This window comes from Spirosoma sp. SC4-14 (assembly GCF_037201965.1).
In the GTDB taxonomy this organism is placed as follows: domain Bacteria; phylum Bacteroidota; class Bacteroidia; order Cytophagales; family Spirosomataceae; genus Spirosoma.
Genome location: NZ_CP147518.1, coordinates 3,825,145 through 3,940,487, shown reverse-complemented (window position 1 = coordinate 3,940,487; position 115,343 = coordinate 3,825,145). Strand labels below are relative to the sequence as shown.

At 49.4% G+C, this 115,343-nt stretch carries 98 protein-coding genes and 1 tRNA gene (2 of these 99 only partly in view); 40 read left to right on the top strand and 59 right to left on the bottom strand.

What is annotated here, in order from left to right:
• From WBJ53_RS16145 to WBJ53_RS16085, 13 genes are all read right to left on the bottom strand, one after another.
• On the bottom strand, positions 1-458 hold the 5' portion of the coding sequence (locus WBJ53_RS16145) for an N-acetylneuraminate synthase family protein (RefSeq protein WP_338867923.1). It extends 448 nt beyond the left edge of the window; only the first 458 of its 906 coding nucleotides appear in the window; the start codon lies at positions 456-458; the stop codon falls past the left edge of the window.
• The gene (locus tag WBJ53_RS16140) at positions 439-990 is read right to left on the bottom strand and encodes an HAD family hydrolase (RefSeq protein WP_338867921.1); all 552 of its coding nucleotides are present in this window, start codon (positions 988-990) and stop codon (positions 439-441) included. The genes WBJ53_RS16145 and WBJ53_RS16140 overlap by 20 nt, the downstream gene beginning before the upstream one ends.
• Positions 991-1,125: 135 nt before the next feature.
• Positions 1,126-1,932, bottom strand: coding sequence for an SDR family oxidoreductase (locus WBJ53_RS16135; RefSeq protein WP_338867919.1), 807 nt, complete (start codon positions 1,930-1,932; stop codon positions 1,126-1,128).
• A gap of 137 nt (positions 1,933-2,069) precedes the next feature.
• Positions 2,070-3,407 (bottom strand): aminotransferase class III-fold pyridoxal phosphate-dependent enzyme, encoded by a 1,338-nt coding sequence (locus tag WBJ53_RS16130; RefSeq protein WP_338867917.1) that lies wholly within the window; start codon positions 3,405-3,407, stop codon positions 2,070-2,072.
• 103 nt (positions 3,408-3,510) lie between these two features.
• Positions 3,511-4,425 (bottom strand): transketolase C-terminal domain-containing protein, encoded by a 915-nt coding sequence (locus WBJ53_RS16125; protein WP_338867915.1) that lies wholly within the window; start codon positions 4,423-4,425, stop codon positions 3,511-3,513.
• A 73-nt stretch (positions 4,426-4,498) separates the two neighbouring features.
• On the bottom strand, positions 4,499-5,356 hold the full coding sequence (locus tag WBJ53_RS16120; RefSeq protein WP_338867913.1) for a 1-deoxy-D-xylulose-5-phosphate synthase N-terminal domain-containing protein: 858 nt from the start codon (positions 5,354-5,356) through the stop codon (positions 4,499-4,501).
• Positions 5,353-6,198: a glycosyltransferase family protein gene (locus tag WBJ53_RS16115; RefSeq protein WP_338867911.1), complete on the bottom strand. Its 846-nt coding sequence runs from the start codon at positions 6,196-6,198 to the stop codon at positions 5,353-5,355. Before WBJ53_RS16115 ends, WBJ53_RS16120 begins: the two co-directional genes overlap by 4 nt.
• Before the next feature lie 51 nt (positions 6,199-6,249).
• A complete protein-coding gene (locus WBJ53_RS16110) occupies positions 6,250-7,293 on the bottom strand; it encodes a hypothetical protein (RefSeq protein WP_338867909.1) in 1,044 nt (347 codons plus the stop codon).
• A gap of 12 nt (positions 7,294-7,305) precedes the next feature.
• Complete coding sequence (locus tag WBJ53_RS16105; protein WP_338867908.1) at positions 7,306-9,945, bottom strand: DUF5686 family protein; 2,640 nt, start codon at positions 9,943-9,945, stop codon at positions 7,306-7,308.
• Between the two features lie 228 nt (positions 9,946-10,173).
• Positions 10,174-11,220, bottom strand: a complete 1,047-nt coding sequence (gene porQ, locus WBJ53_RS16100; RefSeq protein WP_338867906.1) for a type IX secretion system protein PorQ — start codon at positions 11,218-11,220, stop codon at positions 10,174-10,176.
• 218 nt (positions 11,221-11,438) lie between these two features.
• Positions 11,439-12,155: a hypothetical protein gene (locus tag WBJ53_RS16095; RefSeq protein ID WP_338867904.1), complete on the bottom strand. Its 717-nt coding sequence runs from the start codon at positions 12,153-12,155 to the stop codon at positions 11,439-11,441.
• Positions 12,152-12,901, bottom strand: a complete 750-nt coding sequence (locus tag WBJ53_RS16090; protein WP_338867902.1) for a hypothetical protein — start codon at positions 12,899-12,901, stop codon at positions 12,152-12,154. The genes WBJ53_RS16095 and WBJ53_RS16090 overlap by 4 nt, the downstream gene beginning before the upstream one ends.
• A 29-nt stretch (positions 12,902-12,930) precedes the next feature.
• Positions 12,931-13,464 carry a hypothetical protein gene (locus WBJ53_RS16085; protein WP_338867900.1) on the bottom strand — a complete coding sequence of 178 codons (534 nt, stop codon included), beginning with the start codon at positions 13,462-13,464 and terminating at the stop codon, positions 12,931-12,933.
• 104 nt (positions 13,465-13,568) lie between these two features.
• Between WBJ53_RS16085 and WBJ53_RS16080 the strand changes: the two genes are divergently transcribed.
• Complete coding sequence (locus tag WBJ53_RS16080; protein ID WP_338867898.1) at positions 13,569-15,155, top strand: acyl-CoA carboxylase subunit beta; 1,587 nt, start codon at positions 13,569-13,571, stop codon at positions 15,153-15,155.
• A gap of 215 nt (positions 15,156-15,370) precedes the next feature.
• On the opposite strand, the gene WBJ53_RS16075 is transcribed toward WBJ53_RS16080, so the two are convergent.
• Positions 15,371-16,591, bottom strand: a complete 1,221-nt coding sequence (locus WBJ53_RS16075; RefSeq protein ID WP_338867896.1) for an aspartate aminotransferase family protein — start codon at positions 16,589-16,591, stop codon at positions 15,371-15,373.
• A 41-nt stretch (positions 16,592-16,632) separates the two neighbouring features.
• Between WBJ53_RS16075 and WBJ53_RS16070 the strand changes: the two genes are divergently transcribed.
• The 3 genes from WBJ53_RS16070 (at position 16,633) to WBJ53_RS16060 (ending at position 19,343) form a co-directional block, all read left to right on the top strand.
• Entirely contained in the window at positions 16,633-17,853 is a 1,221-nt protein-coding gene (locus WBJ53_RS16070) for a hypothetical protein (protein ID WP_338867894.1), read from the top strand.
• Positions 17,854-17,922: 69 nt separating this feature from the next.
• Positions 17,923-18,372 carry a hypothetical protein gene (locus tag WBJ53_RS16065; RefSeq protein WP_338867892.1) on the top strand — a complete coding sequence of 150 codons (450 nt, stop codon included), beginning with the start codon at positions 17,923-17,925 and terminating at the stop codon, positions 18,370-18,372.
• A gap of 80 nt (positions 18,373-18,452) precedes the next feature.
• Positions 18,453-19,343: a hypothetical protein gene (locus WBJ53_RS16060; protein ID WP_338867890.1), complete on the top strand. Its 891-nt coding sequence runs from the start codon at positions 18,453-18,455 to the stop codon at positions 19,341-19,343.
• Positions 19,344-19,375: 32 nt separating this feature from the next.
• Here the strand turns inward: WBJ53_RS16060 and WBJ53_RS16055 are convergent, their stop codons facing one another.
• The 3 genes from WBJ53_RS16055 to WBJ53_RS16045 all read right to left on the bottom strand — a co-directional run bounded on the left by WBJ53_RS16055 (position 19,376) and on the right by WBJ53_RS16045 (position 22,673).
• Positions 19,376-20,572, bottom strand: a complete 1,197-nt coding sequence (locus WBJ53_RS16055) for a hypothetical protein (protein ID WP_338867888.1) — start codon at positions 20,570-20,572, stop codon at positions 19,376-19,378.
• A gap of 79 nt (positions 20,573-20,651) precedes the next feature.
• Positions 20,652-21,503 (bottom strand): GMP synthase, encoded by an 852-nt coding sequence (locus tag WBJ53_RS16050; protein ID WP_338867886.1) that lies wholly within the window; start codon positions 21,501-21,503, stop codon positions 20,652-20,654.
• A 69-nt stretch (positions 21,504-21,572) separates the two neighbouring features.
• On the bottom strand, positions 21,573-22,673 hold the full coding sequence (locus WBJ53_RS16045; protein WP_338867883.1) for a carboxylate-amine ligase: 1,101 nt from the start codon (positions 22,671-22,673) through the stop codon (positions 21,573-21,575).
• Positions 22,674-22,834: 161 nt separating this feature from the next.
• Here WBJ53_RS16045 and WBJ53_RS16040 point away from each other — a divergent pair, with 161 nt between their 5' ends.
• Positions 22,835-23,050 (top strand): hypothetical protein, encoded by a 216-nt coding sequence (locus WBJ53_RS16040; protein WP_338867881.1) that lies wholly within the window; start codon positions 22,835-22,837, stop codon positions 23,048-23,050.
• 56 nt (positions 23,051-23,106) lie between these two features.
• Here WBJ53_RS16040 and WBJ53_RS16035 read toward each other — a convergent pair whose 3' ends face one another.
• Positions 23,107-24,288, bottom strand: a complete 1,182-nt coding sequence (locus WBJ53_RS16035; RefSeq protein ID WP_338867879.1) for a lipase family protein — start codon at positions 24,286-24,288, stop codon at positions 23,107-23,109.
• Positions 24,289-24,440: 152 nt separating this feature from the next.
• Positions 24,441-25,481 (bottom strand): hypothetical protein, encoded by a 1,041-nt coding sequence (locus WBJ53_RS16030; RefSeq protein WP_338867877.1) that lies wholly within the window; start codon positions 25,479-25,481, stop codon positions 24,441-24,443.
• Positions 25,482-25,853: 372 nt separating this feature from the next.
• Between WBJ53_RS16030 and WBJ53_RS16025 the strand changes: the two genes are divergently transcribed.
• On the top strand, positions 25,854-27,026 hold the full coding sequence (locus WBJ53_RS16025; RefSeq protein WP_338867875.1) for a DUF1343 domain-containing protein: 1,173 nt from the start codon (positions 25,854-25,856) through the stop codon (positions 27,024-27,026).
• Positions 27,027-27,038: 12 nt separating this feature from the next.
• Here the strand turns inward: WBJ53_RS16025 and WBJ53_RS16020 are convergent, their stop codons facing one another.
• Positions 27,039-27,479 (bottom strand): DinB family protein, encoded by a 441-nt coding sequence (locus WBJ53_RS16020; RefSeq protein ID WP_338867873.1) that lies wholly within the window; start codon positions 27,477-27,479, stop codon positions 27,039-27,041.
• Positions 27,480-27,527: 48 nt separating this feature from the next.
• Positions 27,528-28,232, bottom strand: coding sequence for an alpha/beta hydrolase-fold protein (locus tag WBJ53_RS16015; protein ID WP_338867871.1), 705 nt, complete (start codon positions 28,230-28,232; stop codon positions 27,528-27,530).
• Positions 28,233-28,376: 144 nt separating this feature from the next.
• On the opposite strand from WBJ53_RS16015, the gene WBJ53_RS16010 reads away from it, so the two are divergent.
• Positions 28,377-29,231, top strand: coding sequence for an alpha/beta hydrolase-fold protein (locus WBJ53_RS16010; RefSeq protein WP_338867869.1), 855 nt, complete (start codon positions 28,377-28,379; stop codon positions 29,229-29,231).
• A 74-nt stretch (positions 29,232-29,305) separates the two neighbouring features.
• Positions 29,306-30,130: a glycoside hydrolase family 16 protein gene (locus tag WBJ53_RS16005; RefSeq protein ID WP_338867867.1), complete on the top strand. Its 825-nt coding sequence runs from the start codon at positions 29,306-29,308 to the stop codon at positions 30,128-30,130.
• A 128-nt stretch (positions 30,131-30,258) separates the two neighbouring features.
• On the opposite strand, the gene WBJ53_RS16000 is transcribed toward WBJ53_RS16005, so the two are convergent.
• From WBJ53_RS16000 to WBJ53_RS15990, 3 genes are all read right to left on the bottom strand, one after another.
• Positions 30,259-30,594: a hypothetical protein gene (locus WBJ53_RS16000; protein WP_338867865.1), complete on the bottom strand. Its 336-nt coding sequence runs from the start codon at positions 30,592-30,594 to the stop codon at positions 30,259-30,261.
• Between the two features lie 551 nt (positions 30,595-31,145).
• Complete coding sequence (locus tag WBJ53_RS15995; protein WP_338867863.1) at positions 31,146-31,694, bottom strand: RNA polymerase sigma factor; 549 nt, start codon at positions 31,692-31,694, stop codon at positions 31,146-31,148.
• Between the two features lie 327 nt (positions 31,695-32,021).
• Positions 32,022-33,341 (bottom strand): capsule assembly Wzi family protein, encoded by a 1,320-nt coding sequence (locus WBJ53_RS15990; protein ID WP_338867861.1) that lies wholly within the window; start codon positions 33,339-33,341, stop codon positions 32,022-32,024.
• A 778-nt stretch (positions 33,342-34,119) separates the two neighbouring features.
• On the opposite strand from WBJ53_RS15990, the gene WBJ53_RS15985 reads away from it, so the two are divergent.
• From WBJ53_RS15985 to rplT, 8 genes are all read left to right on the top strand, one after another.
• Positions 34,120-34,695 (top strand): DinB family protein, encoded by a 576-nt coding sequence (locus WBJ53_RS15985; RefSeq protein ID WP_338867859.1) that lies wholly within the window; start codon positions 34,120-34,122, stop codon positions 34,693-34,695.
• A 115-nt stretch (positions 34,696-34,810) separates the two neighbouring features.
• The gene (locus WBJ53_RS15980; protein ID WP_338867857.1) at positions 34,811-35,236 is read left to right on the top strand and encodes an EVE domain-containing protein; all 426 of its coding nucleotides are present in this window, start codon (positions 34,811-34,813) and stop codon (positions 35,234-35,236) included.
• 82 nt (positions 35,237-35,318) lie between these two features.
• The gene (locus WBJ53_RS15975) at positions 35,319-36,215 is read left to right on the top strand and encodes a class I SAM-dependent methyltransferase (RefSeq protein ID WP_338867855.1); all 897 of its coding nucleotides are present in this window, start codon (positions 35,319-35,321) and stop codon (positions 36,213-36,215) included.
• Positions 36,216-36,300: 85 nt separating this feature from the next.
• Complete coding sequence (locus WBJ53_RS15970; RefSeq protein ID WP_338867854.1) at positions 36,301-37,512, top strand: tetratricopeptide repeat protein; 1,212 nt, start codon at positions 36,301-36,303, stop codon at positions 37,510-37,512.
• A 163-nt stretch (positions 37,513-37,675) separates the two neighbouring features.
• A complete protein-coding gene (gene thrS / locus WBJ53_RS15965; RefSeq protein WP_338867852.1) occupies positions 37,676-39,619 on the top strand; it encodes a threonine--tRNA ligase in 1,944 nt (647 codons plus the stop codon).
• A gap of 179 nt (positions 39,620-39,798) precedes the next feature.
• Positions 39,799-40,353 carry a translation initiation factor IF-3 gene (gene infC, locus WBJ53_RS15960; RefSeq protein WP_338867851.1) on the top strand — a complete coding sequence of 185 codons (555 nt, stop codon included), beginning with the start codon at positions 39,799-39,801 and terminating at the stop codon, positions 40,351-40,353.
• A gap of 199 nt (positions 40,354-40,552) precedes the next feature.
• Complete coding sequence (gene rpmI / locus WBJ53_RS15955) at positions 40,553-40,747, top strand: 50S ribosomal protein L35 (protein ID WP_162384346.1); 195 nt, start codon at positions 40,553-40,555, stop codon at positions 40,745-40,747.
• Between the two features lie 212 nt (positions 40,748-40,959).
• Complete coding sequence (gene rplT / locus WBJ53_RS15950) at positions 40,960-41,304, top strand: 50S ribosomal protein L20 (protein WP_176567490.1); 345 nt, start codon at positions 40,960-40,962, stop codon at positions 41,302-41,304.
• 99 nt (positions 41,305-41,403) lie between these two features.
• Here the strand turns inward: rplT and WBJ53_RS15945 are convergent, their stop codons facing one another.
• Positions 41,404-41,844 (bottom strand): nuclease A inhibitor family protein, encoded by a 441-nt coding sequence (locus tag WBJ53_RS15945; protein WP_338867847.1) that lies wholly within the window; start codon positions 41,842-41,844, stop codon positions 41,404-41,406.
• 119 nt (positions 41,845-41,963) lie between these two features.
• On the opposite strand from WBJ53_RS15945, the gene WBJ53_RS15940 reads away from it, so the two are divergent.
• From WBJ53_RS15940 to WBJ53_RS15930, 3 genes are all read left to right on the top strand, one after another.
• Entirely contained in the window at positions 41,964-42,404 is a 441-nt protein-coding gene (locus WBJ53_RS15940) for a hypothetical protein (protein WP_338867845.1), read from the top strand.
• A 324-nt stretch (positions 42,405-42,728) separates the two neighbouring features.
• Positions 42,729-44,651: a molecular chaperone DnaK gene (dnaK, locus tag WBJ53_RS15935; protein WP_338867842.1), complete on the top strand. Its 1,923-nt coding sequence runs from the start codon at positions 42,729-42,731 to the stop codon at positions 44,649-44,651.
• 195 nt (positions 44,652-44,846) lie between these two features.
• A complete protein-coding gene (locus WBJ53_RS15930) occupies positions 44,847-46,925 on the top strand; it encodes a glycoside hydrolase family 97 protein (RefSeq protein ID WP_338867840.1) in 2,079 nt (692 codons plus the stop codon).
• A 7-nt stretch (positions 46,926-46,932) separates the two neighbouring features.
• Here the strand turns inward: WBJ53_RS15930 and WBJ53_RS15925 are convergent, their stop codons facing one another.
• From WBJ53_RS15925 to WBJ53_RS15915, 3 genes are all read right to left on the bottom strand, one after another.
• Positions 46,933-47,436, bottom strand: coding sequence for a DinB family protein (locus WBJ53_RS15925; RefSeq protein ID WP_338867838.1), 504 nt, complete (start codon positions 47,434-47,436; stop codon positions 46,933-46,935).
• Positions 47,437-47,526: 90 nt separating this feature from the next.
• Complete coding sequence (locus WBJ53_RS15920; RefSeq protein WP_338867836.1) at positions 47,527-48,336, bottom strand: AraC family transcriptional regulator; 810 nt, start codon at positions 48,334-48,336, stop codon at positions 47,527-47,529.
• Between the two features lie 80 nt (positions 48,337-48,416).
• On the bottom strand, positions 48,417-49,457 hold the full coding sequence (locus WBJ53_RS15915) for an aldehyde reductase (RefSeq protein ID WP_338867834.1): 1,041 nt from the start codon (positions 49,455-49,457) through the stop codon (positions 48,417-48,419).
• A 257-nt stretch (positions 49,458-49,714) separates the two neighbouring features.
• Between WBJ53_RS15915 and WBJ53_RS15910 the strand changes: the two genes are divergently transcribed.
• From WBJ53_RS15910 to WBJ53_RS15900, 3 genes are all read left to right on the top strand, one after another.
• Entirely contained in the window at positions 49,715-50,575 is an 861-nt protein-coding gene (locus tag WBJ53_RS15910; RefSeq protein ID WP_338867832.1) for a TIM barrel protein, read from the top strand.
• A gap of 43 nt (positions 50,576-50,618) precedes the next feature.
• Positions 50,619-51,962: a Gfo/Idh/MocA family oxidoreductase gene (locus tag WBJ53_RS15905; protein WP_338867830.1), complete on the top strand. Its 1,344-nt coding sequence runs from the start codon at positions 50,619-50,621 to the stop codon at positions 51,960-51,962.
• 275 nt (positions 51,963-52,237) lie between these two features.
• Entirely contained in the window at positions 52,238-53,113 is an 876-nt protein-coding gene (locus tag WBJ53_RS15900) for an SDR family oxidoreductase (RefSeq protein WP_338867828.1), read from the top strand.
• A gap of 40 nt (positions 53,114-53,153) precedes the next feature.
• On the opposite strand, the gene WBJ53_RS15895 is transcribed toward WBJ53_RS15900, so the two are convergent.
• The 7 genes from WBJ53_RS15895 to WBJ53_RS15865 form a co-directional block, all read right to left on the bottom strand.
• The gene (locus WBJ53_RS15895) at positions 53,154-53,951 is read right to left on the bottom strand and encodes a hypothetical protein (RefSeq protein ID WP_338867826.1); all 798 of its coding nucleotides are present in this window, start codon (positions 53,949-53,951) and stop codon (positions 53,154-53,156) included.
• A gap of 5 nt (positions 53,952-53,956) precedes the next feature.
• Positions 53,957-54,988, bottom strand: coding sequence for a Rieske 2Fe-2S domain-containing protein (locus tag WBJ53_RS15890; RefSeq protein ID WP_338867824.1), 1,032 nt, complete (start codon positions 54,986-54,988; stop codon positions 53,957-53,959).
• Positions 54,989-55,411 carry a hypothetical protein gene (locus WBJ53_RS15885; RefSeq protein WP_338867822.1) on the bottom strand — a complete coding sequence of 141 codons (423 nt, stop codon included), beginning with the start codon at positions 55,409-55,411 and terminating at the stop codon, positions 54,989-54,991.
• A complete protein-coding gene (locus WBJ53_RS15880; RefSeq protein ID WP_338867821.1) occupies positions 55,408-55,614 on the bottom strand; it encodes a hypothetical protein in 207 nt (68 codons plus the stop codon). Before WBJ53_RS15880 ends, WBJ53_RS15885 begins: the two co-directional genes overlap by 4 nt.
• 141 nt (positions 55,615-55,755) lie before the next feature.
• Positions 55,756-57,393, bottom strand: a complete 1,638-nt coding sequence (locus WBJ53_RS15875) for a glutamate synthase-related protein (protein WP_338867819.1) — start codon at positions 57,391-57,393, stop codon at positions 55,756-55,758.
• Between the two features lie 37 nt (positions 57,394-57,430).
• Positions 57,431-59,383 (bottom strand): thiamine pyrophosphate-dependent enzyme, encoded by a 1,953-nt coding sequence (locus WBJ53_RS15870; RefSeq protein ID WP_338867817.1) that lies wholly within the window; start codon positions 59,381-59,383, stop codon positions 57,431-57,433.
• Positions 59,384-59,461: 78 nt separating this feature from the next.
• Positions 59,462-60,364: an alpha/beta hydrolase gene (locus tag WBJ53_RS15865; RefSeq protein ID WP_338867815.1), complete on the bottom strand. Its 903-nt coding sequence runs from the start codon at positions 60,362-60,364 to the stop codon at positions 59,462-59,464.
• 248 nt (positions 60,365-60,612) lie between these two features.
• Here WBJ53_RS15865 and WBJ53_RS15860 point away from each other — a divergent pair, with 248 nt between their 5' ends.
• The 3 genes from WBJ53_RS15860 to WBJ53_RS15850 all read left to right on the top strand — a co-directional run bounded on the left by WBJ53_RS15860 (position 60,613) and on the right by WBJ53_RS15850 (position 65,974).
• Positions 60,613-61,725, top strand: coding sequence for a hypothetical protein (locus tag WBJ53_RS15860; RefSeq protein WP_338867813.1), 1,113 nt, complete (start codon positions 60,613-60,615; stop codon positions 61,723-61,725).
• 143 nt (positions 61,726-61,868) lie between these two features.
• Positions 61,869-64,244 carry a DUF1549 domain-containing protein gene (locus WBJ53_RS15855; RefSeq protein WP_338877130.1) on the top strand — a complete coding sequence of 792 codons (2,376 nt, stop codon included), beginning with the start codon at positions 61,869-61,871 and terminating at the stop codon, positions 64,242-64,244.
• Positions 64,245-64,537: 293 nt separating this feature from the next.
• Positions 64,538-65,974 (top strand): DUF1501 domain-containing protein, encoded by a 1,437-nt coding sequence (locus WBJ53_RS15850; protein WP_338877129.1) that lies wholly within the window; start codon positions 64,538-64,540, stop codon positions 65,972-65,974.
• On the opposite strand, the gene WBJ53_RS15845 is transcribed toward WBJ53_RS15850, so the two are convergent.
• Entirely contained in the window at positions 65,971-66,318 is a 348-nt protein-coding gene (locus WBJ53_RS15845; protein ID WP_338877128.1) for a hypothetical protein, read from the bottom strand. The genes WBJ53_RS15850 and WBJ53_RS15845 overlap by 4 nt on opposite strands.
• Positions 66,319-66,484: 166 nt before the next feature.
• Here WBJ53_RS15845 and WBJ53_RS15840 point away from each other — a divergent pair, with 166 nt between their 5' ends.
• The 5 genes from WBJ53_RS15840 (at position 66,485) to WBJ53_RS15820 (ending at position 72,282) form a co-directional block, all read left to right on the top strand.
• Positions 66,485-66,868, top strand: a complete 384-nt coding sequence (locus WBJ53_RS15840) for an antitoxin Xre/MbcA/ParS toxin-binding domain-containing protein (protein WP_338877127.1) — start codon at positions 66,485-66,487, stop codon at positions 66,866-66,868.
• Positions 66,869-66,977: 109 nt separating this feature from the next.
• Complete coding sequence (locus WBJ53_RS15835) at positions 66,978-67,412, top strand: DUF6526 family protein (protein ID WP_338877125.1); 435 nt, start codon at positions 66,978-66,980, stop codon at positions 67,410-67,412.
• A gap of 33 nt (positions 67,413-67,445) precedes the next feature.
• Positions 67,446-67,895, top strand: coding sequence for an RES family NAD+ phosphorylase (locus WBJ53_RS15830; protein WP_338877123.1), 450 nt, complete (start codon positions 67,446-67,448; stop codon positions 67,893-67,895).
• A gap of 285 nt (positions 67,896-68,180) precedes the next feature.
• Positions 68,181-70,694 carry a DNA gyrase subunit A gene (gyrA, locus tag WBJ53_RS15825; RefSeq protein ID WP_338877121.1) on the top strand — a complete coding sequence of 838 codons (2,514 nt, stop codon included), beginning with the start codon at positions 68,181-68,183 and terminating at the stop codon, positions 70,692-70,694.
• A gap of 142 nt (positions 70,695-70,836) precedes the next feature.
• Positions 70,837-72,282: a tetratricopeptide repeat protein gene (locus WBJ53_RS15820; protein WP_338877120.1), complete on the top strand. Its 1,446-nt coding sequence runs from the start codon at positions 70,837-70,839 to the stop codon at positions 72,280-72,282.
• Between the two features lie 1,300 nt (positions 72,283-73,582).
• On the opposite strand, the gene WBJ53_RS15815 is transcribed toward WBJ53_RS15820, so the two are convergent.
• Both WBJ53_RS15815 and WBJ53_RS15810 read right to left on the bottom strand, forming a co-directional pair.
• Positions 73,583-74,080 carry a helix-turn-helix transcriptional regulator gene (locus WBJ53_RS15815; protein ID WP_338877119.1) on the bottom strand — a complete coding sequence of 166 codons (498 nt, stop codon included), beginning with the start codon at positions 74,078-74,080 and terminating at the stop codon, positions 73,583-73,585.
• A 157-nt stretch (positions 74,081-74,237) separates the two neighbouring features.
• On the bottom strand, positions 74,238-75,053 hold the full coding sequence (locus WBJ53_RS15810; protein ID WP_338877118.1) for a 2,3,4,5-tetrahydropyridine-2,6-dicarboxylate N-succinyltransferase: 816 nt from the start codon (positions 75,051-75,053) through the stop codon (positions 74,238-74,240).
• A gap of 948 nt (positions 75,054-76,001) precedes the next feature.
• On the opposite strand from WBJ53_RS15810, the gene gap reads away from it, so the two are divergent.
• Positions 76,002-76,994 (top strand): type I glyceraldehyde-3-phosphate dehydrogenase, encoded by a 993-nt coding sequence (gene gap, locus WBJ53_RS15805; protein ID WP_338877117.1) that lies wholly within the window; start codon positions 76,002-76,004, stop codon positions 76,992-76,994.
• Between the two features lie 87 nt (positions 76,995-77,081).
• Here the strand turns inward: gap and trmB are convergent, their stop codons facing one another.
• The 3 genes from trmB to WBJ53_RS15790 are packed head-to-tail and all read right to left on the bottom strand — an operon-like array spanning position 77,082 to position 80,015.
• Complete coding sequence (gene trmB, locus WBJ53_RS15800) at positions 77,082-77,747, bottom strand: tRNA (guanosine(46)-N7)-methyltransferase TrmB (RefSeq protein WP_338877116.1); 666 nt, start codon at positions 77,745-77,747, stop codon at positions 77,082-77,084.
• A 2-nt stretch (positions 77,748-77,749) separates the two neighbouring features.
• A complete protein-coding gene (locus WBJ53_RS15795) occupies positions 77,750-79,030 on the bottom strand; it encodes a folylpolyglutamate synthase/dihydrofolate synthase family protein (protein WP_338877115.1) in 1,281 nt (426 codons plus the stop codon).
• Positions 79,031-79,076: 46 nt separating this feature from the next.
• Positions 79,077-80,015, bottom strand: coding sequence for a hypothetical protein (locus tag WBJ53_RS15790; protein WP_338877114.1), 939 nt, complete (start codon positions 80,013-80,015; stop codon positions 79,077-79,079).
• Positions 80,016-80,233: 218 nt separating this feature from the next.
• Between WBJ53_RS15790 and menD the strand changes: the two genes are divergently transcribed.
• The 3 genes from menD to WBJ53_RS15775 all read left to right on the top strand — a co-directional run bounded on the left by menD (position 80,234) and on the right by WBJ53_RS15775 (position 83,855).
• The gene (gene menD, locus WBJ53_RS15785; protein WP_338877113.1) at positions 80,234-81,991 is read left to right on the top strand and encodes a 2-succinyl-5-enolpyruvyl-6-hydroxy-3-cyclohexene-1-carboxylic-acid synthase; all 1,758 of its coding nucleotides are present in this window, start codon (positions 80,234-80,236) and stop codon (positions 81,989-81,991) included.
• 35 nt (positions 81,992-82,026) lie between these two features.
• Entirely contained in the window at positions 82,027-82,320 is a 294-nt protein-coding gene (locus WBJ53_RS15780) for a GNAT family N-acetyltransferase (RefSeq protein WP_338877112.1), read from the top strand.
• Positions 82,321-82,454: 134 nt separating this feature from the next.
• Complete coding sequence (locus WBJ53_RS15775) at positions 82,455-83,855, top strand: Gfo/Idh/MocA family oxidoreductase (protein ID WP_338877111.1); 1,401 nt, start codon at positions 82,455-82,457, stop codon at positions 83,853-83,855.
• Between the two features lie 125 nt (positions 83,856-83,980).
• On the opposite strand, the gene WBJ53_RS15770 is transcribed toward WBJ53_RS15775, so the two are convergent.
• On the bottom strand, positions 83,981-85,063 hold the full coding sequence (locus WBJ53_RS15770; protein WP_338877110.1) for a tetratricopeptide repeat protein: 1,083 nt from the start codon (positions 85,061-85,063) through the stop codon (positions 83,981-83,983).
• Between the two features lie 24 nt (positions 85,064-85,087).
• Between WBJ53_RS15770 and WBJ53_RS15765 the strand changes: the two genes are divergently transcribed.
• Positions 85,088-85,336, top strand: a complete 249-nt coding sequence (locus WBJ53_RS15765) for a hypothetical protein (protein WP_338877109.1) — start codon at positions 85,088-85,090, stop codon at positions 85,334-85,336.
• A gap of 65 nt (positions 85,337-85,401) precedes the next feature.
• Here WBJ53_RS15765 and WBJ53_RS15760 read toward each other — a convergent pair whose 3' ends face one another.
• The 4 genes from WBJ53_RS15760 to WBJ53_RS15745 form a co-directional block, all read right to left on the bottom strand.
• A complete protein-coding gene (locus WBJ53_RS15760) occupies positions 85,402-86,613 on the bottom strand; it encodes an ATPase (protein WP_338877108.1) in 1,212 nt (403 codons plus the stop codon).
• 88 nt (positions 86,614-86,701) lie between these two features.
• On the bottom strand, positions 86,702-88,237 hold the full coding sequence (locus tag WBJ53_RS15755) for a leucyl aminopeptidase (RefSeq protein WP_338877107.1): 1,536 nt from the start codon (positions 88,235-88,237) through the stop codon (positions 86,702-86,704).
• 475 nt (positions 88,238-88,712) lie between these two features.
• Complete coding sequence (locus WBJ53_RS15750; protein WP_338877106.1) at positions 88,713-89,333, bottom strand: hypothetical protein; 621 nt, start codon at positions 89,331-89,333, stop codon at positions 88,713-88,715.
• Positions 89,334-89,541: 208 nt separating this feature from the next.
• Entirely contained in the window at positions 89,542-91,395 is a 1,854-nt protein-coding gene (locus WBJ53_RS15745) for a PDZ domain-containing protein (protein WP_338877105.1), read from the bottom strand.
• Between the two features lie 109 nt (positions 91,396-91,504).
• On the opposite strand from WBJ53_RS15745, the gene WBJ53_RS15740 reads away from it, so the two are divergent.
• The 3 genes from WBJ53_RS15740 to WBJ53_RS15730 all read left to right on the top strand — a co-directional run bounded on the left by WBJ53_RS15740 (position 91,505) and on the right by WBJ53_RS15730 (position 97,533).
• On the top strand, positions 91,505-94,576 hold the full coding sequence (locus tag WBJ53_RS15740) for a tetratricopeptide repeat protein (protein WP_338877104.1): 3,072 nt from the start codon (positions 91,505-91,507) through the stop codon (positions 94,574-94,576).
• 143 nt (positions 94,577-94,719) lie between these two features.
• Positions 94,720-96,393, top strand: coding sequence for a TonB-dependent receptor (locus tag WBJ53_RS15735; protein ID WP_338877103.1), 1,674 nt, complete (start codon positions 94,720-94,722; stop codon positions 96,391-96,393).
• 18 nt (positions 96,394-96,411) lie between these two features.
• A complete protein-coding gene (locus WBJ53_RS15730; RefSeq protein WP_338877102.1) occupies positions 96,412-97,533 on the top strand; it encodes an SPOR domain-containing protein in 1,122 nt (373 codons plus the stop codon).
• A gap of 67 nt (positions 97,534-97,600) precedes the next feature.
• Here WBJ53_RS15730 and WBJ53_RS15725 read toward each other — a convergent pair whose 3' ends face one another.
• From WBJ53_RS15725 to WBJ53_RS15685, 9 genes are all read right to left on the bottom strand, one after another.
• A complete protein-coding gene (locus WBJ53_RS15725) occupies positions 97,601-98,788 on the bottom strand; it encodes an endonuclease/exonuclease/phosphatase family protein (RefSeq protein WP_338877101.1) in 1,188 nt (395 codons plus the stop codon).
• A 46-nt stretch (positions 98,789-98,834) separates the two neighbouring features.
• Entirely contained in the window at positions 98,835-99,785 is a 951-nt protein-coding gene (locus tag WBJ53_RS15720) for a hypothetical protein (RefSeq protein WP_338877100.1), read from the bottom strand.
• A gap of 75 nt (positions 99,786-99,860) precedes the next feature.
• Positions 99,861-101,243, bottom strand: a complete 1,383-nt coding sequence (locus WBJ53_RS15715) for a HAMP domain-containing sensor histidine kinase (protein WP_338877099.1) — start codon at positions 101,241-101,243, stop codon at positions 99,861-99,863.
• Positions 101,243-101,929, bottom strand: a complete 687-nt coding sequence (locus WBJ53_RS15710) for a response regulator transcription factor (protein WP_338877098.1) — start codon at positions 101,927-101,929, stop codon at positions 101,243-101,245. The genes WBJ53_RS15715 and WBJ53_RS15710 overlap by 1 nt, the downstream gene beginning before the upstream one ends.
• 181 nt (positions 101,930-102,110) lie before the next feature.
• The gene (locus WBJ53_RS15705) at positions 102,111-102,974 is read right to left on the bottom strand and encodes a sigma-70 family RNA polymerase sigma factor (RefSeq protein ID WP_009282104.1); all 864 of its coding nucleotides are present in this window, start codon (positions 102,972-102,974) and stop codon (positions 102,111-102,113) included.
• Positions 102,975-103,049: 75 nt separating this feature from the next.
• Entirely contained in the window at positions 103,050-105,176 is a 2,127-nt protein-coding gene (pnp, locus tag WBJ53_RS15700) for a polyribonucleotide nucleotidyltransferase (RefSeq protein WP_338877097.1), read from the bottom strand.
• 203 nt (positions 105,177-105,379) lie between these two features.
• On the bottom strand, positions 105,380-105,655 hold the full coding sequence (gene rpsO, locus WBJ53_RS15695) for a 30S ribosomal protein S15 (protein WP_338877096.1): 276 nt from the start codon (positions 105,653-105,655) through the stop codon (positions 105,380-105,382).
• Between the two features lie 117 nt (positions 105,656-105,772).
• Positions 105,773-107,278 carry an LptF/LptG family permease gene (locus WBJ53_RS15690; RefSeq protein WP_338877095.1) on the bottom strand — a complete coding sequence of 502 codons (1,506 nt, stop codon included), beginning with the start codon at positions 107,276-107,278 and terminating at the stop codon, positions 105,773-105,775.
• A 118-nt stretch (positions 107,279-107,396) separates the two neighbouring features.
• Positions 107,397-107,789, bottom strand: coding sequence for an START-like domain-containing protein (locus tag WBJ53_RS15685; protein WP_338877094.1), 393 nt, complete (start codon positions 107,787-107,789; stop codon positions 107,397-107,399).
• Between the two features lie 174 nt (positions 107,790-107,963).
• On the opposite strand from WBJ53_RS15685, the gene WBJ53_RS15680 reads away from it, so the two are divergent.
• A tRNA-Met gene (locus WBJ53_RS15680) sits at positions 107,964-108,037 on the top strand.
• 163 nt (positions 108,038-108,200) lie between these two features.
• On the opposite strand, the gene WBJ53_RS15675 is transcribed toward WBJ53_RS15680, so the two are convergent.
• The 4 genes from WBJ53_RS15675 to WBJ53_RS15660 form a co-directional block, all read right to left on the bottom strand.
• The gene (locus WBJ53_RS15675; RefSeq protein WP_338877093.1) at positions 108,201-108,770 is read right to left on the bottom strand and encodes a hypothetical protein; all 570 of its coding nucleotides are present in this window, start codon (positions 108,768-108,770) and stop codon (positions 108,201-108,203) included.
• A gap of 48 nt (positions 108,771-108,818) precedes the next feature.
• Positions 108,819-111,215, bottom strand: coding sequence for a TonB-dependent receptor (locus WBJ53_RS15670; protein ID WP_338877092.1), 2,397 nt, complete (start codon positions 111,213-111,215; stop codon positions 108,819-108,821).
• A 238-nt stretch (positions 111,216-111,453) separates the two neighbouring features.
• On the bottom strand, positions 111,454-112,488 hold the full coding sequence (gene holA, locus WBJ53_RS15665) for a DNA polymerase III subunit delta (RefSeq protein ID WP_338877091.1): 1,035 nt from the start codon (positions 112,486-112,488) through the stop codon (positions 111,454-111,456).
• Positions 112,489-112,620: 132 nt separating this feature from the next.
• The gene (locus WBJ53_RS15660; protein ID WP_338877090.1) at positions 112,621-115,149 is read right to left on the bottom strand and encodes a serine hydrolase; all 2,529 of its coding nucleotides are present in this window, start codon (positions 115,147-115,149) and stop codon (positions 112,621-112,623) included.
• 96 nt (positions 115,150-115,245) lie between these two features.
• Here WBJ53_RS15660 and WBJ53_RS15655 point away from each other — a divergent pair, with 96 nt between their 5' ends.
• Positions 115,246-115,343 carry the 5' end (the start) of a DUF1611 domain-containing protein gene (locus WBJ53_RS15655; protein WP_338877089.1) on the top strand. Its footprint extends 970 nt past the window's final position, so the window shows 98 of its 1,068 coding nt (coding positions 1-98); it begins with the start codon at positions 115,246-115,248; the stop codon falls past the right edge of the window.

Genomic DNA, 115,343 nt, shown 5'->3' with positions numbered 1-115,343 from the left:
AGCATCAAGGGACGACCCGTGTGGAGGATTTTTTCGATCAGAGCCAAATCCGTTAAGGATGCCGACGCCAGTTTGTAGAGGCAAGGTTCGAAATCTTCCAGAAAATCGACGGATTCAACATCCCAGGCCGAAGCAAACCAGTCGATGCCACGTTCCCGGCAATATTGATCGATGGCTGTGTATTCAAGAACGCCAAATTCCGTTTTGCGTTTGTAGTCGATGTAGCTCATACGGCCCCAGGGCGTATCGCGCATGATGTTCCACTGATCGCGGGGAACGCAGATTTCGGGTGTCCGTTTCTGGAATTTAACGGCATCTGCCTTGGCAGCTACGGCCTCGTCGATGAGTTGTTTGGCCAGATCGAGCGAACCGTTGTGGTTGATGCCAATTTCGGCAATGATATAACTGGGTTGATCTGCCCCAATTGTCCGACCTGTGTTAAGCGTGATGGTTTTCATTGATTTGATTGGTTGAAGCAAGTTGAACGGAAACAATATGTTTTGAGTCGATAATAAATTCGGCTAGTTCGCGGAAGCATCCTTCGCCCCCTTTGGCATCGCAGCAGTAGTCGACAATGGCCTTATTCTGACGGGTAGCATCGGCAGGGCAGGCCGAAAAGCCAACAGCTTTCTGAATTTCCAGATCGTTCACATCGTCGCCAATAAAGGCTACTTCCGATGCGTCCAATTCTAAACGTTCCAGAATCTCGGCCAGCAACGCCAGTTTGTCTTTTATGCCGAGATGCAATTCTGTAATTTTTAGTTTGGCCGCACGAGCTACCACTGATGGGGATGTTTCGCCGGTAACGATACCTGTTTCGACACCCACCAGCTTGCGGAGCCGTTCGGCGCCCATGCCATCGCGGATGTTGAATTTTTTAAGTACCTCGCCGTTTTCGCCGTAATAAACTCCTGCATCGGTCAATACGCCATCGCAGTCGGTGAGCAACAGCTTAATACGCGCTGCTTTTTCAATAAGTTCTTGGTTCATTTTATCGTGTTTTAAAAGCCCCCTAACCCCCAAAGGGGGCAGCGCTGCCGCTCAGTTGCTGTCGCACCCAAATAAGCAGCTAAAAGCTGCAAAAAATGAAGCGGCAGCGCTGCCCCCTTTGGGGGTTAGGGGGCTTTACATCGCCGTCCAGCCGCCATCGACAACCAGGTTTGCTCCCGACATATAGGCAGAAGCATCGCTGGCCAGGAAAACAACAGCACCCTGGTAATCGTCGGGTTGGGCCATGCGTCCGAGTACGGTTTTGGCTGAATAATTTTTTATGAAAAACTCGTTCTGATTGTTTTCGACCCCACCGGGCGACAATGTGTTTACCCGAACGCCTTTGGTCCCCCAATACGCAGCCAGAAATCGGGTAAAGTTGACGACTGCACCTTTGGTGGCCGGGTAAGCAGCAGTTTTATAAAACGTTTGCTCACCCGCTTCGTTTCGGTATATGCTCTGATCGGGCCCAACCAGTCCGTAGGTGGAGGCTACATTGATTATGCTACCTTTACCTTGTTGAGCCATGACGGTACCAAACACCTGCGAGCAGAGAAATACACCGGTTACGTTCACCTCCAGCGAGGCCCGAAACTGAGCCACCGGAAAGTTTTCGAAAGCGGTCAGTTCCAGCGCCATGGCCGGGTTTTCGACCGCTTCGTTCAGGGCTGCATTATTTACCAGCACATCGATTCGGCCGTATTGATCAAGAATCAGATCACGAGCCTGTATAACGCTGGCTTCGCTGGTCACATCAAGACCAATACCCAGATGGTTGTCTCCAAGCTCAGCCGCAAACGTTTGAGCGGCCTCTTTAGCCAGATCGGCTACAACCACACTCGCACCAGCTTCCGCCAGCGCCAGACAGTGATTCCGTCCCAGCAACCCCAGCGCTCCCGTTACGATGGCAACCCGACCCGAAAGAGAAAATTTGTCAAGCATAGTTCTGTGGGAGTGTTTTATGGTTTACGGTCTATCGTTTACGCTTTTCGGTTGCGCTGCCTCAATGAGACGTATGCTAATTGGCGGAGAAACGATAAACGATAAATCGTAAACCATAAACCGAGTACCGAAAGAGTTTACACCGTCGCTTTAGGTTTGATGTTATAGTTGCTCGTTTTGCGGAAGACGGCTTCCAGCACGTCGCCGTGCAGATAGGATTTTACGTCTCCGCTCTCAATGGCTTCTTTGATGATAGGCAACACATCGCGGTAGGCCGAGAGCGCATACGCAATATCATCGTCGGAATGGCTGAAGCACATGTTATGAAAACCGGCCCACAGCACCCCACGCTTGATCATTTCCTGTTGCATGAGCGTTTTCAGTTCCAGCCCATTTCCGGCTTCGGGCGAGAAGGTGACCATCGAACGGCAGTTATAGCCAATGCATTTGGTCAGATGGGACATCCCCAGCTCGGTCGCTAACTGATTATAACCGTCTTTTAGTAAGCCACCTTTCTCGTTCAGGTAAGCCGGTACGTTTTGTTTACGGAGTTCGTGGATGGTGGCAATGCAGGCTGCCAGCGAAAGGGCTTCGCCACCAAATGTGGTATAACTAAACACTTCGCTGTTGAAGAGTTCCATCACATCGGCCCGGCCGGTCAGCAGTGCAATCGGCATTCCGTTGGCGCAGGCTTTGGAATAAACCGCCAGGTCGGGCTTGACATTGAAGTATTCCTGAGCTCCGCCCAGTGCAATTCGGAAGCCGGTCCACATTTCGTCGAAGATGAGGAGTGTGCCGTTCTGGCGACATACGTCGGCCAGCTCTTCCAAAAAACCGGGTTTGGGCGCTTCGAAAATGAACGGTTCCAGAATCAGCGCGGCCACGGTATCGTCCAGTGCCGCTTTAATGCTGTCGATGTCGTTATACTCGAACGTATAAGTCATATCCTGAATGGCATCGGGAATCCCCGCGTTCCGGCTCGTAACAGCAATGTACCAGTCGTGCCAGCCATGATAGCCGCAGCAAAACACTTTATCGCGCCCTGTGAAGGCCCGCGCCACCCGAATAGCTGCCGAGCATACATCGGCACCGGTTTTGCTGATTTTTACCGCTTCGGCATTCGGAATCACCTCCTGAATTAGTTCGGATAGTTCAACTTCGAGGGGCGACATCAGCGAAAACGTAATGCCTTTTTCCAATTGTTTCCGAATGGCTTCATCCACGGCCGGATAGCAGTAGCCCAGCGAAATGGGACCAATGGCCGCGTTGAAATCGAGGTATTCGTTGCCATCGACATCCCAAACGTGAGCCCCTTTACCCCGATCGAGGTACTTTGGCGCAACGCCTTTGATGAACTGCCCCGGTCCTTTGGCCAGCGTTTGGGTAATGGGTTTCTGAACGGCCAGCGCCCGCTCATAATACTGATCCGACACCGTGATGTCGGGATACTGTTCGTTAAATCGGATAGTGTTCATAAATGAATGGAGAGTGTAGAGTGAAAAGTGAAGAGTAGGTATTACTGCCTGAGTCATGTTTACCTAGTTTTCATGCTTAACTTTTCACTCTTAACTAGAAAGATCAGTCTGCCAGGTTTTCAATCATTTCGGTTTGGATGGTGTGGGCCATTTGGGCACCCGTGAAGCCTTCGTGTTCGAGCACTTCGTTCAACCGACCGGGTTTATACCATTTTCCTTTGAGGGCAATGGGGTGTACGTTTGCGGTTTTGCGGTATTTGAGCAGCGTTTCAGCCACAATGCTGTAGAGGCCACCCGTCAGAAAATGGTCCTCTATGGTAACAACCAGATCGGAACTGAGGCAAACATCCAGGATAGTATGTTCGTCTATTGGCTTGAGGCTCCGCATGTTCACCAGCCCGACCGAATAGCCTGCATGACGGAGAATGTCGGCGGCTATCAGCGCTTGTTCGAACAGCATACCATACACAAGCAGCGTAATGTCTGAACCCATCGATACAACCTCGGCACAGCCAATTTCGAAGGGTTGTTTATGCTGATAGGTAGCCGGGCGGGTTGTAATGCGCACGTAGGAGGGAGCGGGCGATGCCCAGATGGTGGGGAGCATCTGAAGCAGGTCCTGTTCATCGGCCGGACAGAATACCTGCATATGGGGAATGCCCCGCATCAGCGCCACATCCTCGATAGCCTGATGGGTTGGACCATTGCCATCCGACAGAAATCCGGGTACAAAACTGCTTAGTTTAACGGGCAAATTGCCGATGCCCACATCAGTACGGATAAATTCAAAAGCCCGCATCGACAGAAAAGCCGCCAGGGCATGAACAACAGGCGTTCGTCCGCGCAGTGCCAGACCGGCTGCCGCTCCAATCATGCATTGTTCCGTAATGCCGGTATCAATGAACCGATTCCCCAGATTTTGGGGCATATTGCGCACCAGCGCCCTATTCTCGGCGGTCATAACAACCACCCGATCATCGGCCAGTGCTGTTTGGGTAAGTAAGTCTTCGTAGGTCATTGTATTCTGTATTCTGTTTACGGTTGCTCCGCATCAAAGCAAGCTACAAGGCAGAGAAACCATAAACCGTAAACTATCTCACTACCAGGGTTTCCGATTCAATAGTAGCCTTATGTTGGCCATGTAATTCGCCGATTAGAGCGTCGACTTCGTCGTGCGTAAAGTTGCAGAACCACCGATCGGCGCGGGCTTCAATGCTTGGCAAACCCTTACCCCGGCGCGTGTCGGCAATCAGGACATTAAGCTTGCCCGATTCAAACGGAAATTCCGAAAGTGCATTTTCTAACGCTGTAAAGTTGTGGCCGTCGACTCGTTTGACGGCCGCGCCGAACGCTGCAAACTTATCGGCAAGTGGTTCCAGCGGTATCAGTTCTTCGGTTGGCATATTGGCCTGGAAAAAATTACGGTCGACCACAAACAGCAGGTTGTCGAGTTTGTAGGCATTAGCGACCAGAACGGCTTCCCATACCGAACCCTCATTCAATTCGCCATCACCCAGAATACAGACAACCTTATTGGGCGATCCCCCTATCTTGCAGTCGAGCGCTACACCCAGTGCCACCGAGGGAAGATGACCTAATGAACCCGAATGAAACTCAATTCCAGGAATTTTAACGTTGGGATGCCAGTAGACCGAGTCGTTGGTCGATAAATGGTTGGCAAGCCGTTCGGCAGGCATCCAGCCCAATTCGACAAAGGTGCCATAGAGGGCCGGAACATCGTGCCCTTTCGACAGGAACAAATAATCACGGTTTGGATCGTTCAGCGTCGACTGATCGATCTTCAGAAATTGTTTGTAGAGGTAAACGACCAGATCGGTCGCCGAAAGTGAGGCTCCCGTAAAGCATCCGCCATCGGTCGACATACGGATGATGTGCTCCCGTACCCGTAAGGCTGTTGCTTCCAGATCTTGTAAGGTGTTACTATTCATGCATTAGCTAAGTTAAAAGCCCCCTTGGGGGGGAGGGGGCTTTTTGTTTGTTCGGCTGAAACAGTTTTCAGTTCATTCAGATGATTGCGGTACCAGTTTACACCCGCCAGGTCGGCATTGATTTCATAGATATTAGGGTTTTGTTCCAGTAAATTCAGAATGTCTTCGCAGGAGAAATTGGGTTTGGCAGGATAGAGGGCTTCGTAAATGCGACGAATAAATTCGTAATCGTCGGCATAGTCGATGGTGAAGCGGTGACTCATGGAGTAATCGAGGCCGGTTGGCCAGACAACATTGCCGATCCGAAAGGATTCGGGAGCGGTGTCCCAGATATAGGGTGTGGTGTGTTCGCGTTCGAGCGGTTTGGTGGCTTCGCTCCAGGTGCGCTGCAGACAGGCACGGGTCATAATTTCGACATCGTTGCCATCGGGCCAGGTGGCCGGGTGCAGGTTGCTGACAAAGTCGTATTGACCGGGGTTTTTCAGAAAAACGTCAAACACCTGATCAACAACACGCGGGTCAATTAGCGGACAGTCCGACGGGATTTTAACGGCCACATCGGCATTCCAGTGTATGGCAATCTGATAGTGCCGGTCCAGACAATCGGTCAGGCTACCCCGATAAACCGGAATCTGTTCGGACTCGCAAAATTGTTCGATCACATCATCAGACGGGTCGGTCGATGTGGCAACGACGGTGGTAAAAGGGGTTTGGCACTGGTTCAGCCGTTCGAGCATTCGGGCCAGTAACGGTTTGCCCAGGAGGGGCTTGAGTACCTTTCCTGGAAACCGGCTCGACGACATTCGGGCCTGAACGATGACTACTATTGTTGGGTGATTCATGGAATCAAATCAATCGGAACGTAAACACCTGCTCTGGTTTAATTGCGCTAGTTACAGCGAAAGTCGTTCATGGTCATAGCGCATCGACTCGTATCGATACGATTTAACAAATTCTTTACCTGAACTGTTAACCCCTAGGAAGTCCCGGCAGATGCGGGCGATGTTGGCTGCCGATGTGCCTCCGTTCTGTACCGGTGTTAGCCGTTGGAGCTGGTCAATATCGAAATACGACGAAACAGGTTTCCCCAGGGCCATGCCTACATAGACTACCGTTGAGTACTGTGTAATGAGTTCGGCGCAGTTGGCAATCATTTCGTTGGTATTACCCTGCTGAAAAATCAGGGTATTGGGCGGAGCCACTTGCCTGATTTCCGCTTCGGCCCGTTCCCTTACTTCATTAGGGTGCAGTTTGAACAGAAGTTGACGCCCGTTTGCTTTCTCGACCGCCTGTCGGATAAATGCCAGCCGGTCTTCGCTCCGGAACGTTTCCCGAATGTCGGAGGTAGCTACCATCACATAGTCGCGATGCGGAAACTCATTATTCCGAAACTTTTTAACGTTGTCGAAATTGGGAATGCCCGTTACGAAAATCTTGCTGGCATCGGTCCCCATGTTTGTGAAAAACGTCTTGTACCCTTCAGATGCGGCACAATAGATATCGCAGAGGTTCGACGCTCCATTGAGGGAGGTGCCTACGCTGAAGTAGCGGGGCAGTCTGAGTGCTTTCACGGCTTTAGTAAGCCAGGTTACCTCATCAACCATGCCTTCCTGAACCCAGATACTTTTGGTTGCCCGAACGGCACTGGGAACAATCAGGTCAGAACATACCACAATAAGATCGTACTGATTTTTTTTAGCCTGATAATCGATATTCAGGTTATGAGCGCGTAAGTACGCTTCGGCATCGGAGCGGAATTTGCCGGCCAGAATGGTATGGTCGAGCCAACCCTGCCGAATGCCCCAGTTAATCAGCTTTGAATCGGCATAAAATTGAGTGAACCAGCACTCGTAGTCATGGGCAAGTTGCGCCGAAATCTGGTGCATCTGCGAGGTTTGGTTAACCGATCCGACGATGAACAGTATTTTTTTCTTCACGAGAATAGGTCACTAAAAATCAAACTTCATTCGAAACCGAATTCCATATCCCTGCGGGGCATTGGGGTGCTCCAGATAGGTCAGCCGTTTGATAAGGTCGACGCGCAGGATTTTGAAGATATTGGCAATGCCAATGCTCGCTTCCATATAGGGTCGGGAATCCAGACCAAACGACACGGGTTTGCCTGACTCATCGGTTGGCAGGCGTAGCAGACCATCGGCCTGACCTGGCGCACTCGTTTCGGCACCAGGTTGATTCTCGGGGCGTAAACCACCCCAGAGACCTTTAAAGGTAACCACTTCGCGTAGTTTTAGCTTCTTAATCAGCGGAATCTTATTAAACACAAAACCATTGAAGTAGTGATCGGCGAAAACGGCACCATAATGGTCGCTGACAAATTCCAGAAAATTCATCATGTTATAAGACTCGGGCTGGTAGGCATATGTTTGGTTAGCCCGGTGAATGGTGAGCAACGGGAACGGTACCCGACCAAATGTTTGCCCTGCTTCGAGTGTTACATCCGTATAACCAATGGGCGATACGTAGAAGCGTTTGTTGGCATAGGCCATCAGCCGCTGAAATGTATACTGACCACCCAGCAACCCTTTTATGCCAGCCGTATAGCGTACCTGAATAATGGGGTATTTGTTAACAATGGGTACCCGGTAATTTTTGCCCTGATAGAACTGTTCGTGTGGCGCATACCGGAGTCCGGCTGTTAGTTCGGTACTGGTTACGTTCGTTATGGGCATCAGGCTACCATCGGGCGAAAACTGCTCGAACGTAAGCGCACCCGCCGGGGTCTGCTGAATATGCCTGGCATTTAAGTTGATAGCCAGACCGCTTTTCGACTCATTGAGGTAGTCGATGTTGAAAACCTGATTGTAGGTTCGGCGGTTATTGGGGCCGCGCTTGAACGACAGCAAAAAGTTGTCTTCCTGCACAAACTGAAGTTCCTGCCCCGGAATTTTCAGCTCGTTCTGTACGCTGACCTGTATGTGTTTGATGGGATAGGTGTAGGTATTATGGTCGGTGAGTGAGAACGTAGCCGAAGCAAAATATTTGAATCGCTTGTCGCGGAAGCCGTAAGCACCGTAAGTTTCGAACGCCATCCGGTCGCTGAACGAGGTGGTTGTTCGGCCACCGGCCCGCAACCGCAGCCCTTCGACCGGGTTGAAGCTATAGAACGTATTAACCGGGCCTAGTTCAAACGGACCGAATGGCTTGTAGCCTTCCAGCAGAAACATGGCCGTGTTCATAAATTTCTGAAAGACGGGCACTTTCTTCACACTGTCGACCATCGTATAAATGCCCTGCTCTTTACTGGAAAGGGGCTGGTGTCGTGCTTCGGCCCAATAGGTATCGCTACGCGTTTGAGCATCCCGGTTTATATCGGTCGAAAGCCCACTAAATCGCTTCAGGTCGATAGGCTGGTTCAGAATATAATCCCGATACGACACACTGCGCTGGCCAAATAGCCCCATGCCGTTCTCTTTCTTAAGCAGATTAAATTCAATGGCCAGCTCGTCTTTGGTTAGCATCAGCCCCTGATCCTGCACAAAATCATATTCCTGTGCCAGCCGCATATCAGTCACGAAATTGACATTGATGTCTTTCGAGAAGCCCATCACCACTTTCCGAATCGCATAACTCGAATCGAGCGCAATGCTCATCGTGCCCTGAAACAACAGATCGGTTTTGTTTCGGGGCGAAAACCCCAGGTTGACGCACCGAACGCCCTTGATGTCGGTCGAGTCGATGATAACAAATTTGTAGAACTGCGGAGCCAGTGGAGCCGTAGGGCCCAGAAATTGATTCGACAGCAGCATGATGTTGTTATCATAAACATTCACATCCTGATAGAGCGTTTCCAGATACACCTTGATGCCGTTATTATCGACATAATTGCCGAGTCCGGTCATCTTTTCGGCGTCTACAACTTCCTTTTTTCGCTCTGGATTGCGGCTATACAGCACATTAGAAACCGACTCTTTCAGGTAGATCGGCAGGTTCACTTTACCCGTCACCTGCGAGGTGTCGAGATAATTGAAGACGAAATCGAATTTTTTGAGTGAGCGCCGGTTTCGGAATTTTTCGGAAATGTTACTCAGGTCAAATTCGATCTTTTCGTATTTGTTGTACTGGTAAAAGGAGAACGCTTCTTTTCGGTTCTGAGCTTTGTGCGCAATTACTTTTTCGATCAGCGCAACGGCCGGATTACCTTTGTTCCGATAGCGTTCTTTCTTACCTTTCACGGTCACTTCAGACAGATTTTTTTGCTGAGGCTGCAAGCGAAAATTCAAAACGATTACCTTCTTCGACCCGTCGATGGTGATGGTTTTTGAATCGGGCGCGTAGCCAACAAATGACGCTTTTAGGGTAACTGTTCCCGGCGAAAGTTCAAGGGCATAAGCACCGTTCAGGTCCGACTGGGTGCCGGTAGTGGTGCCGGTAATAACGACATTTGAAAACTCAACAGCTTCGTTGGTACGGGCGTTGAGAACTTTACCTCTGACAACGACTTTTTGAGCAATAGCCTGATAGCCAGTTAGTAGGCACAACAGGAGAGGGGCCAGCCAGAATAGGTTGGTACGCCATCGAATGGGATAATCAATACCCCGGTCAGACGAATCCGAGTAGTTATCGTCCATAATCAGAATAGGCAATGAATGGTAGATGACCAACGAGATAAACTAAGTAAACTCAGTTGACTATACACATACAGCGTAACTTGAAAAAAAGTTTTCGCTTACCTGCTCTGGACTTTAAATTCTTGTTTAAAATAAACGTTTACTTTATTTTGTCCAAATGATTATGCCTGAAATATAATTCATAGTTCGGCTATAGGCTATGAGAATTACACGGACGGATGATAACGCTTATCGGATAATACGATCCAGATCAATGCGCAGGGATAGCTGGCTGGTGCCTGCTGTGGGAACCGACGAAAAACGCCCATAGGTGAGCTGAAAACCGCGCGCCTGAATGGATGCGCCAAAGGAAATGCCAGCACCACCGCCCCCGGTGGTGAGCTTGCCTTCCTGACGTTTGAGGTGATTGTAGCCCGCCAGAATATGCACATTTCGGCTAATCAGCAGCTCGACTCCAACGCTCAGATGTCGGGCAATTTTTTCGGTAACACTGGTTGTCTGCGGGATCAGATTTCCATTCAGATCATACCGGACGTTCAGGGTTGGGTCGTTGTAGGTAATGTCGAATTGCTGTAGATGATGGGCCGTTAACGTCAGTCGAACAGGGGCGTGTTTAGGTTTTAGCGTTACGCCCGCCTGAAGATCGAATGGCAGGCTGGCCTCAGAAGGGCCGTAGTTCTTAAGTAGGTAGCCAACGTTTTTTGCTACCAGACCGAAGCTTAATTCCTGTTTCGGGTGTCGCCATACGCCCCCCAGATCGGCCAGAATCCCAAATGCCGAATAGGTTTCGATGCTCGAACCAACGGCTTTCAGCGTTGCCCCGAGAGTGAAATTTCCTTCTGTACGGGCATGGGTGAGACTAACAGCGTAGTCGTTGGCCGAAAAAGTGCCCAGCGAGTTCCCGGCCGGATCGGTCAGCGTAAACTGTCCGTAGCTCAGGTATTGCATACCGGCAGCCCAGTGCGCCTTTCGGCCGGCCTGTCCCGCGCCAAAAGGCAATCCATAGTGCAGGGTATAATATTTGGCCGCAGCCAGATACGGCATCAGGCTTAACGAAAGCTGGTTGTCGCGGATGGAATCGGCCAGCGCCGGATTGTTAAGATGGTAGGAGCCGTCGGGCTGGGTGGCCGATGCTACCTGACCGCCCAGGGCTGCCACACGTGCGTGGGTAGGCAGATCGAGAAATGAAAAAACACGCTGACCGCCGAGCGGCTGAGCCATTGTCAGAAACGGCCAGAACCAAACCGTGATGAAGAAAAAGAGTCGGTTTTTCAAGCAGTAATCATTCGCGTTTTGCTGCAAAGAAACGCGAAATTTCAGCCCGACAAAAATTCGATTATAAGCCCGATACAAAATTGAGCAGGACTTTTGCAAAAAATCAGATTGGGTTTTTACCGCAGAGGTCGCTAAGATAAGCGCAAAGGTCACGAAGCAATCCGCTGTGTACGTTGCGGTTGATCTTGGCGGTCTCTGCGGTGAAAGTGCTGGAAAAATCAGAAAGCATATCCCACTTTTATACCGAACGACGCGTTGAGATTTGGGTACCGATTTAGATTAAACGGGTCGATTATGAGGCCACTAGGGTAATAATAATTGTATCCATCAGGCCGATGTGGCTGGCTGGTAGTGCCAGTCCGGTACCCTAAACCCATATAAAAGTCGCCCAGCAATCGGTTGTTGGCTGACATGGAAAACTGGCGGCCAACCTTTACAGTAAGGGCCCAGACCTGATTTGAAATCGGGAGTGAATACATCTGGTAATACTGATACTGGTAGATATCGAGAGAAGATCCGATCCCTACAGTTCCATGTTCCATGGCATTGTCACGTCGGTATAAGCCTTCGATGGCCGTATAACCACCAATCGGAGCCGGGGCTCGACGCCAGTAATGTCGCCATTCGGCCCGGCCGCGCCAAACTTCAAAGTTGCTGTAGCGTGTTTCATTCCCGCGATTCCAGGCGTTTATCCCCTGCCAACCATAGCCAAATTCAGCCTGTAGCGAGTTTTGCTGACTGACGACCCGTTCGACGCCAAACTGAATGGTATTGCTGGGATCGATGAGACTTAAGGGCGCAAATTTGACGATCCACCGCGGAAGATACCCCTGCGCGTTCTGGCTGTTCGGTACCGAGCTTACCGATTGGGCATTAGCCGTGAAAAGCAGGTCGCTAAGCCCTATCAGCAACCCAATCAGGAGAGAAATTTTCATGGCTCTACCGGGATTTGACTGAGTAACTTTAACTTGTTCAGATCGGCATAGCTGTACTGATATATGCCCTTCGGTCCCGTAACGATCAACAGTTTCCTAGTTGGAATTACATCGTAGGTCTTGGTGTCATAAAAGTATTCCAGTTCCTTAATATCGACCGGGTTGCTAATGTCCATTACGCGCAGGCCATAATCTCCTTCACCGACAAACAGCAAGGTGCTGTCGACACCCAGGCCACGCGGATTGGTCATCGGATAGCTCTGAACCAGCCGTGGCTTAGTGGGATCGCTGATATCGATTACATCCAGGCTGTTGATGGAAACAGACTGATTCCGGCAATTGGTGCCACTCCGGAGTGTAACATAGGCATAGTTGCCCTGCGCAACTACCGGATCACAGCTTAGAATATGGGTATATAAGCTAAGCTGTTTCGGATTCCCGGCATTGGTATCAAAAATATACATACCCGTTTGTGTGCCGATGAACAGGTTGTTCTGGTAGGGGGAAATCGTTTCAACGCCAACCCCCAGCGAGGTTCTGCTACCTTTCTGGGGGTTGCTGCTATTCGAAATGTCGTAGGCTTGCAGAGCGGTATTGCTAACGGTGTAGAGTGTGTTACCGCTGATGGTAAACCGGGCCGTTGAACCGCCAACCCCGGTGCCGGGGGAGGGCGAATCGCTACCAGTAGTCTGGCAGGCCTGGATGAATAGAATAGTGGCCAGTAGCAGATAGCTGAATGTTCTCATGAAGGTTGTAGGTTAGGATAGATCAGGTCTTAGCGATAGCACTGAGGATTTTCGACAGCGGTTTTCTCCCAGCGAATAACGGCCCCTTTTGCCGGGTCGGCGCATTCGAAACGTACATTCGTGGCTAACGGGTAGGCCGAATAGTCGAATACATTTTGAAGACGCTTTACCAGACGGATATTATGCGGATCCGCAATATTGAGCGCCACCAGATCCGTTACGTTATCGGCATAGAGAATACTGTCTTTAATAGCCAGTTCCTGATTACCCATGATGGCAATAAACGCCACCTGAACCGGTTTTTCGGGATGACTATTATCGACAATATGAATACCGCTTCCAACCTCGTTGATGTACAGGAATTTATCTTTAATGTAGATTTTTCCGGCATTTTTGTACGGTTGGGGTTCCAGCGTCTGCACCGAACGGACTTCGGAAAAGGGGGCATAAACCGGCCGGTAGGTGTCGCCTGAAGTCGGCGGAGCCGGTGCGTAAGGCCGATAGCATCCATCCACCACTAAACATAGCGCTAGCAGGATGCCTGAAAGGATAAGTCTATGCATGGTGTAACTAGGTTTAGACCCCTAAGGATACAAACAGAAATAGAATCGTTGGAATTAAGAAGAAAATTTAACTTTGTCTCTACTGAAATTTTTCAACAACGTGTATGCAAGCCGAAACCCGTCCTGAGACCGATTCTCCGCTCAATCCCAAACCATCAAAAATTGATATGCTGGCCCGAAAAAACGCTGAAGCTGAGCTTGGCGGAGGTCAGAAACGAATTGATAACCAACACGCTAAAGGAAAACTCACCGCCCGCGAGCGGGTTGCACTTTTGATGGATGAAGGGTCCTTCGAAGAGATTGGTAAGTTTGTGATGCATCGGAGCCGCGATTTTGGGCTCGACAAGGAGCACTATCTGGGCGATGGTGTCGTAACGGGCTATGGTACGGTCGACGGTCGGCTCGTCTACGTGTTTGCGCAGGATTTTACGGTTTTTGGTGGTGCTCTGTCCGAAACCCATGCCGAAAAAATTTGTAAGCTCATGGACCTGGCCATGCAAAACGGCGCTCCTCTTATTGGTTTGAACGATTCGGGAGGAGCTCGGATTCAGGAGGGCGTTCTGTCGCTGGCAGGCTATGCCGATATTTTTTACCGGAATACGAAAGCGTCGGGCGTGATTCCGCAATTATCGGCCATTATGGGGCCATGCGCTGGTGGCGCTGTGTATAGTCCGGCCATTACCGATTTTATTTTTATGGTTGAGAATACGAGCTATATGTTCGTGACCGGGCCTAACGTAGTTAAAACGGTAACGCATGAAACGGTGACGGCCGAAGAACTGGGTGGAGCCAGCACGCATAGCACCAAATCAGGTGTGACACATTTCGCCTGCGAAAACGAGCTGCTTTGTATTCAGCATATTAAACGACTATTGAGTTATATTCCACAAAATTGCGAAGATGAGCCCACTCGGTATGCCTATGAACCGACCGACGAAAGCCGTTCGGCATTAAACAGTATTATTCCCGACAACCCGAACCAGCCTTACGACATGCGCGAGGTGATTGCCGAACTGGTCGATGCCGACAGTTTTATGGAGGTGCATAAAAACTTTGCCGAAAACATTGTTGTGGGGTTTGCCCGGATTGCGGGCCGTAGTATTGGTGTGGTAGGTAATCAACCGGCCGTACTGGCTGGCGTACTCGATATTAATGCCAGTACCAAAGCGGCTCGTTTCGTTCGATTCTGCGATTGTTTCAATATCCCTTTGCTGGTACTTGAAGATGTACCCGGCTTTTTGCCCGGCACCGATCAGGAGTGGAATGGCATCATCACCAACGGTGCCAAACTATTATATGCCTTTTGTGAAGCCACAGTGCCACGCGTGACGGTCATTACGCGTAAAGCCTATGGAGGGGCGTATGATGTGATGAATTCGAAACACATCGGTGCCGATCTGAACTATGCCTGGCCATCGGCCGAGATTGCCGTAATGGGTGCCAGCGGTGCGGCCGAAATTATTTTCAAACGCGAAATTGCCGAAGCCACCGACCCGCAGGCCAAACTTCAGGAAAAAGTACAGGACTATACCGAAAAATTTGCCAACCCCTACAGGGCTGCTCATCGGGGGTATATCGACGAGGTAATTATGCCCGATCAAACACGGCAAAAACTCATTCGGGCGTTTGGTATGCTGGAAAATAAGGTGGCCAGTATGCCAAGGAAAAAACATGGAAATATTCCTTTGTGAAAGACCATTTTAGCCCAATATTCTATCGAATGGCAGAATAATATCTGGCAAAAGGTAGTGCAACTATATTTTTAACTGTGCATATTTGTATACAGGATCAACACCGATAAGAATATAGCATGGCAAATCAATCTACCAAACAACCCAGTAGTTTATTCCGAACTGTGCTTATCGGGCTGTTGATCATCTTTAGTCTGGCATTGGTAGTGGGTACTTTATCGGTTGTGTTTCCCTGATGCGGTAGCGTCGATGGCCTCCAGTATGATGGAACAGGCCTGGCGTATCTGGTCGTCGGAAATTATCAATGGAGGAGCTATTCGCATCGAGTTGTTACAAAACAAAAACCAGTCGGTAATCACTCCCATACCGGGATGATCAATGGCTCGGTCGATCACAGGTTTCAGTATATCGAACGAGTCGAACTCCACGGCCAGCATCAGCCCTTTTCCCCGTATTTCTCGAATTGCCGAATGCTGTAGCAAGTGTCTAAAGAGTTGTCCTTTGGCTTCAGCAGCTTCGAATAGCCGTTGATCCCGAATAACACGCAGCGTAGCCAGTGAGGCCGCGCACGAAACCGGATGCCCGCCAAAGGTAGTAATGTGCCCCAGCATTGGATTGTTGCGAAGCACGTGCATAATGTTGGCCGAGCTAATGAAAGCACCGATAGGCATACCACCACCCATGCCTTTGGCGCATAGCACAATATCAGGCGTAAGGCCGAAGCCTTCGAATGCCCAGAAGGTCCCTGTACGGCCAAACCCCGTCTGAATTTCATCGAAAACCAACAAGGCTCCCACGTCCGTACAACGTTGCCGGATGGCCTGAAGGTAAGCTGCTTCGGGTACCCGAACACCGGCTTCACCACCAATTACTTCCATCACTACGGCAGCCGTTCGGGATGTGATGTGTTCAATATCGTCCCAATGTCCGTGGCGGATGTGTCTAACATCGGGCAGGAGAGGGCGATAATTGCGTTTGAAATTTTCGTCGCCCGAAAGCGACAAGGCACCCTGGGTAGAGCCATGATAGGCGTTGACGCAGCTAATGATCTCGCTTCGGCCCGTATACCGTTTGGCCACTTTCATGGCACCCTCCACCGCTTCGGTACCCGAGTTGGTGAAATAAACAATGTCGAGGCCGGGTGGTAGCGTTTCGGACAGTGCCTGAGCCAGTTGGGTTTGGGGAGTCTGAATATATTCGCCATAAACCATCAGATGCAGATACTTATCCAACTGATGGTTTATGGCTTCCAGAACACGCGGATGGCGATGGCCAACATTACTCACACCAATGCCTGAAATCAGATCGATATACGGTTTTCCGTCCGTTGAGTAAATATTTACCCCATCTGCCCGTTCAATTTCCAACGCTAAGGGGAAATCGGAGGTCTGTGCTACGTGTTGAAAAAATAATTGTCGGTGGGTAACCGCCTGCATCTCTTGGAATAACTTTGCGTCTCTTGATCTTAACACCCGTAATGATGAAAACAGTTCTTCTTTTGTTGCTTCTTTGCCCAATTTTGGGATTCGCCCAGGGGGTTAAGGTAACGGCCGAAGATTTAAAACGCCACCAATCGTTTCTGTTACTGCGCGATGGACTGGTTGTTCGCGGAAAAATTATTCGGGAAGATAGCCTGCTGATTACGGTCAGAAAACCGGGTGGCGAAATGACCTATGTGGAGCGGGAGCAGTTGATTGGTATATTGCCCATTCGCCCACGATCAACGCAGGTGTCGGCCACTTCATCGGTGTATACCGTCTTTGTGCTGAAAGATAGTGTGCGGATTGAAGGCCAGTTCGTTAAACGCGACAGTACGATGATTACTGTTCGGAACCGGAACGGTCGGTTAACGTACTTTGAGCCGGAACTACTGGATCATGTCGATACGGTGCGGGTAGACAGACGGGTGCTGGGCGATTCGACCCGGCAGGTTGCCAATCGGTTTTCGCCCTGGGTGTTGTTGGGGCAGGCAGCCTATAATCCCGAAAAAGGTCAGTTTTATTACCGGAATACCTGGTTGATGTATAATGAAGCTCAGTATGGCATCAATCGATTTTGGAGTGTTGGAGCCAATTTTCTCGTTCCGGTTCCCTATCTGAATTACGACGGGTATCTGACAGTCGGAAATTATCTGTCCAACAATTATCGACTTCAAACGAAACTTAGCGCCCCTATTGGTCGCAAAATTCAGCTTGGCCTCAATGTGGCTTATCAGCCCCAAACCAACAGCGACTGGAACCGACCTGGCATCTGGACGGCTCAGGCGTTGTTATCCCTTGGTAACCGGCAGCGAAATCTGACGCTGGGCTACGGTTTGGTCGATTGGGGCAGGCAGCGCGTTTATCAGTACTGGTCGTCTTATTATCCAACGCCCTATACCTACGAGCGGGCTCCCCGGCAATCGTTTCTTACGCTGGGACTGACGTATCAACTGCGGCCGGGGCTTACCTTGCTGAGCGATAATAAAATTAATCTGGGCAAACGCTATTATGCCTACGGCGACAATGGCGAACGGTCGCGGTTGTCGTTAGGGCTCCGTATTGACCGGCGCCGTCATGCGTTCGATCTGGGGGTTTATGGCCTGTTGTATCGAGACAATTACTACTGGAATGGTAAGAAAATCCATTTCTACCCTTACATAGGTTATAATTTGTTTTTTGGTCCTAAATTTCCGGCAAGTAAACAAACCGTAAAATAGGGGCTGTTTTAGGGAGAGAGTCCCGAGAAAATGGGTAAACTCATTGGAGGAATACTGCTTTTCTGTCTTATGCCGACACAGCAATTTTCAGGGCTGGATCAGGACCCTGTCTTCAGGGCTGTTTTGGCCAAACGGATGGTCTATCCCCGAATGGCCATCGGGGCAAAAGTTTTTACTAAAACGAGCTTATTTACCCACTTTAAAATCGATTCGGCTGGACATATTCAGGATATAAGAACACTGAACCCGAGTGAAACTGATTATGGTTTTGAAAAAACTATTAACCAGGCACTAAGGAAGTTACCGCCCTTAAAGCCAGTGTATGAGGGCAACTACATTCTACCCGTTCGGTTTTCTTTCCTGTATAGCAAAGGAGTTGTCGAGCAGGATACTATGCTGCACAGGACACTGGATTATGGCGCATTACAACTGTTGAAAGCACTGTATCCGGGGCAAACCATTCTAAAAGAACAACTTGTTGAAACCTACGGTTCACCAGCCTATAGACCCCGAAAATGAGGCCAGAATGGCTCGTTTAGCGAACAAGCCGGTCTTAAAATGGCCAGTAATATCCCACCTCTGTTTGCTTTTCGCGACTTATGAAGTATCTGTTGTTTGGTTGCTTATGGTTGATACCCTGTTTCGTTTGGGCACAGAACGAGTACTACAAAAAAAAGGATAGCTCTACAGCGTTAAAACGAACGTATGCTATTATTCTTAACGATGGCACCCAACTTCGGGGCGAATTAGTGCATCAGGATAGTGTGGAAGCGGTTATCCGAACGGGTAATCTGGGCGAAATTCGCCTGAGAGCCGATCAAATTGTTCGGATAGAGCAACTGGGTAGTCAGGCCCAGGGGGAGGTGTATCCTAATTTGTTTCCACAAACAATGCGGCTGGTGCCTACGGCTTTTTCGGCAGAAAGAGGGAAACTCTATTACCGAAACTATTATTTGTATATCAGTCAATTCGAGTACGGCGTTACCGATAACTGGAGCGTTGGTACTACATTCTATTCATTCCTGCCAACCAATTTATTTAGCGTCAATACCAAACTGACGGTTCCGGTTGGTAGCCAAAATCGGGTTAGGGTGGGCATAAATGCACAATATGCTGCTGTTCGGTTCGACGGAATACTGGAGGGCATTGGCTATGTACAGGGAATCGTTACAACGGGTGATCGTCAGAACAACACAACGTATGGATTAGGATGGAGCCTTTCGGGTGGCGAGGTTTCCCGCAATGTTGTTGGCACGTTTGGACTGGTTCGAAAAGTTAGCCCGAAACTTACCTTTATCTCCGAAAATTTTATCCTGATCGGGAGTGGGAGTGTCGATTTCGCCGGTGTATTATCGGCGGGTATTCGATTCGACCGACGGCGCCATGCGTTCGATTTAGCGGCCTATATCCCACTTATCATTGGCCCCACTATTTCAACACCTGTTACCCTGATTCCCTTTGGCAGTTATCATCTTCGCATTGGAAAATAACCGACCCGCTTAATTAAACCGGCATGGGTAGGTTACTTCTCGAAAAAACAGACCGTACCGCCAACCCAGTCTTTGTTTTTATTGAAGTTTACACCAATCATTTCGCCCCGGCTTAGTCGGCTCAGATTGGTGAGCAGAGTAGGGCGGGGGGCATTTTTAGGCCAGATAAACAGCATCCTGATTTCGGATTTGACCAGGCCATCGGGCGACTGGATCACGGGTTCATACCGTACTTTGCGCTGAAGCAGATAGCCACTGCGTTGTTCGGTTGGGATGGCGTTAAGGTCGGCCTGGCTGATATGAAGTTTTACGCCACTACCGGCAAACGAAAACAGCGGTTTCAGCACATAATTTTCCAGATCGGTTGGGTATTCGTTCAGATCCGACAGAAAATAGCTCGCTGGTACATACGGACTTTTCAGCAGGGGCAATGTGAATTTGCTGATTCGAAAAAACCAGTTTGGATGCCCAACCCAGTCAACATCAACATCGTCGGTTAACCGAAAGTCGGTTTTTAAGTCGGGGTAATTCTGTAAATCGTCGAAAATAAGCCGGTTGTAGATCCGTCGAATCGGTATTTGTCGTCCCTCTTTTTCGTAAAACAGTTGTCGACCTTCTTTTCTGATTTTGGTCAGGCAAACGGGTGCCACGCCAAGGTATTGCTGAGTCAGGGTAAAATCGATCCGGGTTTTCTGCTTTTCGGGATAAATTTCGAGCAAAATAACCTCTTCTGGCTTACAATCGCCTACGATCATTTGCCGAAGTTGTTCGAGATACCCGGCATTCGTCGAAACCGTAAACAGATGCGAAAGATTGTCCGGTATTGGATAGCTGGCCCGAAACTGATCGGCCAAAAAGGGTTGAAAACCGTATAACGACGGAAAGCCCTGTAGTTCAATAAGCTGCGGAGTCAATTGGCCGTCCATATCCCGGCAAACGGCAAAATCAACAGCCATAAATTGCGTGTGCGAATCTTCATTCGGAACGCGTTGACCTTCGGGAATAGCCCGTTCGGTAAGTGCCTTGAAATCGTCGCGCGTGATTACGTTCACGATGTCGTTGCAGGCTGCGAGCAATTTGTCGGTTAACACTTTGGGGACAAAAACGGGGGTTTCGGCCACGCGAAAGTCTAGCTGACCGGGGAGTTCGGTTTCTATTTTGTCCAAAAAAGCCCGGTAACGGTCCGGGCTGAACGCTTGGTTGAAGACTTGGCGAATGGATTGGATCATAGTTTTTTTGACAGGATTAACAGGATTTTCAAGATTACTTTAGCAACTATGTGATCGTGTCAATCCTATCAAGAAAAAGTTAAGACTGTTCGATATACTGATCCGTAGCAGCCAGCGTGGCAATAGCCTGATTCAGGAATTCTGGCAAAATAACCGATTCGGTCAGGGCAATTTTGTCGGGGTCCTGCAGGTAGGCCACCATTGCATCGTATTTTTCCTGACCGAAGTTCCGAACGATCTGATTCCGTTTTTCGTCGGTCAGGAAATAACGAAGCATCCCTTCATTATCGGCTTCCGGATGAAATTGAGTACCAATCACTTCGGGCGAAAACCGGATAGCCATAATGGCCCGGTCGAGAGGAACATGCGGCCGAATTTTTTCCAGACAAAGAATCGACGCGCCCATGTCATTCATGCGGTTTATGTTGGGCTCGGTGATCTGAAAATCGCGCGAATCGACGGCATAAAATGGATCGGGCAATTGCTGAAACAACGGTTCCGAACAGCCATCGTCGGTTTTATGGACCGGAAAAATACCAAAGGATGTTGATTTACGCCGACTCAGTTTGCCTACGCCCAGATGCCGGACGGTCAACTGAAAGGAATGGCAAATCAGGAACATATACTTTTTTCGATCGTTGGTCCGATTCCAGTTGAATAGCTGATCAACGAGAGCGAAAAAACGTTTTTCCCAATCGTCGTCGGTAGCCAGCGGACTGCCCGGCCCACCCGACGAAATATAAATATCGTAGTCCAGACCCGGAAGTTCGTTACTGGCCCGAACATTAAACACATCGTAAGATAGCCCGACCGATAAGTCAGCTTGTTGATGATTGCCCTGAACGTTTCGAATCAGTTGCAGAATACAGCGCATTCCCTCATTGGGATGGTTGTTATTCATGTCCAGAACAGCAATTTTTACTAAGCTCATAGTGTAGGACGGCTTCACAGCCGTATTGTTAACCTTGCGCGGCTTTGGGGCCGCTTTATTCAGAAAAAACTAGCTTATTCCGAAAGAAGTTTCCTCCACAATATAATCGACAACCTTCTTCAGGTCGTTGTGCTGCTGAAACACTGCCAACTGCCGGTCGGCGCCAGTACCCATTTCAAGGATTTTTAGCACGTATTCGCATTCGGCCCGGCTACCCAGTTCGTCGACAACGTCATCAATAAAATTGAGCAGTTCGTGAATCAGATGGTGCGTTGGTACTTCTTCCTGTTTACCAAAATCGATCAGTTTTCCTTCGATGCCGTAGCGGGCCGCCCGCCATTTGTTTTCGTTGATCAGAATGCGCCGGTAGGGTCGGAAATTCAAATTCTGTTTGTGCAGTTTATAGATTTTGGCAATCAGCGCCTGCATAATGGCTGCCAGACAAATGGTTTCATCCATGCGCATGGGTACATCGCAAATTCTGAATTCGATGGTATTGAAAAACGGATGCAGGCGAATGTCCCACCAGATTTTCTTGCCATTGTCGATGCAATTGGTTTTGACGAGCAGGTTGATGTACTCGTCATATTCGGCCGCAGAGGCAAAAAAATCGGGAATACCCGTTCTCGGAAATTTATCGAATACTTTGGAACGATACGATTTGAAGCCCGTATTGCGTCCTCGCCAGAACGGAGAGTTGGTCGACAGCGCATAAATATGCGGCAGGAAATACCGAACGGCGTTCATGATCTGAATACCTTCGTTTCGGGTATCGATACCTACGTGTACGTGCAACCCAAAGATCAGGTTCGAGCGGGCTACGTCGCGCATTTCGTCGATGAGTCGGTCGTAGCGTTCGTTGGGCGTAATGAGCTGATCCTGCCAGTCGGAGAAAGGGTGCGTTCCGGCTGCTGCAATTTTAAGGTTCTGGTTTTCGGCCAGCTCAATGATCATCCTGCGGAGGTAGGTTACTTCTTGCCGGGCGTCATGAATGTTGTTACAAATATTTGTTCCAACCTCAACGACTGCCTGGTGCATTTCGGCTTTTACGCGCTCCTGGAGGACGATCTGTCCACCATCAACAATCTTGGACATATGCGAGCGTAGCTCGCCCGTTACGGGATCGATCGTTTGAAACTCTTCTTCAATCCCAAGTGTGAATACAGGCATTCGATGAAAATATAAGTGTCGATGGGTTGGTTTTGTCAATAAAATCTGGACTAAATATACTTTTAAATCGAAAGAAATGTACTGCTTTTTTTATAAACTCAGCGTAAGAAAGATGGTTTTGCTACTGTATACAAAACAAGACGTATTGAACGATCAAACTGATGACTACCAATTCGCAACAACTGGAAGAGTTTATTCAGGATGTGCTGATTACGATTCATGCCAACATTCGTGACCTGGAAGAAAAAAAGAACTTTGCCGATCCTGAAGAACAGGACTACATCGACGGCCGCTTGTTTAGTTATATTGAAATGCTGGCCATTCTGCGAGCGTCGGCACAGGATACGGGAATAGACCCAAAATCGATTGGGTTGTAAGCAAAACAGCCGTGCCACTGTTAGGTGGCACGGCTGGAGCTGTACTGGAGAGCTGTTTACTTTTTTTGCTGTTCAAGCCAGTTCAGCGAACGGCGCATAAACAGCACTTCGGTTGGCACGTGCGAGCCTGTGGGGAGCGCCACCAGACTCAGGTTCGATGAACCATGTTGCCGCATCGATGTATAGGTCTGCTGAGACGTTAGGAACGGTATGATTTCGTCTTCTTCGCTATGAACCAGTTGAGTGGTTGTATGCGAGTCCCAGTTGGACAAGTCATTATCAGACAGTGCTTTACCGAAAGGCGATATGGGATTGGTGACATCGGCCCGAAACTGATCTGTACAAATCTGGTCGAAACTTAGGGCAATGGAACGGGCATTGTCGAGCGACTGGCCAATCTGGCTGGCATAGGGCTCTTTGAAGTAGTAGCTGACAGGATTATTCAGGCCATAGATGCGATCGTAGCTTAGAGTTTCCCAGGCATAGATGTAATTGGCAACACCGCCAACGGTCGGTTGCTGAGTCACATACTTGAAGAAAGCGGGCATGGCGTAAGGCCCGGCGCCACAACTTGATCCGGTTATTGGTAACTCATCCGAATATTTCTGTTCAATAAGTTGTTGGGCCGACATGGTTGCGTAGCCGCCTTCTGAGTAGCCCGCCAGAAAGAGCTGATTGGTCCACTCAATGTTCTGTTGGGCCAGAAAGCTTTTGGTGGCCAGCATCATGTCGACGGTGGCTCGGGCCAGTGTCTGGCGGTATTCGTAGTCGTGCGGTACATGGTCGGCTGCGCCATAGCCGATGTAATCGGGACAGGCAACGATGTATCCGTGCGTAGCGAAATAAATCGGATACGAAAAACTAACAACGCTGAAATCGGTTCCCGATGGGGCTTCGGCATCCGAAAACGCAGTTGGGTGCTGGAAGCTGAGTAAAGGATACTGTTGATTGGGCGAGTTTAATCGACTGGGCACATAAACGATGCCCGACGCTGTAACGGTTGTGCCGTCGTTTAGTGTGGTTTGATAGGTAATCCGGTTGATACTCAGTTCGTAATCGGCCGGTTCATACGATAGCGAATCGTTGGAAGTAACAATGCGATGGAGAATGCTATTGGTATAATAAACAAGCTGATTGGAACTGATCAGTACAGGTCTGGGGGCTAATGTGCTGGGAGTGCAGGCAGTAAGAAGCGGGAAAATAGTGAGCAGGTAGATAGCAGATAAGCTTTTTTTCATTTACTGGTGGAAGTAACTGTATCTGATGGTGGTTGTATTCGAACATCAATCCATGCAACCGGTGACACAGCCAGCAAAATAGTGGTTGAGCACAGATTGTACCCCCGTAAGGAGGAGAACCCTACGGGGGGGGGATAACTAGTAGTCAGGTTTTATTTTTTTTGCTTTTTTGGTTTCTCTTCCTTATCAACCTTAGGGCTCTTCTCGGCTTTGGCAGGTTTTGCTGAAGCAAAGGGTTCGCCCATTACCGAATGCCGCACAAACGTTCCCCAGGTTAGGTTGTCCTTGCCCTTTTTAAGTTTTTTGGCCCGTTCGATGGCCATGTTAGCGGCCGCTTCAACAACCCAGTCGAAATTTTCCTGACCAACCGAATGAATATCGGCATCGGGCGCAGGATTACAAAAGTCGATAGCGATTGGAATGCCGTCGCGTACGGCAAATTCAACCGTATTGAAATCGTAGCCGAGTCCGTGGTTGAGTTTCAGCACGTAGTCGGTCATTGTTTTCAGCAGTTTTTTACCCGCGTCGCCAGTTGTTTTCATTTCGGCGGCATAGCGCAAATGATGCGGATTGCGCGGTTCATAAGGCATAATCCGAACATCTTTCCCGCCAATGCAGTAGCACCGGAAATAGTCCGTAAAATCGATCGCTTCCTGATAGAGCATCACCAACTGGCCGGTTTCGTCGTAGGCTCTGAACATCTGCTCTGGGTTATCGACTTTATAAACACTCTTCCAGCCACCGCCAGCGTGGGGTTTCATGAATGCCGGGAAACCAATATGCTCGAAAATAGCATCCCAGTTCATGTGGTTAAGGTTACGAAACGAGTTATGATTGGTATCGTCGGGACGCTCTTTGGAGGGAAGAAGAATTGTTTTGGGAACCGGAACGCCCAATTGAACGGCCAGTGCATTGTTGAAAAACTTTTCGTCGGCGCTCCACCAGAACGGATTATTGATAACGGCAGTGCCCGTCAAAGCTGCATTTTTTAAAAATGCCCGGTAGAAGGGAACATCCTGAGAGATGCGGTCGATAATGACGGCATAGTCGGTGGGAACGCTCTGGGTAACCTGGTCAATTGAAACAAATTCGGCCGGAAACGTACGCTGTTTTTCATTGACCCGGTCAACGAAAGCCTGTGGAAATGTGTTTTCCTGGCCAAATAAAATACCAATCTTAGTAACTGTGCTCATGGTTTTAGCTTGTAAAATCGATGCAGTCGTACAACAATCGGACAACAATTTATGACAGCACTCTTCTTTTGGAATCTCAAACTTACAAGGTTTCGATGATGTTTCAACAGATGTAGGATAGAGTTATTCCGAATGGGTATCCGGTTTGGGGTGTTCTGTTAATGCGATACCGTCACAACGCTGGCTGGTATATTGCCAGCGCATTTGCTCCTGGAACCTGGCCAATAACTGCACGCTACTCCCCCAATTATAGGCAGGAGCGACTGGAAGCAGGTTTTGTCTAGCCTTGGGTAAGCTTTTCTTAATCGCCAGGAGGAGTAAATAAATACTGTTTTCGATTGTACCTTAGCCATACGATGAGCAGCAATTACCATGTCAGTGCGTTTTGGAATTGATCTTTTCCTGGAAGAGGCATCCGCTTATGCAAACAGGAAGTTGGCCTTTGTTACCAATGAGGCGGCCACCACAACGGCCTATACGCCCTCGCGGCTGGCCTTGTTGCAGCGTGGTTTTGCCGTAATGAAACTTTTCGCACCTGAACACGGCCTGGAAGCAATTGGAGAGGATGGAAAACAGATGCCCGATGGCCGCGATGTTCTGACCGGATTGCCAGTCATTAGTTTATATGGCAATAAGCTCCGACCGGCTACTATTGATCTGGTCGATGTTGATACGATAGTTGTCGATCTGCCCGATATTGGTTGCCGTTTTTATACCTACCTCTGGACATTGTCGTATTTGATGGAAGCCTGTTGCGAAGCTCAGAAAAAGCTGATTGTCCTCGATCGGCCGAACCCAATTTCGGGGCGTATGGAACTGATTGAGGGGCCAATGCTCGATGAAGCATTCTGTGCATCGTTTATTGGGCGCTGGCGTATGCCATTGCGGGCCTCATGTACGATGGGCGAACTAGCCCGGTTCTGGCAAAATACACGGTTTCCTGCGTTGACCTTAACGGTAGTGCCAGTTGAAGGGTGGCAGCGTTGGCAGTTTGCTTCCGACTGGCAACCCTCATTTATTCCTACCTCGCCCGCAATGGTTAGTGCCGAAGCAACCCAGCTCTATCCGGGACTTGGGTTGCTGGAGGCTACCAATCTGAGCGAAGGCCGTGGAACGGCTACGCCCTTTCAGATTGCCGGTGCGCCCTGGTTAAGCGGAATCTGGATTGCCGAAGCGTTCAACGCGTTGCGGTTGTCGGGGGTGATTGCGCGGGCCATTACGTTTACCCCACTGGCGGGCCGATACAAAGATCAGCTTTGTGGAGGTTGTATGTTTCATGTTACGGATAAAACCCTGTTCCGGCCAGTTTGGTCAATACTACTGTTTATAAAGCTGGTGGCCGATTTTTATCCCAATGAATTTGAGTGGGCAACTTACCCAACCCATGTAAATTCCAGTGGAACCCATCATCTCGATAAACTGCTTGGCATACACGAATCGGAGGCTTTGTTTGCGATGCCCATGAACCGTTTTCAGGAAAGGGTTTCGTCGTTGCTAATCTGTACTGACTGGATCGGCCAGATTGCCCCGTTTCTGCTCTATTGACGCACAGACCGATTATAACAGCGTTTTGAGGTGATGTTCCAGGTGTAGTACGTAATCGTCTATAAGCCAGTGGAGTGTTTGAACAGGTTTGTCAGCGTTCTCAAATTGAATGGGTTGGGCTAGCTGTTCTGGAGTTAGTGCGTTGGCAACATAGTAAATCTGTTGGTTAAGGCTGCTCCAAAGTGTAATAAGATGAGACAAGGGCAGCATCTGATACCGGTTGGCAACTACTAAAGCATCCTGATTGTATCCACAAACCAGATACGGCTCACTGGCGAATGAGGCCTCAGTAAAACGTTTCAGGTTATTAATCGCCGAATCGGTCAGATGGCCCAGGATTTCTTTTCGTGACCATTTGCCGGGAGGATGCTGTATCAGTTCCTGTTCAGATAAACCGCTAAGTTTAGCGGGGATTTCGGCACTATGGTTCTGGAGTCGATCAAGTGTAGTCACGTTATATAAATATGCTGTATGACGTTCAACTATCTCGTGTCTTCTGCATCAAATCATGCTTAAATACCTTGGAAACTGATCTTTCCAGACCGGCCAGTCGTGATTACCCCAGGGCGTTACATCGAGTTTATGGTGAATGCCTTTCCGGCTTAAAATTCCCGACATCCGGTAGTTATCGTCTTTACAAAAATCATATTCCGACGTGCCCAGAACGATGTTCATGTGGTAGAACTCGGGATTCTGAGCATTGGGCATAAAATCGGGGGGATTGTTGAAGTAGACATTTTCATCGTAGTAGCCTCCCAGAAACGATTTGATATCGAAGGCAGCCCCCATGGTTAGGAGATGGCCGACCTGTTCGGGGTGCCTGAAGGCAAAATTCAAGGCATGATAGCCCCCGAAAGAAGCGCCTGATACGCCAATTTTTCGAACATTGCACTCGCGTTGTATTCCCGGTACCAGTTCTTCATGAAGAAATCGGTCGTAGAGTACATGGTTCCAGATGCGCGTGCCCGGGTGCAAATGTTTGGCATACCAGCTATCCCGGTCAATACTATCGATGCAAAAGAGCTTCACTTTGCCGGTTTCAACAAACCAGCGGACGGTTTCAATAAAACCGAAGTCTTTGTATTCATAGTAATGCCCCATCGACGTTGGAAATAGCAAGACAGGGTAACCCCAGTTGCCGAAAACCAGCATCTCAATATCGCGACCGAGGTGGTGCGAATACCATTTTCGATAATCCTGCTGCAACGTGATAGCTGTTTAAAAGTAACCGATTTTTACGACTGAAAAATAGATGAAATAGCTGGTAACGGCAAAAAACAACGGCCTCTTGCCAAAAAAATCCCTACTTTGCAGGTTGTGATACCATTACTTGTGCTATTTATTACGTTTATGGCTGATCATTCTCCGGCCTTTTCTTCTGCTGAACCACCGGCCGTTTCGGTTCGGCACGACGACTCGCTGGTTTCGGTTCCACTACGGCGCACCGTCCATCTGGATATTATGCTACCACCGGGCTATGAGCAAACTACCCGTAACTATCCTGTGCTTTACCTGAATGATGGCCAGGATTTGGCACGTCTTCGGATGATGGAAGTGCTCGACTCTTTATATCAGAAACAGGCAATTGAGCCGTTTGTTCTGGTAGCTATTCATGCGGGGGATCGTATTCAGGAATACGGAACGGCGGCTCGTGCCGATTATATGCACCGAGGTAGTAAAGCCGGGCTCTACACTGATTTTGTGCTGACCGAATTATTACCATACATAAAAAAACATTATCGAGTGAGTAGTGAACCCGCAACCTCTGCCTTTGCTGGCTTTTCGCTGGGTGGTTTGTCGGCCTTCGATCTGGTTTTTCACCATCCCGACCAGTTTGGGCGGGCTGGTGTGTTTTCGGGATCGTTCTGGTGGCGTAGCAAAAGCACTGAAGATGGTTATCGCGACGAAACCGACCGGATCATGCATGATCTGGTGCGGAAAGGTTCGTATGCGCGTAACCTCAAATTCTGGTTTGAAACCGGAACCGAAGACGAAACCAGCGACCGGAATAACAATGGTGTTATCGATTCCATCGACGATACGCTCGATCTAATCAGCGAACTGGAAAAAAAAGGCTATCGGTACTCCGCCAACGCACCCTGGTCCGACATTCGGTATGTCGAAATAAAAGGAGGCAAACACAATCAGGAAACCTGGAGCCAGATTATGCCCGATTTTCTGATATGGGCGTTTTCTAAAGAGTGAAGGAGCGGGTCAGTGAAAGGCAAAACGGGCTTCCGTAGGAAATGGTTGGATAAATTAGATGGTTTATGCTCACGATGAAAACAGTAGTTTTTACAAGTTTACTGACGCTTACGGCGTTGCTGGCTTTTAAAGCACCTGATATAACGCTTCCGGCCGATTCGTCGGCCAGATCGAAAGCCTACAAGCTGGTGTGGTCCGATGAATTCGAAGTGCCGGGTTTGCCCGATGCCAAAAAATGGGGCTACGAGGTAGGTGGGAACGGTTGGGGCAACAATGAACTGGAATATTATACCGACCGACGCCCGGAAAACGCCCGCATTGAAAACGGCAAACTGATTATTGAAGCTCGAAAAGAAGACTGGCAGGGCAACTCCTATACATCCGCCCGATTGGTTACGAAAGGCAAAGCCGAGTGGAAATATGGCCGCATAGAAGCACTGGCCAGGCTACCCAGCGGTCGGGGCACCTGGCCTGCCATCTGGATGCTCGGGTCCGATATTTCGAAAGTTGGCTGGCCGCGCTGTGGTGAAATCGACATTATGGAGCACGTAGGGTTCGATGAGGGCGTTATTCATGGCACCATTCATACCGAAGCCTATAACCACGCGAAGAAAACGCAGAAAGGGCAGGAGGTACCCATTAAAAATGCAATCACCGATTTTCACCTCTATGCTATTGAATGGAATACCAACAAAATCGATTTTTTCGTCGATAACCAAAAATATTATACCGTCGAAAAAACGGTATTAGGTAATGATGTAGCGCAGTGGCCGTTCGAGCAACCCTTTTTCCTGATTCTGAATGTTGCCGTTGGAGGGGGCTGGGGCGGACAGAAAGGCGTTGACGAAAGCATCTGGCCGCAGCGTATGGAGGTCGACTACGTACGTGTATATCAGTAGGATTAGGTTATCGGCCAGGGAGTATATTCGTTTGGTAAGTAGTCAATTCTTGGTTTACATAGCCGGAAAATGGCCCAAACGAATTCTGTTGGCTCTGTAACGAACAGAGCCATTGACGAATGGCTAAATCAGAAGAAATCACTGATTGCTTCTTTGATTTTATTCGTTGAAACAATGAATGGTTTTTTGGTAATCGTTACAGAAACAGGCGTTTGGGAGCCTATTGGTGAACCTACTTCGTAAGTGCCTTCTACAGCGCCGATCGCTGTTTTAATATGAAAGATCCCTTTATATTCGTCGCCGTCGAAACTACCTCCTTTGCCCTGAATGGCGTTGCCTGCTTTTGCCGTGAATTGGCTGGGAGTTCCTGGGAAATCAATCTGAAATGTGCTCATGGTGTTATATTGAAACCGCTCTTGTTTGGTGTAATAATAAAATCCGGTATTGAGACGAAATTGTTTCAAGAGGTAATCCGTTCTTAATTTTTTAATCGGAGTTGAGCAAATAAAAGATCGAGTCTCAGGCTAACTAATCCCTGGTGATATTATACATCGTATGCCGGGTTTTGGTTGAAATAGCAGGCTATTAGAACGATGAAAACGGCCTGTCCATTTTCACGATTAGCGAAAAAGACCTGTTTTTGCAAGGCTTTTCGGTGAAAAGATAATCCTGTTCATCCAAAGTTTGCAAGTGACTCCAGGCCTGATCGATAAGCAGGATACCTGAGCCTGGAATTCGTAAGCAATGAGACGTTAAGTGAGCCGAAGAGTTGATTGGAAGAACGAATTAACTTAAAGCAAAGGCCATGATCTTAACGATACAGGTGTTAGGGATGCTATGTTCGAAAATGGGCTTTGGCCTGTAAAGTGATGGCACAAGGGCTACCCATTGACCAAAGAGCAGAATTTAACCCGCAAGAGGGGCAACACATATGATTTCAGAAGCGGCAAAGTTACAATTTCACAAGTGGGAGAATAGGCCAGGCTCTCTTAGCAGAGGTACTGATAAGCTATACCTAAAAAAGCTGATCGCCGTATAAGCGTCTGATTTTATCGCGGGTGCGCTTTAGTCGCATTTTTACGGCGCTGTTTTTTAGCCGTAACTGCTGAGCCATTTCGTTAATATCCAGCCCTTCGTCATATTTCATTCGCAGCATCTGGATTTCCTCGGGCGAAATGGTACCCATTACCTGATCGAGGTGCTGTAGCTGGCTTTCCCGGTTTTCCTGATCAGACGAATCGGGAAAGATGAAATCCTGATCGTCTTCCAGAGAAACTGTATTCGTTCGATTATTAACCCGAATCTGATCCATACAGTAGTTATACGAAATGGAATACAACCAGGTCGAAAAGGCCGAATTTTGTTTGAAGTTGATAAGGTTACCGTATACACGAAGGAAAATGTCGTGCGTGTAATCTTCGGCTCTTGCCGAGTCTTTTGTTAGCGACAGGCACCGCTTGTAAACTTTGGTAACATAACGTTTGTATAAGGTCTCGAAATAATCATTTTGATGAGTATTCAAATACATTCGTATCAGTTCCTCATCTTTCAGTTGATGATTCATGGATTAGGCTAATAGTTCTGAGCATGGTTAGGTTTTTATTTTGAGTTACGGGACAGATGTAAACGAGCTGTGGACCCTCAGTTTGCAATAAGACATTTAAACCTACAAAAGGCTAAATTAAAAGTATAACGTAGCCGTACTAACAATATACTAAGGGGCTTTTACTCAGCAAAATACCACGATTCATGGTAACAGCCAAGAACATAAATCAGATTTTTTATAAATAATATATTTAACGGCAATTAAACTTTTTATTTATTTGCAAATGTTCAATTTTGTTAATAAAATATTTTATTTAGTCATTTATTTAGATAAGATGAAAATAAATTAGCGTCGATTTTTGTTTATCTGACTGTCTTTCTTGATTCCTATATAATATCCGGTGCAATTTGGATATAAACCGCCAATATCTGTGGCTAAAGAAGCGTTTACCGTTACACCTCCCAGAATATATACTGGAGCACTAACGTGGAATAATCCCGAAAACTGGTGCACCGGCGTTTGAAAGGGCACTTCGTAGGTGCCCAGATTTTGGCTGTAGGATGCTTTTAGCTGAAAGCTGAAAAAATCCAGCACGTGGCCCGCCATACCCACATGCATAACTGCCACCCGGTTGTTATTCGTAAATGCATACCGGGGTAAATCACTACGGCTATCTGCCGAAGGCGTAATAAAAGGAGTGCCAATTGTCATTCCATAGCGCGACCAGCCATCCTGATATTGCGAATGATTAAAATAGTTATCGCGGCCATGTATCTTGAGAATATCTGAAAAAATAGAACCGCCCTGGTTTTCCGTATATAGGTATTCGAATAAAACAGATTCAATCTGTAACCTTTGGCCCGTATGTGGCCGAAGGTTACGAATACGTAATCCGTTCAGGCCATCTTTTATATTCGCCAGGTGGAACAGAGACCCATCTTCATAGATATTCTGCCGATAGGCAAAAATCGAGAAGGTGTGACCCGTGTATTCAAATCCCAGATCAACCGTTCCCAGGTGGTTTCCAATACGGTTTTCGCGATCAAACTGGCTGATCCGGTTGGTATCGACATTAGCCCGGTTGCTTAACGAACTGGCAGCTACCACATCGATATAGTCCCGGAATGTTGACGGCAACAGGTTATTTTTGATGCGGGTTCCCGGGAGTTGAGTAGTAGTTCCTCCCCACATCACCTGATGATTCATGCCTCCATATAGTTTTAGCCGTGAGCTGGGGCGGCCTATACGTACATATAACGCTTTTTGATGAAGCATTGTATTCTGTACGAATCGGTCCCGTTCAAACCAGCCATGAGCATAAAACCCTTTTATGGCGAACAAGCCATTGCGAGGAGTAAACTCCGGAATCGCTATCTGAAATTTCAGCATGGGCAAGGCATTGCCCGATACACTATAAGAGCCCGAAGTGAGGGTTGAATCGACCAGACCAACAATTTCACGACGGCGGCCTCCCCATAGTTCAAGCGATCGGATGCGAACTTTTACATACGCTTCCGGGATGAGTAACTGAACATTGTAGCCTGCATTCACAACAGCTTCGGCGTGCCATCCCCAGTCAACAACCCGGTTGGTTGCCCGTAAACTATCTAACTTTGTTTTTGGGGCATCATGATAATCGACATGAACGGCCTGTCGTACGGTCATAGTCGAATTTTCCATGGGCACAATGCCATATTGATTGGTTCTGAGCCAGAAAGGGTTCTGCCCAGATGATGACAGGAAACTGCCTACTTCCGTATTCAGACGAAGGGGTTTTTGCACTTGGCCGAAACAAATACCCATTGAAAGCAGACATAGTGACAGTAGTATAGGTTTAGGCATAAGCGCTGACTTAACACAAGGACCAACAAACTATTAGATTGCCTAAAATGACTCTAGTCACCTGCTAGACCAAAAATCATAGGCATCGGCAATTACTAAGATTGATTCTATGTGCACTTTTTATGCCAATTCGTATAATATGTATGCTGAAAAAGTAGGTGAAGGGGATGAATTTAGCCGCAAAGAATGGTTACCCCCTGCCCGAAGGCTATAAAGCCGAAAAGAAGAATACATAAATTCTTAGCCGGAAGTCGGGGATATATAAACTTTGCTTAAAATTGATCGGGAGGATTTTAAAAACACCGTCAATATTGACGTACCTTTGCAGGCGATTTGGGGACTCGTTTAGCCACATCAGGCCCAGGCAGTTTTTTATACTTGTTGACGTTACCGACAGCAGGTTGGTTTTTCAGCCTGTCAGGTTTTGAGCAAAAATGAGCGTTCCCTAAACAAATATCCGATACAGCAGTAGTAAGAAGAATAAGAACACGAAATAGAAGTTATCAGATCCCATACTGTTCCTGAGTACAGATAATCGGCTAGTGTCTTAAACGCGAAACGCTGTGTATCAACACGTTTTACTATTTTGAGTTTATTACCTATGGTTCCAAACGACGAACTTATTCGGATCATCGATCTCCTCAATACAACTTATGAAAGCGAGGAGGCCTGGCACGGTCCATCGGTGGTTGAAGCGTTACGGGGAGTGACTCCCGATATGGCTGGCCGACGCATTTCGCCTAATACCCATACCATTGCAGAGCTGGTTTTCCATATGACGAGCTGGCGTATTTTCTGTGTGAAGAAAATGCAGGGCGATGCTACATTCGATATAACCACCCCCGAAAAAAACTTTGGCGCGCTGCCCGATAAAATTGACGACTTCGAATGGGAAGCCCTCGAAATGGAACTGAGCCTTAGCCAGGAGGAACTGGTAAATGAACTCGATAAGCGCGATGATGATGAATTTCTGGAAGATATTGTGCCCGGTCGTGACTATACTTATTACGATATGCTGCATGGTATTGTTAATCACGATTTGTATCATACCGGCCAAATCATGATCCTTAAAAAAGCACTGGCCTTTAAGAGTGCAGGCTCCCGTTTTGATGATGACGATGAAGACGAATATGGCTCACATTACGGAAGTAGTCATGAGCAGGATGATTATTATTGATCAACGAATAGTCGTGTCTTTTTAGGTTGATTGTCAATTGGTTTACAGCGTTAACTCCCTGCCGGAATCTGTTTTCAGGTAACCCCTTCCGCTGCTTATCTAATTAGTTTTTTCATTGAACTACTGGCTTGTTAAGTCCGAACCCGACACCTACGGGTGGCATCATTTTCTAGAACAGGGCCGTGCCATATGGGATGGGGTCCGTAATTATCAGGCCCGTAATAACCTGAAGGCTATGCAAACTGGCGATCAGGTTCTGTTTTATCATAGTGTTACAAACCCCGCCGTTGTGGGGCTGGCCAGAGTTATTCGGGAAAGTTATCAGGACCCTACCGTTCCTGCCGATCCGCGCTGGGTAGTGGTTGAACTGGAACCCGTTATGGCTTTCGAGCAGCCAGTTTCACTGAGCCAGATCAAAGCCGAACCCATGCTGGCCAACATGGCTCTGATCAGACAATCCCGATTATCGGTCATGCCCGTTAAACCCGATGAATTTGAGTTGCTCCTTAAAATGGGGCAAAAAAGTAGTGAGGTTTTTTAGTGAAGAGTGTAGAATAATTTCACTGATGCGTAGCTATTCTTCACTTTTCACTCTACACTAAAAAACCTCACGGAAAAAACGTATGGATACCATTCAACTGATTACCCCGGCCCCCTGGACAGATTATGAATTAATCGACTCCGGCAATTTTCAGAAGCTGGAGCGGTTTGGTCAATATGTGCTGGCTCGACCTGAGCCGCAGGCGATCTGGGATAAATCACTGTCGGACGCGGATTGGGAGCGACGTGCGCATGCGGTCTTTCGACGCGATCGGCAGTCGCCCGAACGGGGCGACTGGCAAACCCGGCCCGATATGCATGACCCCTGGTTTGTTCAATTTCAACAGGGCGGCTTGTCGCTAAAGTTTAAGCTGGCCTTAACCACCTTTAAGCATGTAGGACTGTTTCCGGAACAAGCCGACAACTGGATTTATATTCACAACAAAGTGAAAGCGCTTTCAGCTCAGGCTGGGCGACCACGAATACTGAACCTGTTTGCCTACACAGGCGGGGCGTCGCTGGCCGCCCGACAGGCCGGAGCCGACATTACGCATGTCGATGCCGTTAAGCCCGTTATTAACTGGGCGCGCGAAAATATGGATCATAGCGAACTCGATAATATTCGCTGGATAGTTGAAGACGCCGTTAAATTTGTCCGTCGTGAAGTACGACGTGGGAATCAATACCAGGGCATCATTCTGGACCCTCCCGCCTATGGGCGTGGGCCGGATGGCGAGAAATGGGTGCTGGAAGAGAACCTCAACGACCTGCTAAAATCGTGTGCCGATCTGCTTGATCGTGACAATTATTTCTTTATTATCAATCTATATTCACTGGGATTCTCGTCAATTCTGCTCGATAACCTGATTGGGCAGCGCTTTGGTCATGTGCCGAATCCAGAATGGGGCGAACTGGTGATGAACGATAATTTCCGCAAACGACTGCCTCTTGGTGTCTTTTATCGGTTCGCATCCGTCTGAAATATGTACCTTTGCTGGAAAGGATTGACTAATTGATTGGCTGATCGATTGCGTAGTACAACGTTAATCGAACCTCGATCAATTCATGATACGCATGCGTCTGTTTTTGCTTCTTATAACCCTGTTCGTTACGCTTCTGTCCTGTGGTAACGACGACCGGCAGGTCGCTCATATTCCCGACTTCCCCAAGCCGGGCGATAGCAGCCGTGCCGAAGGAGCGTTACGCGCACTAACCAGGGCCATCAACCAGTCGTCGCCCACATCGGCCTATGCCAAACGGGCTGCTATTTTATTAGCTATGGGCCGCATTCGCGAAGCCCTCGACGATATTGATGAAGCAATCAGCCGTAACGATAACATTGGCTCCTATTACCTGACTCGTGCTCAGGTGTTACGGGCTTTACAACAGCCTGAAAAAGCGTTGGTTAATGCGCAGCGCGCTGAAATTCTGGGCGTCGATACACCGGAGCTCTATACCCTTCAGAGCGATTTACTCCAACAGCAGAATCAGTTCAGCAAAGCACAGCTATACATAGCAAAAGCCCTGCAAATGGCACCCTACGATGGAGAAGCTTATTTTTTTAAAGGACTGATGACCGCTAAACTGGGCGATACCACACAGGCATTGGCATTATATCAGCAGTCGCTCCGGTTAAAACCTCGTTTTCTGGAAACCTACAATCAATTGGCCTCCATTTATCGGACCCTGGGCGACCGTAATGCCGCACTGACTTATAATGAGCAGGCGCTCCGTTATTTTCCTGATAATGCCCGGTTGCAGTATAGTCGTGGATTAATCTATCATACCGCCGGTGAACTCGATAGCGCTATGGCCTGTTATCAACATACACTAAAGATACAGCCAAACTATTATCAGGCTTATTTCCAGATTGGATTGATAAATCAGACCTATCGAAATTTTTATACCGCGCTGGCCAATTACCAGCGCGTGCAGCAGCTTCGGCCACAATTTCCCCGTATCGATACCTATATTGGCTACTGCCACGAGCAGATGGGGCAATATGACCTGGCAATTGAGGCTTATACGAAAGCAACGAAGCTAAACGCAACCGATCAGCAGGCTGCTGCAGGATTATGGCGCTCGCAACGTAGGCAGTACTCACAAAACTCCTTATTTTTGCCGAATACGCCTAATGAACCGTTAACCCCTGCGCCAAGTCGTGCTACACTGGATACCAGCCGGGTCCGTGTGCTGACAATCAAGCCCAAAGCGCCGATAAGTACGGGCACTGGCGATTCACTCCGGCGAACGATTAAACCGATTGGACAAAATTAAATCAGTGAAGATTTTTTTAGTGAAGAATAAAGAGTAAAAAGTGAAGAATAGCTCCATATTCGTTTAAACCATTCTTCACTTTTTACTCTTCATTCTTCACTAAAAATAAGTGGCTTACAGTTGTAGGTAGGCTGCGGTTACCCACAAATAAAATAGTACACAAATGATTGCGCAGGACGAACAAATCCGCGTGACGCTGCCCGATGGGAGCGTTCGGCAGTATCCAAAAGGAAGTACCGGTCTGGATATTGCTACCCAAATTAGTGAGGGATTGGCCCGCAACGTGCTGGCTGCCAAAGTCAATGGCGTTGTGCAGGATGCCACGCGCCCTATCGACCAGGATGCTACGGTTCAACTCCTCACCTGGAACGATCCCGAAGGCAAAGCAACCTTCTGGCACTCGTCGGCCCACTTGCTGGCTGAAGCGCTGGAAGCTTTGTATCCAGGCGTTAAATTTGGTATTGGCCCCGCCGTCGAAACGGGATTCTACTATGATGTCGATCTGAATGGACAGCCGTTTTCGCAGGAAGACTTTAAAAAGGTTGAGGATAAAATGCTTGAACTGGCTCGGCAGAAACAGCAATATATCCGCAAGCCGATGAGCAAAGCCGATGCGGTCGCCTATTTTGAGGAGAAAGGGGATCCCTATAAGCTCGATCTGCTGGAAGGACTCGATGATGGAACCATTACGTTCTATACGCAGGGTGATTTTACGGACTTATGCCGGGGACCACATATTCCGAATACGGGTTTTATTAAAGCTGCCAAAATTATGAATGTGGCCGGGGCCTATTGGCGCGGTAACGAAAAAAATAAGCAGCTTACCCGGATATACGCCGTTACGTATCCGAAGCAAAAAGAACTGGACGATTACCTGTATGTGCTTGAGGAAGCCAAAAAACGCGACCACCGCAAATTGGGTAAAGAACTGGAACTCTTTGCATTTTCGGAGAAAGTAGGGCAGGGGCTGCCGCTATGGTTGCCCAAAGGTACCATGCTGCGCGAACGACTGGAAAGTTTCCTGCGGAAAGCCCAGATTCGGGCGGGCTATTCGCCAGTTGTAACGCCACACATTGGGAGCAAGCAACTTTACGTTACCTCGGGCCACTGGGAGAAATATGGTGAAGACTCATTTCAGCCCATTAAAACGCCAGACCCCAATGAGGAGTTTTTGCTCAAACCAATGAACTGTCCGCATCACTGCGAAATTTATAAAAGCCGGCCGCGTTCCTACCGCGATCTGCCACTACGGTTAGCCGAGTTCGGGACGGTTTACCGCTATGAGCAGTCGGGCGAGTTGCATGGGCTGACCCGCGTGCGGGGATTCACTCAGGATGATGCGCACATTTTCTGCCGCCCCGATCAGGTGAAGGACGAGTTCATGAAAGTGATCGATCTGGTATTGTATGTCTTCCGATCGCTTGGTTTTGACGATTATAGTGCCCAGATTTCGCTCCGTGACCCGGAAAATAAAACCAAGTACATTGGTTCGGATGAGTTGTGGGAAAAAGCCGAGGCCGCTATTATTGAGTCGGCTGCCGAAAAAGGGTTGCCAACCGTAACGGAGTTAGGTGAAGCGGCTTTTTATGGCCCTAAACTCGACTTCATGGTTCGCGATGCACTGGGCCGGAAGTGGCAGTTAGGAACCATTCAGGTCGACTATAATTTGCCGAACCGGTTCGAACTCGAATATATTGGCTCCGACAACCAGAAACACCGCCCTGTGATGATTCACCGGGCACCTTTTGGCTCGTTAGAGCGATTTATTGCCATTCTGATCGAGAACACCGCCGGGAATTTCCCGCTGTGGCTTTCGCCCGATCAGATTGCCATTCTGCCGATTTCTGAAAAATATGAAGACTACGCCAACGACCTGTTTTTTACCTTGCAGGAGCAGGATATACGGGGATTTGTCGACCTCCGCGACGAGAAAATCGGTCGTAAGATTCGTGATGCCGAAGTCAACAAAGTACCCTTTATGCTTATTGTTGGCGAAAAAGAAGCCGCCGACGGTAAAGTATCGGTTCGCCGGAAAGGCCAGGGCGACCTCGGTAGCATGACGATCGACGAGTTTGTCAACATCTTCAAGGCCGAAGTGAAGGTGTAGGTGGAACGGTTTATGGTTGCTCCGCCTTTCAGTATACATCCTGCTATGGCAGCGCAACTATAAACCATAAACTGTATTCCGCTTGCGCAGAATCAGTATTTTCAATAGTTTCCCGAACTTTTTAGTAGTACAAACGTTATCCAAGCGATTTTAAAAATTAGTTTCACTAAACACAATCTATGGCATTACCCCAGCGCAGACCACCCCGTCGTGTGGTTGAAGAACCGTACAAAGTTAATGAGCGCATTTTGGCCCGCGAAGTTCGGGTGGTCGGTGAAAATGTAGAACAGGGAATCTACGATATAAATAAGGCTTTAGCCATGGCTCGGGCTCAGGGGCTCGATCTGGTGGAAGTTTCGCCTAATGCTGTCCCGCCTGTATGCCGCATTGTGGACTACTCGAAGTTCAAATACGAGCAAAAGAAAAAACAGAAAGAAATAAAGGCAAATGCCACCAAAGTCGTTATTAAGGAAATTCGGTTTGGTCCGAATACCGACGATCATGATTTTGAATTTAAGCTCAAACATGCGATCAACTTTCTGAAAGAAGGCGCTAAAGTTCGGGCTTATGTACAATTCGTGGGGCGGGCTATTGTTTTCAAAGACCGGGGTACGCAATTGCTCGATCGGTTTGCCAAAGGGCTTGAAGAATACGGAAAGGTTGAATCGGAGCCCAAACTCGAAGGCAAACGGATGACAATATTCCTGGCCCCTAAAGTTGTCGTAAAAAAATAGCGATATATCCAGTCAGTTAAATCCGTTTGGGCCTATTCTAAAACTGAATTGCCCGAACGGATTTTTCATGCCCTGGCTTTTCATCTTTACCCTGTGGTTCTTCCTACGCTGAAATCAAAAAGCTAGTAGCGAACCTTCATTTTATTTTGTATCTTTGCGGCCTGTTTACTTAAATTTTCCATAAAAGCGGTTTACTGCAATGCCAAAAGTAAAAACTAACTCGGCTGCCAAAAAGCGTTTCAAGCTGACCGGTACCGGAAAAATCAAACGGAAGCATGCCTTCCACAGTCATATTCTGACCAAGAAAACAACCAAGCAGAAGCGTAATCTGGTACACGACACGCTGGTATTCCCAGCCGATGAGCGCCGGATTAAAGCGTTGCTGAACGTTTAATTGGAAAGAGTAGGTATAAGCCGCTTCTAGATAAGTGTGCATTATGCGAAAAGGAACAGGTCTGTTCCTGGTTTTAAGTTTCACCCGATGCCGGGCCTTAAGAGAATGATGAATGATGAATGATGAATGAATAGAAACTGAAGGGTATTCGTCAGTATTCATTTACCGTTTAAATTCCTTTCCGCCTATCGTCAAAAAACAAGTAAAAAATTATGCCACGTTCCGTCAATCACGTTGCCTCACGGGCGCGCCGGAAAAAAGTAATGAAGCTGGCCAAAGGCTATTTTGGTCGGCGTAAGAATGTTTGGACAGTTGCTAAAAACGCTGTCGAAAAAGGGTTAGGGTATGCATACCGCGACCGTCGTGCCAAAAAACGGGATTTCCGTGGTCTCTGGATTCAGCGGATCAATGCCGGTGCCCGGATCAACGGTATGTCTTATTCAGCATTGATGGGTGCTCTGAACAAATCGGGGATCGAACTCAACCGTAAAGTACTGGCCGATCTGGCCATGAACCACCCGGAAGCATTTGCAGCCGTTGTGGAACAAGTGAAGTAAACAGGACTTAAGTAATAGCAGCGAGGAGTAAGTATTGGGAGGGTTAACGCATAGAATAGCGTTTCTTCTGATAGTTACTCCTCGCTGCTATTGCTGCTTCTACGTCTGCACAATTTTAGTTTTCAATCCTGCCCGTTCGCCATCGGCCTGCCTGCCAAGCAGGAATACATCTAGTTCGCCTTCGCCCACCCGAAATACCTGCCGCCCGGTTAGTTCGGTTTCCAGGAGAATTTTGAGTTGCTGAAATTTTTCGGTTCGGGCTTTTTCTTCATCGCCATACCAGTCCTGCTCGGTGATAACAGGCTCCCAGAATTCAGCCTCGGGCATTTCGTCCACAAAAATTTCGGGCGGAAGCATCTGCCAGTCTTTAATCTGGCTTACAGTTAAAGGTTCAACCTGCCGGAGGTAACACGTTATATAGTCAATCGGCTCATCTGATTCGCTTGGGTAGAGTAAGTCCGTTAGCAAATCATTAATTTGTTCGCTTTGTGTTAATTTTTCGGGAGTTTCACCGCTACTTTTGGGGTCTTCGCTCGTCATAGGTAGGATAACAATTCACGGCAAGATAAAGGATTCACGACCAATTGATTGTCTGAATAGAACTAATTTTAGTGCGGGGTATTGTTGAACCTATTCCCGTTAATCAAAAAAAAAGAACCATGTTAGAAATGTTAATGAATCTGGTCCAGCAGAATGCGGGTCAGTCAGTAATCAATAACCCGGCGATCCCCAACAGCCAGAACGACAATGTAATGCAGACGGTTGCGGGCAGTATCATGAGCAGCCTGGGGCAGCAGGCTCTGGGTGGTGGTCTTGGCGGTTTGTTAGGGATGGTAACCGGCCAGGCTGCCAGCCATCCTGCAACACAGGATGTTCAGCAGAACGTGCAGCAGGACCTGATGAGCAAGCTAGGTATTTCGCCACAGGTGGCTATGTCAGTTGCCGGAGCGCTGGTGCCTATAGTTCTGAACAAACTCATGCATAAAGTCAATGATCCTAATGATTCCAGCATTGATGCCGGTAGCCTGATGGGAGCGCTGACTGGCGGCCAGGGCGGTGGCCTTGGTGGGATGCTGGGTAGCCTGTTCGGTGGCCAGTAAGAACCAGTGGATTGGCTGACAACGGTCGGCTCCAGAACACACGACGTCCCGTTGAGAGAAAGCTTGTAGAGCGTCTCTTAACGGGACGTCGTGTGTTCTGGAGCCAGGAGTTATTCCGGTTCATGCCCTGCAACTATTGTCATATTTTTTTTAGAGCAACTGCCAATAAAGCTCATTCTGGCCCATCTGCTCGGGTTTCTCTGCCAATCTGACAGCAATTTAAACAAGTTGACGCGGCTGGCATTTCTATTGTTAGATAACAGATGTCTGTCAGTCTACAACCTCAGCAGGTAAGACGCTAAACTCACAATTGAATTAAGTAATATGGGAAAGATTATTGGTATTGACTTAGGCACCACGAACTCGTGTGTGGCCGTGATGGAAGGCAACGAGCCGGTTGTGATCCCTAACTCTGAAGGGGCCCGCACAACGCCATCGGTCGTCGCATTTATGGACAACGGCAATGGTGAACGGAAAGTTGGTGCTCCGGCCAAACGCCAGGCCATCACCAACCCGAAAAATACAATTTCTTCGATTAAGCGTTTCATGGGTAAGCGCTTTAACGAAGTAACGAACGAAACGAAAAACGTCGCTTATGACGTTGAAAACGGCCCTAACGGAACACCCCGTGTTCGGATTGGCGACCGTCAATATACACCACAGGAAATTTCGGCTCTGATTCTTCAGAAAATGAAGCAGACGGCCGAAGATTATCTTGGTCAGACCATTACCGAAGCGGTAATTACGGTTCCGGCTTATTTTAACGATGCCGAGCGGCAAGCTACCAAAGAAGCTGGTCAGATTGCGGGTCTCGACGTGAAACGGATCATCAACGAACCCACGGCCGCTGCGCTGGCCTATGGTCTGGATAAAACCAATCACGACCAGAAAATTGCCGTATTCGACCTCGGTGGTGGTACATTCGATATCTCGATTCTGGAACTTGGCGACGGCGTATTTGAAGTTAAATCGACCGACGGTGATACGCACCTGGGGGGCGACGACTTCGATCAGGTCATTATCGACTGGCTCGCCGACGAGTTTAAGAAAGATGAAGGCATCGACCTGCGTCAGGACCCAATGGCGCTGCAACGGCTGAAAGAAGCGGCCGAAAAAGCAAAAATTGAACTGTCGAGCTCGAACTCGACGGAAGTGAACCTACCGTATATTATGCCGGTGAATGGGATTCCTAAACACCTGGTTCGTACGTTGAGCCGCGCCAAATTTGAACAACTGGCCGACTCGCTCATTCAGCGGAGTCTGGAGCCCTGCCGTCGTGCCCTGAAAAACGCAGGGTTGTCGGCTGGACAGATCGACGAAGTGATTCTGGTTGGTGGTTCGACCCGGATTCCGAAAGTACAGGAAGAAGTGGAAAAACTCTTCGGTAAAAAACCATCGAAGAGTGTTAACCCCGACGAAGCGGTGGCTATTGGTGCTGCCATTCAGGGAGGGGTATTGACCGGTGAAGTAAAAGACGTACTGCTGCTCGACGTTATCCCGCTGTCGCTGGGGATCGAAACCATGGGTGGTGTATTCACCAAAATGGTGGAAGCCAACACAACCATTCCGAGCAAAAAAGTGGAAGTGTTCTCAACAGCTTCTGATAATCAGCCGAGCGTAGAGATCAACGTGTTGCAGGGTGAGCGGCCAATGGCTCAGCAAAACCGTCAGTTAGGCCGGTTTATCCTGTCCGACATTCCACCCGCACCACGGGGCGTTCCCCAAATCGAAGTGACCTTCGATGTCGATGCCAACGGTATTCTGAACGTAACGGCAAAAGATAAAGGTACGGGCAAAGAACAGAAAATCCGGATTGAAGCATCGAGTGGCTTGACCGAGACCGAAATCAACCGGATGCGCGAAGAAGCTAAAGCCAACGAAGCGGCCGATAAAGCAGAACGCGAAACGATTGAGAAAGTCAATCAGGCCGACTCTATGGTATTCCAGACGGAGAAACAACTGAAAGAGTATGGCGATAAGCTGACTCCGGCAAATAAAACAGCGATTGAAGAAGCCCTTGGCCAACTTCGTACGGCCCATGGTTCGCGCGATGTGGCCGCTATCGACGCTGCGCTGGAAAAACTGAACACTGCCTGGTCGACCGCATCGACCGATCTCTATAATGCAACCAACGGCGCGGGTGCCCCAACAGATGGTGCCGGCTTCGATGGTAACGCCGATGCAGCCGGTCAGGGTCAACCAACGGGCGACAACGTATCGGACGTGCCGTTCGAAGAAGTGAAATAAAACAAGATCGTTAGCTACTCTGACGAGCTTTCTACAACGAAATGCCCCTGCTGGAAACGGTAGGGGCATTTCGTTGTAGAAAGCTCATTGGACAAGTGAACCGAATAATGCATTGACTTGGGCTATATGGAGTTATTGTTGAATTATTTTACTATTGCGTAACTTGTTGCTCAGGTATATGAATCCCCTGTTTATATGAAGAACTGCTACCCATTGCTAACCGGACTGTTACTTACCCTATCTGTGAGCGGATTTGCGCAATCGACACTAACAATCACGTCGCCTAACCGCGTTATTGGTCTAACGCTACAAAATGCGCCAACCGGGGAAATCCAGTACCAGATACAGTATAAAAAGAAACCTGTGGTTGAGCCATCTGCTCTGGGGTTTGTATTGAGCAAACCCCAGCTATCCTTGACCCGATTTCGTATTGCATCGGTCGATTCGTCACAAACCGATGAGAACTGGAAGCCAGTATGGGGCGAAGTGAGTCAGATCCGAAATCACTATAAAGAACTAGCGCTTACCCTTCAGGATCGGGGAAACTCAGGAATTAGTTTGCTTATCCGGTTTCGGCTATTCGACGATGGAGTTGGTTTTCGGTATGAGTTTCCGCAACAATCAGCGCTTAACCATTTTATTGTAGACGATGAACGAACCCAGTTCCGGTTGGCGGCCGATCATCAGACAATGTGGATGCCTGGTGATTATGACTCGAATGAATACCTCTACAATACCACCAAACTAACTGAAGTTGATGCCCTGAAGGCTGCCGATCGGGAGAAAGATACTGCGCTAAAATCGGTGATTGGCCCCAATGCCGTACAAACGCCCTTGCTTTTCAAAACGGCCGATGGCCTTTATATTAGTCTGTATGAAGCCGCCTTACTCAACTATCCGGTCATGCATCTGCAACTGGACAAGCAGCGACTAACGCTCACCTCGCAGTTGACCCCGGATGCGGTTGGGAACAAAGCTTACCTGCAAACGCCAGCTCAAACGCCCTGGCGCACACTGATCATCAGTGATAAAGCAACCGATCTGCTGGCTTCTAAGCTCATCCTGAACCTCAACGAACCGTCGGCCCTTACTGATCCATCGTGGATTAAACCGCAGAAATTTGTGGGTATGTGGTGGGAGATGCACGTTGGCAAGGCCACCTGGGAAAAGGCCGGAGGTAAACACGGTGCCAACACGCAAAACGTAAAGAAATACATCGACTTTGCGGCCAAATATGGGTTCGATGGAGTTTTGGTTGAAGGCTGGAACGTTGGCTGGGAAGACTGGTTTGGCAACTGGAAAGAAGACGTGTTCGACTTTGTAACGCCCTACCCGGACTATAATCTCGATTCGCTGTCGGCCTATGCGCAGCAAAAAGGGGTTCGGATCATTATGCACCACGAAACATCGGGTTCGGTTACCAACTATGAACGTCGTATGGATGCTGCCTTTCAGTATATGGTGAAGGAAGGCATCAACACGGTCAAGACGGGTTATGTAGGGCGGATTATTCCCCGTGGCGAACACCACGACGGACAGTGGATGGTCAATCATTACCAGCGGGTTGCTCAGAAAGCGGCTCAGTACAAAATCATGATCGACTCCCACGAGTCGGCCCATCCAACCGGGCTGCACCGCACCTATCCGAACTGGATGGCCAGCGAGGCAGCCCGTGGCAGCGAATTTAACAATGCACCCACGTTAGGAATTACGCCTGAGCACACGACCATATTGCCATTTACCCGATTGCTGGGCGGACCAATGGATTTTACGCCGGGCCTTTTTCGGTTTAAACTAAATCAGTTCGACAGTACCCGAACTCAGCGGGTACGCACAACGCTGGCCAAACAACTGGCATTGTACGTGACTATGTACAGTCCACTACAAATGGTTGCTGATTTACCCGAGAATTACGAAAAATACCTTGATGCGTTTCAGTTTATCCGCGATGTTCCGGTTGATTGGGACGATACCCGCATTCTGGCCGCTGAACCGGGCGATTATGTGGCGATTGCCCGTAAGAAAAAAGCAGGCAGCGACTGGTTTCTGGGCGCTATAACCGACGAAAATAGCCGCACGCTTCAACTGGATCTTGCCTTTCTGGATGCCGGTAAGACCTACGAAGCTATCCTTTACCGGGATGCCCCTAACGCCGATTGGGACACCAACCCGGAAGCCTATGTGATCGAAAAAAAGCGGGTGACTGCCCATACAACGCTATCGGTAGTTCTGGCGAAAGGGGGCGGGTGCGCCATTCAGTTTATCCGAAAATAGCCATCTGTCAGGAAGGCCAGGCATTCAGCAACCGGCGGATGATAATGATTTCGCCAACATGGTAAGCCGTATGATCGGCAATGAGCAGGGCTTCGCGGAGCAGATTCTGCCCATCGCCATGCGCAAAGGGTTCATATAAATCCCGTTTCGGATCGTTGATCAAAGCAAGGAAGGCTTCGCGATCCTGACGAACCTGATCCACTGCCTGCTGCCAGTCCTGGTCGTTAATGGGCGCTACCTCTTTAGACCAATAACCCGAGGGCCAGGGCGGAGACTGATGGGCTGGATTGCGCGAAAATTCGAGAATATCCCATTGGGCAATGCGAATATGATCGACAAGTTGCCAGATGCTGTAGGGAAGCTTCTGGGGTTTTATGCCACGCAGCGCAGCAGGCAAACCATGAATAGCTTCCTCAAACGGTTGATGCGCATTGCTTCCTGTTAGCAAAGCAATCAGTTGATTCCGAACGGCGGAGTCGATGGTATCGGGAGTAGACTTGATCGAAGCCATTGAGTATAGGAGTATGTGTTCTATAAACTACCGATGGCTACCCGAGTGTTTAAGGAATTGTTGATTTGGGCGAACAACCCGAATCCGAAATTAATGGACAGCTAGGGCTTGTCGGCGTTCGGCGAGTTGGGTAGGAGAAAGGCCAAATTGCTTTCTGAAGGCAAACGAAAAATGAGACAGGTCTTCAAAGCCTAAATCCAGGTAGATATCGGTGGGTTTTTCCGCCTTGTTGCCGATCAGAAAATACGCTTCCTCAAGGCGTTTGCGAACCAGCCACCGACTGGGCGTGTCGTGAAAGATTCGCTCAAAATCCCGCTTGAAAGCCGACAGACTCCGGCCTGTTAGGTAAGCAAACCGCTCCACACTGACATTGAACCGAAAATTACGGTTCATATACGCTTCCAGATCGATTTTCTGAGGATCGCTGAAATCGAACAGAATGGTAGCCAGGTCGGGGTTCGATTGCAGAAGAATAAGCAGCAGTTCCTCACGTTTGAGATCGGCAAACGTAGGGTTTATCCGGCCTTCACCCGTATAATAGGGTTCCAGCGAACGCAGAAAATTCGGTATCAGTTCATTCGGTTGAATGATGTAGTAGGCGTCATTGGCACAATAATTCGTCAGCAAAACGGGATGTTTGGCCTGATACGCCTTCAAAAAGGATTCATCAAACACAACCACTACTTTTTCGAACTGGTTATTGGCCTTATGCTTCGTGTATTTTACCAGATGATTTTTGCGAACCAGACTGCATTGGCCGGCTTGCAAAAGATGATGATTACTGCCATCGTAATAATCGATTGTGCCGTTAATCAGGTAGAGAAAGAAATGCTCGGCAACAAACTGTTCCGGCGAAATGTGCGGACCCAGGTAGCAGGACGTAATGGCTGATACATTCATAAGGCTCAAGTTATTCCATTTCTGCCAGAATTGGGCTAGCTCCTGTCAATATCATTTTCATAAGTGCGCTAACGAACAATTTATACATAACCAAACTGAATTAAGCTATTGGCTGCTGCCAGCAGGGCTTCTTCATTGCTACGAGGTTTCCAGCCGAGCAGGGTTCTGGCTTTTTCGTTGCTGGCAGTTCGATAGCGACTTAACATGGGCACCAGAGCCCTGGCTGTTGGATTCACTAAGGCGGCAAGCCGAACGACCCAGTCGGGAATGCGCTTCGTTGAAATGTGGTTGAGTGTATTGCCCAGCCGGTCTTTCATTAATTGAGCAATGTCAGGTAAGGTCATGGTTTCACCGGCAATAGCCAGAAACCGTTGGCCATTGCCGGCTGGGCTGGTCATGGCCCGGATGTGCAGATCGGCCACATCGCGCACATCGACAAGGCCCAGCGTCATGTTCGGAACGCGCTTCATGGACCCATCCAGAATCTGCTTCAGCAACTCAAAGCCACTCGACAGCTCGGGGCCCAGCGACGGGCCAAAAATGCCTACCGGATTAATGACCGTCAGTTCCAGCTTGCCGCCTTCGGTTTTCAGAAAGTCCCAGGCAGCCCGTTCGGCCAGTACTTTCGATTTGTTGTAGGCCGACAGGCCCGGTTCGTTGGGATTGGTCCAGCTTTCTTCGGTAATGACCTGGGTTGTATCGGTATGGCTGTAGCCAACAGCCCCAAAATTGGATGTCATCACCACACGCTTTACACCCGCATCGCGGGCGGCCCGGAGCACGCGTCGTGTGCCATCGACCGCCGGACGGATCATGTCATTTTCGTCTTTCGGAATGCTCAGGCCAATTGGCGATGCAACATGGAGAACAAAATCGCAACCGGCAACGGCATGATCCCAATTGGCATCCTCGGTCAGATCGGCCTCTATAAACCCAAGCTGGCTAAAATCGGTTAACCCTCCGTTTTCGAGCCTGGTGAGTACCGTGTTTTTTCGGTTCAATGAGCGGACAGTCGTTTTTACACTGTAACCTTGTTGCAACAGTTGCAGAATGCAGTGAATTCCAACAAAGCCACTTCCACCCGTTACGAGTACCGTTTTCTGGTTAGTTGTAGTAGTCATTTATGTTAACATTTGATGGAACAAAGTTCCGTGCCAGACAGGGAGATTGCTTTGTTGAAACGTCCAATTTGACTTTGTTGAAACGTCCAGTTGTGGGCAAGGTTCTACAGAGCCTGATCGAGCGGAGGGGCATTAACCGCACTGTTTCGGGGGGAGGGGGCGTTGCGGAGTCAAACAAAACAGGAGCGCAAATCAGTATAAACGGCATTTGTTCGTCTTACTTGTTTGGATAGCCCAAAACTTACCAATTTGTATTGATGACGACACGACGATCGTTTTTAAAGAAGGCCGGAGGCAGTGTGGCACTGGCTACCGTAACGCCGGCTGTTATGACCGCGGCAGCTCCTGTAGAAAGTACTAAAGCGCCGGGTGAAGATCTGTTTAAACTCGGAATGGCCGGATACACATTTGTGCATTTTAATCTGGACCAGGCGCTGGAGATGATGAAAAAAACGGATGTGCATTATCTGTGCATCAAAGATTTTCATCTGCCCCTCAACAGCACCCCCGAGCAAATTGCCGCCTTTCATGAGAAACTGGCGCAGTCGGGTGTGACGGGCTATGCCGTAGGGCCGATTTATATGAAAAAGACCGAAGATGTCGATAATGCCTTCGCCTATGCCAAACGGGTGGGCGTTAAACTGATCATTGGCGTTCCCAATACCGAGCTATTGCCCTATGTCGATAAGAAAGTAAAGGAATACGATTTTCGGTTTGCCATTCATAATCATGGCCCCGACATTGCGCTCTACCCCAATGCCGTATCGATCTATAGTGCTATTAAGGACCTGGACCCCCGCATTGGTTTCTGCTTCGACATGGGCCACGACAAGCGCAATGGCGATGACCCGGTTGCCGATTTGCAAACGTATGCTAAACGTATTTTCGACATTCACCTCAAAAACGTTACGGCAGCTACCAAAGAAGGAAAAACCTGCGAACTGGGTCGGGGGGTGATCGATATTCCGGCCTTTGTCGATATGCTGCGGAAGGTGAAGTACAATGGCTCCTGTAGTCTGGAATACGAAAAAGACATGAAAGATCCACTGGCTGGTATTGCTGAATCGGTAGGCTATTTCAAGGGTGTTTGCGACGCCACCCGAAAACGGAAATCCTGATGTCGTAACCAACTGAATGGATAAGTTAAGCAACCTGAAACGTATGGAAACAACCCGTAGAGAATTTATAAAGAAAGCGGCTCTAAGCACAGCCGGGCTAACCGTTGGCGGACTCGCCCCCGGTTTTTCGGCGAAAAGCTATGCCAAAATTATTGGCGCGAATGAACGGTTGAACGTGGCCATTGCCGGATTGGGTCGGCGGTTGAGCGCCTATTACGACCCAATTTCCCGTAAAGACAGTAATGTTGAGCTGGTATACCTGTGCGACGTGATGAAAAAACAGCGGGAGTCGGCCGTGCAGAAGTTTTCGAAATACATCGATTATAAGCCCAAACTCGAAAACGACATCCGCAAAGTAATTGCCGATAAAGATGTCGATGTGCTGTTCAATGCTACGCCCGATCACTGGCATGCACCCGGAACCTGGCTGGCCGTGCAGGGGGGCAAACACGTATATGTCGAAAAACCCTGTAGCCACAACCCGCACGAAGGCGAATTACTGGTCGAATTTCAGAAGAAATACAACAAAGTGATTCAGATGGGCAACCAGCAGCGCTCAGCTCCCGAATCGATCGAGATTATCAGACAGATTCATGATGGCGTTATTGGAAAACCCTTTAAGGCGGTAGCCTTTTATGCCAATGCGCGGGGCGAAGTGCCCATACCGAAAAAAGCCCCCGTTCCCGACGGGCTGGACTGGGAACTGTTTCAGGGACCGGCCCCCCGCCGGGAGTATACGCACGACACCTGGGATTACAACTGGCACTGGTATGGCTGGCTCTACGGAACCGCCGAAAGCGGCAACAATGCAACCCACGAGCTGGATGTAGCCCGCTGGGCGCTGCAGGTCGATTTTCCGGAATACGTAACCGTTGAAGCGGCCAAGCGATATTTTCCGGAAGATGGCTGGGCCGTTTATGATACGATGGACGCGACATTCCGATTCCCCGGCAACAAAATCATCAAATGGGATGGCAACAGTCGCAACGGCTATAAAACCTTTGGTAGCGACCGGGGTACGCTGATTTATGGCACCAACGGGACCGTTTATGTCGACCGCGATGGCTATACACTCTTCAATCGGGAGGGGAAAGTGATGAAAAACAGCAAATCGAATGGTTCCGAAGCGGGAACCGCATTGGGCGGTGGGGGCGATATGACAACCCGTCATGTTCAGAATTTTTTTGAGGCCATTCGGGGAAAGGAAAAACAGAACTCACCCATCGCAGAAGGAGCCAAGAGTGTCTTGCTCTGTCATTTGGCTAATATTGCATACCGGGCCAATAAGCCGTTTGCGGTAGATCCGAAAAATGGCCACATTCAGGACAAGGATGCCATGAAATTCTGGAGCCGGGAATATGAGAAAGGCTGGGAGCCTAAACTCTAAGGCCTGTTTATTGTGCCCCATTTCCTCAGAAATGGCGGTAAGGCAACCGAATCGGATTTACTCCCGGAGTAAATCCGATTTTTTTTTGTAAATGACTTGCTCATTAAATACCAATTGGTATATATTTGTGCCATGGTCGCTGTTGACGAAGAGTAATCAGGGTACAAAACCCGATTCTGTCCAACTAATAGCCAGTGGTAGGGGAGTGCCTGCCTGTTTTTAGCTTATTTTTTTTGCCTTAAAATATACCAATTGGTATTTAATAAAAATTAATCATGAAACGAATCATTCTTACCGGTAGCAGCAGTGGGTTTGGCTGGCTTACTGCACAAACATTAGCTAAACAAGGTCATATTGTTTATGCTACGATGCGCAATGTTTCGACTACCAACGAAGCTATGGCGCAGAAAATACAACGGTGGGCCAGTGAACACAAAGCCGCTGTTCATGTGGTTGATCTTGATGTAACCGATGATGCATCAGTACAGGCAGCTATCGACTGGATTGTTCGTGATGCGCATGGGCAAATTGATGTACTGATCAACAATGCGGGGATTGCCATTACGGGGCTGAACGAAGCGTTGAGTCCGGCCCAGGTCAATCAGTTATTTCAGGTTAATGTGCTGGGAGCCGATCGGATGATTAAAGCCGTTCTGCCTTATATGCATCCGCAGAAAAGTGGCCTTCTAATTCAGTTATCGAGTGGATTGGCCCGGTTGCATTTACCCTTTCTGGGGGCCTACAGCGCCACTAAAGCAGCCGTAGATACACTGGCCGAAACCTATCATTACGAATTACGCTCATCGGGTATCGATTCGGTGATTGTTCAGCCCGGTGCCTATCCAACCACCGATCTGATTGCCAGACAGGCTCAACCTGCTAATCCGGATGTTGAAATTGCCTACGGTGCCGATGTGGCACAAATCAAAGCGGGTATCCGTCATCTGTTTACACCGTCTGCCCAAAGTCCGGACCCACAGGAAGTGGCCGACCTGATTGCAAAACTGGTTGATATGCCTGGCGGGCAACGCCCGCTGTGGAATCCGGTTGGCATTGGGGCGTCGCAGCCCTACCTTGAGCAACTCAACAACGGAACGGGGCAATTGGCGGGAGCTGTATTAAATGCCTTTGGGGTATCGGTACCAGCCTGACAAACTAGCCTAGCCAGCGATCGTTACTGCCATTTTGTAGTTACTGATCGCTGGCTAGCCGAATCGTTGCCGGGTCAATTTGCAGAACCATCCACTCATTTATGCGTTGAAGTGTACCACTCACCTGAATCGGAACGGCAACGAATTTCAGGATACGATCGTTGATGGCATGTCCCTGTTGATCCGTTAAAAAAAGATAAGTAGCTACCCCCTCCTGGTTTTTTAGGACAAAGACAGGCGGTATACCTCCAGAAATGCACCGGATGGCACAGTCGCGGTGGGGTTTACTTTCGCCCGGTTTCATGGCTCCAAAATAGCATTTAGGATCAACAATTTCACCCGTTAGTTTAACCGTTCCGAGGATAGTTTTTTGTAAAGGCGGTAGGGGTGATGCTGTTTTTTTTATCGACAGCAGGGACTGCTCCTGATCGGTAAGTTCCAGAACCGTCAGGCCATCGTAATAGAGTAGCGTACCGCTCAGGCGGACTAGACTTTCTGATTCCGATACTCCTTTTTGCGTATACGCCTGGAGTAGTGATTCGGCCCCAAATTTAAGGAAATTGACAAGCAGGATCGATTTATACACGTTTTGACCATTGGCGTCTTTGCCGAGCAATACCCGTAGGGTAGGTACCGGTGAACGCAATAACTGGCCTTCCACTTCGGTAAGCGTACCATACTCGAACTGACTCGTAGAAAATCCCTGTTCAAAGCGAGTAAGGGCAAACGCAATAAGGAGCAGATCAGTCAGGAGAATACCGACGATCAACCGCATCGAACGGGCAATACCAGCCGGGGCATTGGGCTGGTAGCCTATATAAAATTCATCGTTTGACATTGGATTTAGTAGCGGATGGGTTCAACATAAGTACCTTCGGGTAGCGGTGCTGGATTTACCCAGACGTCGCTGCCCGATAAAGCCAGTTCATAGGTTTCCACTTTTTCGGGGAATGGCGGGGGCGAGCATCCATCTTCGGGGCGGTATTGATAACCGTGCCAGGGACAGGTGATACAGCCATCAATAATTTTACCCTCGCCCAGTGGCCCATTCTGGTGGCGGCACACATTCGATACGGCCGATAGTTTACCATCATAGCGGAATATGGCAATGGTTTCATCGCCAGCCTGAACAATTTTTGCCCGGTTATTCCGAATTTCCTGCAGTGGCCCCACGCGTATCCAGCCGGTCGTATCAATCGTGATTGGTTTATAATCGGTTCGCCACGCTTGCCAGCCAGCAGCCAGATGCAGACCGATGATCAGCAACATCCCAAGCCCCATAAAACCAATTAAAACAGGGCTTTTTTCCAGTTGAATAACCCCTAGTACCACATGGAGAACAATGAGCGCATAAGCCATGTAGATAAGCATATGCACTGATTTCCATATCCTGGGGGTTAGGTTTTTCAGCCAGAAATCGTGGCTGGTGGCGGCCATAAAAAAGAAAATGACCAGTGCAAGCAATCCAAGGGGCTGGAAGGGGAAATAAATCGGGCCCGGAAACCGACTTCCTGCCGTCAATACAGACACAAGCGGGTTGGCGTTGCCGCCTGCGTGAAACTGAAGGATGTTGAACAGGCCGTGTACGCTGGCAATGATAAACAGACTGACGCCCAGATGGCGACGATTATAAAGCAGGGGTAGAAAGACGGGATTCAAACGGGCCAGTGGGCCAATGCTTAGAATAATATGCAGCATCAGAAAGGCCAGGGTACCCGTAGCCCGAATAATCAATGTTTCGGTCGTAATGTTGGGATGCAGCCAGGCATGTAGTCCTATAAACAGTGCCAGATACGAAAGTATGCCGATGGCGATAACCGTATCGTAGCGTTTTTTCTGGCGATTCCAGAGAATACCTGCGTAATTGACACTCATTTAGGGTAGCGTTAGTGTTTCTCGTTCCTGTTGTTTGATGCTATCGTACACCTGTAGCGTTAAGCCAGAGGGAGTCGCCAGCGAATCTGGAAGGGTAAACCGATACAAGCCACGCCCATCAAGTTTTCCAAGCAGTATCCGGTGAGGCCTGGCGATAAACAACTCATTGGCAGCGCCCACCAGTGGCTTCAGGACCACTATCTCCAATTGTTTACGTCCATCGGATTGCTTGCGGAGGGTAACCAGCAAATCGTCGGTCTGACGGCTACTGATGGGTATTGGGTAAGCCATTGGGAGTGATTGGGGAATAGAACTGGCAGGAGTCGTGGGGATAGACAACCAGGCCCAGCCTACTACCAGCGGTAAGCTAATAGCCAGCCCCAGCCAGGTATAATAGTGTCGGCGACGCAGGGAGGTGATCATGATGCTTTCCGCCATTTGATGAATAAAGGAAGCCACAGGGCGACAACACCGGGCCAGATCAACAGCTTGAATGGCAGGGAAGTATGACGAATACCCTCATCGTAGGTGGCGATGCCCCGACGAAGCAGAAAAACGGACATAACCAGACCAATGGTCAGGTAGAGCCCAATTAGCAGCAGGATAAATTGAACAAATAGCTCCATAGACAGTATGAAATGAGTGAACCAGTAACTGATTCATTGTGGTTTATTTCCTCGGTTGGACTAAATAGATTCGGCGTGTTGGCTTAGGTAATCATGGTATGAATCGGTGTAAATCAGAATGTTATTCACTCAGTCGCTGATTCAGCCATTGTTTTCAACACCGGCGTAAGCTATACCCGTTAGCCGGTGCATTTCATAGTGAAACGTAGCGAGATCGTACGGGTTGAAATCGCTTAGTCGACGGTGGCCACAGGCGCGGGCCACTACGGTCATCAAGTCAGTAGCCGCTTCCAGGAAATTTTTCAATTGTTGGGCCGATTGGTCAACCAGGAGTCGGGCGCGCAGGTTTTCTTTCTGAGTAGCAATTCCAACCGGGCAGTTATTGGATTCGCAGGCGCGCATACCCAGGCAACCGATAGCCTGAAGCGCTGAATTAGATACGGCAATCGCGTCGGCACCCAGGGCCAGTGCTTTAACAAAATCGGAGGGTACCCGTAACCCGCCCGTAATGACGAGGGTTACATCACGAACGCCAAGGCGGTTCAGATGGCGACGGGCTCGGGCCAATGCCGGAATGGTTGGTACATTGATATGATTTCGAAGGATAATGGGAGCCGCCCCAGTGCCGCCACCGCGCCCATCGAGAATGATATAATCGGCAGATGCTTCCAGCGCAAAGTCGATATCGGCTTCAATATGACTGGCGGCTATCTTAAAGCCAATTGGAATGCCTCCCGTTTCGGCCCGGACCTGGTCTGCCAGCTGGCGGAAATCGGCTGGTGTATGCAGATCGGCAAACGTTGCCGGACTAATGGCTGCTTCGCCTGGTTGCAGCCCCCGTACCTGGGCAATTTCGGCCGATACTTTATGGCCGGGGAGGTGCCCACCGGTGCCTGTTTTCGCACCTTGTCCTCCTTTGAAATGAAACGCCTGAGCTTTTTTTACTTTATCCCAGCTAAAGCCAAACCGGGCCGACGCCAGTTCGTAAAAATACCGGCTGTTGGCTTCCTGTTCGGCTGGGAGCATACCGCCTTCACCCGAGCAAATGCCCGTACGGGCCAGTTCAGCTCCTTTGGCCAGCGCTAGTTTGGCTTCGCGGGATAGCGATCCAAATGACATATCCGACACAAAAAGGGGCATTGCCAGCAAGAGCGGCTTTTGAGAGCGTGGGCCTATACGAACTTGCGTATCAATGGGCTCGTGGTCGAGCAGGGGCTTTCGGGAAAGCTGTGCGGGCAATAGCTGAATGTCTTCCCACTTCGGTAGCGTATTCCGATCGACGCCCATGGCTGCTACGGCCCCATGATGACCGTAGAGCGTCAGGCCGTGTTGAGCGAGGTGCTTGATGTATGTCGTGTAAGGCTCCGTCGATTCGGGGTGAGTGTCGGAAAAGTCGCCCAGATAAGTCTCACTTTTGAACGGTTGCGGATGGGCTTGTTCATAGGCCCGGATTTCGGTCCGATCAACCAAAACATGGCCGTCCCGGATATAGGTTGTGAATTTATGGAGGGCTTCGGCGTTGTTATATTCGCTGATTCCGGTATCGATGCGATAGTCCCAGCGGTGCAGCCCGCAGATAAGGTTATTGCCTTCAACCGTTCCGTCGGCCAGCAGGGCGCCCCGGTGCAGGCACCGACCATACAGGATAGAAACCTCCTCTTCGTAACGGATAAGGACCAAATCAATCGTGTTGACTTTGGCATAGGTAGGCTGGCGGTTGGGTAGCTCATCAAAGCGGGCTATGGATATTAAATCAACTACGGGGGGCAGGGAATTCATAGATGGACTCAGGTTAATGGATGGGTGTATTGGTCGATCAAATCAGAGCGCCATTGGTCATGATTTCTACCAGGGCTGGACCTGGATAGGCAAATGCGTCTCTGAGTGCATTTTCCAGTTCATTCGGTTGACTAACCCGAATGCCAAGGGCACCGCAATTGGTTGCAAATTCGGCGAAACTGGGATTGTGCAGACTTGTCTGCCATACATCGAGTCGATCGGCGCGTTGCTCTTTCGAGATTTTGCCGAGCTCGTTGTTATTCAGCAAAATATGTTTGATCGGCATCTGATACTGAACCAGGGTCGTAAATTCGGCCATATACTGACCAAAACCGCCATCGCCCGATACCGAAACCACTGGCCGTTGCTGACCCACAGCGGCCCAGGCACCCATAGCGGCCGGGAGAGCAAAGCCAATGGAACCCAGGTAGCCCGACATTAGAAACGATTGGCCACTGGTTTCGAAATACCGTCCGAGGGAGTAAGCGTTGTTGCCTACGTCGACACAAACTACCGCATTGCCAGGCGTATGGCGGCTAAGTGCCTCAAAGACGGCTATCGAGCTGAGTCCCATTGTTTGATCGTCCCGTAGTCGGTTTACTTTTTCGGCCCGCCAGATGTCCCATCGGTGCTGAATAGCCGGGCGTTGATCAATGGCCTGACAGGTGGTAAGCTCTTGCCGGAATAGAGAGGCTGTGGTTGCAATTTCTCCCCAGACGGGTACGTCGATCGGATGAAATTTAGCCAGTACGACTGGGTCGAAATCGACCTGAATCGTCGGGATTTTCGGGCTTATGCCGGTATGATTGGCGAATGATGAACCAAATACCAGCAGGAGGTCCGCTTCGTTCATCATCCAGCTTGCAATGGGCGTACCACTGCGGCCGAGCACCCCACAGGCCAACGGGTGGGTATCCGGAATGAGTCCTTTTCCTTTGAAGGTTGTAAGCACGGGGGCATTCAGCATTTCGGCCAGAGCCAGAATTGGTTCCATACTAAACCTAGCTCCATGGCCTACAATGATTACCGGTCGTTTAGCCCGTTGAAGTCTGGTTAGCGCAGCCGTTATTGAACCGGGTGCGGGCGTAATGGCGGGCAGGCCCATGCGGTGATCGAGCGAACTGGCCTGGGCCGTGCCGGATGCGGGTAGTTTCTGAATTTCGTCCGGGAAAGTCAGGTGTGACACGTCGCGGTTCAGGAGGGCGTGCTTTACGGCCAGCACCATGAGTTCGGCATGTTTACTGGTCTGCATAACCCGCTGGTTGAAGGCTGCCACCGAACTGAAGGCCTGCACCAGATCGACTTCCTGAAACGCTCCGGTACCCACCACCTGTGTTTGTACCTGTCCACTGAGTGCAATCAGCGGTGCGCGGTCATTTTTGGCATCCCACATACCCGTAAACATATTTGTAGCTCCCGGCCCGGCAATGCCAAAGCAAACCGCTGGCCGCCCGGTCAGTTTACCGTAGGCCGATGCGGCAAATGCAGCTGCGCCCTCATGGCGAATACCAATAAATGTTAGTTTGCCCGCTTCGGCCAGCCGACGCATGGCATCGGCAAGGCCCAGATTCGAATGGCCGACCATACCAAAAACAGTATCGACTCCACAGTTGACCAGCGTCTGCATCATGATGTCGGATAGGGTAGGCTGATGCGGAGCCTCTGGCTGGATGCCAACATAAATGCCATCGGGGCGGATGTCGATGGGAAACGTTCGAATGCCGTCGTCGTGAAAGCCGGGTGCCTGCCCCGTTTGTGGGTCAAAATCCCAGCCATGCCAGGGGCAGCGCAGCAGGCCGTTTTCGATCGAACCTTCGCCCAGCGGACCACCCTGGTGTGGGCACCGGTTATCGAGTCCGCAGATTTTTTTGTTATAATGGGTCAGGCAAATACTCGTGTGATTTGCCGTGACAGTCGTTACCCGTCCTTCGGGGAGTTCGTCGACAGTGTTCAACACTTTATACCAAGTCAGGTCAGTGGTTTCGGGCATAGTCAGCTACGGTGAAATTAGGTAAAAATACTTATTTGTACGTACTTAGACGACAGGATGCTACCTTCGTCCTGATAGCTACGGTATTTTTTTTGCTGGTAACGATTTCCTGCCATTCAGGTGCATCAGAATAGCCTCCCGAATGGTGTCTGGGCGTCGCCAGGGAATGAAATGGTTCATGCCGGGTAGCAGGCGTAGGTTCACAGCCGCATGGGATAGCATCCGCTGGGCAAACCAGGCATTCCCCGCTGGCACCAGTTCATCGGCATCGCCCTGAATAACTGTCACGGGCACCCGAATGCTGGCCCAGAGCGGCAGCATAGCCTCCAGCTCGGCTTTGAGGGGCAGAATTTCCCGGTTGCTGACATCCAGTTCGGCTGGCAGCAACCATCGGATCGGTATGGCTGCGCCAACCGGTCGATACCATTCCTGCTTTTCCAGAGCAGGGTCGATAGAGGGAGCCACCAGAACCAGCCCGCCCACCCATTGCGGATAGTCCATAGCCAGCCGGGCCGCAATGGGCCCACCCAGCGAGTGGCCAACCAGAATAGGCGGCTTAATCTTTGATACCTGTTGCAGAATGGGGGCAATGGCTGCTGCCTGTCTGGCTAGAGAGGGTTCGGGGTTTCCCAACCCGGATTTGCCGAACCCGAGCCGGTCTACTGAAAGTAGCTGTGCCTGCTGATAAAGACCCGAATCGGCAAAAAACGAAATGAATGCATCCCAGGAACCCGGCGACCCATGGATAAACACCACGGGAGGTAAAGTATCGGCTCCAATGTGGGCATAATGCAGGCTACGTCCTGCTATGGCGATGTGGTGAAACGTTGGTTTGATAGCTTGTTTGCTGAAGTAGTTCTGAATGGCTGAATCGGACATGCGGAGGGTACACTGATTCAATAGGATGACGGGTAACAGGCCTGCTAAAACCAGGCTCCCCCAACGGATCAACCGACGTTTTATACGAGAGGGCTCCTTCATACATGCGAGAATTAAGCGGATGCCTATGGTGAACAAATCCGCTGCTAAACTGAGGAATTATACGTACGGGTTGAAATCGAACTTTTCGATTGTGTCGTTTGGCCGACATTCGGACTGAATTTTCGTTCACATAGCCTCTAATCGCGCTTCCTACTACTTCGTCAATCGAATTACTGTCCTGGCAGATGGTTACTTGTGCCTGATAGTTCGTCCAAGAACTGGTGAGTGCTTTTATGCTGAGTTCGTTTATGAAATATTATTTTTTGTCATTACTCCTTATTGTCAGTCCACGGGTTGTGCAGGCGCAGGTATTGTCGGATCAGAACGTTCAGCCCGTAATTCTGAAAGCACTCGACTCGATTTACGAGGGCAACTTTCAGGAAGCCGACCAGCCTATTGCACAACTTCGGGGGCGATACCCTGAGCATCCTATAGTTCCTCTGCTTCAGGCCATGAAACTCAAATGGCAGTTTTTGCCCATCAATGAAAACCCCAAAGCTGTTGCACAGTTTAAACTGGCCTGTCAGCAAAGTATCGTTCTGGCAGGCAAGCTGTTAGAACGGAATAAAAAAGATCCCGAAGGAACCTTTTTTGCCCTGACGGCCCATAGCTACCTGGCCCTGATCTTTAACAATGATGGGCAGACGATGAAAGCTGTAAATGAATCGAAAAAGGCCTATGGGTTCATGAAAACGGGCTTTTCGCTGATTGAGCAGAATCCTGAATTTTACTTTACCACGGGTTTATACAATTATTATGTCGAGCGGTATCCCCTCGACAATCCGCTCATCAAGCCGCTTATGTGGTTTTTTCAGGATGGGGATATGGCACTAGGCCTGAAACAGATGGATATGGCCAGTCGGCGGGCTGTGTTTACCCGGATTGAAACCTGTTTTTATTTAAGTCATATTTACCTTGAACAGGAAAGTCAGCCAGAACGGGCTGCTTACTATACCAGAATTTTGGCCGAACGATTTCCGCACAATCCGGTATTCGTACTGCGTCATGCCGAGAGTCTGATGCTGGCTGGTCGTTACCAAGAAGCTCAGACAATGGTAGAGCAACTAAAACACCTGCCTCATCCCATGCTCCCAATGCCCATTGCGGTGCTGGAAGGGCTATTGCTGGAAAAACGTGAAAAAAACAATCGGGAAGCCGCCGGGCATTATCAGGCTGCCCTGCACATGCCCTATGTGGCTAATTATACCAGAGAATATCACGCCTTTGCCGAGGCCGGACTGGCTCGTATTGCGGCTCGGTCGGGCGATAGCAAACAGGCGCAGGCCCATTATAAAAAAGCACTGAAGCCGGCTGAGTACAAGTCGACTATCCGCGAAGCAAAACAGTATATGGCCCATTAACCAGACGGAGGCTCCAGGGCGGGAAAAACAGTTTGGCTGTCGACTGGGAGCTTTTATAGTAGAACGGGCGGGTTCATCGTCTTTGAAAGAACGAATAGCCTGGTTCCCGGAAATGGGAACCAGCCAACGACTTCTGCTACTGTATGCTTGTCCTTCTGTCCGTTCTACAGACTTTTCTGGCTGCAACCTTCTGGCTTTGGCAATTTCTGGGTCGGTTACATCCATTGATCGTTCATTTTCCCGTAGCGTTATTGTGCGTAGCCCTGTTGCTGGAGGGAGTTGGGTGGTACCGAAAATCGAATCAGTGGCAATCGGCAGTTTGGGCCATGCTCTGGCTGGGTGCGGTTAGTGCCGTGTTGGCGGCTATTCTGGGCCTGATGCTGATCGGCCAGGATGAATACAGCGGCCAAACCGTTACGGTTCACCAATGGGCGGGATTTGCTACGGCTGCTTTGGCCGTGGGTACACTGCTGACAGCCCGTTGGGGAACGACCCGGCTGTATCGAACGGCCCTGGTACTAACAGGGCTAGGCGTTTGCGTGGCCGGGCACTATGGCGCATTGCTGACCCATGGCGAAGATTACCTGTCGAGCGTACTTCCCGGAAAAAGCAACGACGCTCCGTCAACTGCTACTCCTCCTCTGGCCTTTGCCAGCGTTAACGGACCGTTGACCGATAAGCAGGTTGAAGCATTGAATCTGGACGTACGGACCATTCTGGCGCATAACTGCTATAGTTGCCATAGCGCAACCAAAACTAAAGGCGAGCTTCGGCTCGATAAAAAAGAATTGCTGTTGAAAGGGGGTAAGAATGGCATGGTTATCAAACCCGGCCATCCCGACGATAGTGAACTGATCCGGCGGATCACCCTGCCAGCCGGGCATAAAGAAGCCATGCCCACCAAAGGCAAACGGCTGACCGATAAGGAGGTTGCATTGCTGGCATTCTGGATCAAACAGGGTGCTCCCTGGCCAACTGGGGCCGAGAAAAGTATATATCGGGTTGCAGCGCTGGCACCCCGATTGCCCGTTGTGCCACCCGCAACGGTCGATATCACGCAGCCCATCGACCGGTTTGTCAGTGCCTATTTTCAGCAGCATAAAATTGCCTGGAAAGGCGTTATCGACGATCGGACCTATATCCGGCGGGTCTATCTGGATGCCATTGGACTCTTACCGACACCAACCGAGGTGCAGGCGTTTCTGGCCGATCATCGACCCGATAAACGGGAGCTACTGGTGAAAAATCTGCTCAACCGAAACGATGCCTATGCTCAGCACTGGCTTACGTTCTGGAACGATGCGCTGCGGAACGATTACACCGGAACGGGCTATGTGACCGGTGGACGCGCCGACATTACAACCTGGTTATACGAATCCCTGAAAAAGAATAAGCCCTACAACTGGTTCGTGCGGGAATTGATCAGCCCCTCGAAACAATCGGCCGGGTTTATCAAAGGAATCCAGTGGCGGGGAACCATCAACGCAAGTCAGCGAACCGAAATGCAGGCCGCCCAGAATGTAGCGCAGGTTTTTCTGGGATTGAATCTCAAATGCGCATCCTGCCACGATAGTTTTATCAGCGACTGGAAACTGGACGATGCCTATGCATTTGCCAATGTTTTTGCCGACTCTACCCTGGAAATCAACCGGTGTGATAAGCCAACCGGAAAGATGGCCGGACGGCGGATATTGTACCGGGACCTGGGCGAAATCAGCATCGATGCCCCCACCGAGCAGCGTCTTCGGGAACTGGCCGATTTTCTGGTGCAACCTAAGGATGGCCGACTCTACCGAACGGTTGTCAACCGGATCTGGGCGCAGTTTATGGGGCGGGGCATTGTTGAACCCGTCGATGCCATGGATAATGAACCCTGGAGCCAGGACCTGCTCGACTGGATGGCCTACGACTTTGTTCAGAATGGCTACGACCTGAAAAAACTTATGTATGCCATCCTGACGTCCAAAACATACCAACTGCCTTCCGTTGGGGTAAAGGATGTGGAGTTACTGACGGCTCCGTCCTACACCTTTGAAGGCATGGTGCGTCGTCGGCTCACGGCCGAACAATTTGCCGATGCTGTGAGCCGGGCGTTCTATCCCATGTATCAGGATACGTCGGTGGTGGAGATGTTACCGAAGCAGATTCATCAGGTAATTCCGTTTCCGAGAGCTGCACTGGTTAAAAATGATCCATTTCTAACTGCGTTGGGGCGTCCTAATCGGGAAACGGTGAGCACGGGCCGAAGTTCGCAGGCGAACCTGCTTCAGGCACTGGAATTAACCAATGGAACAACGTTTAATGAAACACTCAAACGCGGTGCTGAGAAGTGGCAAAAACGATATCCATCATCGGAACTGCTGGTGAAAAATTTGTACTGGCAGGCGTTAGGGCGCGAACCATCTCCAAAGGAACTGGCCGTAGCCCAGAAGCTCATGGGGACGGTTCCCAGTGCCGAAAGTATTCAGGATTTGGTATGGGCCATTGCCTTACACCCCGAATTTCAGTTGATTTACTGAGGTATGGGTAGCAACGGATCGATTGATTATAACAACCCACAGTTAGGCTTTCCGACTCTGGATCGCGTGTTTCGTCGATGGTGCCGACCAACGGGTTCGAAACAAATTTATAGCCGTAGTTCTGCAAGGTATTGCCTCATGGAAAATTAGTGAGGTTTACGAAATGGGCCTGTACTGAACCAGGCAAACGGGCGGCTCTATAGTAGAATATAGCGGTGAGGCTTCTTTGGTGAACATACCAATAATTGCGCAGACGGCTCAGCGAAGCCGCGAATTATCGACTAATTACGCTTATGAAACAGCGCTGGAACCGACGGACATTTTTGGCGAGAACAAGTGCCGCTACACTGGCTGCACTGGCTGCCGGGGCCCCTATACCGAGTCTGTTGTCGGGCTGTAGCCGAATCGGAAAAACAGCCTCCGTGCCAGGAACGGCCGATACCGTGATTCTGCTCTGGATGGCGGGAGGAATGGCCCATACCGAAACCTTCGATCCCAAAAAATATACGCCTTTTCAGACGGGTATGGAGGGCAACCGGGTGCTGAGTACATTCAAATCGGTGCCTACCGTGATCGATGGGATTCATTTCTCCGACGGTCTCCAGGCTATCGGTAACGTTATGGATAAGGGTACGCTGATTCGATCGTATGTTGCCGCCGACATGGGACATATCCTGCATTCGCGGCATCAATACCACTGGCATACCTGCTACGAACCACCACAAACCGTGGCCGCTCCGCACATAGGGGCCTGGATTGCCAAAGAGCTGGGCCCCAAAAATCCGGTAATTCCGGCCTTCATCGATATTGGCCAGCGGTTTACAGTAGGAGAGGGCGAAGAGTTAAAAGCATTCCATACGGCAGGTTTTCTGGGCAATGAATTTGGGCCCTTCTTCATTCCCGATCCGAGTCAGGGACTGGAAAGTGTGCGCCCGCCAGTTGGGATGGATGCCCGCCGGTTCGAACGGCGGAATCAGCTATACAATGACCTGATCAGCAATAGTCCGCTAGGGGAGTTTGGCAGCGATTACCAGAAAGAGTCGCTGCGTCGCTCGATGGAGCAGGCCTATCGATTGCTGAATTCGCCTGAAGCCAAAGCCTTTGACCTCAGTACGGAGCCTAAAGCGAGTTACGATAGCTATAATACCGGACGGTTTGGGTTAGGATGCCTGCTGGCCCGTCGACTCACCGAACAGGGAGCCCGGTTTATCAGTGTCACAACTGAGTATGAACCTTTCAAAGGCTGGGATACCCACGAGAATGGCCATACGCGCCTGGAAGCTATGAAAAAACAGATCGATGGCCCCATTGCGCAGTTGATCAAAGACCTCGACAAAACCGGCCATCTGGAGCGGACGATGGTGATTGTGGCCAGCGAGTTCAGCCGTGATATGATGGTGGAAGGGCGTCCCGATGCCAAAGTACTCGAACAGGTTAATCAGCCTGATATCCTGTCCGATCTGAAATTCTACGGAATGCACCGGCATTTTACCGACGGCTGTTCGGTGCTTATGTTCGGGGGCGGCATAAAAAAAGGATTTGTTTACGGCAAAACCGCCGACGAACGACCCTGTAAAACCATTGAAAACCCCATTCGTATTGAAGGAATTCACCAGACCATTTACCATGCGCTGGGTATTCCGCCCGATACGCAGTACGAAATTGAAAAACGACCCTTTTACACTACGCCCGATGGAAAGGGCAAAGCGGTGGCGGACCTGCTGGCTTAATTGAATGGCTGGTTTTTCCGGCGAGCCGATTTGTCTTTGACTCCACTGCTGTCGGCAACGGCCTGTTTAGAGGGAGTCTGTTCATTCGCCGAGCCTATCGGCGAAGCCGCCCGGTTCTTATGCGTAGTGGGTGGAACATACATATACGCACGGGAAGCTCCTTCGTCGTCGATAGTCATGCTGTTTGGATTGGTAGTCGCCGGGCGCTGGCCTTCCGTCAGGTAGCCGGTCCCTGTTGATGCCGTTGAGCCGCCACTCTTTCCGCCCGTAGTCGACTGCGCCCAACTTGTTTGAGCAACGCCTATTGTCAGCAGCAGGCTGGTAGTCATGCATATCGTTTTCATAGTTGTATCCATTTTGGTAGAACCCGCGGTTCAACAACATAGCGTTGAACCACCCGTAGGTAGTAAACCAGAAAATTCAGCATAAGTTTTCAGGAGCGTTGGCAATGTTAAAAGAACCAACGGACAAAATTCTATGTTTTCAGGACAAAATTCTTAGCTTTGCCCCATGATCGTTCAAGACCGCACCGCTCTCGTATTTTCGGCGCTCAAAGGTGTGCCCGCAACTCGGTTCTTCGAGATTGCTGACCTCACTGGCTATAAACGCGAACAACTGGCCGAAGTATTCGATACTTCGCTGAAGACTTTTCAGCGTTATGAGCGGGAGAAGAAAAAACTCAATCCGCAGGACAGTGAGAAGGTGCTGAAAATTATGGCTCTTTTTCAGACCGGAGAATCTGTATTCGGGTCGGCCGATGCATTCCGGCGGTGGATGGATAAACCCGCTTACGGACTGGGCAGCCAACTGCCCTTCGATCTGCTGCATACATCCGGCGGCATCGACCTGGTGATGGATGAACTAATTCGGATCGAATACGGCGACCTGGCCTGATTGGTTCGGCGCGCGAGTCGATGATTTTATGGGCGAGAATGAAGCCGATTGGGTAGCTATTGGCAGGGGATGATCGTCTAAGGAAAAATAGATTGTAACACTCCCCTCCATGAAACAACAGAATTTTTCGAATCACGCCCGTTTCGTTCCGGGATTTCATTTGCTTACGTCGGCCTTAATCCTGTTTCTGCTCGTTCTGGCCATTGTGAACCTGGTGGAGGTTGCGGGCGACCCTCACTGGATGATCGCCGGTCTTTTTCCGTTAGGGGTTGTGGTTGCGCTGGGGTTATTATTTTTCTATACTCGTCAGTTTCCGAACAAGGTTCAGGATCGGGCAATACGGGCGGAGGAAAATCTGCGCCATTATGTGCTGACGGGTAAACTGCTGGACCAGCACCTATCCGTAGCGCAAATCATCGCGCTGCGCTTTGCATCGGATGCCGAGTTTGTTGCTCTGGCCAGTCGGGCGGCAGCGGAGAATATGAGTCCGGACGAGATAAAAAAAACTGTACAAAACTGGCGTGCCGATCATCATCGGGCGTAAGCTTGATCGGACCGCCTGCATCACCCGTTGCGAATGGTTGTGTATCGAATAACCAAAGCTGTGTATGCCGACCGGTTAGTGGCGTCGGGTGGGGCTGCGCGCTGGAATGCCCGTGGACAGTTTGTGCTCTACACAGCGGCTACCCGCGCCCTGGCCTGCCTGGAAAACGTGGTTCACCGCAGCGGAGAAGGATTACTCGATCTGTTTCGGGTGATGGTGATCGAAATTCCCGATGGCCTGCTGGTAGAAACCATTGACCCGGCTAAACTGCCGGCCGACTGGTTTGCTTTTCAACAGTATGTTATCTGTCAGCAATTGGGTGCCAACTGGCTGCAGCGTGGAACGTCGGCGGTGTTGCGGGTTCCGTCGGCTATTATTCCCAATGAATGGAATTACCTGCTAAACCCTGCTCATCCCGATTTTTCCCGAATTCGACTAGTTCGAACGGAGCCATTCACGTTTGATCCCAGGATTAAATCATAGCCAATCGGCTTTGGTGACCGGGCTGATTATTGAGCTAAAAAGGACTGCTGGAAAGTATGTTTGAGATGAAATAGAATTGTATTTCATCTGGGTAATAGCCCGTTCAGGAATCAGCGATTATTCGGGCTGCATCTGGTACTATTTTAGGGTATCTAAGCCACTTTAGGCAGTTTTCACGGGATTATTTCGCTTTTGTCCTGAAAAATTTGTATATTTGTCTATAGAGCGGTTCACGGATAGAGCGTGAATCGGAATAGTAATTTTCTGCGAAACTCCAACTTGAACATGGCGGACGAAAATCCCGACCTCGAATCCCCCAGTAACATCATTCCCATCAACATTGAGGACGAAATGCGCGGTGCCTACATCGATTATTCGATGTCGGTTATCATTTCGCGTGCGCTGCCCGATGTGCGCGACGGTCTGAAGCCGGTGCACCGCCGGGTCTTGTTCGGAATGGCTGAACTGGGCGTTAACTACAACAAACCTCATAAAAAATCGGCCCGTATTGTGGGCGAGGTATTAGGAAAATACCATCCACACGGCGATGCATCCGTATACGATACCATGGTTCGTATGGCCCAGGACTGGTCGCTGCGGTATCCGCTCGTCGACGGTCAGGGAAACTTTGGTTCAATCGATGGCGACTCTCCCGCAGCCATGCGGTATACTGAAGCGCGGCTGAAACGGATTGCGGAGGAGTTGCTGACCGATATTTATAAAGAAACGGTTGACTTTCAGCCTAACTTCGACGACTCGCTCGAAGAACCAACGGTGCTCCCGGCTAAACTGCCCAACCTCTTGCTGAACGGTTCGTCGGGTATTGCCGTCGGGATGGCGACCAACATGGCTCCGCATAATTTGACCGAAGTTGTGAATGGTATTATCGCCTATCTGGACGATAACGAGATTACGGTAGAAGATCTGATGCAGTATGTGAAAGCGCCGGATTTCCCGACCGGAGCTACCATCTATGGCATGGAAGGGGTTAAATCGGCCTTTAAGACCGGACGTGGGCGGGTGGTAATGCGGGCAAACGCGACCATTGAAGAAAATCGGGGCAAAACCCAGATTATTGTAACGGATGTGCCGTATATGGTGAACAAAGCCGTAATGCTTGAAAAAACGGCCGAACTCATCAATGAGAAGAAAATAGAAGGGATCACGGCTTTTCGGGATGAATCGGATCGCGACGGCTTACGGGTTGTTTATGACCTGCGTAAAGATGCCATTCCGAACGTTGTTCTCAATAACCTCTATAAACACACGGCACTTCAATCGTCGTTCAGCATCAACAATGTTGCGCTTGTGAAAGGGCGGCCGATGTTGCTGAACCTGAAAGATATGATGAAGTACTACGTCGAACACCGATTCGAGGTAGTAACCCGCCGTACGCAGTATGAACTCCGTGAGGCCGAAAAACGGGCGCATATTCTGGAAGGGCTGCTGATTGCACTCGATCACATCGATGCCGTTATTGAATTGATTCGCTCATCGCGCGATCCGGAAGTTGCCAAAACAGGATTGATGGAGCGTTTTCAGTTGAGCGATGTGCAGGCCAAAGCAATTCTGGAAATGCGTCTGCAGCGTCTGACCGGTCTGGAACGGGATAAATTACAGGCCGAATACGATGAACTGATGCGCGAAATTGCCGAATACAAAGCAATTCTGGCGAGTGAGGAGCGCAAACGCGAAGTGATCAAAGAGGAACTGATTGATCTGCGGGCACGCTATGGCGACGAACGTCGTACGCAGATCAATGCGCTGGGCGATGGTAATATCAGCGATCTGTCGCTGATTGCCGATGAGGATATGATCATTACCATCTCGCACGAAGGCTACATCAAGCGGACACCAACCACCGAATACCGGTCGCAGAGTCGGGGAGGAGTGGGGGCTAAGGCCGCTGCCACCAAAGAGGAAGATTTTACCGAGCACCTCTTTACGGCCACGATGCATAATACGTTGCTGGTGTTTACGAAGAAAGGCCGGCTTTACTGGTTGCCGGTTTATGAGTTACCCGAAGGATCGCGTACGTCGAAAGGACGCCCCCTGGCCAACTTTATCAATATCGAATCCGATGATAAGGTACGGGCGGTGATCAATGTGACGGACCTGAAAAATGAGGACTACATCAACAATAATTACATTGTGATGTGTACCCATAAGGGCACGATCAAGAAAACGATGCTGGAAGCGTTCTCGCGTCCGCGTCAGAGTGGTATCATTGCCATCACCATTGACGAAGGGGATCAGTTGATTGGCGTGTGCCTGACCAATGGCGACAACGATATTGTGATTGGGTCGAGTGCGGGGAAAGCCGTACGGTTCCACGAAAGCCGGGTACGGCCCATGGGGCGGACGGCTGCGGGTGTTCGTGGAATTTCGCTCGATGAGGACGATGCGACCGACCATGTTGTGGGTATGGTTTGTATTGCATCGGCGGAGGCTCAACTCCTGGTCGTTTCCGAAAAAGGATACGGTAAGCGATCCGATATCGACGAGTACCGGATTACGAACCGGGGCGCTAAGGGGGTCGGGACGCTGAAAGTGACCGATAGAGTTGGGCGGCTGGTAGCCATTCTGGATGTATCGGATAGCGACGATCTGATGATTATCAATAGATCGGGTATTGCCATCCGGACCCCGGTTAGTGCCCTCAGTGTAATTGGTCGCAATACGCAGGGCGTTCGGCTGATCAGCCTGCGCGATGGTGATGAAATTTCGTCCGTTACTAAAATTAAGCAGGAGGAAGTCGATGACACTTCTGCCGAAGAAACCCCGGAAAGTGCTGAATAAGCTGACAATAAGCGACTAAGTAGAGCCGTCTGTGCTGATATCTTTCAGCGGGGCGGCTCAAACAATTTATAGTTGGTCATGCTTATACAGACAGATTCCGTAATTTCGTTCCTGAATATTAAAACACAACCCCATTTTACACATGAAATCAGTTTTTGTAGCTCTCGTTGCGTGTTGCCTGTCGGTAGGAGTACATGCTCAGAACCAGGGTGGAGCAGCCTCTACCTTAGACGCAGCCGCTATGGATGCGACTCAGAAAGATAAGGACAAAAGCGACAAAGCGATTACCGATGAGAAAGCATCGGCTAAAGCTAGTACATGGATGGATCGGGCTAAAACCTATCAGACCATTGCCGCACAGTATATCAAGCTTGATTCGGCGGCTGCGACTACAGCGTATGAAGCCTATAATAAGGTAATTGAACTGGATAAGGATAAGAAAGGTGGTCCGGGCCGGTTGGCCAAGGAAGCGCAGGAAGCCCTGAAAAGCCCAGCCCTCTATAGTGCATTTATGCAGCAGGGCGTGGCTAAATTTCAGAATAAAAACTTCCCGGATGCGGTGAAAGCGATGTCGATGGCGGGAGAAATTAACCCTAAAGATACCCTGGCCCCCTTGTATACGGCAATCGCTGCTCAGCAGATAAAAGACAATACCACGGCTAAAACCCAACTGGAAAAGTACATGGCTGCGGGGGGGAAAGATGCTACGATCTACGGATCACTGGCTATGTTATACAGTGCCGATAATGAAATTGATAAAGCACTGGCTACGCTGGATAAAGGCATAGCTATGGACCCTGGCAACAAGGATCTGGCCAATGAGAAGATCAATATCATGCTGCGGACCAACCGGATGGATGAGGCTGTACAGGGGATGAAAGCTATGGTTGAGAAAGATCCAAACAACGTTCAGAATCTGGTGAATCTGTCGATCATTTATAACAACATGGCCGACAAATCGAATCAGGAAATTCGGAAACTGGAATCAGAAACCAAGAAGAGCGGAAATTCAGAAAAAAAACTGGCGGATGCTAAAGGAGTACAGGATACCTATACCAGTGAAGTAACCCGGTTGAGTGGCCTGATTAAAAAACAGCCCAAGAATGCGGAGTTGAAGCGTCAGTTGGCTGATGTGCAGAAGCGGTTAACGGAACAGAAAGCGACTGTTGCCCAACTGGAAGCTGACGCCAAGGCGGCTGCTGCCGATGCATCGGCCAATGCCGACAAAGAGAAGCAACTGGCGGAGTATAGGAGCAAATATGCTGCTGACAAGAAAATGGAAAAGGAGTATCTGATGAAAGCCATCGCTGTCGATCCTAATAACTACGATGCCAACTTTAACCTGGGCGTATTTTATTACAACGAAGGGGCTGAGTTGAACAAGGGGCTGGCTGCCATGGATATGAAAGAATATCAGGCAAAAGGAAAAGAGATCGAAGGAAAAGTATGTGGCAAGTTCAAGCTCGCGTTACCGTATTTTACGAAAGCCAAATCGATCAAAGATGAACCCGAAGTAACGGATAATCTGACGAACCTGGAGAATATTCTGAAGCAGTACGAAGAGAAGAAAGTAGTTTGTACAGAATAGATAAATGAGGGTCGGTGAGAATCGACCCTCATTTTAGAAAACCTTACTTAACATAATATAAATTATATAACAATTTGTATGCTGCTGATTTCTGTGTACAGTAAATTGGTAAGCTTATGTATATTAACATAAATAATGGATAGTCATTCATCTAACTGGTTGGTGTAGGCAAGTAGATTTGTAGTGCCAAATAACAAAACTGCCTATGCTTCGTAAAGATAAGGCTCTAAAGCTAATCGAGATCTTCATCACTTTCCCAGCAACAAGTGCTGGTCAGGCTGGCCGTGGTAAGTCGTCAATGGGCTGATTCTTTGGCCTAAAAGCGCACGTGGTCATCAATCAATCAACTTTATGATTACGCCCGGTACTGTGTCAGAGGGCAGTGCTTTGGCGACCGAGCCCGCCAGGCGGTTATCGAACAAAGCTGTTTGCTGAATTTTATCAGCGAGGGCTTCAGTTAGTCCACCAAGGTTGGACGCCGGATGAAAAATCTGTCGATTGTTTCGGGGCGGCCTGTGCGGGCCGAGTAAGACAAACCTGGTATGCGGCTACTAGGCAAATGGAAAAAACGAGCATCCAGACTGACTGCGGTAGACATACTCAGCAATTCGCTGAATCGACCTAACAGACTCTCACGTCAGTTGGGTCGTTCCCTATCTGGCTGGTTAGGACTTCCCGTCGCCTTTCGGGGGGGGCCAGCTTTCGCTTCTTGAGTCCTCCTCTTCCCACCGCATTGTCATCTATCGTTAGGTATGGATGGCCCATAGCTGGTTTGAAGATGACCAATAAAGTGAATGAAATAAGGAGAATTAATACGGGGCCAACAAATAAGTAGTGTTTAGCATGAAATTATATGAGAAGCCTTTAATCATTAGTATCACCGTACGAAATTCTGTACTGTTGTGTCGATCTGTATAATTAATCGGGTGGTCGAAATGGAGAATCAAAATGGCATTGATCTCAGTTCTTTCCACACATTATCCACAAGTTATCCACGTGGAACACTAAAGTATTGCTTTACAACGAGTTAGGGCAAAAACTGCCAAAATGAGGTATAAAAGGCGTTTTTAGCCGTTGAAAACGTGCTGCCAATGGGCAAATTTCTTACATTAAGTAATACTTTATGACAAAAAAAAGAGGTTCCATAGCGTGTACACGTCACGGAAATCAGGAGGTATAATAACGACTTGTTAACCTGTTAAATGGGGTTAAAAATTATTTTTATTAAGTCTAAATAAATATTTATAAAAAATAGTAAACCAAATGAGTTGCCTTCATGACTAAATGAGCTGGCAGAATGTCATAGTTGTGCAGCTGGGAGAAATTCCCGGAATGAGCCATCTGAATAAAAAATAAGAATTCGTTCTACCTTCTTTTCCGCAGTGGCTGTAGCAGAGTCCTCAAGCGGCACCGCTGATGCGGTACTGGCTAATGGAGCACTGGGAGGAATTTCGTTGCGTTGGCTACGAGCGCCGATTGGTTGAGTGGTTGCGTAAGAGATGCGGGGCGTAAACGGATCCGGTTTTTCTACTGTAGATCGAGTAGAGGGACGACTGGAAGGATAACTCGAGCCAGTGGGTTGCGCTGTGGCAGGACTACTCTCCTCTTCCATAATCCATTCATAGCCTAGCTCTGGAAACCGACGGATTATTTTTTGGATAATATCAAAACTGGGTCTGTTTCGGCCAGAAAGAATATGCGAGATACTGGAGCGCTGAACGCCTATTTCGTCTGCGAAATAGGAAGGAGTCAGGTTCTTATCGATCAGAATCTGTTTAATTTTGTCATTTATAGTCATATGTTTTCGGATAACCATAGCCTTTGATACAAATATACATGTAAATATAAGATATTTTAAATTACATTTGTATTCAATGTAAATAAATAAACCGATTGATGATTGTCAATCGGTTTATTTATTTACATGCGTATGTGTCAGATTGTACTACACAAAACTAAACAGATACATTGTTATCGCGTAGCGCATCGTTGAGTGATGTTTTTAAATCCGTAGATTCTTTTCGCTGGCCGATAATAATAGCACAGGGAACATGAAATTCGCCTGCCTGGAATTGTTTAGCATAGCTTCCGGGAATCACCACCGAATTAGCAGGAACGAATCCCTTATATTCGACGGGTTTAGCACCGGTTACGTCGATAATTTTAGACGAGCCGGTAATTGTTACCCCGGCTCCCAACACAGCCCGTTTGCCAATATGAGCTCCTTCAACCACAATACAGCGTGATCCGATAAACGCACCGTCTTCAACGATAACCGGTGCAGCCTGGGGTGGTTCCAGTACACCACCGATTCCAACTCCCCCACTTAGGTGAACATCTTTGCCAATCTGGGCGCAGCTCCCGACAGTTGCCCAGGTATCAACCATTGTACGCTCATCGACATAAGCTCCAATGTTTACATAAGAAGGCATCAGAATAACGCCGGGAGCCTGGAAAGAACCATACCGCGCTACGGCAGGTGGAACAACCCGAACTTTTGCTGTTTCGAAATCAGATTTTAATGGAATTTTATCGTGGAAAGTAAAAATGCCACTTTCCTCAATTTTCATTTGCTGACTGATAAAATAAAGGAGTATGGCTTTTTTTACCCATTCATTCACGGTCCAGCTACCGTTTTCATCCGTTGGTGGATTGGCCACCCGGAGCACTCCCCTATCTAATTGATTTATTACGTCCCGAATTGTCTCCAGTGATTTCGGGTTATTCAGCAACGCTCGGTTAGCCCAGATTTCGTTGATTTGACTCGTCATTTAATTGAAGTAAAAGTTAATTTAAAATACTATAACTATCTGAATATCAATAATTTATTTTTTTGAACAAAATTATATTTTGTCGTATAAGAATATTATAGTTCAGTAGCTGCATGACCTTTCAAAGGTAAAAAGAACACACGTATAGTTGAAATATATCCGCTTTATTTTTGAAAAATATTTTGATGTGTACCGTCTACAGGCATGTATAAAGCATAAATGATGCCATAGACTCCATAAGCCAGTTCCTGGATCTACTATCTACTTAATGCGGAAGAAATCGGGCGATTGTTTCATGGATAGCCAAAGAGAAAGGCAGCAGGCTACTGTACTACCTTGCTTTATCAGAGAAGTCCAAGAGCAGATACTGGCGCCCTTGCTTGGCGTTTACGGTTAGATAAATATATAGCGTACTGGATAAACATTATGCTATGGGACCTGACAAGATGGGCCTGGTAAGATCAATGGCATGTATGATGTATGCTACAGACCACTGGGACTATAGCTTCGCCCCTTTAGTGCTACCCGACTAGCGTAACTAGCGTATCAATAGAATGCCTATCACCATAGTTGCTAATATAAGAGTATCAAGACTATCCATTGTTTCTGTAATCGCCTGAAGAGAATTTATTCGTTAGATAGAATGATTCGATTATAAGGAGATGATAAGCAATCAATGCTAAAAGAAGCAAATATAGTCTATACTAAACATTCCTTAGCATTATATTTAGCAGGATTTTAGTATAAATTAGTAGTAAAACTAACTTTTTAGCAAATATACTAAATAATACTAATAATAATTAGCAATTTTGCTACTAAATACTAATAAAACGCCTATTTTTACTATATTTTACTAAAGGCCTCTTCTCTTCTGCTAAAAAATATACTTTTAAGGACATCCTTATTAATACGTATATTTGCCACCCGAAAACAAACCAATTATTGTACATGGAAAAAATACGTGTTGCTATCAACGGCTTCGGTCGTATTGGACGACTCTCATTCAGACAATTACTTTCTAAGGAAAACATTGAGGTTGTTGCTATAAACGACTTAACAGACAATGCGACATTAGCACATCTGTTAAAATACGATTCCGTTCATGGCAAATTTTCAGGCGAAGTACAGTCTGACAACGAAAGCCTAACCGTAAATGGAATACGAATCAATGCATATGCAGAACGAGATCCTAAAAAACTCCCCTGGAAAGAACTGAATGTAGACGTGGTTCTCGAATCGACGGGACGTTTTGTTGACGAGGCTGGTGCAGGCCAGCATCTGGAAGCTGGTGCTAAAAAAGTTATTATCTCAGCTCCTGCTAAAGGTAATATCCCAACCGTCGTATTGGGTGTAAATGACGATACCCTCACCGGTGAGGAAACCATTATTTCGAATGCATCCTGTACTACCAACTGCCTTGCTCCTATGGCTAAGGTACTAGACGACGTATTCGGCATCGAAAAAGGCTACATGACAACGATCCATGCCTATACGGCCGATCAGAATCTTCAGGATGCCCCCCACTCTGATCTCCGCCGGGCCAGAGCCGCAGCCTTATCAATCGTTCCAACTTCAACGGGAGCAGCGAAAGCGGTTGGCCTGGTTTTACCCCAACTGAAAGGAAAGCTCGATGGTAATGCTCTGCGAGTACCTACACCCGATGGGTCGTTAACTGACCTGACCGTAATTCTGAAACGCGAAGCATCGATCGACGAAATTAATAACGCTCTGAAAGCAGCCTCGGAAACATCGCTGAAAGGCATTCTGGAGTATTGTGTTGACCCAATCGTTTCTATTGATATCGTTGGAAACGCTCACTCCTGCATCTTTGATTCAAAATTAACCGCTGTAAATGGCAACCTGGCGAAAGTAGTTGGCTGGTACGACAATGAATTTGGCTATTCAAGCCGTGTCGCGGATCTAATCGCAAAACTATTTTAATTCAGTGAACAATTGATTTACTGATTAATAATGTAATCTATATACATTACTAATCAGTAGTTATGTTAATTTACAAATGGGTGCGATTTATAATATCGCACCCATTTTGCATTGTAAATAGTTTATTGTAAACCCTTTGTCGAAAAATAATTGTTCGTACTTTGTTTTAATACCAAGGTGAATTTGATTCAGCGATGACTGATACAAATCTGTTGTCGATTGTATATCCTGACAGCCAACTGAACGTACCTGTTCCAGGCTATATGCAAATAGTTCCGGACTATCCGTTTTCAGGTGAAGTGTCCCCCCTGGTTTTAATAACTGTTTATAAATGGCCAGAAACCGAGGATGGGTCAGGCGATGCTTTTCCTGTTTTGGCCGGGGTTGAGGATCGGGAAATGTAATCCAGATTTCATTCACCTCGCCTGCGGCAAAGAATTCCTGTATATAGTTTATATCTGTACGTAAAAAGCCAACATTGGCTAACCCCAATCTCTGGGCAATTTTTGATCCTCTGGCAATACGGTCACCTTTTATATCGACACCAATAAAATTTCGATCGGGAAAAGCACTGCCGAGGCCAACCGTATACTCCCCCTTACCGCAGGCAAGTTCCAGTACAATGGGATTATCGTTATGAAAATAGTCGGTACGCCACCGACCTTTTATTGTCTTGTAAAGCGGTTTACCAACTTCAATAACATTTTCACTGTCGGCATTATGGAGAAAGAACTGGTGTTTACGACGGGTCACGATTATAAATTTGTTAATTCAGCAATGTGATAATTACTGCCAGTAATGAGAATAAGATCATCGGGTGAGGCTGCTGCTATAGCGGCTTTGGTAGCCTCGTTTACATCTGTATACGCATCGCCATAGAGCCCAATAGCCTGAGCTTCAGCCTGTAATTGATCCGATGGTAACGATCGTGGTGAACCGGCCTGGCAAAAATAATACAGGGCTGATGGAGGTAGACTGCCCAAAACCTGGTCTCGGTTTTTATCGGTTACCAATGCCAATATAATATGTAATTTTGTAAATTTAAGCAAATTTACAGTTGTAAATAAAGCTTGTAAACCGGGAAGATTGTGTGCCGTATCGGCAATAACCCGAGGGGATTCCTGAATCGTTTGAAAACGCCCTTTTAATCCTGTCAGGCGTACAACAGATTGTAGAGCCACTCCTACCGATGCGGCTGCAACAGGCAGCAATGGCTGTAGTGCCTCAACCGTAGCGAGCACGGCCGGTAAATTCTGTACCTGATAACTACCCAGTAAATCGAGGAAATACGAAGCCGCTGCACCTGACCGGATAATCACCCGCCGTAAGCCATTGGCAATGCCACCATCCTCAGGGCGAAATGCCTGATCAGCGAAACGGATGGGGGCCTGTAGTGATGCGGCAACCTCCTCAAAAACTGGCTTCGTTTCGGGATGGGTCTCTCCTACCAAAACCGGTATAGCGGTCTTGATGATTCCGGCTTTTTCACGGGCAATTTTTGCTAACGTATCCCCCAGTATATCCGTATGGTCGTAGCCAATGTTTGTAATGACAGACGCTACTGGCGTAATAACATTCGTAGAATCCAGACGTCCCCCCAGGCCCACTTCAATAATGGCTATATCGGGCTGGTGTCTGGCAAAGAAATCGAAGGCCATAGCCACCGTCACCTCAAAAAAGGAGGGCTCAATGGATTCGATGAGAGACCGATGCTCGGTAACAAAGGCTGCCACCTCGGCTTCGGCAATGGGCTCGCCATTAAGCCGGATTCGTTCGGTAAATGATTTCAGATGGGGCGACGTGTAGAGGCCTACCCGGTACCCGGCCGACTGGTAAATGGCCGCCAGCATGTGGGACGTACTGCCTTTTCCATTTGTACCCGCAACATGGATACTCCTGAATTGCTGCTGGGGGTTCCCCAGGGCTTCGCATAGCCGAAGGGTATTGGTCAGACCTGGCTTTAGCGCCTTGGGGCCTATTCGATGAAAAACGGGGAGCCGGCTATAGAGATAGTCGAGCGCTTCCTGATACTGCATTTCGGTGATCGGTTTATGGTCATCAGGTTTCTGATGACCATAAACCCTATTTGGAGGTAATGATAAAGGTAATCGTTCCGGTAGCGGTGGGTGGGGTGGCTCCCCCTTTCGGGCGCAGCCGAAGCCGTTGTACGGCTTTTCGGTATACGTCAACCACCGCCGGACTGACGGTCGTCTGCTGGGTCTGAACCCGAACGATGTCCCCTTCGCTATCAACGGTAATCTTAAAGACAATTTTTCCCGTCTCGTCTGAATCGTCGTTTACATTGGGGCGACTGGCCAGCGACCAGCCCGATACGTCAAAGGCAACGCCGGTAGCAGCTCCGCCGGGAGTACCATACAGGCTCTTGGCATCGATCTTCCCGTTGGGATTCCCTTTATCCCCGACCCCACTGGCATCATCCCCGTTGTTATTGCCTCCCGTACCCGAGGCTTTCCCCACGGTTCCGTTTGAGCCACCGCCCCCCGACGATTTTTTAAACAGGGCATCGTTATTGACGGTCTCCACTTTTTTAGCCGGAACGGGGGGGGCTGGTTTTTCGGCCGGGGCTGATTTACTGGTTTCAACCCGTTTGGGTTCAGGCCGCTCGGGAGTAGTTACCGGGCTTTCGGCTTTGCTGGCAATGATCGGTTTTTCGGTAGCCACCCTGGCCGGTTTGGCATTGTCTACTTTAGGAGCGGGGGTCGCCCGCGTTTTCTCTAACCGGGGCGTTGTGTTTACCTTGGGATTAGGACGTTTTTCGGCCGCTTTTACGTCCTCCCGATTGGGCGAATCAGACGCTTTATTGTAGGTCTGGATGCGGCCACTTCCCCGCGAGTCGGTTCCGAAGTTGACCTCCACAAATTGAATCGGTGGCGGATTGGGAATGGTTTGCGATAAGTGAACCAGTAATAAGATAGCGATCAGGATACCATTGATGACAATGGTCCCGGCTAAAGATTTCACCCGAATTTCACCTTCGTTATCGAATGTAATGCGGTTCATGCCGTTGGAATGGTTTTCGTTCTCTATAACGCAGAGAGTGTCAGCTTCGTTTTTTTCTGGCAGGATTTACAGGATGAACAGGATTATTTTTCAAAAAAAGGGATTAAATCCTGTTCGTACTGTCAGAAAAAAACAAAGTAACATAAAATCTGTCAGACAAGGCCATCTCCATCCCCGTTCCATGGTTATGTTTGTAGCCCCTAGTCCGATTATCGCCTATGCCGATTCTTCAGCCTATAGTTAACCTGACCGAACTCCTCGTTCAGCAAGGGATTACCCATGTCGTTGTTTCGCCGGGTTCCCGCTCCGCTCCCCTCACACTGGCCGTAGCGCGGCATCCTGAGCTACACGTCCGCGTTATGGCCGATGAACGGTCGGCTGGCTTCGTTGCCCTCGGCATGGCTCAGCAAAGTGGTCGGCCGGTTGCGTTGATCTGTACCTCGGGTAGTGCCGTGTATAACCTGGCTCCGGCGGTGGCCGAAGCTTTTTTTCAACAGGTTCCCCTCCTGCTGCTTACCGCCGACCGACCCCATGAATGGCTCTATCAGCAGGACGGACAGACCATCGACCAGGCCAATCTGTTCCGTTCGCACGTTAAACGAGCTTACGATCTTCCGGCTGATTATAGCCACCCGGATGCCCGCTGGTTTATCGAACGAACCCTCAACGAAGCCATTCCTCTCACAAGACGCGAACCGGCTGGCCCCGTCCATATCAATGTCCCCCTGCGCGAACCGTTTTATCCAGGCCCCGGCGAATTGCTTCAGCCCGAACCAGTACGCCGGATTGATATCCTCCCCAGCCAGCCAACGCTGTCGACCGAAAGCTGGCACCAGCTCGTCAGGGAATGGGAACGCCAGGAACGGATTCTGATTGCTGTGGGACAGATCGCCTATAACCCTCCTCTCATTGCGCTACTTCGGCGTTTTTCCGAAGAATGGGGTATTGTGGTGGTCGGCGAAATCGTTAGCAACATCCCCCGAAATGAGCTGTTTATTACCCATACGGATTCTTTTCTGGCCGGAATCGACGCCGAAACGGCAGAAAGGCTGCGCCCCGATCTGCTGATAACCCTGGGCAAGTCGTTTCTGACCCGAACCCTGAAAACCTTTTTCCGACGGTATCCGGCCCGGCAACACTGGCATATTCAACCCGCTATCGACCGGATAACCGATTCCTTCCAGAGTCTGACTACCCTGATTCCGGCTGAACCCATGGCGTTTCTGGAAAAACTGTTTTCGGATATGGATTTTCAGCGTTTTTTGCAGGGCGACGACCATGACGACGAACCGCACGAGTATCTGCAACGCTGGCAAACGCTGGATCGCCGGGCCACGCGCCTGGTGCAACAATCCGTCGGTGACCCCAACGGTCCACTCACCGACTGGTCGGCTACGCTGGCAGTACTGGACCTGTTGCCCGAACAGTCGCAGTTGCAACTGGCCAATAGTATGCCCGTCCGGTATGCCAATCTCTGTGGGATCGATGAACGGAAACAGATTTCGGTTTCGGCCAATCGAGGGGTCAGTGGAATCGATGGCTGCCTGAGCACGGCTGTGGGGGCTGCCCTGATGACGACCCAGTTGGTGACGCTGCTGATTGGTGATGTCGCCTTTTTCTACGATCGGAACGCGCTCTGGTCAGCGCCTGTCCCCCCCAATCTGCGTATTGTTCTGCTCAACAACGATGGTGGACATATTTTCCGGATTATCGACGGCCCCAGCCAACAACCCGAACTGGAAACCTATTTCGAAACCCCGCATGGCTATACGGCCCGGCGTACGGCCGCCGATGCCCAGCTTGACTACCTACAGGCAAATTCACTGGAATTGGTGCAGACCCTCCTACCCGATTTCTTTGCACCAGGACCAAACGCTAAGCTTCTGGAGATCGTCACGGACAAACAGCTCAATCAGCAGCAATTTTCTGCCTATAAAACCCGAATAAACGAATTGTTTTCAAAATCAAACAACTAAAACTATAGTTATAGTTATAGAATAAAATCGTTTTTATGATCGACGTACAGCTTACGTTAAACCAGAAGGGACACGGTTCTTTTTTCGTGGCGGACGCAAACGGTGAGAAAATTGCCGAAATGGTTATCAGTGTATCGGGCGATCAGTTGACGGTCTACCATACTGAAGTTTCGCCCAACGCGCAGGGGAAAGGGCTGGCAGGCGAACTGCTAAAGACGATGGTTGCTTACGCCCGTGCGCATCAGTTAAAGGTAATTCCTCTTTGCCCCTACGTACACGCCCAGTTCAAACGCCACCCGGCGTTATATAACGACATCTGGAAACAATAAATCCGAACCTGCCCCCGTCTTTTAGGCGGGTCAGGAACCAATCAATGTACCACATTATGAATTCCGGAGAGTAGAAAATCCCCCTTTATTAGTTCGTTTAGTAACTAACCGTTGATTCCTTAATTACGTCGCTCATGAAAAAAGACAATCGGGCTTCCAGACGTCACTTTCTGCAACAGATTGGCGCAACCAGTCTGATAGCCGCATCCTCGCCCTTATCCTCGCTGGCGGCCCAGGCTAAAGCCGAAGAACGCATCTTACACTATGAAAAGCCAATTTCCCCCAACGATAAAATCCGATTAGGTGTGATTGGCTATGGCGTCCAGGGCCATTTCGATCTGGCTTCGGCGCTGAAAGTGCCTGGGGTTGAGCTGGCCGGTATCTGCGATCTGTATACGGGTCGCCTGGAAAATGCCAAAGAACAATTTGGCAATGAGCTCTACACTACCCGGAATTACAAAGAATTACTGGACCGTCCGGATATTGATGCGGTGATTATTGCTACCCATGATGTCTGGCACGCCCGTATAACCCAGGACGCCCTGGCCAAGGGCAAGCACGTATACTGTGAAAAGCCGATGGTTTATAAAATCAGTGAAGGCTATCCGGTGATGGCAGCGGCCAAAAAAGCAGGCAAAGTCTTACAGATCGGCAGTCAGCGGGTTAGCAGTATTGGGTATGCCAAAGCCAAAGAATTGCTGGCAGCCGGAGAAATTGGCAAACTGAACATGGTCAATGCCATTTATGACCGGCAAAGCTCCATCGGAGCCTGGGAATACACCATCCCCGATGATGCCAATGCGATGACAACCGACTGGGATCGGTTCATCGAGGTGACGGCTAAAATGCCGTTTGATGCCAAAAAGTTTTTCTGGTGGCGGGCTTTCAAAGAAGTTGGGACGGGCGTAGCGGGCGACTTGTTTATTCATCTGCTGAGCGGTACGCACTTTATCACGGGTTCCAAAGGCCCCAACAGTATTTACAGTACGGGACAGTTCAGCTACTGGAAAGATGGACGAAACATGCCGGATGTGATGTCTGGGGTCATGCAATACCCCGATAGTTCGGAACACGCTGCGTTTCAACTGACCCTACAGGTGAATTTTATCAGCGGTACGGGCGGGCAGGAGGTCATCCGCCTGGTTGGTTCGGAAGGGGTCATGGATGTGATGGGCAATAACCTGAGTATCAAACACAGCATTCTGCCCCAGGCACCTGGATTTGGCGGCTATGATTCGCTGTTCACCTTCTCCAAAAGTATGCAGGAGCAGATGCAAAAAGAATACGATGCCAAATGGACAGCCGACCAGCGGAAACGACCCATCAAAATGGATATTACCTATAAAGCACCTGAGGGGTACAGTGACCATGTAGATCATTTTACCAACTTCTTTGATGCGATCCGGCTAAATAAGCCGGTAGTGGAAGATGGCCAGTTTGGCTTCCGGGCTGCGGCCCCGGCACTGGCCTGTAACGAAAGCTATTTTAGTAAACAGATCGTGCATTGGGACCCCACGACAATGAAGCTAACGTAAACCGTAATTTCCTGGCTGAGAGTCAACGATGGCCAATCGACTGAGTTTCTCGGTTGATTGGCCATCATTGTCGGTTACCGGGATGCCCCTCCCCAAACGTATGGTGGAACCGATGTTCCAGCCAATCAACGCCCATGACAATGAAGCTTCCGCTGCTGCGAAGCCTGGGTATCGCCAGCCAATTCGCCCCGGTGCCAGGCTTCGCAGGCTTTTGTTTTATCTCCCCCCTCCCATTCGGCCGTTCCAAGGTAATAATACAAAGCCTCGACCGAGGCATCCAGTTTTTCGGCCTGCTGAAATTCGTTCAGAGCCAGGCCAGCCTGTTTCTGTTTCAGGTAGTAAATTCCCCGGGTACGGTGAGCCCAGGCATTGCTCCCATCCAGCCGTAGCGATTCATTCACCAGGGGCAGCGCTTCGGCGGGTCGGTTCAGCATCAGTAACAGATAGGCTTTGTTGTTGAGGTAATAGGGCTGATTGGGTTTAGCCGCCAGTGCCCGCTCCACAAACGATAAGGCTTCGGCATACTTTCCTTCCTGTGCCAGCAGCAGGCTTTGGTTATTCAGGGCTGCATCCTGCCTGGGGTTAAGCTGTAATGCCTTTGCAAGATCCTGGCGGGCTGCCGCATACTGTTTCTGGCTAAAGAACAACGCCCCCCGATTGGTCAGGGCTTCTACGTTATCGGGCTGCAGTTGCAAAGCCCGATCGTAAGCGGCCTGCGCCTGTGAAAGGTTGTTCAACCGCACGTAGGTATCGGCCAGCCGCGTCTGGTAAAAGGTCGAATCGTTATACTCGTTGCCGATCCGCTGAAGATCGGCCAGGCTTCCGGCCGCATCGCCGGTTTCCAGCAATACTTCCGCCCGGTTCAGGTAGGCAGCACCAAAATCAGGGTCGGCTTCGATGGCTCGCGTATAATCGGCCAGGGCCCCCTCCCGGTCGTCGTTCCTGAATCGGGCCAGCCCCCGGTTATTATAGGCATCGGCAAAATCCGGTTTTTTCTCCAGCGCTTCGGAATAAAACCGAATGGCTTCCCGATATTCCCGTTTTTGCAGTTGTACATTGCCCCGCAAAAAAAACTGGGCAGCTTCATCGGTTGTTTTATGGCAGCCAGCAAGGGCCAGCGACAAAATGATGCATAGGCCAATAACCGGTTGACACTTTCTGTTGCCTATCTTTGCCTTATTGCTGCGAAAACAGTAAAAACTAGTCATAATTCATCCTTTATCATTCCCAACGTGCGTTTCGTTCAGGATATTCCACATCCCCAGTTCCGCATTGGTCTCTACGCCTGGAACAACAAATATATAGTCAAGATTGAAGCGGGTCCGTACGAACAGACCTATAAAATCAGCGAAATGGACATTACCGCTCCCGGCGATGTCCATTCCATGCTCGACGAATCCTTTCTTGCCAGCGTAGCCCGCCGGTTTCAGGATATGGACACCGACTGGCAGGCCACCGGCGAGCGAAATGGGGTGGTGTAACGTTTACGGTGGCTCCGCCAGAGCGAGGTTCTAAACTAGGCGGAGCCACCGTAAATTGAAACCGATCAATTTGTCGGTTTGTCGGGGACGGGGGCCGATGCGTGGAACTCGGTGTAGATTTGATGCATATAGTCATCGAGCAATTGCTGCACACGGTCGGGCGATTCGGAACGGACGATTAAGCCAATGTGGTATTCGCGGTTCATGCGCCACCAGATTTCGGGGGCCGTAAACCCCGACAGGTCGGGCCATTGCTGCCGCGCCAGCGAGATGATCAGCCCCGCATACTGGGGATGGTGAGCGGGTACCTCGTAAGGCAGATTGAGCGCAACGGCGTTTTCCAGCTTCGCCCATTCCCGCCAGAGATTGATTCCCGAGGCTGCTTCTACCATTTCGGCAATATGTGCGCCACCTACCCGCGATGATGTTTCGAGAAAATAGAGTTCGCCATCGTGATCCCCTCGTATGTACTCCGAGTGCGACGCACTGTGCTGCATTCCGAAAGCGTTTAGCACGCGCACATTGATCGCCTGCAGCGATTCGGTTTCGGCCGTATCGGTGGGTAAGCTCATCGTCCGAAATACTCCTCCGCCGTGCGCCACTTCCATGGGGGTAGCCAGGTAATTACTGGCTCGGGTAAACACAATCGTTCCGTTGTAGGAGATCGAATCGACGTGATACACCCGCCCCGGTTTGAACACTTCGATCAGGAACTCATGCCGATACTCCTCCAGGGAATGAATTACGGCCCAGGCTTCATCCAGCGAATTCACTTTTCGGATGCCGGTTGCCGATGCTTCCGAGCGGGGTTTAATCAACCAGGGCCCTTCGGTCGAGCGCAGGAATTCCGTAATGGTTTCGTCATGAAACAGAGGGCTAAAGGCAGGTACCCGTATTCCTTCGGCCGACGCCCGCATCCGCATGGCCAGTTTGTCGCGAAAGAACCGGGCCGTCGTCTGCCCCATGCCCGGTATTCGGAACGTTTCCCGAATGAGGGCTCCTTTCTCCACATCGAAGTCATCGAGCGCCACCACCCGATCGATTCGCCGGGAACGCATCGCATGAGCCAGTCCCAGAATCATCTGGTCCAGGTTTTCGGTTGCATTACTCGACGAGGGCAAAAAAAAGAACTCGTCGATGGCTTCGCGTGGCCAGGGCTTGTCGTCCAGCTTCTGGTCCGTCAACAGGTACACTGTATGCCCCAGCGCCTTACAGGTCCGCATAAATTCTTCGCCCTTAAAAAAAGTGGCAATACACAGGAATGACAACGAGCTCATGGCAAATCGGTTTATGGCGTATGGTTTATAGGTTATGGATGATAAGAGCGCGCAGGATCTGATCTAACCAAAAACCATGAACGACGAACTAGCTCCTCGGCGCACTCGATTGCTGCAAATAATCGATTAAAAGCCGGATACCAAAGCCCGTTGCGTTTTTTTGCGAACCAAATTCGGTATCGGCAAAGGCGGTTCCGGCGATGTCCAGATGCGCCCAGGCAGGATGGGGGGCCGCTTTACCGGTCAGATCGTCGGTTTGTTCCGTAAACACTTCCAGGAACTTGGCCGCCGAGATCGAACCGGCGACGGGTTTGCCGCTAAAGTTTTTCACATCGGCCACATCCGATTTAATATCTTCGGTGTAGACATCCCAGAGGGGTAGCCGCCACAGGCGCTCACCCGTTTTATCGGCCGATTTAACCAGCCGGGCCGCCAGCTCGTCGTTCTGCGTAAATAAGCCTGCCGCATGGTATCCCAGGGCCGAAATAACGCTCCCCGTTAAGGTTGCCAGATCGATCAGTACATCGGGCTGGAAATGGCGCACCATATACCCCAGCCCATCGGCCAGAATTACCCGTCCTTCGGCATCGGTGTCGATTATTTCAATCGTTTTCCCCACATACGATGTGACCACATCGCCGGGTTTTGTCGATCGCCCATCCACGCTATTCTCGGTCGACGGCACAATTCCGATGACCCGAACCGGCAGCTTCAGTTTGGCAGCTACTTCCACCGTACCCAATACGGCAGCCGCTCCGCCCATATCACTCTTCATCAGGTGCATATTGGTCGACGGCTTAATCGAAATTCCACCCGTATCGAAGGTAACGCCTTTTCCCACCAATCCGACCGTAAACAATGCGGCATTCGGTGCCGGGGGGGCCTGTGCATGACCGGCTGCGCCGGGGTTGTAGTCGGCAATGATCAGAACGGGGGGAACCGGACTCCCCTGACTCACACTAAGCAATGCACCCAGCTTTTGTTGTTCGAGTTCGGCTTTATCCAATATAGTAACAGCGTATCGATACGTTTGGCCCGACTGTGCGGCCCAGTCGGCCAGCGTCTGGGGCTTTTTGTAGTTGGCCGGAGCATTCATCAGGTCGAGCATTTCGCGTTGCGTTTGCGCAATTGCTTCAGCTTTTTCCAGTGCTGTTTGCGCAGCCTCCTCGCTCGCCACATCCACCAGCAACGATAACCGACCACTACGGGTATAAAAAATCGGGATTTCGGGCTTATTGGTCTGATAGAGTCCCAGATTATATCCACCCGCCCGTATACCCAACACTACCGATTCAACGACCTCGGCCGAAAAGCCACTCAGATTCACGTCAACCTGCTCAGACAACCGATTTTTCTGGGTGAAGAAAAATTTCCGGAATGCGTTGAGCCAGTCTATTGCCCCTGGGTTTGTGCCGAGGCCAAGCAGGTAGGTACGCTTCCCGTCTGGTTGGTAAATCGGTAGAATCTCTTGCAACCCGGCCTTGAAATCTCCCTGCAAAACGGAAGCCGGAAGGCCCAGTTGGTCGGCCAGTTGCGACAGGCGTTCAGGCAGGCCATTGGTTTTCAGGATGGGAATAATCTGGCACTCCAGTGAGCGCCCTGCTGTCTGTATTGCGATCTGCATCGTGTTAGTATCCATCTATATTTCAGCGTCCAGTAGCTAACGTACCGACAAATTAATAAAACAGCCACTACCGAGCGTTGGGAAATTCACGTCCCCAGCACCATTCGCTGTGTCGTCTCTGGGGATCGGTGGGTATCTGTACGTCAATAGGACGATCGATACGGTTCCATGAAAGCGTATGAACGAGCTGATCAGCCCCTATCGAACTGCCGCCTATACCTGTCGTAGTCGCTTCGGGTTTTGTCCGAAACGTTCTGTCGATTAGCGGCTTCAGGTTATTTATACGGACCCTCCTTACTCATAAAGTTAGGGCGGGTCTTTCCAACATAACGACACACCCCGCCACAAGGACTTTTTATCATAACGGGAAAGTGCCCAATCTCCATTGAATTTTAGTGGACAGAGAGTCCAGAAATTAATACTTCCAATATGAACTTCTTTATCGCTTGATAGAATAGCTACTTTTATTTATAAATCAGCAACCGCCTTTGCGAGGGGCACGTTTATAAATCATTTTACTATCTCGTTCTACATAGTCGCCCGATACGATTGGGTATGAATACTTGGGCGCGTGCGATACACTATGGCTTCTGATAATTATTTTGTCGTTAACTTTCAGGCTATGCAACTGCTGAAATTCATTGTTAACGGTCAAAAAATTCTTGTCAGATTTTTCCGGTCCAAAACTAAGAATATAATCGTCACCATTAATTCTGACCATCACTCCGAACCCTAATCGTGTACCTGGCGGAAGAGAAAGAGACGTTACAACAGCCTCCATATTGGTAAAAGCACGTAGATGCTTTCTTATTTTAGCTTCACCGGCATACACTTTTTTACCTTCGGGAGACGCTTCCCATTTTTTGTACTTTATACCATCTGGGGTAGCCAACCATTTTTTCAATGCAGCTTCCCTTTCAGCAGCAGAAGGCGGCTTTGAGGTTGATTTTTTAGATGCTTCCCTGTCGATTTCACGATTAGCAAATACTAGTCCGCTTACCACAACCAGTGATAAGATCAGCGCATAAATTATTTTTTTCATCTTTTCAGCAGGTTTAATGAACATAAATCTATCTTCTGATAAATCCGATTTCAAGGATTTCAACCTTTGCGGTAGGTCGCAAAGGTAAAAGTTCCTATCCTGTCGTCTGTTAATGACCTGTAAAAGAATGTTAACGAAACGTAAAAGCTGCTGTTAGACTGCGGTAGCTTTTTTGCGCCTAAACAGGTGGGCATCTTGAATACCTATGTTGCCTATAGAATGGTCTCACGAAAACGTTCGCACTTGAGACAAGTTGCCCATTCTATTTGATATACAACCACTTGTTATACAATGCTTTCTGATCAGGCGTCTGATTGGGAAGCGGTTCCAGCCGATAGCTTACTAATGGGTTTTGGGTCAGCGTTACGGGTATTTCACGCAATAGTCCCGCCCGGTTTACCAATACCTTTATTGTTTCACCAACCTGCCGACCGCTGATCAGTCGTAAGAGATCGTCGCCAACCCGCACACTGTCGACGGCCAGAATTTCATCGCCCACGTTTAGGCCATCCCTATAGGCAGCCGAACCACGCCGGACACTGGTAATGGTTGCTTTCCCACCACTGGCGGTGGTAGCCGTTCCCAGAAATCCGTCCTGCGTTTTGAGCGCTACGTTAGTCAACCGGAGCCCCACGGGCTCAAAATAGGCGTTGTAATTGATCGGATCGGCAGTGTTGACGGCGATGTTGAAAAAATCGTCGAGCTTCCGGCCGGCAATTTGCTCGGCGGCCCGCCGAAATTCCTCGTCCGTAAAGCCCCGTTTCTGCTTTTTATAGTATTCGGCGTAGAGATACCGCATCAGGTCGTCCATATTGCGTTCGCCGTTACTACCAGCCAGGATAGCCAGATTCAGCAGTGTTCCCAGCACACTGCCTTTACTATAGTATGAAATGGTACTATTCGAGGAGTTTTCGTTGGGCCGGTAGGCTTTGATCCAGGCATCCCAGCTCGATTCGGCCACTGACTGAACCCGAACACCCGGCTGATTTTCGATACCGGTAATGTCGCGGGCTACTATCGACAGGTAAGCTTCGGGCGTATGAAATCCGGCCCGGCGCAGAATATAGTCTTCGTAGAACGACGTACAACCCTCCGACAGCCAGAGCATGTGTGTATAGTTTTCGTTCTCGTAGTCGAAGGGCCCCAGCGCAATGGGCCGAATCCGTTTCACATTCCAGAGATGAAAATACTCGTGCGCTACCAGCGTCAGGAAGTTTTTGTAGTTGGCTTCGGTCGAATAGGCCGTCCGGTAGGTTTCGAGGGTGGTTGAATTGAGGTGTTCGAGCCCTCCCCCGCCCTGCGGAATATGGTGAACGATAAAGGTATAATGCGTGCAGGGATGTTCGCCCACAACGGTAGCGGCTGATTCACAAACGCGCTTATAATCGGCAGCCAGTTGTTTTTCGTCGTAGGTCACATCGCCAAACATGGCCACCGTATGCGGAACGCCCGAAGCCGTAAACCCAAACGTATGCTGATTACCAATTTCGATCGGCGAATCGACCAGCAAATCGAAGTCGGGCGCTTCGTAGGTATATTGCGTACCAGCAACAGGTTCGAGCGCCGTAGTTACGGTCTTCCAGCCTTTATAGGGCTGAACGACTACCCGAAGCGGTATCTTTTTGAGAGCATCGTGGTACATGAACATACTGGCGGGCGTTACGTAGCCATGATCGATATCGACAAAGCTCGTCCGTACCGTCAGCTCGTTGGCATAGACCCGGTAGCGGATGGTCAGGTTTTCGTCGGTTGAGGGTATTCGCCACGCATTTTTCCGTATTTTTTCACTCGGCACGGTTTTGCCATCGACCCAGGCCGTAAAAGCCTCCACATTTTTGGCATATTCCCGAATCAGATACGAACCGGGCGTCCAGACGGGCATTTTTATATCGATATAGCCATTTTTCTTGGCATTTGTTGCCAATGCTATATTTTTGAGCTGCATCTCCACCTCGAAGTAATGGGTCTGTGGCTCCGGCATCGAGAGGATGTAGGTGATTGACGGAGTAGCCGCCGGTGGGGTATCATCGATCCGGCTCGATTTAGCTGTTGCGGAAAAAGTGCTAAAAAATGTCCAGACAGTAAGTAAATACAGGAGCCGGGCGTTTTTTTTCATACGGAAACAGGAATACCTTCGTTTTTTTATCCAGAATTGACGTAAGATTTGCCAATTTACTGGCGAAGCTACGACGCAATCCAAGCATTCACAACCGTTTCTTTCGTTTATGCCCTATTCAGATACCCAGCAGGGTCAGCAACGCAGGCTCCGATTTACACCGGACCCACTGCTGTTTACCCTGGTTGTTGGGTTGTTTACCGTGCTGTCGGCTTCGGCCCAGCGAACCCTCAGTTACGCCGAACCAGACTACCATTACCGCAATGGTCTGGAACTTTTTGAGCGCAATAATTATGCGGCCGCCCGCTACGAATTCCGGCAATATCTGGAGCCACGCCGGGGAAATGGCACCCAAACGCTCCTCAACACCAGCGACCAGAATGCCGTAGAAGCCGAATACTACATCGCCCTCACTAGCCTGTATATCGACGAACCCGGCGCCGAAGTGCTGGTCGATCGGTTTGTCAAAAACCACAGCGAACATCCTAAAGCGGGCCAGCTCTACGGCGACTTAGGCACCTACTATTACACCCGTCAGGACTATGCCAAGGCCATTAATTTTCTGGAAAAAGCGGTAGCACAGGGGGGAAATGGAAGCCGACAGACCACCTACAAATTTCAGTTGGCACTCTCCTACTACAACACCCAGAACCTGCAACAGGCGCTGCCGCTGCTCAACGACGTCAAGCTCGACCCCAATTCGCCCGATGCTCCAGCCGCATCGTACTATGCCGGGGTGATCAACTTTCGGAATAAAAACTTCAGCGAAGCGGTATCGGATTTCCGGCGGGTCGAGACCAACCCTACCTACCAGAATCAGGTACCCAACTGGATTGCGCAGGCCCTCTACCGCCAGCGCCGTTTCGACGATCTGCTGGCCTATTCCGAACCACTCCTGCGCCGGAATCACGGCGCAGACCTGAGTGAGGTGGCCCTGTTTACGGCCGAAGTCTATTACCAGCAGAATCAGTTTGCTAAGGCGATTCCGTATTACAAGCAGTACATCAACACGGCCGGTGGCCGAACCCCCTCGGCGGTTAAGTTTCGGTACGGCCAATCGCTGTTCCGTACGGGTGCCTATCCCGACGCCATCGCTCAGTTGAAAACGCTGGCTGGTGGCAAAGACACCACCGCTCAGTATGCCGCCTATACCCTTGGCGTCAGTTATTTGCAGACTCAGAACCCAACCTATGCCTTAAATGCATTCGATCAGGCCGGTCGGCTATCGTTTAACCGCGACATTCAGGAGGAAGCCCGGTTTAACCATGCCAAACTCCAGCTCGACCAGAACAACGGGGCCGACGCGGTGAAAGAACTGACGGCATTCCTGAAACAATATCCCGACAGTAAGTTCGAGAACGAAGCCAATGAACTGGTTGGCGAAGCCTACTACGCGTCCAATAATTACCCGGCTGCCATTTCCTACATCGAAGGACTCAGACGCCGGACGCCCAAAATCAACGCGACCTATCAGCGACTGACCTACAACCAGGGCGTTAACGATTTCAACGGTGAGCGCTACCCGCAGGCGGTTGCCAATTTCGACAAATCGCTGAAATTTCCGGTCGATAACGACCTCCAGCAGGGTGCCCAGTTCTGGAAAGCGGAAGCGTATGCTGCCGGGAAACAATACGACACGGCGATTCCGCTGTATGCGGCTATTGCCAAAAATGGCTCAGGTACCTATGCTGCCCGGAGTTTATACGCCCTCGGCTATCTATACTACAACAAAAAGGATTATGCCCGGGCACAGACGTACTTCCGCGACTTTGTTGGCCGGGGCAATTCGGGAGGCTTGGCCGCTCAGCTTCAGGATGCCACGGTGCGGCTGGCCGATTCGTATTTTGCCCAGAAACAATACGAAAATGCCATGCGCTATTACGATCAGGCCATTGCCCAGAACTCGCCCGACAAAGACTATGCCTCCTACCAGAAAGCGATGATTCTGAGCTATGTGGGTCGGGATTCGGAAGCAAAAGCCCAGTTCGATCAAATCCAGCGGCAGTATCCCAACTCCCGGTTTGTCGATGAATCGCTGTTTCAGACGGCCAATGTCGATTTCGAAAAAGGCGCCTATCAGGTGGCCATTCGTGGCTTTTCGAAACTCATCGATAGCCGTCCCAACAGCCCTCTCATACCGGCCGCTTTATTGAAACGGGCTATTGCCTACGGAAATATTCAACAATACGATCCGGCCATTGCCGACTATCGGCGTATTCTGAACAACTATGGCGATTCGGAACAGGCACAGAGTGCATTGCTGGGGATTCAGAATACCCTCAACGACGCCGGCCGCCCTGAAGAGTTCTCGCAGGTGCTGGGCCAGTATAAAAAGGCGAATCCCACCAGCAGTGATGTAGAACGCGTGCAGTTCGAAAACGCCAAGAATATCTATTTCAATCAGAACTACCAGCAGGCCATTCAGTCGCTGCTGACCTTCATGCAGGAGTATCCGGCCAGCCCCGGCACCAACGAAGCCCGGTACTACCTGGCCGAATCGTACCGACAAACCGGTGATGCTGCCAACGCGCTGCGGTATTATAACCTGGTTATTGCCGACAACAAATCCGATTTTCTGATTCGGGCCGCAACCCGGGCGGCTGAACTGGAGAGCCAGCAGAAGAATTTTGCCAGCGCTATTCGAAACTACCAGCTCATAATAGCCCGTGCTTCCAGTAAAGCCGATCAGGTAGCCGCTCAACTCGGTATGATGGATACTTATTTTGCGATTCCCAAGCTCGATTCGGCGGCTACTGCTGCCCGCGAAGTGCTGACGGCCGGCAATGTTGTACCCGGCGCTCAGAACCGCGCTCAACTGATGCTGGGTAAAGTAGCGTTCAGCAAAGGCGACTACAAAACGGCCCAGAGTGATTTTGACAAAACCATTGCCCTGGCAAAGGATGTCAATGGAGCCGAAGCACAGTACCTGCTTGGCGAGATTCTGTACCGACAGAAGAAATATAAAGAATCGGTAGCCAGCCTGCTGAAATTCAACGAGCAATTCAGTGAGTTCGAGTACTGGAAAGGTAAAGCCTTTTTGCTGGTAGCCGACAACAATGTAGCACAGGACGAACTGGCGCAGGCCAAAGCTGTTCTCAACTCCATTATCGAAAATTCAACCAACGAAACCATCATTGCCGAAGCCAAACAAAAACTGGCGGGGCTTGAGTCTAAAAATTAATGATGAGTGATCAATGATGAATGATGAATGATAGATGATGAATGATAAATGATGAGTGCTCCCAAAACAGGACGCTTACTCATCATTTATCATTCATCATTCATCATTCGCGTTCGTCGTTCGTCGTTCGTCGTACATTCACTATGAAAGTACGTCCCCTACTTACATTCTCTTTGCTGGCCCTGTCGACTCCCCTGCTGGCGCAGCAGCCCAAACCCACCCGGGTCGGCGAAGTCGATAATCAGGAAATTACGGTTGAAAAAAGCCGTAAAATCGAACTCCCGCCCGCCAATCGGCTCTTCGATAAAATCCCGTCGGTGAAACCCTCGGCCGAACAACGTAAGATGACTTACGAATTCGAAGACCGAAAACTAACCGTAGGCGATCCACGCATTACGCCAGGAGTGCTGACGCCAGCCGCTGGCCAGGCCGACGATAATCCAGCCTATAATAACTACGTAAAGCTCGGCGCGGGTAACTACAGTTCGTTCTACGGCGAAGGGTTTGTGGGCGTTAATACCCTGTCGAATCTGTCGCTGGAAGGCTCCTTACGGCATCTCTCCTCGGGCATTGGGCCTGTCGATGGAAAAAATTCGTCGCAGAGCGATACCCGACTAAAAGTTACGGGAAAATACCTGACCAATTCGTTCAAACTACAGGGTGATCTGGGTTTTGACCGGAATGCGTATAACTTTTATGGCTACAGCCGCGAGTTTGCCGCATCGCCCGACTTTAACCCCGACAATATCAAACAACGGCTCAATACGATCAATTTCCGGGTAGGCATCGAAAATGCCAACTCCGACAACGCCATCGACTACTCGTTACGTACAGGCATTACCTCCCTGCACGACCGCTTCAATGCTTCGGAGGTCGACTGGGGAACCAATTTCAATGCCTCTCTCGGCATTTCGGACAATTTCTTTGCGCTGGTAGCGGCCGATGCCTTCGTTACCCAGCGTAGCGATGGGTCGATTGTCGATAACCGGAATCTGTTTCGGGTAAAGCCTACCTTCAAATATACCTCATCGCTGTTTACGATAACGGCCGGGATCAATGCAGTAAATCAAACCGACCAACGGCAGGGTATCAACAACACCCGGGCGTTTCCGGTACTGGATATCGATGTGGCGCCCGTCAACAACATTCATTTCTTTGCCGGTGTTGATGGCGACATCAACCGAAATACATTGCGCTCATTATTAAGCGAAAACAAATGGTTAGCTCCACAAGTACTTTTAGTTAACACTGTTAAGACACTGGATATCTACGGCGGATCGAAAGGTAGCCTGGGTGGCGGTTTTTCGTACGAAGGAAAGGTTTCCTATGCCAGTTACCGCGATTTTTCGACTTTTAACAATACCTACCCCGATACAACTAAGTTTTTTGTTCTCTATGATGGGGGCATTTCGCGGGTGTTAACGATTTCGGCACAACTGGCTTATACGCAAAAAGACAAGTTCCGTTCTACACTAAAAGGTGACTTTTTCCGCTATGGACTCGACCGGCTGGAGGAAGCCTGGGGCCGTCCGCGTTTTGCCGGAACCTGGTCGAACTCCTATATCCTGAACAAAAAATTATTTATCACGGCTGATTTGTATTTTTATGAGGGAATCAAAAACAAAAACTTCACTTCCAACGTCGTCTATACCCTAAAACCCATCTACGACGCCAACATTAAAATTGACTATTTCCTAGGGAAACAGGTCTCTGCGTTTGTTTCGTTAAATAATATCTTTAGCCAGAATTACCAGCGATATTTGTATTATCAATCGCAAGGCCTTAACTTTCTCGGAGGAATTAGTTATTCATTCTAACCTCCGCCGACACACACTATGGCTTCCGTCAATGACTATCTCAAAAAGTTGCTGTATCAGTACGACTGTGTAGTTGTACCAGAACTGGGTGCTTTCCTCACCCATTACCAGCCAGCATCCTTTACGGAAACCAGTGGGTTATACCTTCCTCCCCGCAAACGGGTAGCTTTCAACGAAGCGCTTCGTCTCGACGATGGTATACTGTCGAATTATATTATGCTTCATGAGCCCGTTACCCGTGAGGGTGCTCAGCGGCATATTAGCCAGTTTGTCGGTGAGCTCCGGCAGCAGGTCGACTATACCGGTCGTTTTGAACTGGATGGTATTGGTACCTTTACCCGGAATGAAGAAGGTCGCCTTCAGTTTGACCCGAGCCTGCGGCATAATTTTTTTGGGGAGGCTTATGGCATGAGTGCTATTTCGGCCCAATTGGTCGACAGACTGGCCAAACCAGAACCCGCCATCGAAGCCGTACCCATTACGGCTGTTGGCCCCGTTCTGGTTCGCGAAGAAGATACCGTTATTGAGCCCCTCCGCCCCTCCCGTTCTTACTGGCGTGTTGCGGCAACAATGCTGTTGATTGGTTCGTTAGGCCTGTTTAGCTATTCATCCGTTGTGCAGCCGGGGCAATCCTTACAAAGCAGTCTCGATCCGTCTAACCTGTTTCGGATTCCAGCGTCTTTTTTTGAAGGAATGGCTCAGGTATTTGAAGCCGACAAACCCGCCCCTTCGCCTGCTGCAACACCCGTTCGGGTAATCCCCGCTTCAGAGAAGCCAGCCCCTCAACCCATTCAGCCAGCGGTTGTTGCCAGCCCGGAGCCTATCGTTGAGAAAGCGCCTGAAACGGTTCCCGTTGCGAAACCCCAGGTGGTAGCGCCGGTTGCCGAAGCGAAACCAGCTCGACTTACGCCTTACTATACAGTTATAGCTGGTAGTTTTTCCAGTAAACAAAATGCCCTCCGATTCAGACGTCAACTCAAAAAAGCGGGCTATACTGATGCTTACGTAATTATCCCCAGCCAATCCGGGCAATTGTATAAAGTAGCGGCTGCCGGATCAGCCATTCGCGAGGAAGCCGTTGCCCGGATGACTGCCGTTGGTGCGGTAGCGGGTACCGAGCCCTGGATTTATAAGCATTAAGCCAACGGATACTGTCAACTAAAAAAGCTACCGCTGAGCGGTAGCTTTTTTAGTTGGATAAAACGTACTACTTCGTAGCCAGCGACTGACCAAGTCCGTTGTTATGGGAAATAATTGCCCCTGGAGCCTGCAACGATTTTTTCAGCACATATTGAGCCAGTACCGGAAAATGATCAGAAAAGGAGATTCCGGATAAGGTCTGGCAGGTTTTTATATACCAGTCAGCGCTAACAAACTGCTGATCGATACGAACACAATATGGATGACGATTCAGGGTAAAACCCAACCCCTGCCCGGCTTCCTCAAACGCATTTCTAAAATTCCGGCTAAGCTTACCGTAGGAATACCCAATGGGCGTTTCGTTAAAATCGCCACAAATAATGACAGGATAGCGGCTGCCAACGACGTAAGTTTCTACCTCCCGAAACTGTTCGTTTCGATGCTCGAACCCTTCTTTCAGCCGTCCGAAAGTGTCCATCACTTCATACGCAAACCGGCGCAGTTGACCTGCCTTCAGCGCGGCAATTGCCTGGTTAGTCCGTACACCCATCGACCACAAATGGACATTTACGACCCGAATCGTATCGGTTCCATAAGCAATATCGGCGCACAGAAACCCATTAATATCGGGGCCCTTCACCCGATTCCAGATGTGCCCGTACTGGTTTATGATTGGGTATTTTGAAAATAACGCCAGCCCAATCTCCCGATCTTCATCGAAACACGTTAGTTTTTCGACTTTATCCGCATACTGGCTTTCAATCTGACTATTCGGTGAATACTCCTGAAAGCAGGCAATATCGGCTTTGAGAGCCGATGCATCGAATTGCTTACTGGCCTCTTTCGGAAACGTCTCACTATTAAAACTCAGTACATTGAGCGTCTGTTCCTGACTGATTTCCACATCCCCAGCCCGCATACCCACCAGCCGTTTTACGACCAGAAAGGAAAACAACACCCAGATCAGGCCAGCCGTTGCTACCATATTCTGGCGTTTATAAAACAGATATCCACTGGCCCACAATCCGCAGGGAATTGCCAGTGGCAGGCTCATCATAACGAATCCGGTTAACCAGTGGCCAACAACCGGATAGTAGCAGAAAGCGATGGTAAAGTAAAGATAGCTGAGTGCCGTATAGGCAATTGGAAACTGCCGGTATTTGCCATACACCAGCCGGGCCCTATTCCCTGCTGTTTTCCAGAACAAGTGCAGAATCGGCGTAATACGTTCTATAAGTTTATGAAAGCTTACCATAGGCTGACCGTTGAGTGAATAGATATGATTCCTAACTACGATGCGTTTATTTTACGTCAAAACGCCCGTCGCCAATCTGAAAACCTTCGGCATATAACTCCACCGTATACGCACCGGGCTTGTAAGCCGCATCGCGCCGAAAATAGATATCGACCTGCTGATCGTTATTCTCAAAAAGCACAGCCTGGTGCGTACTGTATCCAAGTTCGCGCCCTTCATACCAAAGTACGCCACCAATACCGCTCTCGCTGACAACGGCCCCGTTGGCATCCAGAATCCGAACGTAGATATCTTTATAGTTTTTGGCGGCAACCGGATTGGCAGGCAGTATAAATGAAATTTTCAGCCGATCAATACGCGATGCTTTGAAGGCACTTCCCCGGCGTTCTTTTCCGTTGGCGGCCAGTGCGGTTAGCTGTACGTTTACCGCTTTCAGGGCCGAAGCCAGGGTTACTTTATTTTTTAGGTCAGCATTCTGAATCGAATAGTCCACTACCGTTTGAGCCAGCGCTTCTTTCTCATGTTTCAGCCCCTCATTCTCGCTCAGAATCGTTTCTTTTTCTTCTTCAAGAGCCCGCGCCCGGCTACGTAGCGTACCATTTTCGTCGCGAAGCCGACGAATATCGGCTTCGTTCTGCGCCAGAAACCGTTTATAATCCTGAATCTTTAAATTGTATTGCTGGATGGAAAAACTCAGATCGTATTTAAGTTTTTTCTTATCGTTGTTAAGCTGGCGTTTGATCCGTTCCAGTTCAGCAATATTTCCTCCGAGCTGACGAACTTCAATAATTTTTTCGTCCAGTACGTTCGCTATGGAATCGAGCTTACTTTGGGTTGCAGCAAATTGCTCAACTTTGGATGTCAGAAGTTTCTGAACCTCAAGGGTTTCGTTTCGGGAGCCAATAAACAAATAGGCCAGTAGCGCCAGAATACCCAGCAATGCCCCAATGGTCATATTGACAGCTCCCTGGCGGTTGGTTGTTACTTCGGCTTCCATAGTCCTGCGTTATCGTTCGTCTGCAAAAGAACAACAGCAAACTTAAGGACGACTTAAGCTGACTTTAAATTTACCTTAAAATGCGGCTGCACTGGTCAGCGACAGCAAAAAAGTAGTGCCTTCGGGCGTTGAGCGAACCGAAATAGTCCCCTGATGAATCTGAACGATCTGCGCAACAACGGCCAGGCCCACGCCATGCCCCTTGCTGGACAGGGCCGTGGCATAACTCCGAAAAAAGGGCTGAAAAATATAAGGCAAATCAAGGGCTGGAATCGCCGGTCCTTCATTGAAAACAGCAATCGTAAGTTTGCCCGCCCGGGATCGAAAATCGACTTTCGCTGTTTGGGTCGGCGAAAATTTACAGGCATTATCGATCAGGTTTGTCAACAACACCCTGAGCGCAGCCCGATTCCCCTCTACAATCAGATCGTCCTCATTGTCAGAAAACTCGGGAAAGCTGAGTTGTACCTGATAATCTGCGTGCCACTCCAGGACCTGTATTTTTGTTTCCCAGAGCAGTTCATCCATCCGAACAGGTTCAAATTTCAGGTTTTTAGCCTGCACCGATGTGTTTGCCAGTTCCAGCAGGGTATTCGTTAGCTGAGTAAGCGTTCGCATATCCTCCTGCAAAGACTGTAGCGTTCGTTGATAAGCCTCTGGGTTCCGCTTCTGAATCAGGGCTACGTCGATCTGCGAGTTAATTTTTGTAAGAGGGTTTTTCAGTTCATGCGACACATTGGCGATAAACATTTTCTGGGCATGCATGGCCTGCTCGATACGGTCGAGGAGTTGATTGAAGGTGGCTACCAGCAAGCCAATTTCGTCTGTGCGGTTCGGGTGCTCGACGCGCCTTCCGACATTGGCCGGAAATATGGCATTTACCTGCTGGATAATTCCCGACATTGGGGCCAGCGCCCGGTCGGCAAAAAACCATCCCGACACACTCAGCAACAACACAGCAGCCAGAATCATAATGATCAGGATTTTCCTCAGGTCGTCAAGCGCATCCAGCCCGCTTTGATCGATGCCACTCACAATCACCCAGTTACTATCGTTACCCCGCGCCAAATGAATGGCCACAATCTGATAGTCATTCTGGTGCAGGTAAAGTGTCTGCGCTGTTGAATCGAGCAGTGGAATAAACTGAGCGTGAAATTGAGTATTGGCCGGATTTGTAGAAAACAGCACTTCTCTGTTCCGCTGATTGTAAATCGAAATATTTTCGTTGAGCAGTGGTTCCTTATCGCCCGCATCAATCAGCCGCAACACCGTACTGTCGGTTTGCTGCAAATCGAACAGCAACGTAGTAGTCGTAATAGCCCGGTCCTGAAGCCGCTTGAAAAAGCGTTTTTCCAGGTATAGCTTACTGAAAAAATAAACCCCCAGTGAAAAAACAAGCAGAATAAGCGTTACCAGTACGACAAACTGGTAAGTGAGCCGGGTACGGATATTGACCATCACGACACTAACTTAACGACATACCCCATACCAATTTGTGTATGGAGCAATTTAGGCTCAAAGTCTCTGTCTATTTTTTTGCGTAGAAAATTGATATATACCTCAATGATGTTGGTTCCCGTATCAAACGTCAGATCCCAGAGTTTCTCCGCCAGTTCAACTTTTGAGATTACCCGGCCCTGATGGCGCAAAAAATATTCCAGCAATTGAAACTCCTTGGCCGTCAGGGAAATTTCTTTGCCCGCCCGCATGACCTGCTTCGTATCTGGGTTAAGTTCCAGGTCGGCAATCTTCAATAAATTAAATGGCGTTGCAGGAGCCAGGGTATTTGTTCGACGGGTCAGCGCTCTGACCCGAGCCATTAACTCCCTGAATTCGAATGGCTTAACCAGGTAATCGTCGGCACCGGCATCCAGACCAATAATTTTATCGTCGGTTGTTCCCAGGGCCGTTAGCATCAGAATTGGTGTAGTCACCTGAGCTTCCCGCAGTTTCCGGCACAGCTCCAGACCATTCATGCCGGGCAGGATTATATCAGAAATGATCAGTACATAAGGCGAGCGGCTGGCAAGCTGGAACCCCATCATACCGTCGTAGGCAACATCGACCTCCCACTGATGTTCCTCCAGCCCCTGCTTTATACTCTGAACGGTTTTAACCTCATCTTCTATAATCAGTATTTTCATCTTGCATCGGGTTAACCCTTCGAATTTATAGAAATAATACAGTATGTAGATTTTTTCTTAGCCAGGAACGGGCTATCGTAACAACCTATCATCCTTTGTTCTAAAATAAATTCGAAAAGGTCAAAAACAACAAAGGCCCCCACTTGCGCAGGAGCCCGTGTCACACATACAAACAGGATCATTAACCAAGATACGTTTTCAGCGCTTTCGACCGGGAGGTGTGGCGCAGACGACGGATGGCTTTTTCTTTTATCTGTCGGACCCGTTCGCGGGTCAGGTTGAATTTTTCCCCAATTTCTTCGAGCGTCATGGCATGTTCGCCATTCAGACCAAAGTAAAGCGTAATAACATCGGCTTCACGCTGGGTTAGTGTCGAGAGTGCCCGCTGCACTTCTTTACGCAACGAGTCGTTGATCAGGCCTGAGTCGGGTTTGTCTTCACCATCGTTTTCGAGTACGTCGAGCAGGCTATTTTCTTCTCCCTGAACAAACGGAGCGTCCATCGACACATGGCGGCCCGAAATTTTCAGGGTATCGACTACTTCAGCCGCCGAGATTTCGAGCACAGCCGCCAGCTCTTCGGGCGAAGGCTCGCGCTCAAACTTTTGTTCAAGGTCCGAAAACGTTTTCGAAATCTTATTCAGCGATCCGACCCGGTTCAGTGGCAAACGAACAATCCGCGACTGTTCGGCCAATGCCTGCAGAATCGACTGGCGAATCCACCAAACGGCGTACGAAATAAATTTAAATCCACGCGTTTCATCAAACCGTTGAGCGGCTTTGATGAGACCCAGGTTGCCTTCATTGATCAGGTCGCCCAGCGAAAGGCCCTGATTCTGATATTGTTTAGCGACCGACACGACGAAGCGTAAGTTAGCCTTCGTTAACCGTTCCAGCGACAGTTGATCACCTTCGCGAATTTTCTGGGCCAGCGTTACTTCCTCATCAGGCGTAAGCAGGTCTACTTTACCAATTTCCTGCAAGTACTTGTCTAACGACTGGCTCTCGCGGTTGGTAATCTGTTTTGAAATTTTTAGCTGTCTCATGATACGTTGCCCCGATTTGGGTGGCTATATAACGCTAACTTTTGACGTTGCATTACACAAAAAAGTAACAATCACTTAAGCATTTTTGTTCTCCGGTTTTGGAAGAAGAACTTTACGTGATAAACGGTACTTTCCAGTCTTTTTATCAATGTCAATCAACTTTACCGTTACCTCTTCCCCTACCTGCAGGACGCCGTCCATCGATTCTAGGCGCTCCCACTTAATCTCGGAAATGTGCAAAAGTCCGTCTTTGCCAGGCATAAATTCAACAAAGGCGCCAAAGGGCTGTATGGTCTTCACCTTACCCACATATACTTCACCAACTTCAGGTACAGCCACAATGCCTTTCACGCGGGAAACGGCTTTGTTCATACTCTCTTTGTTATTGGCAAAAATGCTTACCCAACCCGCATTGTCGTGTTCGTCGATGTTCACAACGGCACCCGACTCTTTCTGAATATCCTGAACCACTTTACCACCCGGTCCGATAACGGCACCGATCTGGTTGGTTTCGATCTTGATAACGATAGCACGGGGGGCATGTGCTTTCAGGTCCGGACGAACTTCGGCGATACCTTTGGCCATTTCGCCCAGAATATGCAAACGTCCCTGACGGGCCTGCTCCAGTGCCTGAGCCAGCACTTCATACGACAGACCGTCAACTTTCAGGTCCATCTGGCAGGCTACAATGCCTTTTTCGGTACCGGTTACTTTAAAGTCCATATCGCCCAGGTGATCTTCATCGCCCAGAATGTCGGACAGTACAGCATACTTTTCGCCGTCCGAAATCAGCCCCATCGCAATACCGGCCACGGGTGCCTTAATTTTTATACCGGCATCCATCAGTGCCATCGTTCCGGCGCAAACGGTTGCCATCGACGACGACCCGTTCGACTCCAGTATATCCGAAACGATCCGTATCGTATATGGATTTTCGGCTTCTGGTGGCAGCACTTTCTTCAACGACCGATGCGCCAGATTTCCGTGCCCAATTTCCCGGCGGCCAGCGCCCCGGTTTGGTTTCACCTCGCCCGTTGAAAAGCCAGGAAAGTTATAATGAAGCAGGAATTTGCTGTAGCCCTGGAACATGGCCTGATCGACAATCTGCTCATCGATTTTCGTACCCAGCGTTACAGTCGTCAGCGACTGGGTTTCGCCCCGTGTGAAAAGAGCGGATCCGTGTGGGCCTGGCAGATACCCGGCTTCGGCCGAAATAAGACGAATCTGATCGAGTTTCCGTCCGTCGAGCCGTACCCGTTCATCGAGTACCAGCCGCCGGGAGGCTTCCCAAACCAGGTCGTGGAAATAGGTTTTCACCAGCGCCACATTTACGTCCGACCCTTCGGGGAAAGTTGCCAGGTAATCGTCCTGAATCGCCTTAAATCCTTCCGAACGAGCTTTTTTACTCGGATTCTGCTGACGGGCTACGGCATAAATTTTATCGTAGCAATAGGCCCGAACAGCCGCACGCAGTTCTTCGTCGTGTGTTTCGTGATTGTATTCCCGTTTTGCGGTCTTGCCAACCTTGGCTTCCAGTTCTTTCTGGGCCTGACACTGTACTTTAATGGCTTCGTGGGCGGCTTTTAGGGCTTCGACCACTTCGGCTTCTGAGCATTCGCTCATTTCGCCTTCCACCATGCAAATATCTTTTTCGGTAGCGGCAACGATCAAATCGAGGGTAGCCCGTTCAATATCAGCCGTTTTTGGATTAATAAGATATTGTCCGTCGATTTTTGCCACCCGGACTTCCGAGATAGGTCCGTTGAAAGGAATGTCGGATACGGCTAGTGCCGATGAAGCGGCCAGTGCCGCCAGTGCGTCGGGCTGCACTTCCGGATCGGCCGAAATCAGGGTTATAATAACCTGTGTATCAGCGTGGTAATTATCGGGAAAAATGGGGCGCAATGCCCGGTCAACTAATCGGCTAATCAGGATTTCGTAATCGCTCAGGCGTCCTTCGCGCCGTTGGAAACTGCCTGGAATTCGGCCGGCCGATGCAAATTTTTCCTGATAATCGACCGACAAGGGCAGGAAGTCTACACCTTCTTTAGCATCTTTACTCGAAACGACAGTCGCTAACAGCATTGTGTCGCCTAGTCGTACTACCACCGCTCCGTCGGCCTGGCGGGCCAGTTTACCCGTTTCGATGGTTATTTCCCGCCCATCGGGCAGCGCAACTGATTGCGTTGTGATTTGAAACATACAACAAATTTTGAATACGCCCTCTACAGCTTTACCGCTATGGCAGACCAGGATGTTCCTGGTCTGTACTTAAAACCTCATGACTTAACTCGTCCAGAAACCGCTTTTACTACCGCAATCACCGACTTCATGAATAACAATGAAATCACAAAAATGAGGGAATCTACTGTTTAGCAGATTCCCTTTTTCTTGCATGGTCTGGTTTATTTTCTCAGACCCAGCGCAGCCAGAATGGCCCGGTATCGTGTGATGTCTTTTTTCATCAGGTAATTCAGCAGACGCCGACGCTTACCTACTAATTTTAAAAGACCCAGTTGGGTGCCGTAATCGTGCTTGTGAACTTTCAGGTGGTCGGTCAAATGGTTGATCCGGTACGTGAACAGCGCGATCTGGGATTCGGCCGACCCGGTGTCCGTAGCACTTTTGGCCTGACCCGAGGTGGAGAAAATCTCCTGTTTCTTTTCGGTCGTTAAATACATCTTCAGACAGCTAACAATAAAACAAAAAAATAAATTCGGGTGCAAAGATAGTAAAAATAGTGATTAGCCGGTACCGAATACGCTATAGTTTTTTATTAAACCGCCAACAAACCTGCATCAGGATAGTGCAGAGGGTGTCTTCTGACGAAATTCAGCCCATTTTCGTTTCAATCGATCCCAGGCAATCACGTAAACATCCTTATCAAACAGCCGCGAATCGTGTCGGGCCCGCTGCATCAGAAACAGCCCCACCGGAAATAAAACCAGATTGGCCAGCCAGGCACCCAGTGGTACGGCGATCAGGCCATCCTTGGCGTATTTATCGCCCTGCAGGGTTAATACATACAGGAATATAAAGAAAACAATGGATACCAGTACCGGCAATCCAAAGCCTCCTTTTTTTATAATCGCACCCATCGATGCCCCAATCAGAAACAGGACAAAAACCGAAACGGCCTGCGTAAATTTATGATGGCTTTCTAACTGATATTTCCAGATATTTTTTTCTTTTTCGGCCAAAAAGTTCACATTCGAGGTGGCGTAGGAGAGCATATTCTGCGCCTGACTTAGCGCACTTTGTGCGAAATCGATCGGAGTAAGTTTCTGCTTTCGAATCAGCGAATCGACCCACTTGCCATCTTTTACGACCTGGGGCTGGGCAGCCACTACGTTCGGCTTAAACTGGTAATTAAAATACTGCCGTGAGGTATTGGCAACACTGAGCCGGGTGGTTTTGTAGTCCCGGCGCAACGAGTCGGTCAGGGTCGAGAGTTGCTTCAGATCTTTCATGTACTCGTGGTATTCGAACTGGTTCTCATCGGTTCGCTTAATTCCGAACGATTCCAGACTGATCACGAGCCGATAGTTTTTAAATCCATTCCGAACAAATTCGGCTCCACGGCTTGCGCCCGAACTGGCATAGCTTACGGTACTATTGCCCGAATACTCCTGATAGTCGTTCCCATTGAAGAGTTCGAAAACCAGATAGGTCCGATCCTTATCGGTGTACATCCGCCCCGAATCGGCCAGAATAATCTCCCGGTTTCCGGTTTCAATACCACTGATTGGGTGTTTATAGATGACGAGTCCTTTCAGCAGATCGCCCGTCGTACTTTCTTTACCGGCCTTAATTTTCTGATCGACCTTGATGCTATAGCCGGGCAGGTCATTGTAGAAAATTCCTTCCTTAAGGCTTAGCGTTGCCTTGGCCGTTTTAATATCATAGAGCAGGCTATAGCCTTTCAGATTAGCCCAGGGCGATACCGTATTGTTGAACCAGAACGAAAACGCACTGATTCCGATGGCTACCAGTAACAAGGGGCGCATGGCCCGGGTAAGTGAAATGCCGGCACTTTTCATGGCGGTCAGTTCAAAAAACTCACCAAGGTTCCCAAATGTCATCAGCGATGACAGCAAGATGGCCAGCGGAAGGGCCGTTGGAATGGTTAGCAGCGCAAAATAGAACAGGAGACGGCCAAAGGTGGCTAAATCGAGGTCTTTAGAAACAAAATCATCAATATAAAACATCAGCAGCCGCATCAGAAAGATAAAGATGACGACGCCAAGCGTAAGGAAAAAAGGGCCCCAGAATGATCCGAGAATTAACTTATCAATTTTTTTCATTATCACCAATAATGAACAAGTGCTAATGTGCGCAGACTAGTTGTATAACGTTAACCTCATTATACATTGTTCATTATACACGGTTTGGTATTGGTTTCAGGTCGCTGATTAACAAAATTTAACTACCGACAATTTCACGCAGTTTATCCATCAATCCATCCCAGAGGTCCCGCAGTTCTTCTTCGTCGGTCGTTGATGAATAGTCGGTAACCCGCAGAAACGTTGACTGGGTCAATTCCGACTGGTCGACCCGAAAGTCGATATAGTTATTATCTGAACCATTTTCGGCAGTGTCAAGAAATTCGAAGCGAACGCCTTTGTTCTGGCGCATGGACACCTGCCGCGCGATGTGGCTCTCATTATCCCACTGAAAGTCGAACCGCTGCTCGGGCATGGTATTGACCTTATTGGCAAACCACTGCGAGAGGCCGGACGCCGTACTGATATAGGGGAATAGCATTTTGGGGGATGCCCGGAGCTCATATTCGGCAACAAATTTCAATTTCTCCATGTCTTCTAATTTAGAAAAGGCACTAGGGCTAGACACCGGAACGTCAGCCCATTATCCATGCACTAACAAACAAAGTCAAACCGGTCTGAGCAAAGGTAAACGATTTTTTTTGCGAAAGTCAACGTACTTTTTTGCTTCAGGCTAATTTTTGCTTACTTTTGTGGCATCAAACAAGGCGGGGTAGCTCAGCTGGTTAGAGCGTAGGATTCATAACCCTAAGGTCGGCAGTTCGATCCTGCTCCCCGCTACATAGATAATGAGGCCGTTACAGATTGTGACGGCTTTTTTTATGCATTCAGATGGTATGACCGCTACGGTGACTCCGATACAGACAAAACGTGTCTCCAAACTCCCCGGCGACGTTTTGCCATCGAGTTATGAGAGACACGTTCGATTGACTGGACTGCCCAATTACTGAATCACAACCGGGAAACTGGTGTCTAAATCCGATGATCCGGGATTCGGTGTACCATCTTTCACATTCGGCTGGTGTCGTAAAACCACGTTCAGCGTACCCGTACCGGCCGCGCCCGTCTGCATGTCGGTTGACAATCCAACGGGATAAGGCCCTGGTGCCGGATTGGTGTCTTTATCGGTTATGGTTACGATCAACGCATTTTGGCTGCCCGATGTGGCCGAATACGTGTAGACGAATAAATGCTCATTCACCTTTTCTCTGATTTCTTCCGTAGCATCGACAACGGGTGTTTTTGTTTTATCCAGTAAACCAATCGTGCCCGTATAGGTCGTATTGGCCTTCAGATTCAGCGTCGCTTTACTAAAGTCGGCCGTCGTATTCAGGTTTTCGATAGTCGCCCGCACCGTATCGGTCGGAACCGCTTTGTTGACCAGGGTCAGGGTGGCGGTTGTAATGGCTTCATTATCATCCGTTGGAGCCACATTCTGCTCATCTTTGTTACAGCCACCAACCAGCAGGGCAACCATACTCATCCAGGCAACCGGCATTTTCCAGGCATTCATAGCGTTTTGTAAGTAAGTAGTAAAACAAAAAACAGGGTGTAAAAGCAATCAGGGTCGTTTGGGAAACGATAGAGGCAATTTGAGTTTCAACATAATACTACGTCCCGGCTCATCGGCGAAGTAGCGAAAGCGGTTCAGGTAATCGCGGTAAGTAACATTAGCCAGATTGGTCCCGCTCAGGATCACACTCATCGACTGTTTACCCAACGGGGTGGTAAAACCAACTTCCGCTCCCAGAAGCCAGTAGGCCGGTGGTGGTGGGGCAAAATCGCCGGTAAAGATGATCTGCCCGTTTTCTTCCTGTTGCGTTACAGCCGGAGCGCGGTTCTGCCGGGCCACATACAATCCATTCAGGGCGATGTAGGCATTGGTTAGTTTGCCCCAGCGCTCCCAGTCATACTGCAGCCTATTATCGGAGCGATTGGGGGGAATAAACACCAGATAAGCACGGTCGGTCTGATTATAGGCCCAAAGCAGTGAGTTTTTGCTGGTCAGCGCGAGCTGATCCGTAAACTTATAGGTCAGCGTCGCATCCAGTCCCCGAAAGGTTGCGCGGACCTGTGTATACGTATAGGCCGGGAAAGCCCCCCGCTGACGCACCAGCGGTACCGAATCGGGCTTCAGATAAATGTAGTTGTCAATCAGATTGTTATATAGGCCGATTTCACCACTGAACCGATGGCCAGCATACGCCAGCACCAGGTTGCTATTGTAGGCCTGTTCGGGTTGCAGATTCGGATTCCCCCGCTCGTAGGCTACGGCACTTTGGTGAAGGCCGTTTGAGTATAAATCGGCCACGTTAGGGGCCCGCCACGCGGTGCTGACATTGGCCGTTAGCGTCAGATCGGGACGTAGCTGATAGGCCGCGCCGAGAGAGCCATTGATATTCTGCCAGTTGTGGGTTGTGTAGTAGACCTGTTTCGTAACGTCATTCAGGAAGTAGGCTCGCAGCCAGCGATAATCATAACGCAAGCCGCCTTCCAGTGTCCAGCGATTGGTGGCATAGCGTTCGATAGCAAACAAGCCCGCTCCGTAGTTTCGGAAGTTGGGAATCAGGAACAGATACTGCCGCACATTCCCCTGCGTGATTCCATTGAAGCCCGCACTGCCCGACCACTGACCACCGTTGGCGGTTTTCGTGGGCCGACGTTCCCAGACCAGATCCAACGTGTGCGTGACAAGTTTGAGATACAACTCGGGCGTAAGAATGCCACTGAACGACACATAATCGTATTCGCGACGCGTGTTTTGCTGCCGGGCAAACGTGGCCGTGAAGGTTCCGGCCCGGCCAGCCCGGAGATAGGCTCGTGCTTTAAACAGCTCATGCTCTACGGCCTGGTATGGCCGCCCGAGGTTGTACGAAAAGCCCGGCTTTACGAGCGGCTCCGACCGACCGATAGCCGCATATAAATCGGCCAGACTACCGACCTGAGCGCCCGTAAAAAGGCCAATTTTTGTATCGAATCGGCTATAGAATACTTCGGCTCCCCAGTTGTGATGATCGTAATGTATATCGCCGGAGAAATTTTTCTCCCGATAGCTTGTGTTTTCGAGGTAATAGTGTGGTGTTTTTACGTAGCCCGACTCTTTAAGCGTGCCCTGAAGGCGCCAGCTTAACCCAGTCAGTTTTTTACCAAATGCACCTTCCAGCATACCCGACGCCACTCCCAGCCGACCATTGGTAGCGCCCACCAGATTCAGTTCGCCCCCCACACCCGGTTGAGTGGGCATGGCTTTGGGTTCAACCAGAATAACCCCACCAATGGCATCGGAACCATAGCGAATGCTGGCCGCTCCTTTGATCACCGTCAGTCGGGACGCTAAAAACTGATCGACCTGGGGTGCATGTTCGGTGCCCCACTGCTGGTCTTCCTGCCGAATGCCGTTGTTCAGGATAATGATCCGGTTACTGTATAAACCGTGAATAACGGGCTTGGAAATGCTAGGCCCTGTCTGAATGGAATATAACCCCGTTATGGCTTTCAGGCTCTCCCCCAGCGATTGGCCACGTGTCTGGTCGAGCGCATTTCCTGATATACTGCTCTGAACCTGTAGCAGTTGCTGCGCTTCCGACCGGTGTTCGGTTACAACAACTTCCTGTAACGTCTGATTATCGGGTACTAACGACACGGCTCCAACGGTAGCGGAGCCACTGGCTCCAACCGACACCGAAGTGGTCAGCGTTTTATAACCAACGAACTGATAAACAAGTGTATACTTACCAGAACAGAGATTCGACAGCCGAAAATTTCCGCTTGAATCTGTAACGGTACCGGTTGACAGTTCCCGTACGTACAACGTTGCCCCTACGAGTGGGGCACCGGTATCCTGCCCAACAATTCGACCAGTCAGGACTTCGTTACAAACGCCCGACTGACTCCACGCTGGCGACACCGAATAACCGATCAGCCCTACTACCCACCAAATTTGTACGAGCTTTCGCATCAACTCTTTTATTCTGCACCTGCTAGTGCTTTTATTTATGCAACAATGTTGCAATAATAAAAAAAAGAATTGACAGCTACTAAAAACGAGCCGTTTTTATCGGAAAATCGGCCATTATCATGAATAAGTTAAAGTTAGTAGCGATTCCATTCAATCTCATTTATTCCAATGCTCAAAGCCGCTGTGGGCTCACAACGGCTTTGAGCATTGGCAACCATTTGCCAAAAAACGATAGGGATTAGTGTAACACCTCAAACACTAGTTCACGCAGGATATCGCCTTCATTCATGGTTGGTGTATCGATGCCCTTACTACGGGCATCGGCCCGACGGATGGCATGAAGAATATCGGCAACCTTGGGCAAGGGAAAAGTTCGAGCGGCTGACAGGTAGTCTTTGACGAAAAAAGGATTGACCCCTAACAAGGGAGCCAGCCCTTTATCGGTCTGGTCTTTCGATGCCTGCACCAGCAATACTTTACTGAAATAACTAAAGAGCTGGGCCAGAATGACAACCAGTGGATTGTCTTTCGGATTATGGCCGAAATACGCAACAATCTGGTTAGCCTTTACAATATCGCGCTGAGCCAGCGCCTTTTGCAGTTCAAATACATTATATTCCTTACTGATACCCACCAGCCGTTCGACGGTTGTTGCCGAAATTTCTTCGCCAACGTGTAGGTTAATCAGAATTTTATCGATTTCACCCGCCAACCGTTTCAGATCGTTTCCGATATGGTCGGCCAGCAGTTGACAGGCTTTCGGACTCACCTTTGCGCCTTGCTCCCGGCAGTACATCCCAACCCAATCGGGAATTTTATCGTCATACAGTTTTTTGATACCCAGCAGTTTCCCTTTGGCACCGAAGGCTTTTACCCACGATTTCCGTTCGTCGAGGGCTGGCTTACCCTCTTCCCGCGTATAACAGATCATCAGAATCGTACTATCGAGCGGATTCAGAGCGTAGTCTTCGAGCAGTGTTAAGGCCGATTTATCGGTAATACCGCCCATTTGCTGGGCTTCTTTCACGATAACCAATTGTCGTTCGGCCATAAACGGATACCGCCGGGCGTAATTCAGCACAGCCCCCACATCGGTATCTTTCCCGAATAGTATAAACTGGTTAAATCCACGCTCGGCAACCGGAATAGCAATTTTTTCGAGTTCTTCAGCTATACGGTCCAGATAAAATGGTTCATCGCCATGAATCAGATAAACAGGAGCAATCCGCTTGTTACGGATGTCTTTCAGCAGCGCATCAACGGCAGGAATCAAAGTGGTATTCGGTTTATGGTATTCGGTTTACGGTGTGACGGAGGTTCATTCCAGCAGGGTTGACTCGTCATTTCTTACCGTAAATCGGCCACAAAAATAAGCATTCTGCCGTAGAAACAGCTTAGCTAGCCATTACCGCCGAATTAGCACACCCGGCCGCGCTCCCGTAACCTTCCGGTCTTTATAAACCAGTTGGCCAGCGACCCAAACTGCTTCGATGCCTGTAGACAAGGCTTTATTGTCGCCAATCCGGGCGTTGTCCTGAACGGTGTCGGGATTAAACAGAACCAGATCAGCAAAATAGCCCGGCGCAATAATACCCCGGTTTTTCAGGCCAAGGTGTTCGGCAGAAAGGCTCGTCATTTTCTGGATGGCCGTTTCGAGTGGCATTAGTTTTTGATCTCGCACATACCGGCCCAATACCCGTGTAAAAGCGCCGTAACCGCGCGGATGCCCATCATTAGCCCCATCCGAACAGATATTGGTATGGGGCCAGGCCAGGAAATTTTTCACATCGGGCTCATCCATCGATTTCCCCATAATACCTTCAATACCACCGGCCTCAGGATTTTTTTCGGAGAAAGCGGCCGCTTCCGCAACCAGCCCCATCAACGTTTGAGCAGGCGTTTGCTGACGAAGCTGAGCTATGCCACCGACCGTTTTTCCGGCATAGGTCGGGTTGGCCGCAAACCGAACCAATACCGACTGAGAGGGGTCAAATAGCTGCTTCACGGCAAAATCAGCACTGGCCAGATTGGTGTAGTCGCGTTTGGGGAATAAGACCCGCAGGGTCGACATCCAGTAATCATACGGATAGCAGTCGGCAGTGATGGTTACACCTTCTGCCCGTGCCTGTTCCAGTTTGGCCAGTACACTGGCCGATTGTCCCCACTTGTCGCGCAGGGCTATTTTAAGGTGCGAGATCTGAACCGGCATTCGGGTAATACGCCCAATCTGGATAATTTCATCCAGTGCCTCATCGAACGTAATGTCTTCGCTACGGATGTGGCTGATATAGCGCCCACCCGAATCAGCAACGGTTTGCGCCAGTTGAATTACTTCATCGCGGTTGGAGAAAAAAGCGGATTCATATTCCAGCCCGGTCGATAAGCCCAGCGACCCTTTCTGCATTTCCCCGCGCAGAAGTTCGTTCATCTTTTTCAGTTCATCGGGTTTGGCCGTTCGGTATAATCCGTTGACACCCATAGCGCGCTGGCGAAGCAGGGCATGGCCCGTATAACTGGCTACATTGACGGCCGACGGTTGTCGTTGCTGACGGGCAAGCAAACTATCGAACGGCATACCGCCCCCATCCTGCCCTATTACAATCGTTGTAACACCCTGATTTAAAACCGGTAATGCATCTGGCCGTGCACTCAGGTCATGATGACTATGGCTATCGATAAAGCCGGGCGATAGTACATACCCACGTCCGTCGGTTACAGATTCACCAGGAAATGGAGTCAGTTCCCCAACCTCCCATATCCGATCATTTCGCAGGCGAACAGCAGCCTTTCGGGCCGCCGTTCCGGTACCATCAATCAGGCGAATATTCGTGATTAGTTGCGTTGCAGGAAGTTGGGTTTGTTTGCCCTCCAGAATTTCCCACGAAATCCGGCCAGCCGCATTAGCGCCGTTTGTCAGCACAATCAGGGTCTGTTTTTTATCTGTATAACGAACAATCAACGTTCGGAAACCAACCCAGCTACCGGTGTGCATCAACACCTTTCCATTGTTCTCAATCATCCAGCCGAAGCCGTACGGATACGTTGATCCGTCGTTCAGTTTGGTGGGTGTAAAGGCATCCCGCAGGGTAGTGGCTTTTACTAATTTTTCGGTATACAAGGCCTGGTCCCAGGCCAGCAAATCCTCGGCCGACGCATACACATTTCCATCGCCAACAACACCGTCCAGTCGAATCAGATCGTCGGGCCAGTTTTTACCATTCTCCCGTTTAAATCCAAACACCCGATTTCGGGGTGTAGTATGGCTGTTATGGTAGTATACATAGGTATGTTTGAGTTTCAGGGGTCGCGCAATCTGCTGATCGAAAAAATTCTCGACGGACATCCCGCTAACGCTGGCTATGAGTGAACCCAGCACTACATAGCCCGTATTGCAATATTCCCAGCGATCACCGGGCTGGAAAACGAGCGGTGGCTTGTACTGATGCAGTAACTGCAGCATACCATCGTTCGTCAATGTATCGAGTGGCCCCAGATACCGCTGCGCCAGATCGAAGTATTCGGGCAAACCGGACGTGTGATTCAGCAAATCCCGAACCGAAATCGTTTCATAGGGGAATTTGGGTAAATAGGTCTGAACGGGCTTATCGTAGCTCAGTTTTCCACGCTCCTGCAACTGCATGATCATCATGGCAATAAACTGTTTTGAGACCGACGCCAGATTGAAGGCAGAAGCTGTTGTTAAGGGCTCATGAGTAGCCACATTGGCGGTACCGAGAGCTTTTGCATATCGAATTTTGCCGTTTTCAGCCACTAGAACGACTCCGTTGAACATGGCCTGCTGGTGTAGAACGGTCAATACCGAGTCGAGCGTTTTCAGCCGGTCCGATACTCGCTGGGCACGCATTAGTTTAGGGCAGACCAATAACAAGAGGACGACTCCGATACGAATCAGATGGTATTGAACTTTTGGCATAGTACAGAAGAAAGTTAGGCCAATATACGGCATATGGCGTGGTTTATTTCGCCAAATTTGCCATCTTAGCCCAAAAAGTCGTTTACCTTACACGTTATGCTGAACAATCGGGCCCTTCTGCTTACCGATGGCCTATTATCGACCACCGATGCTAAAACTGCCCACGGCCTGATTCGGGGTACCGAACGCTATAC

Excerpts from the sequence above, each read along its gene's own strand:
- WBJ53_RS15815 (WP_338877119.1), bottom strand. The coding sequence starts at position 74,080 with ATGACTATAAATGACAAAATTAAACAGATTCTGATCGATAAGAACCTG.
- WBJ53_RS16130 (WP_338867917.1), bottom strand. The coding sequence starts at position 3,407 with ATGAACACTATCCGATTTAACGAACAGTATCCCGACATCACGGTGTCG.
- WBJ53_RS15975 (WP_338867855.1), top strand. The coding sequence starts at position 35,319 with ATGGATACCATTCAACTGATTACCCCGGCCCCCTGGACAGATTATGAA.
- WBJ53_RS15925 (WP_338867838.1), bottom strand. The coding sequence starts at position 47,436 with ATGGCTTCGATCAAGTCTACTCCCGATACCATCGACTCCGCCGTTCGG.
- WBJ53_RS15810 (WP_338877118.1), bottom strand. The coding sequence starts at position 75,053 with ATGACGAGTCAAATCAACGAAATCTGGGCTAACCGAGCGTTGCTGAAT.
- rpsO (WP_338877096.1), bottom strand. The coding sequence starts at position 105,655 with ATGTATTTAACGACCGAAAAGAAACAGGAGATTTTCTCCACCTCGGGT.
- dnaK (WP_338867842.1), top strand. The coding sequence starts at position 42,729 with ATGGGAAAGATTATTGGTATTGACTTAGGCACCACGAACTCGTGTGTG.
- WBJ53_RS16055 (WP_338867888.1), bottom strand. The coding sequence starts at position 20,572 with ATGATCCAATCCATTCGCCAAGTCTTCAACCAAGCGTTCAGCCCGGAC.
- WBJ53_RS15705 (WP_009282104.1), bottom strand. The coding sequence starts at position 102,974 with ATGAGACAGCTAAAAATTTCAAAACAGATTACCAACCGCGAGAGCCAG.
- WBJ53_RS16025 (WP_338867875.1), top strand. The coding sequence starts at position 25,854 with ATGTCAGTGCGTTTTGGAATTGATCTTTTCCTGGAAGAGGCATCCGCT.
- gap (WP_338877117.1), top strand. The coding sequence starts at position 76,002 with ATGGAAAAAATACGTGTTGCTATCAACGGCTTCGGTCGTATTGGACGA.
- WBJ53_RS15775 (WP_338877111.1), top strand. The coding sequence starts at position 82,455 with ATGAAAAAAGACAATCGGGCTTCCAGACGTCACTTTCTGCAACAGATT.
- WBJ53_RS16060 (WP_338867890.1), top strand. The coding sequence starts at position 18,453 with ATGAAGTATCTGTTGTTTGGTTGCTTATGGTTGATACCCTGTTTCGTT.
- WBJ53_RS15720 (WP_338877100.1), bottom strand. The coding sequence starts at position 99,785 with ATGGAAGCCGAAGTAACAACCAACCGCCAGGGAGCTGTCAATATGACC.
- WBJ53_RS15725 (WP_338877101.1), bottom strand. The coding sequence starts at position 98,788 with ATGGTAAGCTTTCATAAACTTATAGAACGTATTACGCCGATTCTGCAC.
- WBJ53_RS16085 (WP_338867900.1), bottom strand. The coding sequence starts at position 13,464 with ATGCATAGACTTATCCTTTCAGGCATCCTGCTAGCGCTATGTTTAGTG.
- WBJ53_RS15745 (WP_338877105.1), bottom strand. The coding sequence starts at position 91,395 with ATGAAAAAAAACGCCCGGCTCCTGTATTTACTTACTGTCTGGACATTT.
- rplT (WP_176567490.1), top strand. The coding sequence starts at position 40,960 with ATGCCACGTTCCGTCAATCACGTTGCCTCACGGGCGCGCCGGAAAAAA.
- WBJ53_RS15945 (WP_338867847.1), bottom strand. The coding sequence starts at position 41,844 with ATGACGAGCGAAGACCCCAAAAGTAGCGGTGAAACTCCCGAAAAATTA.
- WBJ53_RS15845 (WP_338877128.1), bottom strand. The coding sequence starts at position 66,318 with ATGAAAACGATATGCATGACTACCAGCCTGCTGCTGACAATAGGCGTT.
- WBJ53_RS15690 (WP_338877095.1), bottom strand. The coding sequence starts at position 107,278 with ATGAAAAAAATTGATAAGTTAATTCTCGGATCATTCTGGGGCCCTTTT.
- WBJ53_RS15930 (WP_338867840.1), top strand. The coding sequence starts at position 44,847 with ATGAAGAACTGCTACCCATTGCTAACCGGACTGTTACTTACCCTATCT.
- WBJ53_RS15995 (WP_338867863.1), bottom strand. The coding sequence starts at position 31,694 with ATGAATCATCAACTGAAAGATGAGGAACTGATACGAATGTATTTGAAT.
- WBJ53_RS15710 (WP_338877098.1), bottom strand. The coding sequence starts at position 101,929 with ATGAAAATACTGATTATAGAAGATGAGGTTAAAACCGTTCAGAGTATA.
- WBJ53_RS15770 (WP_338877110.1), bottom strand. The coding sequence starts at position 85,063 with ATGACTAGTTTTTACTGTTTTCGCAGCAATAAGGCAAAGATAGGCAAC.
- WBJ53_RS16105 (WP_338867908.1), bottom strand. The coding sequence starts at position 9,945 with ATGGACGATAACTACTCGGATTCGTCTGACCGGGGTATTGATTATCCC.
- rpmI (WP_162384346.1), top strand. The coding sequence starts at position 40,553 with ATGCCAAAAGTAAAAACTAACTCGGCTGCCAAAAAGCGTTTCAAGCTG.
- WBJ53_RS15730 (WP_338877102.1), top strand. The coding sequence starts at position 96,412 with ATGGCTTCCGTCAATGACTATCTCAAAAAGTTGCTGTATCAGTACGAC.
- WBJ53_RS16125 (WP_338867915.1), bottom strand. The coding sequence starts at position 4,425 with ATGACCTACGAAGACTTACTTACCCAAACAGCACTGGCCGATGATCGG.
- WBJ53_RS15780 (WP_338877112.1), top strand. The coding sequence starts at position 82,027 with ATGATCGACGTACAGCTTACGTTAAACCAGAAGGGACACGGTTCTTTT.
- WBJ53_RS15985 (WP_338867859.1), top strand. The coding sequence starts at position 34,120 with ATGGTTCCAAACGACGAACTTATTCGGATCATCGATCTCCTCAATACA.
- WBJ53_RS15915 (WP_338867834.1), bottom strand. The coding sequence starts at position 49,457 with ATGACTACTACAACTAACCAGAAAACGGTACTCGTAACGGGTGGAAGT.
- WBJ53_RS16140 (WP_338867921.1), bottom strand. The coding sequence starts at position 990 with ATGAACCAAGAACTTATTGAAAAAGCAGCGCGTATTAAGCTGTTGCTC.
- WBJ53_RS16075 (WP_338867896.1), bottom strand. The coding sequence starts at position 16,591 with ATGCAGGCGGTTACCCACCGACAATTATTTTTTCAACACGTAGCACAG.
- WBJ53_RS16135 (WP_338867919.1), bottom strand. The coding sequence starts at position 1,932 with ATGCTTGACAAATTTTCTCTTTCGGGTCGGGTTGCCATCGTAACGGGA.
- WBJ53_RS15790 (WP_338877114.1), bottom strand. The coding sequence starts at position 80,015 with ATGAACCGCATTACATTCGATAACGAAGGTGAAATTCGGGTGAAATCT.
- WBJ53_RS15920 (WP_338867836.1), bottom strand. The coding sequence starts at position 48,336 with ATGAATGTATCAGCCATTACGTCCTGCTACCTGGGTCCGCACATTTCG.
- WBJ53_RS15660 (WP_338877090.1), bottom strand. The coding sequence starts at position 115,149 with ATGCCAAAAGTTCAATACCATCTGATTCGTATCGGAGTCGTCCTCTTG.
- WBJ53_RS16035 (WP_338867879.1), bottom strand. The coding sequence starts at position 24,288 with ATGAAAAAAAGCTTATCTGCTATCTACCTGCTCACTATTTTCCCGCTT.
- WBJ53_RS16045 (WP_338867883.1), bottom strand. The coding sequence starts at position 22,673 with ATGCCTGTATTCACACTTGGGATTGAAGAAGAGTTTCAAACGATCGAT.
- WBJ53_RS15885 (WP_338867822.1), bottom strand. The coding sequence starts at position 55,411 with ATGATCACCTCCCTGCGTCGCCGACACTATTATACCTGGCTGGGGCTG.
- infC (WP_338867851.1), top strand. The coding sequence starts at position 39,799 with ATGGCATTACCCCAGCGCAGACCACCCCGTCGTGTGGTTGAAGAACCG.
- WBJ53_RS16070 (WP_338867894.1), top strand. The coding sequence starts at position 16,633 with ATGATGAAAACAGTTCTTCTTTTGTTGCTTCTTTGCCCAATTTTGGGA.
- WBJ53_RS15880 (WP_338867821.1), bottom strand. The coding sequence starts at position 55,614 with ATGGAGCTATTTGTTCAATTTATCCTGCTGCTAATTGGGCTCTACCTG.
- WBJ53_RS15905 (WP_338867830.1), top strand. The coding sequence starts at position 50,619 with ATGGAAACAACCCGTAGAGAATTTATAAAGAAAGCGGCTCTAAGCACA.
- WBJ53_RS16050 (WP_338867886.1), bottom strand. The coding sequence starts at position 21,503 with ATGAGCTTAGTAAAAATTGCTGTTCTGGACATGAATAACAACCATCCC.
- WBJ53_RS15675 (WP_338877093.1), bottom strand. The coding sequence starts at position 108,770 with ATGAATGCCTGGAAAATGCCGGTTGCCTGGATGAGTATGGTTGCCCTG.
- WBJ53_RS16120 (WP_338867913.1), bottom strand. The coding sequence starts at position 5,356 with ATGAATAGTAACACCTTACAAGATCTGGAAGCAACAGCCTTACGGGTA.
- WBJ53_RS16115 (WP_338867911.1), bottom strand. The coding sequence starts at position 6,198 with ATGAATCACCCAACAATAGTAGTCATCGTTCAGGCCCGAATGTCGTCG.
- WBJ53_RS15820 (WP_338877120.1), top strand. The coding sequence starts at position 70,837 with ATGAAATCAGTTTTTGTAGCTCTCGTTGCGTGTTGCCTGTCGGTAGGA.
- pnp (WP_338877097.1), bottom strand. The coding sequence starts at position 105,176 with ATGTTTCAAATCACAACGCAATCAGTTGCGCTGCCCGATGGGCGGGAA.
- WBJ53_RS15715 (WP_338877099.1), bottom strand. The coding sequence starts at position 101,243 with ATGGTCAATATCCGTACCCGGCTCACTTACCAGTTTGTCGTACTGGTA.
- WBJ53_RS16030 (WP_338867877.1), bottom strand. The coding sequence starts at position 25,481 with ATGAGCACAGTTACTAAGATTGGTATTTTATTTGGCCAGGAAAACACA.
- WBJ53_RS15830 (WP_338877123.1), top strand. The coding sequence starts at position 67,446 with ATGGTTGTGTATCGAATAACCAAAGCTGTGTATGCCGACCGGTTAGTG.
- thrS (WP_338867852.1), top strand. The coding sequence starts at position 37,676 with ATGATTGCGCAGGACGAACAAATCCGCGTGACGCTGCCCGATGGGAGC.
- WBJ53_RS15855 (WP_338877130.1), top strand. The coding sequence starts at position 61,869 with ATGCTTGTCCTTCTGTCCGTTCTACAGACTTTTCTGGCTGCAACCTTC.
- WBJ53_RS16080 (WP_338867898.1), top strand. The coding sequence starts at position 13,569 with ATGCAAGCCGAAACCCGTCCTGAGACCGATTCTCCGCTCAATCCCAAA.
- WBJ53_RS15900 (WP_338867828.1), top strand. The coding sequence starts at position 52,238 with ATGAAACGAATCATTCTTACCGGTAGCAGCAGTGGGTTTGGCTGGCTT.
- WBJ53_RS15840 (WP_338877127.1), top strand. The coding sequence starts at position 66,485 with ATGATCGTTCAAGACCGCACCGCTCTCGTATTTTCGGCGCTCAAAGGT.
- WBJ53_RS16090 (WP_338867902.1), bottom strand. The coding sequence starts at position 12,901 with ATGAGAACATTCAGCTATCTGCTACTGGCCACTATTCTATTCATCCAG.
- gyrA (WP_338877121.1), top strand. The coding sequence starts at position 68,181 with ATGGCGGACGAAAATCCCGACCTCGAATCCCCCAGTAACATCATTCCC.
- WBJ53_RS15670 (WP_338877092.1), bottom strand. The coding sequence starts at position 111,215 with ATGCGAAAGCTCGTACAAATTTGGTGGGTAGTAGGGCTGATCGGTTAT.
- WBJ53_RS15990 (WP_338867861.1), bottom strand. The coding sequence starts at position 33,341 with ATGACCGTACGACAGGCCGTTCATGTCGATTATCATGATGCCCCAAAA.
- WBJ53_RS16005 (WP_338867867.1), top strand. The coding sequence starts at position 29,306 with ATGAAAACAGTAGTTTTTACAAGTTTACTGACGCTTACGGCGTTGCTG.
- WBJ53_RS15740 (WP_338877104.1), top strand. The coding sequence starts at position 91,505 with ATGCCCTATTCAGATACCCAGCAGGGTCAGCAACGCAGGCTCCGATTT.
- WBJ53_RS15875 (WP_338867819.1), bottom strand. The coding sequence starts at position 57,393 with ATGAATTCCCTGCCCCCCGTAGTTGATTTAATATCCATAGCCCGCTTT.
- WBJ53_RS15735 (WP_338877103.1), top strand. The coding sequence starts at position 94,720 with ATGAAAGTACGTCCCCTACTTACATTCTCTTTGCTGGCCCTGTCGACT.
- WBJ53_RS15895 (WP_338867826.1), bottom strand. The coding sequence starts at position 53,951 with ATGTCAAACGATGAATTTTATATAGGCTACCAGCCCAATGCCCCGGCT.
- WBJ53_RS15910 (WP_338867832.1), top strand. The coding sequence starts at position 49,715 with ATGACGACACGACGATCGTTTTTAAAGAAGGCCGGAGGCAGTGTGGCA.
- WBJ53_RS15940 (WP_338867845.1), top strand. The coding sequence starts at position 41,964 with ATGTTAGAAATGTTAATGAATCTGGTCCAGCAGAATGCGGGTCAGTCA.
- WBJ53_RS16010 (WP_338867869.1), top strand. The coding sequence starts at position 28,377 with ATGGCTGATCATTCTCCGGCCTTTTCTTCTGCTGAACCACCGGCCGTT.
- WBJ53_RS15870 (WP_338867817.1), bottom strand. The coding sequence starts at position 59,383 with ATGCCCGAAACCACTGACCTGACTTGGTATAAAGTGTTGAACACTGTC.
- WBJ53_RS15860 (WP_338867813.1), top strand. The coding sequence starts at position 60,613 with ATGAAATATTATTTTTTGTCATTACTCCTTATTGTCAGTCCACGGGTT.
- WBJ53_RS15760 (WP_338877108.1), bottom strand. The coding sequence starts at position 86,613 with ATGAGCTCGTTGTCATTCCTGTGTATTGCCACTTTTTTTAAGGGCGAA.
- WBJ53_RS16065 (WP_338867892.1), top strand. The coding sequence starts at position 17,923 with ATGCCGACACAGCAATTTTCAGGGCTGGATCAGGACCCTGTCTTCAGG.
- WBJ53_RS15835 (WP_338877125.1), top strand. The coding sequence starts at position 66,978 with ATGAAACAACAGAATTTTTCGAATCACGCCCGTTTCGTTCCGGGATTT.
- WBJ53_RS15865 (WP_338867815.1), bottom strand. The coding sequence starts at position 60,364 with ATGAAGGAGCCCTCTCGTATAAAACGTCGGTTGATCCGTTGGGGGAGC.
- WBJ53_RS15795 (WP_338877115.1), bottom strand. The coding sequence starts at position 79,030 with ATGCAGTATCAGGAAGCGCTCGACTATCTCTATAGCCGGCTCCCCGTT.
- WBJ53_RS15685 (WP_338877094.1), bottom strand. The coding sequence starts at position 107,789 with ATGGAGAAATTGAAATTTGTTGCCGAATATGAGCTCCGGGCATCCCCC.
- WBJ53_RS16095 (WP_338867904.1), bottom strand. The coding sequence starts at position 12,155 with ATGAAAATTTCTCTCCTGATTGGGTTGCTGATAGGGCTTAGCGACCTG.
- WBJ53_RS15850 (WP_338877129.1), top strand. The coding sequence starts at position 64,538 with ATGAAACAGCGCTGGAACCGACGGACATTTTTGGCGAGAACAAGTGCC.
- WBJ53_RS15755 (WP_338877107.1), bottom strand. The coding sequence starts at position 88,237 with ATGCAGATCGCAATACAGACAGCAGGGCGCTCACTGGAGTGCCAGATT.
- WBJ53_RS15890 (WP_338867824.1), bottom strand. The coding sequence starts at position 54,988 with ATGAGTGTCAATTACGCAGGTATTCTCTGGAATCGCCAGAAAAAACGC.
- WBJ53_RS16040 (WP_338867881.1), top strand. The coding sequence starts at position 22,835 with ATGACTACCAATTCGCAACAACTGGAAGAGTTTATTCAGGATGTGCTG.
- menD (WP_338877113.1), top strand. The coding sequence starts at position 80,234 with ATGCCGATTCTTCAGCCTATAGTTAACCTGACCGAACTCCTCGTTCAG.
- WBJ53_RS15970 (WP_338867854.1), top strand. The coding sequence starts at position 36,301 with ATGATACGCATGCGTCTGTTTTTGCTTCTTATAACCCTGTTCGTTACG.